This is a genomic window from Deinococcus sp. AJ005, assembly GCF_009017495.1.
Classification (GTDB): Bacteria; Deinococcota; Deinococci; order Deinococcales; family Deinococcaceae; genus Deinococcus.
On the sequence record NZ_CP044990.1, the window covers coordinates 1,891,731 to 2,002,568 of the forward strand.

General features: G+C 64.8%; 105 protein-coding genes, 2 tRNA genes and 1 riboswitch (2 of these 108 running past the window's edge). Of the genes, 41 read left to right on the top strand and 66 right to left on the bottom strand.

The features are described 5' to 3' along the window. Positions 1–20 carry the 5' portion of a hypothetical protein gene (locus tag DAAJ005_RS18945; protein WP_192930735.1) on the bottom strand. 157 nt of this gene lie to the left of the window's left edge, so 20 of the gene's 177 nt are visible here — the first part of the coding sequence; it begins with the start codon at positions 18–20; the stop codon falls past the left edge of the window. 288 nt (positions 21–308) lie between these two features. Here DAAJ005_RS18945 and DAAJ005_RS11005 point away from each other — a divergent pair. After that, positions 309–398, top strand: a tRNA-Ser gene (locus tag DAAJ005_RS11005). A 48-nt stretch (positions 399–446) separates the two neighbouring features. On the opposite strand, the gene DAAJ005_RS11010 is transcribed toward DAAJ005_RS11005, so the two are convergent. From DAAJ005_RS11010 to DAAJ005_RS11020, 3 genes are read right to left on the bottom strand one after another with little or no spacing between them, the layout of a single operon-like run. Continuing rightward, positions 447–1,085, bottom strand: a complete 639-nt coding sequence (locus DAAJ005_RS11010; RefSeq protein WP_151847143.1) for an HAD-IA family hydrolase — start codon at positions 1,083–1,085, stop codon at positions 447–449. 50 nt (positions 1,086–1,135) lie between these two features. Beyond that, positions 1,136–3,616: a phospholipase D-like domain-containing protein gene (locus DAAJ005_RS11015; RefSeq protein ID WP_151847144.1), complete on the bottom strand. Its 2,481-nt coding sequence runs from the start codon at positions 3,614–3,616 to the stop codon at positions 1,136–1,138. Between the two features lie 6 nt (positions 3,617–3,622). Beyond that, positions 3,623–4,111, bottom strand: coding sequence for a hypothetical protein (locus tag DAAJ005_RS11020; protein WP_151847145.1), 489 nt, complete (start codon positions 4,109–4,111; stop codon positions 3,623–3,625). A gap of 96 nt (positions 4,112–4,207) precedes the next feature. Between DAAJ005_RS11020 and DAAJ005_RS11025 the strand changes: the two genes are divergently transcribed. From DAAJ005_RS11025 to DAAJ005_RS11035, 3 genes are all read left to right on the top strand, one after another. Further along, complete coding sequence (locus DAAJ005_RS11025; RefSeq protein ID WP_151847146.1) at positions 4,208–5,113, top strand: aminoglycoside phosphotransferase family protein; 906 nt, start codon at positions 4,208–4,210, stop codon at positions 5,111–5,113. Between the two features lie 287 nt (positions 5,114–5,400). After that, complete coding sequence (hflX, locus tag DAAJ005_RS11030; RefSeq protein ID WP_192930942.1) at positions 5,401–7,119, top strand: GTPase HflX; 1,719 nt, start codon at positions 5,401–5,403, stop codon at positions 7,117–7,119. Positions 7,120–7,225: 106 nt separating this feature from the next. Further along, complete coding sequence (locus DAAJ005_RS11035) at positions 7,226–8,164, top strand: endonuclease/exonuclease/phosphatase family protein (protein WP_151847147.1); 939 nt, start codon at positions 7,226–7,228, stop codon at positions 8,162–8,164. A 22-nt stretch (positions 8,165–8,186) separates the two neighbouring features. Here DAAJ005_RS11035 and DAAJ005_RS11040 read toward each other — a convergent pair whose 3' ends face one another. Then, entirely contained in the window at positions 8,187–9,305 is a 1,119-nt protein-coding gene (locus tag DAAJ005_RS11040) for a sorbosone dehydrogenase family protein (protein ID WP_151847148.1), read from the bottom strand. Between the two features lie 137 nt (positions 9,306–9,442). Here DAAJ005_RS11040 and DAAJ005_RS11045 point away from each other — a divergent pair, with 137 nt between their 5' ends. Next, positions 9,443–9,655, top strand: coding sequence for a hypothetical protein (locus DAAJ005_RS11045; RefSeq protein WP_029480880.1), 213 nt, complete (start codon positions 9,443–9,445; stop codon positions 9,653–9,655). Between the two features lie 59 nt (positions 9,656–9,714). Here the strand turns inward: DAAJ005_RS11045 and DAAJ005_RS11050 are convergent, their stop codons facing one another. From DAAJ005_RS11050 to DAAJ005_RS11105, 13 genes are all read right to left on the bottom strand, one after another. Then, complete coding sequence (locus tag DAAJ005_RS11050; RefSeq protein WP_151847149.1) at positions 9,715–10,548, bottom strand: alpha/beta fold hydrolase; 834 nt, start codon at positions 10,546–10,548, stop codon at positions 9,715–9,717. A 94-nt stretch (positions 10,549–10,642) separates the two neighbouring features. Then, positions 10,643–11,329, bottom strand: coding sequence for a M48 family metallopeptidase (locus DAAJ005_RS11055; protein WP_151847150.1), 687 nt, complete (start codon positions 11,327–11,329; stop codon positions 10,643–10,645). 112 nt (positions 11,330–11,441) lie between these two features. After that, positions 11,442–12,329 carry a neutral zinc metallopeptidase gene (locus tag DAAJ005_RS11060; protein WP_151847151.1) on the bottom strand — a complete coding sequence of 296 codons (888 nt, stop codon included), beginning with the start codon at positions 12,327–12,329 and terminating at the stop codon, positions 11,442–11,444. Between the two features lie 138 nt (positions 12,330–12,467). Then, entirely contained in the window at positions 12,468–13,562 is a 1,095-nt protein-coding gene (locus DAAJ005_RS11065) for an ABC transporter ATP-binding protein (protein ID WP_151848519.1), read from the bottom strand. A gap of 19 nt (positions 13,563–13,581) precedes the next feature. Beyond that, the gene (locus tag DAAJ005_RS11070) at positions 13,582–15,132 is read right to left on the bottom strand and encodes an iron ABC transporter permease (RefSeq protein WP_151847152.1); all 1,551 of its coding nucleotides are present in this window, start codon (positions 15,130–15,132) and stop codon (positions 13,582–13,584) included. Positions 15,133–15,268: 136 nt separating this feature from the next. Beyond that, positions 15,269–15,748: a hypothetical protein gene (locus DAAJ005_RS11075; protein ID WP_151847153.1), complete on the bottom strand. Its 480-nt coding sequence runs from the start codon at positions 15,746–15,748 to the stop codon at positions 15,269–15,271. A 206-nt stretch (positions 15,749–15,954) separates the two neighbouring features. Continuing rightward, positions 15,955–16,953: an iron ABC transporter substrate-binding protein gene (locus DAAJ005_RS11080; protein WP_151847154.1), complete on the bottom strand. Its 999-nt coding sequence runs from the start codon at positions 16,951–16,953 to the stop codon at positions 15,955–15,957. A 326-nt stretch (positions 16,954–17,279) separates the two neighbouring features. Further along, positions 17,280–18,299, bottom strand: a complete 1,020-nt coding sequence (locus DAAJ005_RS11085) for a D-alanine--D-alanine ligase family protein (protein WP_151847155.1) — start codon at positions 18,297–18,299, stop codon at positions 17,280–17,282. Positions 18,300–18,414: 115 nt separating this feature from the next. Then, positions 18,415–19,662 carry a phosphoribosylamine--glycine ligase gene (gene purD / locus DAAJ005_RS11090; protein ID WP_151847156.1) on the bottom strand — a complete coding sequence of 416 codons (1,248 nt, stop codon included), beginning with the start codon at positions 19,660–19,662 and terminating at the stop codon, positions 18,415–18,417. Next, positions 19,659–20,561 carry an MBL fold metallo-hydrolase gene (locus tag DAAJ005_RS11095; protein WP_151847157.1) on the bottom strand — a complete coding sequence of 301 codons (903 nt, stop codon included), beginning with the start codon at positions 20,559–20,561 and terminating at the stop codon, positions 19,659–19,661. Before DAAJ005_RS11095 ends, purD begins: the two co-directional genes overlap by 4 nt. Further along, positions 20,558–20,731 (bottom strand): hypothetical protein, encoded by a 174-nt coding sequence (locus DAAJ005_RS18950; protein ID WP_175607329.1) that lies wholly within the window; start codon positions 20,729–20,731, stop codon positions 20,558–20,560. The genes DAAJ005_RS11095 and DAAJ005_RS18950 overlap by 4 nt, the downstream gene beginning before the upstream one ends. A gap of 65 nt (positions 20,732–20,796) precedes the next feature. Further along, positions 20,797–21,144, bottom strand: a complete 348-nt coding sequence (locus tag DAAJ005_RS11100; protein WP_151847158.1) for an RNHCP domain-containing protein — start codon at positions 21,142–21,144, stop codon at positions 20,797–20,799. After that, complete coding sequence (locus tag DAAJ005_RS11105; RefSeq protein ID WP_151847159.1) at positions 21,141–21,566, bottom strand: hypothetical protein; 426 nt, start codon at positions 21,564–21,566, stop codon at positions 21,141–21,143. Before DAAJ005_RS11105 ends, DAAJ005_RS11100 begins: the two co-directional genes overlap by 4 nt. Positions 21,567–21,769: 203 nt before the next feature. Here DAAJ005_RS11105 and clpB point away from each other — a divergent pair, with 203 nt between their 5' ends. Continuing rightward, positions 21,770–24,328: an ATP-dependent chaperone ClpB gene (gene clpB / locus DAAJ005_RS11110; protein WP_151847160.1), complete on the top strand. Its 2,559-nt coding sequence runs from the start codon at positions 21,770–21,772 to the stop codon at positions 24,326–24,328. 100 nt (positions 24,329–24,428) lie between these two features. On the opposite strand, the gene DAAJ005_RS11115 is transcribed toward clpB, so the two are convergent. Continuing rightward, complete coding sequence (locus DAAJ005_RS11115; protein ID WP_151847161.1) at positions 24,429–24,632, bottom strand: helix-turn-helix domain-containing protein; 204 nt, start codon at positions 24,630–24,632, stop codon at positions 24,429–24,431. Positions 24,633–24,676: 44 nt separating this feature from the next. Here DAAJ005_RS11115 and pyrE point away from each other — a divergent pair, with 44 nt between their 5' ends. Continuing rightward, positions 24,677–25,246, top strand: a complete 570-nt coding sequence (gene pyrE / locus DAAJ005_RS11120; RefSeq protein ID WP_151847162.1) for an orotate phosphoribosyltransferase — start codon at positions 24,677–24,679, stop codon at positions 25,244–25,246. On the opposite strand, the gene DAAJ005_RS11125 is transcribed toward pyrE, so the two are convergent. Both DAAJ005_RS11125 and proC read right to left on the bottom strand, forming a co-directional pair. After that, on the bottom strand, positions 25,243–25,809 hold the full coding sequence (locus tag DAAJ005_RS11125) for a hypothetical protein (RefSeq protein WP_151847163.1): 567 nt from the start codon (positions 25,807–25,809) through the stop codon (positions 25,243–25,245). The genes pyrE and DAAJ005_RS11125 overlap by 4 nt on opposite strands. A gap of 75 nt (positions 25,810–25,884) precedes the next feature. Further along, entirely contained in the window at positions 25,885–26,676 is a 792-nt protein-coding gene (proC, locus tag DAAJ005_RS11130; protein WP_151847164.1) for a pyrroline-5-carboxylate reductase, read from the bottom strand. 82 nt (positions 26,677–26,758) lie between these two features. On the opposite strand from proC, the gene DAAJ005_RS11135 reads away from it, so the two are divergent. The 3 genes from DAAJ005_RS11135 (at position 26,759) to DAAJ005_RS11145 (ending at position 28,854) form a co-directional block, all read left to right on the top strand. Beyond that, positions 26,759–27,274, top strand: a complete 516-nt coding sequence (locus DAAJ005_RS11135) for a hypothetical protein (RefSeq protein WP_151847165.1) — start codon at positions 26,759–26,761, stop codon at positions 27,272–27,274. 64 nt (positions 27,275–27,338) lie between these two features. Next, positions 27,339–28,142, top strand: a complete 804-nt coding sequence (locus DAAJ005_RS11140; protein ID WP_151847166.1) for a 50S ribosomal protein L11 methyltransferase — start codon at positions 27,339–27,341, stop codon at positions 28,140–28,142. Positions 28,143–28,152: 10 nt separating this feature from the next. After that, positions 28,153–28,854, top strand: coding sequence for a 16S rRNA (uracil(1498)-N(3))-methyltransferase (locus tag DAAJ005_RS11145; RefSeq protein WP_151847167.1), 702 nt, complete (start codon positions 28,153–28,155; stop codon positions 28,852–28,854). Here the strand turns inward: DAAJ005_RS11145 and recO are convergent. Further along, positions 28,851–29,594, bottom strand: coding sequence for a DNA repair protein RecO (gene recO / locus DAAJ005_RS11150; RefSeq protein WP_151847168.1), 744 nt, complete (start codon positions 29,592–29,594; stop codon positions 28,851–28,853). The genes DAAJ005_RS11145 and recO overlap by 4 nt on opposite strands. 144 nt (positions 29,595–29,738) lie before the next feature. Here recO and DAAJ005_RS11155 point away from each other — a divergent pair, with 144 nt between their 5' ends. After that, entirely contained in the window at positions 29,739–30,140 is a 402-nt protein-coding gene (locus DAAJ005_RS11155; RefSeq protein WP_151847169.1) for a hypothetical protein, read from the top strand. 67 nt (positions 30,141–30,207) lie between these two features. Next, on the top strand, positions 30,208–30,630 hold the full coding sequence (locus DAAJ005_RS11160) for a VOC family protein (protein WP_151847170.1): 423 nt from the start codon (positions 30,208–30,210) through the stop codon (positions 30,628–30,630). Positions 30,631–30,632: 2 nt separating this feature from the next. Here DAAJ005_RS11160 and DAAJ005_RS11165 read toward each other — a convergent pair whose 3' ends face one another. Next, positions 30,633–31,298 (bottom strand): MOSC domain-containing protein, encoded by a 666-nt coding sequence (locus tag DAAJ005_RS11165; protein WP_151847171.1) that lies wholly within the window; start codon positions 31,296–31,298, stop codon positions 30,633–30,635. A gap of 72 nt (positions 31,299–31,370) precedes the next feature. On the opposite strand from DAAJ005_RS11165, the gene DAAJ005_RS11170 reads away from it, so the two are divergent. Then, positions 31,371–32,933 (top strand): phospholipase D-like domain-containing protein, encoded by a 1,563-nt coding sequence (locus DAAJ005_RS11170; protein ID WP_151847172.1) that lies wholly within the window; start codon positions 31,371–31,373, stop codon positions 32,931–32,933. 3 nt (positions 32,934–32,936) lie between these two features. On the opposite strand, the gene DAAJ005_RS11175 is transcribed toward DAAJ005_RS11170, so the two are convergent. From DAAJ005_RS11175 to DAAJ005_RS11190, 4 genes are all read right to left on the bottom strand, one after another. After that, positions 32,937–33,377, bottom strand: coding sequence for a Uma2 family endonuclease (locus DAAJ005_RS11175; protein ID WP_226342386.1), 441 nt, complete (start codon positions 33,375–33,377; stop codon positions 32,937–32,939). A gap of 139 nt (positions 33,378–33,516) precedes the next feature. Beyond that, a complete protein-coding gene (gene guaA / locus DAAJ005_RS11180; RefSeq protein ID WP_151847173.1) occupies positions 33,517–35,061 on the bottom strand; it encodes a glutamine-hydrolyzing GMP synthase in 1,545 nt (514 codons plus the stop codon). Positions 35,062–35,131: 70 nt separating this feature from the next. Then, the gene (locus tag DAAJ005_RS11185) at positions 35,132–36,112 is read right to left on the bottom strand and encodes a tRNA (guanosine(46)-N(7))-methyltransferase TrmB (protein WP_151847174.1); all 981 of its coding nucleotides are present in this window, start codon (positions 36,110–36,112) and stop codon (positions 35,132–35,134) included. Next, positions 36,109–36,861, bottom strand: a complete 753-nt coding sequence (locus DAAJ005_RS11190) for an FAD-dependent oxidoreductase (protein ID WP_151847175.1) — start codon at positions 36,859–36,861, stop codon at positions 36,109–36,111. Before DAAJ005_RS11190 ends, DAAJ005_RS11185 begins: the two co-directional genes overlap by 4 nt. A 104-nt stretch (positions 36,862–36,965) precedes the next feature. Between DAAJ005_RS11190 and DAAJ005_RS11195 the strand changes: the two genes are divergently transcribed. Beyond that, positions 36,966–37,520 carry an SRPBCC family protein gene (locus tag DAAJ005_RS11195; RefSeq protein WP_075830201.1) on the top strand — a complete coding sequence of 185 codons (555 nt, stop codon included), beginning with the start codon at positions 36,966–36,968 and terminating at the stop codon, positions 37,518–37,520. A 3-nt stretch (positions 37,521–37,523) separates the two neighbouring features. On the opposite strand, the gene DAAJ005_RS11200 is transcribed toward DAAJ005_RS11195, so the two are convergent. Genes DAAJ005_RS11200 through topA form a run of 3 tightly spaced genes read right to left on the bottom strand, consistent with a single transcriptional unit; the run spans position 37,524 to position 41,230 of the window. Further along, positions 37,524–38,030 carry a GNAT family N-acetyltransferase gene (locus DAAJ005_RS11200; protein ID WP_151847176.1) on the bottom strand — a complete coding sequence of 169 codons (507 nt, stop codon included), beginning with the start codon at positions 38,028–38,030 and terminating at the stop codon, positions 37,524–37,526. Between the two features lie 10 nt (positions 38,031–38,040). Beyond that, positions 38,041–38,349, bottom strand: coding sequence for a hypothetical protein (locus DAAJ005_RS11205; protein ID WP_151847177.1), 309 nt, complete (start codon positions 38,347–38,349; stop codon positions 38,041–38,043). Between the two features lie 4 nt (positions 38,350–38,353). Then, a complete protein-coding gene (gene topA / locus DAAJ005_RS11210) occupies positions 38,354–41,230 on the bottom strand; it encodes a type I DNA topoisomerase (protein ID WP_192930736.1) in 2,877 nt (958 codons plus the stop codon). Between the two features lie 247 nt (positions 41,231–41,477). Between topA and DAAJ005_RS11215 the strand changes: the two genes are divergently transcribed. Next, positions 41,478–42,050 (top strand): YdcF family protein, encoded by a 573-nt coding sequence (locus DAAJ005_RS11215; RefSeq protein ID WP_151847179.1) that lies wholly within the window; start codon positions 41,478–41,480, stop codon positions 42,048–42,050. 351 nt (positions 42,051–42,401) lie between these two features. Here DAAJ005_RS11215 and murJ read toward each other — a convergent pair whose 3' ends face one another. From murJ to pgm, 3 genes are all read right to left on the bottom strand, one after another. Next, on the bottom strand, positions 42,402–43,883 hold the full coding sequence (gene murJ, locus DAAJ005_RS11220) for a murein biosynthesis integral membrane protein MurJ (protein WP_255448065.1): 1,482 nt from the start codon (positions 43,881–43,883) through the stop codon (positions 42,402–42,404). A 354-nt stretch (positions 43,884–44,237) separates the two neighbouring features. Further along, the gene (locus tag DAAJ005_RS11225) at positions 44,238–44,699 is read right to left on the bottom strand and encodes a hypothetical protein (RefSeq protein WP_226342388.1); all 462 of its coding nucleotides are present in this window, start codon (positions 44,697–44,699) and stop codon (positions 44,238–44,240) included. Position 44,700: 1 nt separating this feature from the next. After that, positions 44,701–46,335, bottom strand: a complete 1,635-nt coding sequence (gene pgm, locus DAAJ005_RS11230) for a phosphoglucomutase (alpha-D-glucose-1,6-bisphosphate-dependent) (protein ID WP_151847180.1) — start codon at positions 46,333–46,335, stop codon at positions 44,701–44,703. 156 nt (positions 46,336–46,491) lie between these two features. On the opposite strand from pgm, the gene DAAJ005_RS11235 reads away from it, so the two are divergent. Further along, positions 46,492–47,079: a hypothetical protein gene (locus tag DAAJ005_RS11235; protein WP_226342389.1), complete on the top strand. Its 588-nt coding sequence runs from the start codon at positions 46,492–46,494 to the stop codon at positions 47,077–47,079. 116 nt (positions 47,080–47,195) lie between these two features. After that, on the top strand, positions 47,196–47,771 hold the full coding sequence (locus DAAJ005_RS11240) for a hypothetical protein (RefSeq protein ID WP_151847181.1): 576 nt from the start codon (positions 47,196–47,198) through the stop codon (positions 47,769–47,771). Between the two features lie 68 nt (positions 47,772–47,839). Here the strand turns inward: DAAJ005_RS11240 and DAAJ005_RS11245 are convergent, their stop codons facing one another. Then, positions 47,840–50,017, bottom strand: coding sequence for an ATP-binding domain-containing protein (locus DAAJ005_RS11245; protein WP_370519704.1), 2,178 nt, complete (start codon positions 50,015–50,017; stop codon positions 47,840–47,842). A 39-nt stretch (positions 50,018–50,056) separates the two neighbouring features. On the opposite strand from DAAJ005_RS11245, the gene DAAJ005_RS11250 reads away from it, so the two are divergent. Further along, positions 50,057–50,428, top strand: coding sequence for a hypothetical protein (locus DAAJ005_RS11250; protein ID WP_151847182.1), 372 nt, complete (start codon positions 50,057–50,059; stop codon positions 50,426–50,428). Between the two features lie 73 nt (positions 50,429–50,501). Here DAAJ005_RS11250 and DAAJ005_RS11255 read toward each other — a convergent pair whose 3' ends face one another. From DAAJ005_RS11255 to recF, 9 genes are all read right to left on the bottom strand, one after another. Next, positions 50,502–51,620, bottom strand: a complete 1,119-nt coding sequence (locus DAAJ005_RS11255) for an alanine racemase (RefSeq protein WP_151847183.1) — start codon at positions 51,618–51,620, stop codon at positions 50,502–50,504. A 12-nt stretch (positions 51,621–51,632) separates the two neighbouring features. Further along, the gene (locus DAAJ005_RS11260; RefSeq protein WP_151847184.1) at positions 51,633–52,085 is read right to left on the bottom strand and encodes a GNAT family N-acetyltransferase; all 453 of its coding nucleotides are present in this window, start codon (positions 52,083–52,085) and stop codon (positions 51,633–51,635) included. Between the two features lie 433 nt (positions 52,086–52,518). Continuing rightward, positions 52,519–52,935: a DUF3293 domain-containing protein gene (locus tag DAAJ005_RS11265; protein WP_226342390.1), complete on the bottom strand. Its 417-nt coding sequence runs from the start codon at positions 52,933–52,935 to the stop codon at positions 52,519–52,521. Positions 52,936–52,957: 22 nt separating this feature from the next. After that, complete coding sequence (locus DAAJ005_RS11270; protein ID WP_151847186.1) at positions 52,958–53,335, bottom strand: hypothetical protein; 378 nt, start codon at positions 53,333–53,335, stop codon at positions 52,958–52,960. Beyond that, on the bottom strand, positions 53,332–54,423 hold the full coding sequence (gene truD / locus DAAJ005_RS11275) for a tRNA pseudouridine(13) synthase TruD (RefSeq protein ID WP_192930737.1): 1,092 nt from the start codon (positions 54,421–54,423) through the stop codon (positions 53,332–53,334). Before truD ends, DAAJ005_RS11270 begins: the two co-directional genes overlap by 4 nt. A gap of 67 nt (positions 54,424–54,490) precedes the next feature. Then, positions 54,491–55,363 carry a hypothetical protein gene (locus DAAJ005_RS11280; RefSeq protein ID WP_226342391.1) on the bottom strand — a complete coding sequence of 291 codons (873 nt, stop codon included), beginning with the start codon at positions 55,361–55,363 and terminating at the stop codon, positions 54,491–54,493. 160 nt (positions 55,364–55,523) lie between these two features. Beyond that, positions 55,524–56,363, bottom strand: coding sequence for a molybdenum cofactor biosynthesis protein B (locus tag DAAJ005_RS11285; protein WP_151847187.1), 840 nt, complete (start codon positions 56,361–56,363; stop codon positions 55,524–55,526). Between the two features lie 128 nt (positions 56,364–56,491). Next, the gene (locus DAAJ005_RS11290; RefSeq protein WP_226342392.1) at positions 56,492–57,379 is read right to left on the bottom strand and encodes a DUF721 domain-containing protein; all 888 of its coding nucleotides are present in this window, start codon (positions 57,377–57,379) and stop codon (positions 56,492–56,494) included. Further along, on the bottom strand, positions 57,379–58,464 hold the full coding sequence (recF, locus tag DAAJ005_RS11295) for a DNA replication and repair protein RecF (protein ID WP_151847188.1): 1,086 nt from the start codon (positions 58,462–58,464) through the stop codon (positions 57,379–57,381). Before recF ends, DAAJ005_RS11290 begins: the two co-directional genes overlap by 1 nt. 132 nt (positions 58,465–58,596) lie before the next feature. Between recF and DAAJ005_RS11300 the strand changes: the two genes are divergently transcribed. Further along, positions 58,597–59,028, top strand: a complete 432-nt coding sequence (locus DAAJ005_RS11300) for a DoxX family membrane protein (protein WP_151847189.1) — start codon at positions 58,597–58,599, stop codon at positions 59,026–59,028. Between the two features lie 35 nt (positions 59,029–59,063). Here DAAJ005_RS11300 and DAAJ005_RS11305 read toward each other — a convergent pair whose 3' ends face one another. Both DAAJ005_RS11305 and recN read right to left on the bottom strand, forming a co-directional pair. Then, positions 59,064–60,143, bottom strand: a complete 1,080-nt coding sequence (locus tag DAAJ005_RS11305; protein WP_151847190.1) for a protease complex subunit PrcB family protein — start codon at positions 60,141–60,143, stop codon at positions 59,064–59,066. Between the two features lie 144 nt (positions 60,144–60,287). Next, positions 60,288–62,039, bottom strand: coding sequence for a DNA repair protein RecN (gene recN / locus DAAJ005_RS11310; protein WP_151847191.1), 1,752 nt, complete (start codon positions 62,037–62,039; stop codon positions 60,288–60,290). Positions 62,040–62,261: 222 nt separating this feature from the next. On the opposite strand from recN, the gene DAAJ005_RS11315 reads away from it, so the two are divergent. Both DAAJ005_RS11315 and pckA read left to right on the top strand, forming a co-directional pair. Continuing rightward, positions 62,262–63,677, top strand: coding sequence for an alginate biosynthesis protein AlgP (locus DAAJ005_RS11315; protein ID WP_151847192.1), 1,416 nt, complete (start codon positions 62,262–62,264; stop codon positions 63,675–63,677). A 265-nt stretch (positions 63,678–63,942) separates the two neighbouring features. Next, complete coding sequence (gene pckA / locus DAAJ005_RS11320) at positions 63,943–65,535, top strand: phosphoenolpyruvate carboxykinase (ATP) (protein ID WP_151847193.1); 1,593 nt, start codon at positions 63,943–63,945, stop codon at positions 65,533–65,535. 145 nt (positions 65,536–65,680) lie between these two features. Here pckA and DAAJ005_RS11325 read toward each other — a convergent pair whose 3' ends face one another. The 3 genes from DAAJ005_RS11325 to DAAJ005_RS11335 form a co-directional block, all read right to left on the bottom strand. Continuing rightward, complete coding sequence (locus tag DAAJ005_RS11325; RefSeq protein ID WP_151847194.1) at positions 65,681–67,054, bottom strand: sugar ABC transporter permease; 1,374 nt, start codon at positions 67,052–67,054, stop codon at positions 65,681–65,683. Beyond that, positions 67,051–68,463: an ABC transporter permease subunit gene (locus DAAJ005_RS11330; RefSeq protein ID WP_151847195.1), complete on the bottom strand. Its 1,413-nt coding sequence runs from the start codon at positions 68,461–68,463 to the stop codon at positions 67,051–67,053. The genes DAAJ005_RS11325 and DAAJ005_RS11330 overlap by 4 nt, the downstream gene beginning before the upstream one ends. 184 nt (positions 68,464–68,647) lie before the next feature. Then, the gene (locus DAAJ005_RS11335; RefSeq protein WP_151847196.1) at positions 68,648–69,826 is read right to left on the bottom strand and encodes a maltose ABC transporter substrate-binding protein; all 1,179 of its coding nucleotides are present in this window, start codon (positions 69,824–69,826) and stop codon (positions 68,648–68,650) included. A gap of 331 nt (positions 69,827–70,157) precedes the next feature. On the opposite strand from DAAJ005_RS11335, the gene DAAJ005_RS11340 reads away from it, so the two are divergent. Continuing rightward, complete coding sequence (locus DAAJ005_RS11340) at positions 70,158–71,429, top strand: MFS transporter (protein WP_151847197.1); 1,272 nt, start codon at positions 70,158–70,160, stop codon at positions 71,427–71,429. 592 nt (positions 71,430–72,021) lie between these two features. Beyond that, positions 72,022–73,107 carry a class II fructose-bisphosphatase gene (gene glpX, locus DAAJ005_RS11350; protein ID WP_226342393.1) on the top strand — a complete coding sequence of 362 codons (1,086 nt, stop codon included), beginning with the start codon at positions 72,022–72,024 and terminating at the stop codon, positions 73,105–73,107. A 210-nt stretch (positions 73,108–73,317) separates the two neighbouring features. Here glpX and DAAJ005_RS11355 read toward each other — a convergent pair whose 3' ends face one another. Next, positions 73,318–73,755 carry an Rrf2 family transcriptional regulator gene (locus DAAJ005_RS11355; protein WP_151847199.1) on the bottom strand — a complete coding sequence of 146 codons (438 nt, stop codon included), beginning with the start codon at positions 73,753–73,755 and terminating at the stop codon, positions 73,318–73,320. Between the two features lie 69 nt (positions 73,756–73,824). On the opposite strand from DAAJ005_RS11355, the gene DAAJ005_RS11360 reads away from it, so the two are divergent. The 4 genes from DAAJ005_RS11360 (at position 73,825) to DAAJ005_RS11375 (ending at position 78,203) form a co-directional block, all read left to right on the top strand. After that, the gene (locus DAAJ005_RS11360; RefSeq protein WP_151847200.1) at positions 73,825–74,844 is read left to right on the top strand and encodes an imelysin family protein; all 1,020 of its coding nucleotides are present in this window, start codon (positions 73,825–73,827) and stop codon (positions 74,842–74,844) included. Next, complete coding sequence (locus DAAJ005_RS11365) at positions 74,844–77,147, top strand: FTR1 family protein (RefSeq protein WP_226342394.1); 2,304 nt, start codon at positions 74,844–74,846, stop codon at positions 77,145–77,147. The genes DAAJ005_RS11360 and DAAJ005_RS11365 overlap by 1 nt, the downstream gene beginning before the upstream one ends. A gap of 228 nt (positions 77,148–77,375) precedes the next feature. Continuing rightward, positions 77,376–77,561: a DUF1540 domain-containing protein gene (locus tag DAAJ005_RS11370; protein WP_151847201.1), complete on the top strand. Its 186-nt coding sequence runs from the start codon at positions 77,376–77,378 to the stop codon at positions 77,559–77,561. 129 nt (positions 77,562–77,690) lie between these two features. Further along, a complete protein-coding gene (locus DAAJ005_RS11375) occupies positions 77,691–78,203 on the top strand; it encodes a hypothetical protein (protein ID WP_151847202.1) in 513 nt (170 codons plus the stop codon). A 71-nt stretch (positions 78,204–78,274) separates the two neighbouring features. Here DAAJ005_RS11375 and gnd read toward each other — a convergent pair whose 3' ends face one another. The 6 genes from gnd to DAAJ005_RS11405 all read right to left on the bottom strand — a co-directional run bounded on the left by gnd (position 78,275) and on the right by DAAJ005_RS11405 (position 85,246). Beyond that, complete coding sequence (gene gnd / locus DAAJ005_RS11380) at positions 78,275–79,690, bottom strand: decarboxylating NADP(+)-dependent phosphogluconate dehydrogenase (RefSeq protein WP_370519824.1); 1,416 nt, start codon at positions 79,688–79,690, stop codon at positions 78,275–78,277. A gap of 282 nt (positions 79,691–79,972) precedes the next feature. After that, on the bottom strand, positions 79,973–81,904 hold the full coding sequence (locus tag DAAJ005_RS11385; RefSeq protein WP_151847203.1) for an MDR family MFS transporter: 1,932 nt from the start codon (positions 81,902–81,904) through the stop codon (positions 79,973–79,975). Next, a complete protein-coding gene (locus DAAJ005_RS11390) occupies positions 81,901–82,431 on the bottom strand; it encodes a MarR family winged helix-turn-helix transcriptional regulator (RefSeq protein ID WP_226342396.1) in 531 nt (176 codons plus the stop codon). The genes DAAJ005_RS11385 and DAAJ005_RS11390 overlap by 4 nt, the downstream gene beginning before the upstream one ends. 81 nt (positions 82,432–82,512) lie before the next feature. Continuing rightward, entirely contained in the window at positions 82,513–83,652 is a 1,140-nt protein-coding gene (locus DAAJ005_RS11395; protein WP_226342397.1) for an ATP-binding protein, read from the bottom strand. Between the two features lie 148 nt (positions 83,653–83,800). Next, positions 83,801–84,493 carry a response regulator gene (locus DAAJ005_RS11400; protein WP_151847205.1) on the bottom strand — a complete coding sequence of 231 codons (693 nt, stop codon included), beginning with the start codon at positions 84,491–84,493 and terminating at the stop codon, positions 83,801–83,803. A 249-nt stretch (positions 84,494–84,742) separates the two neighbouring features. Beyond that, the gene (locus DAAJ005_RS11405) at positions 84,743–85,246 is read right to left on the bottom strand and encodes a hypothetical protein (RefSeq protein ID WP_151847206.1); all 504 of its coding nucleotides are present in this window, start codon (positions 85,244–85,246) and stop codon (positions 84,743–84,745) included. A 203-nt stretch (positions 85,247–85,449) separates the two neighbouring features. Here DAAJ005_RS11405 and wrbA point away from each other — a divergent pair, with 203 nt between their 5' ends. From wrbA to DAAJ005_RS11470, 13 genes are all read left to right on the top strand, one after another. Further along, positions 85,450–86,070, top strand: coding sequence for an NAD(P)H:quinone oxidoreductase (gene wrbA, locus DAAJ005_RS11410; protein WP_151847207.1), 621 nt, complete (start codon positions 85,450–85,452; stop codon positions 86,068–86,070). 193 nt (positions 86,071–86,263) lie between these two features. Beyond that, the gene (locus tag DAAJ005_RS11415; protein WP_226342398.1) at positions 86,264–86,971 is read left to right on the top strand and encodes an adenosylcobinamide-GDP ribazoletransferase; all 708 of its coding nucleotides are present in this window, start codon (positions 86,264–86,266) and stop codon (positions 86,969–86,971) included. Next, positions 86,968–87,543, top strand: coding sequence for a histidine phosphatase family protein (locus DAAJ005_RS11420; protein ID WP_226342399.1), 576 nt, complete (start codon positions 86,968–86,970; stop codon positions 87,541–87,543). The genes DAAJ005_RS11415 and DAAJ005_RS11420 overlap by 4 nt, the downstream gene beginning before the upstream one ends. A gap of 26 nt (positions 87,544–87,569) precedes the next feature. Further along, a riboswitch (cobalamin riboswitch) is annotated at positions 87,570–87,696 on the top strand. Positions 87,697–87,856: 160 nt separating this feature from the next. Beyond that, entirely contained in the window at positions 87,857–88,726 is an 870-nt protein-coding gene (locus DAAJ005_RS11425) for an ABC transporter substrate-binding protein (protein ID WP_151847208.1), read from the top strand. Between the two features lie 5 nt (positions 88,727–88,731). Next, a complete protein-coding gene (gene cobO / locus DAAJ005_RS11430) occupies positions 88,732–89,343 on the top strand; it encodes a cob(I)yrinic acid a,c-diamide adenosyltransferase (protein ID WP_151848533.1) in 612 nt (203 codons plus the stop codon). A 49-nt stretch (positions 89,344–89,392) separates the two neighbouring features. Then, positions 89,393–89,635 carry a type II toxin-antitoxin system Phd/YefM family antitoxin gene (locus tag DAAJ005_RS11435; protein ID WP_151847209.1) on the top strand — a complete coding sequence of 81 codons (243 nt, stop codon included), beginning with the start codon at positions 89,393–89,395 and terminating at the stop codon, positions 89,633–89,635. Then, the gene (locus tag DAAJ005_RS11440) at positions 89,632–90,021 is read left to right on the top strand and encodes a type II toxin-antitoxin system VapC family toxin (protein WP_192930738.1); all 390 of its coding nucleotides are present in this window, start codon (positions 89,632–89,634) and stop codon (positions 90,019–90,021) included. The genes DAAJ005_RS11435 and DAAJ005_RS11440 overlap by 4 nt, the downstream gene beginning before the upstream one ends. A 34-nt stretch (positions 90,022–90,055) precedes the next feature. Then, entirely contained in the window at positions 90,056–90,940 is an 885-nt protein-coding gene (gene cbiB / locus DAAJ005_RS11445; protein ID WP_151847211.1) for an adenosylcobinamide-phosphate synthase CbiB, read from the top strand. Continuing rightward, positions 90,933–91,952 carry a histidinol-phosphate transaminase gene (locus DAAJ005_RS11450; RefSeq protein ID WP_151847212.1) on the top strand — a complete coding sequence of 340 codons (1,020 nt, stop codon included), beginning with the start codon at positions 90,933–90,935 and terminating at the stop codon, positions 91,950–91,952. Before cbiB ends, DAAJ005_RS11450 begins: the two co-directional genes overlap by 8 nt. Continuing rightward, the gene (locus DAAJ005_RS11455) at positions 91,945–93,345 is read left to right on the top strand and encodes a cobyric acid synthase (RefSeq protein WP_151847213.1); all 1,401 of its coding nucleotides are present in this window, start codon (positions 91,945–91,947) and stop codon (positions 93,343–93,345) included. The genes DAAJ005_RS11450 and DAAJ005_RS11455 overlap by 8 nt, the downstream gene beginning before the upstream one ends. Continuing rightward, positions 93,342–93,872 (top strand): bifunctional adenosylcobinamide kinase/adenosylcobinamide-phosphate guanylyltransferase, encoded by a 531-nt coding sequence (gene cobU, locus DAAJ005_RS11460; RefSeq protein WP_370519705.1) that lies wholly within the window; start codon positions 93,342–93,344, stop codon positions 93,870–93,872. Before DAAJ005_RS11455 ends, cobU begins: the two co-directional genes overlap by 4 nt. After that, positions 93,862–94,932 (top strand): nicotinate-nucleotide--dimethylbenzimidazole phosphoribosyltransferase, encoded by a 1,071-nt coding sequence (gene cobT, locus DAAJ005_RS11465; protein ID WP_151847215.1) that lies wholly within the window; start codon positions 93,862–93,864, stop codon positions 94,930–94,932. The genes cobU and cobT overlap by 11 nt, the downstream gene beginning before the upstream one ends. A gap of 106 nt (positions 94,933–95,038) precedes the next feature. After that, complete coding sequence (locus tag DAAJ005_RS11470) at positions 95,039–95,395, top strand: antibiotic biosynthesis monooxygenase (protein WP_151847216.1); 357 nt, start codon at positions 95,039–95,041, stop codon at positions 95,393–95,395. Between the two features lie 282 nt (positions 95,396–95,677). Here DAAJ005_RS11470 and DAAJ005_RS11475 read toward each other — a convergent pair whose 3' ends face one another. The 3 genes from DAAJ005_RS11475 to DAAJ005_RS11485 all read right to left on the bottom strand — a co-directional run bounded on the left by DAAJ005_RS11475 (position 95,678) and on the right by DAAJ005_RS11485 (position 97,909). Beyond that, complete coding sequence (locus DAAJ005_RS11475; RefSeq protein ID WP_151847217.1) at positions 95,678–97,348, bottom strand: ATP-binding protein; 1,671 nt, start codon at positions 97,346–97,348, stop codon at positions 95,678–95,680. Next, complete coding sequence (locus tag DAAJ005_RS19435; RefSeq protein ID WP_151847218.1) at positions 97,345–97,620, bottom strand: EAL domain-containing protein; 276 nt, start codon at positions 97,618–97,620, stop codon at positions 97,345–97,347. Before DAAJ005_RS19435 ends, DAAJ005_RS11475 begins: the two co-directional genes overlap by 4 nt. Before the next feature lie 208 nt (positions 97,621–97,828). Then, positions 97,829–97,909 (bottom strand) — tRNA-OTHER (locus tag DAAJ005_RS11485). Positions 97,910–98,033: 124 nt separating this feature from the next. On the opposite strand from DAAJ005_RS11485, the gene DAAJ005_RS18955 reads away from it, so the two are divergent. Then, positions 98,034–98,201, top strand: coding sequence for a hypothetical protein (locus DAAJ005_RS18955; RefSeq protein WP_192930739.1), 168 nt, complete (start codon positions 98,034–98,036; stop codon positions 98,199–98,201). Positions 98,202–99,338: 1,137 nt separating this feature from the next. Here the strand turns inward: DAAJ005_RS18955 and lepB are convergent. From lepB to DAAJ005_RS11530, 8 genes are all read right to left on the bottom strand, one after another. Further along, a complete protein-coding gene (gene lepB, locus DAAJ005_RS11495) occupies positions 99,339–100,238 on the bottom strand; it encodes a signal peptidase I (protein WP_151847220.1) in 900 nt (299 codons plus the stop codon). 275 nt (positions 100,239–100,513) lie between these two features. After that, the gene (locus DAAJ005_RS11500) at positions 100,514–101,290 is read right to left on the bottom strand and encodes a hypothetical protein (RefSeq protein WP_151847221.1); all 777 of its coding nucleotides are present in this window, start codon (positions 101,288–101,290) and stop codon (positions 100,514–100,516) included. A 112-nt stretch (positions 101,291–101,402) separates the two neighbouring features. Further along, positions 101,403–101,972 (bottom strand): recombinase family protein, encoded by a 570-nt coding sequence (locus DAAJ005_RS11505; protein ID WP_151847222.1) that lies wholly within the window; start codon positions 101,970–101,972, stop codon positions 101,403–101,405. A gap of 292 nt (positions 101,973–102,264) precedes the next feature. After that, a complete protein-coding gene (locus tag DAAJ005_RS11510) occupies positions 102,265–104,718 on the bottom strand; it encodes a hypothetical protein (RefSeq protein WP_151847223.1) in 2,454 nt (817 codons plus the stop codon). A 253-nt stretch (positions 104,719–104,971) separates the two neighbouring features. After that, complete coding sequence (locus DAAJ005_RS11515) at positions 104,972–106,585, bottom strand: hypothetical protein (protein ID WP_151847224.1); 1,614 nt, start codon at positions 106,583–106,585, stop codon at positions 104,972–104,974. Between the two features lie 62 nt (positions 106,586–106,647). Next, entirely contained in the window at positions 106,648–108,519 is a 1,872-nt protein-coding gene (locus tag DAAJ005_RS11520; RefSeq protein WP_192930740.1) for a hypothetical protein, read from the bottom strand. A 164-nt stretch (positions 108,520–108,683) separates the two neighbouring features. Further along, the gene (locus tag DAAJ005_RS11525; protein WP_192930741.1) at positions 108,684–109,742 is read right to left on the bottom strand and encodes a PQQ-binding-like beta-propeller repeat protein; all 1,059 of its coding nucleotides are present in this window, start codon (positions 109,740–109,742) and stop codon (positions 108,684–108,686) included. Positions 109,743–109,878: 136 nt separating this feature from the next. After that, positions 109,879–110,838, bottom strand: the final stretch of a protein-coding gene (locus tag DAAJ005_RS11530) for a hypothetical protein (protein WP_151847227.1). It continues 1,200 nt past the right edge of the window; only the last 960 of its 2,160 coding nucleotides appear in the window; its start codon lies off the right edge, out of view; it ends in the stop codon at positions 109,879–109,881.

A 110,838-nucleotide genomic window follows, 5' to 3' on the forward strand; every position in this document is an offset into this window, starting at 1 on the left:
GTCACTTGCCGGAGCGGCATGCCGAAAAACTCCTCGCGGTGCAACCCTGGACCGGGGCAGTTTTCAACCTTGGCATGATACGCCCACAGGGATGGAGACGCAAGGGCGACAGACGTCCATTTCGCCAGACCCCATCACCTCCACAAAAGAGACAGGTTCTCAGCTTGCTGTACAGATGGCCTTCTGTGCGGATTTATAGAGGGAAAGAACAGGACTCCAGCGCATTCAAAAAGTCTCACCTGTTGGCCTCTACCCCGCCCGCTCAGGGCGTGCTACACTCCCGCTTGCCCATCGTTTCAAGTCGGCGCGGAGAGGTGCCAGAGCGGTTGAATGGGTCAGTCTCGAAAACTGAAGTACGGGCAACTGTACCGTGGGTTCGAATCCCACCCTCTTCGCCAGAAATGCAGCAGCAACAGCGTCCCAGTCGATAAGGCTGGGGCGTTTGCTTATGCGCCTGGGCCAGCGTTCAGCACGTCCAGCAGGGCATTCAGGTCAGCGAGAATGAATTCCGCTTCCACCGCCAGATTCGCGCCGGGCGTGAGCAGAAGGGCGGCCCGTAGTCCGGCAGCGTGGGCCGCACGAATGTCCAGTTCACGGTCACCCACAGCGAGACAGTCGGCAGGTTTCAGCGCGTATCGGTACATCGCCGCCAGAAACATCCCCGGATCGGGCTTGCGAGGGTAGCCGTCGCTGACGCTGACCAGATCGTCCACCAGCGGCCACAGCCCCGCCGTCTGCAAACGGGCGATGGCCCCTTCGCGGTCCCGGTGCGTGACCACCAGATTCAGCGCACCGCGCGCCCGAACCCCTACCATGACCTCACGCGCATACGGCATGGGCGGGGCAAATTGACCGCTCCGCCGGACCTCGGCCTGTCCATACGCCTGCCACAGCGTGTCCTCTTCCAGACCCAGCCGGGCCGCCAGCGTCTGAATGGCGTGGCCCAGCGTGACACGCGTCAGCGGAACAATGGCGGCCAGTTCGGTGGAATGTCCCAGCCTCGCCAGAGCGTCCTGCAACGCGCCGTCAATGGCGGGATACGTGTCCAGCAGGGTGCCGTCCAGATCCCACAGGAGACTGGGCATGGGGCCTGAATTGGGAAGGGTCAAAACAGCGGCAGTTTAGCGCCCACAATTCAACGTTGTCCCACACCCGTTTCGGTCAGGAAGGGCGGCAACACGACTTTTTCGGATTGCGGCCAGTAGTCGCTGTAAATCCCGGCAAACTCGCTGACCACGGATGGCGCGGTGGTGGCGAGGTCATATTCGGCCAAACCCAGCGGCCCTTGTGTCCAAGACGAATAGTGCATGTTCATACTGCCGACCACGAGCATCTCGCCGTCTACCAGAATGGCCTTGGCGTGCAGCGGCGTGGGAAACCAGCGGGCCTGAAAACGGGCGGCGGGGATGCCACGCTTGCTCATTTCGCGGCCCAGATAGGCCAGGGCGATGCGGTTTTCAATCCCGCCCAGACCGCCCTCATCAGTCATCAGATGGACCCTGACCCCACGTTCCAGGGCGTCCAGCAGGGCCGTCATGTACGGCAGGCGGTCCCGCTCGGTACATAGCGCCGGGTTCAGCAGGGCCACGATGCAGCTCACGTCCATGCTGAAGTTGACCTGGAGCAGATCAACGCGGCTTCTGGCAGCCCCCAGCACGGCCACCACCGCCTGATCGGCCTCGGTAAAGCCCTCGCGGCGGTACAGGCTGAAGACGCGCTGCGTTCCCGCCGGGTAGGCGTCGCGAACCTCGGGCGGTCCGCCCCGGACGCCACGCGCCCCCAGGCGGCAGCCCTGCTGCGGGTTGGCAGGGTCTGGCTCGGCGTCGCATTCCACCACCTTGCTGCGGATCCACAGGTCTTCAAAAACGGTCACGCCGTCTTGGGCCACCGGGCCACGCGTGACGAGGGCCAGATCAAACAGGTTGTCGCCCTTACCCGATGGATGGTTGCGTGGGAAATGCCCAAAGCCATAGTTGAAGCCCGCACCCATCAGCAGTTCGCCGTCAATGACCAGCAGCTTGACGTGGCTGTGCGGAAAGGTTCCCACGTAATTGCCCAGCCGCATCCGCCAGCCGTGCGCCGGGTCATCCAGCGGCACGCCCGCCGACTTGAGATCGCGCAGCGCCCCCCAGATCTCGGCCCCCCACTCAAAGGTGGACACCACCGGGAAATTGCCCAGCGTCAGGCGCACGTCCATACCGTCTGGGTAGGCGGCGGGATCGGCCCGGACCCGCGCATACAGCCCAGCCAACGCTCTTGCCAGCGTCTGACCGGGGTTCAGGGTTCCCTCCTGCCACTGCATGGTGGTGAACATCACCTCACGCCGGGCACTCAGGACCAGCGCCGCCACGTCATCAAACCCGCTGGCCGCCGCCGGGTCCTGACTTTCCAGCGCTTTCTCGGCGGCGAGGTCCACCGGGGCCACCACCTCGCCGGGCATTCCCGCTGAGCTGGGGCCGGGCATACGGATCAGGGGATAGACCTCGTTCTGGCAGGACAGGTCCGGGCGGTTGTCCTGGGTAGTCACCTGCCAGACCACGCGTTCCAGCGCATTGGTGGGTTCGGAGCAGGCCGACATGGCGCTGCGGTTGGCCGGCTGTGTGACGCGCAGGGGGGCCGGGTTGACTGGGCGGGAGGTCACGAATTCGCCCAGCGTGCGGGTCAGTCCCAGCACCGAGGCCAGCACCGCCAGCGAAAGGGTGGCAACGACATTGACCTGCACGCGGCTGGCCACCTGCAACGGGTGGCCTGTTCGCTTCTCGCCCAGCTCCACGATGCGGGTCATGGCGCGGCGCACGCCCAGACCCCAGGACAGATGGATCACGGTCACCAGCACCATCACGATCAGCACGAAGCCCCAGCCGCTGCGGATCACGCCTGACACGCCCAGCAGCGGAAACAGCAGGCCGCAGACCACGCCGCCCAGCCCGGCTCCCAGCAATCCAGCCAGCGCGGGCTGCCACACCTGCCCCACGCGCACGGTCAGCAGGCCCAGCACCAGACCCGCCAGCAGCCCGTACAGCGCGGCCACCACACCAAGAAGCACACTGAGGTGCAGATTTCCGCCCAGCGCTCCCTGTTGATACACTGCCGTGCCCACCAGAATCAGCAGCGCCGGGACCATCAGTACGCCCCCAGCCACCGCCAGCGCCACGCCCACGCGGTACGGTCTAGCGCGGAAGGGCACACCCATCTTCGTTAGTGGCAGCGCCCCGGCACTCAGCGCCCCGATCAGCGCGAACCCTGCCGTCACAGCCAGTGAAGCCGCCAGCACTGCCACGTAGGCCCGTAAAAACACCTGCGCGTCAGGCAATGCCTCCACGGCAGGACCAATCAACAGACGGGCCAGCAAAAGCGTGAGGATCACCCCGAAGACGGCGGAAAAAATCAGAACTCGCATGGCAGGCCTCGTTTTACGGTCTCCTGGCCCGGCGGCGTACCAGACCAGACTCACGGTCAGGACGATGCCCGCCAGCGTCGCCAGCAGAGTCAGAACCAGGGTCCACACGGGCCGACGTTTGTCGCGTGTCGCCAGCCAGACCAGTGTGGTGGTGGCCGTGATGCCGCCCAGCGCCGCGAAGATGATCCGCAGCAATTGGCGGGGCAGGTTGCTCATGACGACCTACCCACCCGCACCAGCCCTCAGATTCGCCAGATGAAACCTCAGCGCCCCGGTGTGATATGCGGCGTGCGTGACGGCCCCGAAGGCAATTCTCAGACCATCTGGCGAGAGGGGGAGGTACAGCGTCTCGTAGAAGTGCTGACCAGCGCGGGCCAGGGTAACGAGTTCCAGCCGCCACGCCTGCGGACTGGCAAAACGCACAGTCCAGGCGTCGGCCTCGTCCGGCAAGAGGGCGTAGGGATCGGCCAGTTGAGCGGCGGCCAGTTCCAGTGACTGCCGCAGATGCACGGTGATCTGCGCGGGCGTGGGGCGCCCAGGGGCGGCGGGAGCCATGACCTGGGCCTGCGTAAAGGCGTGAACGGTCCGCAGCAGTCCCGCTTCACCCACGCTGAACAGGCCCACGGCCAGCGGCCCGCCGTCCGGGCCATACAGCACCTCGCGCAACATCTCGCGCAGCACTTCAGGAGTGGACATGGCGGGGGTGGACATGCGGGTCAGTGTAGGACGCGGAGGACCGGGGGATGGAAACCCCGTAAGCCGTTCGGCCCATGCCTGACAGCGCGGCGCGGCGTTACCCTCGACCCAATGTCGCCTGACCTCAAGATGCACGCCGACGAAATCCACACTGATGCAGCACTGGTGGAGAATCTGCTGGCCGCGCAGTTTCCGCAGTGGGCCGGATTGCCTGTGCAGGGCGTGCAGTCCTTCGGCACAGACAATGCGCTGTACCGCCCGGGTGACGATTTGATGGTGCGGCTGCCGCGCATTGGCTGGGCTGTTGGGCAGATTGAGAAGGAACTGCAATGGCTGCCCCGACTCGCACCGCACTTGCCACTGCGCGTACCCCAGCCGTTGGCGCTGGGCCAACCGGGCGAGGATTATCCGTATACCTGGGGCATTTACCGCTGGCTACCGGGCGAGATGCTTTCCCTATCTGAGATGGCAGCACGGCCTGAGCTGGCCGGGCAACTGGCCGACTTCGTGCTGGCGCTACGGAAGTGCGATCACACAGACGCGCCGCGCGCAGAAAGTCCATCCACCGATCTTCGGCAACTTGATCCGCATGTTCGCGCCAACATTGAGGATTCGGCAGAATTGCTGGACACCGCAACGCGGATGCAGATTACCGCCGTCTGGGACGACGCCATACAGCTTCCGGGATGGACAGACGCGCCGATCTGGGTTCACGGCGACTTGCACAGCAATAACCTCCTGTGGGACGGCGAACGCCTGACCGCCGTACTGGATTTCGCGTCGCTGGAACTCGGTGACCCAGCAATTGACCTGATGCCCGCCTGGAACGCCCTGGGTACGAAGGGCCGCCGCATCTACCGCGAGGTTTTGCAACCCGATGACGCCACCTGGGAACGCGGACGGGCCAGAGCGCTGGCAAAAGCCTTGCTGGCGCTGCCTTACTACCAGCACACCAACCCGGAAATCATGGAGCGGAGCTGGTACACGGTGCGGGAAGTTTTAGTGGACGCACGGTAGGCCACCATGCCGATGCGCCCGCCCTGGCCTCTCCCCTATCCTGCGTCCACGATGATCAAGATCTGAAACCTGCGCGGGTTCTGCCGCCCCCGAATCCATAGCCATCTGAAGGCATTGCACACCATTGCAAAAGCGCCCAGACGCTATTCTGAGGGCAATGACAGAACCCTGCCGCCACCCGCCGCGCGAACCTTGTTCGGGCCTGGCGACGCTGAGCTATCCGGTGCTGGGCTGTTTCCAAAATCCAGCGCCCACCTCTACAACCTTAAAAAAGGATGTGACTTCACATAGATAAAGTTCTTGGAAATGTTTCTGGCCTGCGCCCCGCACAACTGAAATCACTGGGCAACCTGTACCGCCGCCGCGTGGAACCGGGCCGCGTGGGTTCCCCTGAACTGGCCCGCACGCTGGCCGAACTGGCCCACGAGATTCGCCGCGAGGTCAGCGTGCTGATTGACCGCCGTGGACGCATCTTGAGCGTGTCCGTGGCCGACGCCAAAGCTGCCGAACTTCCCTCCATCCGTGCGGGTGAGAACCGGCTGGCGGGCTACCACTTGCTGCACGCACACCCGAAAGGTGGACCTCTGAGCAAGGGAGACCTCTCTGCGCTGTTCCTGAGCCGACTGGACGCAGTTTCGGCCATTGACGCAAAGAACGAGGGTCAACCCGGCCCCGTGTACACCGCGCACCTGACCCCCCCTGGCACGGTGGGCGAGGAAGAGGACTGGCGCATCCTGCCGCCCGTACCGATTTTCCAGATTGATGATTTTGACCTGGGCGCACAGGTCTCGGCGCTGGAGGAAGAAATTGCCCGTGCCGCGCGCACCCGCGAGTCCAAGAAAGACCATGAACGGGCGCTGCTGGTGCAGGTGGATCAGGGCGAATTTGACGCCGAGGAGCGGCTGGACGAACTGGTAGAACTGGCCCGCACCGCCGGGGCTGAGGTGGTCTACAAGGAACTGATCTTCCGCCGCAACCTCAAGGCCGGAACGCTGGTGGGCGCGGGCAAGCTGGAGGAACTGACCAGCAAGGCTTATCACCTGGACGCCGATCTGCTGATCTTCGGGCAGGAGCTGGGCGCGGCGCAAGCCCGCGAGATTGAGGCGGCGACAGGCCTCAAGGTCATTGACCGCACGCAACTGATTCTGGACATCTTCGCGCTGCACGCGCAGGGCATGGAATCGCGCCTTCAGGTAGAGCTGGCACAACTGCGCTACATGAAGCCCCGGCTGCTGGGCGCAGGTGCCAAACTCTCGCGCATCGGCGGGGGCGGGGGCAGCGCGGGGGCGGGCGCGATTGGCACGCGTGGCCCCGGTGAAACCAAGCTGGAGCTGGACCGCCGCCGCATCAATGACCGCCTCAGCTTTCTGGAAAAGCAACTGGAGGGCGGCTCGCTGCGCCGCGAGGAACGGCGCAAGAGCCGGGAGCGCAACGATATTCCGGTGGTGTCCATCGTGGGCTACACCAACGCGGGCAAGAGTACGCTGCTAAACTCCTTCACGCACGCCACGGATGCCCCCAGGCGCGTGCTGGCCGCCAACAAGCTGTTTGCCACGCTGCGGCCCACCAGCCGTCAGGGCTTTATTGAAGGCATCGGCCCGGTGATCTTCACCGACACCGTGGGCTTTATCCGCGATCTGCCCAAGGACCTGACCCGCGCCTTCCGGGCAACGCTGGAAGAAATCGGGGACGCCGACGTGCTGCTGCATGTGGTGGATGCCGCCAGCCCCGGCGCAGACACCCGCCTGAGTTCTGTCAACCGCATTCTGGAAGACCTAGGCTTCCTGGAGATGCCCACGGTGGTGGCGCTGAACAAGGCCGACGCCGCCGAGCCGGACCTCCTGGCGCGTGCGATAGACCGCATGGACGGCGTCCCGGTCAGTGCGCTGAAAAATACCGGCATTCCTGAACTCAAGGAAGCACTGGCCGACGCGATTGGGCAGGTGCAGCGCCAGGAAATGGCCCAGCGCGAAGAGGCGAAGGAAGTGGCTGCTCAGTACCGTTAGGGCATCCGCAACAGGGAGGCGTGGGCGTTTGCTCCCGCCTCCTTTTTTTGCCCTCAAGACTTTGGACTGACGCCCCCCTGCTCCATTTGTGTCAGGCTCTGTCCCGATGTTCCGTTCGCGCCTCGCCTGGTTTTATCTCCTGCTCGTCGTATTGATCTGGGGGCTGGGCGAGTTCGTCGGGGAAAGGACGCTGCCCACGCTGCTGCTGGCCTACGCGCCCGCCGTGCTGTGGCTGCTGCCTGCGCCATTCGTGCTGCCGTGGACAGCGCTGAGGAAGCGCGGTTTCGCGGTGACGCTGGTTGGGGCGCTGCTGGCCGCGTGGGGCGCAGGCTTTCTGCACTGGACGCCCCAACAGAATGGAGAACTGCGGGTGCTGGACTACAACGTCAACAGCGGCTATAAATCCACCCCCCAGCGCATGGCCGCCGTCCTGAAAAATGCCGACGCCGACATCATCATGTTGCAGGAATCCAACTTCCAACCTCCTGGATACCGGGAAGCGCTAGCTGACGCGTTGCCCGGCTACACAGTGCGCTCTGCGGTGGAGGTCATGACCCTGACGCGCCTGCCCGTCCTCTCGTCGGAGACGGTGGACCTGCCCGGAAACCAGCGTGAAGTGCTGCTGACGCGCTTGCAATGGCGCGGGCAGCCGCTGAGCGTGGTGAACGCCCACCTGGGAACAGTGCAGGTGATGGACGCACTGGCCGGGGACATGGTGTACCTGCAAGTTGCCCGTGACCGCCGCACATCACAGGCGCAGGTGCTTGAGCAGATGGCTTCCAGAACCTCTGGCCGTCTGGTGCTGGGCGGCGATCTGAACACCCCACCGCGCGGATTGATCTACCGTCAGTTGAAACAGGCAGTCGGCCCGGACGCTTTTGCCCAGGCCGGACGCGGTCCTGGCTGGACCTTCCCTGCCCTGCGCGTGCGAATTGACCACCAGATGGCGCGTGGATTGACCCCAACACGCGCCACAGTGCTACCAGCAGAGGAAAGCGATCATTTGCCGCTAGTGGTGGAGTACCGGGAGGGAGACACGAAATAACCAGCGCGTCTCCCCTGCTCCTTTATTTCCCGGCCAGTTTCAGAATCCGCCCGCTTCCGTATTCGGCCACATAGACCTCGCCTGCCTCGTCCTCGCCGAAGGTGCTGGGGTTGCTGACCTTGCCCAGCGCTGCCTTATCCCAGCTCTTGCCCCCGGTGGGCGCGGCCCAGACCGTGCCCGTGGCGAAGTCGGCAAACACGTACTGCCCCTTCAGCGTGGGAATAGCCCTGCCCCGGTAGACGTAGCCGCCCGTGATGCTCTGGCCCTCAGTGCGCCCGTAGACAAGCACCGGACCCACGAAGCCCTTATCAGCGCAACCTTTCTCGTAGCACACCTGCCCCTCACGCACGCGCCAGCCGTAGTTCTCGCCACCCTTGCTGCTGGCAGGCTGAAAGTCCACTTCCTCGAAGCTGTTCTGGCCCACGTCCGCAATCACCAGACCGCCGCCGTCCCGGTCAAAGCTGAAGCGCCAGGGGTTACGGAGGCCATACGCCCAGATGTTGGGATTGGCTCCCGCACGGCCCGCGAACGGGTTTCCAGCGGCGGGTTTGGCAACGTCACCCGACACGTCAAAACGCAGCAGCTTGCCCAGCGGACTGCCCAGATTCTGCGCGTTGTTCTGTGGATCGCCGCCGCTGCCGCCGTCGCCCAGGCCCATATACAGAAAGCCGTCGGGACCAAAGGCGATCTGCCCGCCGTTGTGGTTGCTGTAGGGCTGCTTGGCGGTGAACAGGGTTTTGGCGCTGCCTGCCTCAGCGCGGCTGAAATCAGGGGTGGCGGTGTAACGGGCCAGCAAGGTGTCGCCATTCAAATCGCTGTAATGCACGTACAGGCGGCGGTTGGTCTTGTATTCGGGGTCAAAGGCCAGCCCGATCAGGCCGCGCTCCCCGCCCGCCCGCGTCAGCTTCTGAAGGTCCAGAAAGAGGCTGTCCCGGACCTTGCCGTTCTCTATCAGGCGCACGCGTCCGTCCTGCTGCGCGGCGTACAGGCGGCCTGAGCCATCCCCAGCGTGCGTCAGGGCGGTTACCTGTTTCAGACCACTCACGAACGGCTGGAAAGTGACGGCGGGCGCGGCCTGCGCGGAGGCCAGCAGCGCCGCGACGCTCCAGGCCAGCAGAAAACGGGAGTTGGGTTTCGACATGATCCAGTCTGACCCAGCCGCCGCAGACCCGACTGTAACCAGCGGCGCGGAGGCGTGAAGATGCCTTTACCTCTATCTGCCCTGCTGCACGGGATGAACCGGCAGAATCGGGCGTATCCCAAACCTGGAGGTATCCCATGACTGGACCCTATGACCGTCCGCCCGCCCCGGCGACTGAACCCACCGACACCCCCGCCCCCATGCCAGAGCGCATGCCCGGCGAGAACGGAACAGGCCCCATCATTGATCCACCTGTGAATCCCGACTTGCCTGGAATGCCTGTTCCCAGTCCCACCGACAATCCAGACACGCCGGGGCTGCCCAGCCCCATGCCCATGCCCGCGATGTAGAGCAAGCGGCAAAAAGAGGAGCCACCCCACATTCCGGGATGGCTCCTCTTTTGCGCCGACTACTTCTTCAGGAAGTCCAGAAGCGCTGCATTCACCTCGTCCGGGAAAGTCCAGAGGACGTTGTGCGGGCCGCCTTTGATGATCACGTATTCGCTGTCCTTGATCAGTTCGGGCAGGCGTGCGCCCGTGGAGTCGATAGGCAGCACGCGGTCCGCGTCGCCGTGAATGATCAGGGTGGGCACGTCAATCTTCGCCACGTCCGGGCGGAAGTCTTCGAGCCATGTCGCCACACATTCCAGCGTGGCCGTGGCCGAGGCGCGGGCCGCAACGTTCCAACTGGCGCGCACCGCCTCGTCACTGATGCGGCTGCCACCCAGCACGTCGGTGTTGTAGAAGTTCTTGAAGAAGTCCGTCAGGTACGCGAAACGGTCCGTGCGGATGGCGTCCTCGATCCCGGTGAAGACACTGCGGTCCACACCTTCGGGGTTGTCGTCGGTCTTGAGCAGGAAGGGCGGAATGGAACCGATCAGCACCGCTTTGGCAACGCGCGCCGAGCCGTACTTGCCCAGGTAACGCGTGACCTCCCCGGTTCCCATCGAGAAGCCCGCCAGTACCACGTTTTTCAGATCCAGATATTCAAGCAGGGTATTGAGATCGGCGGTGAAGGTATCGTAGTCGTAGCCCGCAGATGGCTGGCTGGACTGGCCGAAGCCCCGGCGGTCATAGGTGATGACGCGGTAGCCCGCCGCGAGTAGCGCCGTCTCCTGCCGCTCCCAGGAGTGACCGTTGAGGGGATAGCCGTGAATCAGCACGACGGGCTGGCCCGTGCCGTGGTCCTCAAAATAAAGCTGGATGGGCTGGTTGTTCTCCTGGCCGACAGTGATATAGGGCATATGAATCTCCTTTGATGACCGTCAGCCTAGCGGGGTGCGAATGGCGGTGATGAAGGGGACATACACAGGCCTTACGATTTAACGTCGAGCCAAATCAGAGCGTCTGGCCGTTCTCCTTAAGCCACCGCCGATGCGTCTGCCACCCCGGCATGACGCGGGCCACATGCGCCCAATAATGCGGCGAATGGTTCATCTCCAGCAGATGCGCGGCCTCGTGCAGGGCGACGTAATGCAGCACCTCCAACGGGGCGCGGGACAGCTTCCAGTGCAGGCGGATATCGCCCCGGCTGCTGCAACTGCCCCAGCGTGTGATGGTATTGCTGACCCGCACCGTGCCCAGTCGGTCGCCCGCGCCCAGCAACTCCGCGTATTCCATGACCAGAGCGGTGTAGGGAGTCAGGCAAGCGGCCCGCGTCCAAACCTCCAGCGCCCGTTCTGATTCCTCCAATGGCAAGAGGAGGCTATGGCTCTCACGCACAGTCTTTTTGTGGACCAGATCGAGCCGCAGCGTCAGCGTTTCGCCCAGAAAAGGCAGAGCTGCGCCGTCCGTGAATACCTGCACCGAGACCGGGCGAGCCGCGTACTGCGCCAGATGATGTTCCACCCAGTCCCGCCGCCGGATCAGAATGTCCTGAAGCTGATGCAATGGCACCCGCTGGGGCGCATAAACCGTGACCACGCCGGGCCGGACTTGCAGGGCCACCGTCCGCCGCCGGGCACTGCGCTTAACGGTCACGGGGACGCCGGAAATGGTCCACTGCGTTGGCAATTGCGCTGACATCCCCCTCAGGAAAGCGTATTGGGGCGGGCGGCGGGGCAAGACAATTCACTTTCCCAGAAAAAAGCGCGGGCGCGAGTCTCGCAACTCCGCGCCCGCCTCGTCCTGTTGCCGCCTACAACTGGTTGTAATTCTGGTTAAAGGTGTCGCACTTGTTGGGATCGCCGGTCTGGAAGCCGGTGGTAAACCACTTGATGCGCTGCTGGCTGCTGCCGTGCGTGAAGGAGTCGGGGACCACGCGCCCCGCCCCCTGGCGTTGCAGGTTGTCGTCACCGATGGCCTGCGCGGTGTTGATGGCGTTCTGCACGTCGGCCTGCGTGATCTTGGCCTGATCTTTCACACGGTTGCCCCACACGCCTGCGAAGCAGTCGGCCTGGAGTTCCAGACGCACGCTGGCCTGATTGGCCTGGGCCTCGCTGCGGGCGCTGCGCTGCTCGCGCTCCACCTGATCGGCGATGCCCAGCTCGTTCTGGACGTGGTGGCCGACTTCATGCGCCACGACGTAGGAATACGCGAAGTCGCCGCCGCCGCCCAGTTGGCGCTGCATGGTGGCAAAGAAATTGGTGTCGATGTAGACCTTGTTGTCCAGCGGGCAGTAGAACGGCCCCGAAGCGCTGCTGGCCACGCCACAGCCACCCTGCGTGCCGCGCGTGTACAGCACCAGCCGCGCCGGGGTGTAGGTGCGCCCGGCCTGCTTGAAGATGCCGCCCCAGACCTGATTGGTGCTGGTCATGATGCGGTCCATGAATTGATAGCTCTCGTCGGTGGCCGCACTGCTCTGGCTCTGGGCCTGGGCCTGGGCCTGCGATTGAGTCTGCGTCTGGGTCTGGCCGCCGTCCCCACCGCCCAGAATCGCGCCAGGATCGATGCCGAAGAACATGGCCACCAGAGCAATGATCAGCCCGCCAATGCCGCCGATGGCAATCCCGCCGCCAGGCACGCCGCCCCCACCCCGCCGGTCCTCGATGCCGCCGCCGCCGCTGGGAAGATTTTTCCAGTCCATAGTCGTCTCTCCTTGGGTGCCGGGCCAGCGCTGCTGCGGCCCCTTCCATGCTGTGATTCGAGCCGCATTGTAGGCCGCGCGCGCACAGCAGGGGCTGACGCGATCTTTAGGCAGAGGGGGACCGGAGAAAACTGATCCTCAGCGCACCACACGCCCGGCCCGCACCGCGCAGACGCGCACCTGCTGACCCTCGGCGTGCAGCGCCTGACCCGTGTCGTGAAGCTGCACCTCCTGCTGCCCCAGCGCCAGGGTGTAGGTCACGGCGTGGCCCCTGAACTCGCGGGCCAGCACGACAGCCTCGGTGCCAGACCCGTCAGTGGTGAAGGCCAGATGCTCGGGGCGCACACTGACCATTGCCGGGCCATCGGGGACTGCCTCGCCCTCCAGTGCAATGTTGCCCAGCACGGTGCAGGCCACTCCTGCCTGTACGGTGCCAGACAGCAGGTTGCTGCGGCCCAGGAAAGAAGCCACGAACGCTGTGCGCGGGCGCGCGTAGACCTCCTGCGGGGTGCCGATCTGCTCAAGCTGCCCGGCGCGCATCAGGGCAATGCGGTCACTGAAGGCCAGCGCTTCCTCCTGATCGTGCGTGACCAGGATAGCTGCCACGCCGCTGCGGCGCAGGATGGCGCGCACCTCCTGGCGGGTGGAGTGGCGCAGTTGCGCGTCCAGGTTGGAAAATGGCTCGTCCAGCAGCAGCAGCCGGGGGCGCGGGGCCAGCGCGCGGGCCAGGGCGACGCGCTGCTGTTGCCCGCCCGAAAGCTGATGCGGCATCCGCGACTCGAAGACGGTCAGGCCCACCAGCGACAGCGTTTCGCGGGCGCGGGGCAGCCGCTCGGCACGCGGCAGGCGGTTCAGGCCGAACAGCACGTTGCCCAGCACGCTCAGGTGCGGAAACAGCGCGTAATCCTGAAAGACCAGGCCCACGCCCCGGCGTTCGGGCGGTTGCGGCGGGGCGGTCATGTTGCGCCCGTCGATCCACACCGCGCCGCCGTCCGGCTCCTCCAGCCCGGCGATCAGGCGCAGGGTGGTGGTCTTGCCGCAGCCACTCGGCCCCAGCAGGGTGAGGAGTTCTCCTGGAGCAACCTGCAAATCCAGACGGTCCACCACCGGGGGCAGGCCAGCGGAGGCGCGGCCCTGCGGGTGGAAATACTTGACCAGTCCCCTGAGTTCCAGCGCGGGCGGGACGGAGGGTTGAGTGTCAGCCCCACCTGACTCCGGCGTTTGCCTGTCCATAACCGTCATTCAGACCTCCTCATTCCCGTTCCCGCCGCAGAATCAGCCCGGTCAGCACGGCTCCCACCGCTGCCAGAGCCAGCGCATAGGGTGCGGCGCTGGCGTACTGCGCTTCCTCGGTGTAGGACCAGACGTTGCGGGCCAGCGTCTCGAAGCCGATGGGCGACAGCAGCAGCGTCAGCGGCAATTCCTTGAGGACGCTCAGAAACACGAAAGCCGCGCTGACGAGCAGCCCCGGCCCCAGCAGCGGCAGCGTGACCCGCCGCAAGGCACCGCCCCGGGACACGCCCAGCACGCGGGCGGCTTCCTCCAGCCGGGGCGTGGCCCGCACCAGCCCGCTGCGAATGGGGCCGATGGCCTCGGCCACAAAATGCAGCGTGTAGGCGATGATCAGCAGGGGTAGAGTCTGATACAGCGGCGGCGCGGCCCGCAGCACGAAGAAAATCAATGCCAGAGCGAAGGCCAGCGGTGGAGTGGCGTAGCCCAGGTAGGCGGCCCGCTCGATGATGCGCGGCCAGCGCCCGCTGAATCGGCTGCCGATCACGGCCAGCGGCAGGGCCAGAGCAGTGGTGGTCAGGGCCGCCAGCGCCGCTGCCCCCAGTGCGGACCTCAGCGCATCCAGCAGGCTGGGCCACGCGAACGGGCTGTTCTCCAGACCCAGCCAGTACAGCATCGTGCCCAGCGGCAGCACCAGCGTCATGACCGCCAGCACGGCCACGAATACCCATGCCAGCGGGCGCAATCGGCCCAGTTTGACGGTACCGGGTTTTCGGGCAGTGGCAGGCGACACCCGCGAAAGAAACACGCCGCGCATGAAGCGGGCCTCCAGCCACAGCGCCGCCCCGGTCAGCAGCAGCAGCAGCAGTGCCAGCCACGCCGAATACACCCGGTCATATGCCGCCGTGTATTGCTGATAGATGGCCGCGCTGAAGGTGGGGTAGCGCATCAGGCTCACCACGCTGAAATCGCCCAGGGTGTGCAGGCCGATCAACAGCCCCCCCGACAGCCATGCCGGGCGCAGGTGCGGCACCGTGACCTGCCAGAACGTTTGCCAGCGGGTGCGGCCCAGCAATCGGGCGGCGTCCTCCAGCGCGGGGTCCTGCGTCCGCAGCGCGGCGTGCAGGTTCAGGAACAGATACGGAAAGGTGAACAGCGTCAGCACCAGCAATGCGCCCCAGAAGCCACTCGGCCCCGGCAGGCGCAGCCCGGTCAGCGTGTCGATAGCCCCGCCCGCACCGCCCGCCGCGATGAAGGCGTAGGCCCCCACGTACCCTGGAATCGCCAATGGCAGCACGCCCAGCAGCGTGAGCAATCGACGGGGGCGCAGATCGGTCCGCGCCGCTAAAAAGGCCAGCGGCAGCGCCACCAGCGTGGTGGTCAGCAGCACCGACGCGCCCAGCAGCAGCGTGTTGCCCGCCAGCACCAGATTGCGCGTGCGGAACACGATCTCGCGCAACTCGCCCGGCTCGGCCCCCAGGGCGCGCAACACCAGATATGACAGCGGCACCAGCACGCCCAGCACGGTCAGCAGGGCGGGCAACAACAGGAATGGGGGCAGTCTTCGGGTCATAGGTAAAGCGGCACTTGGGCCAGCCAAATGACTTTAACAGATCGGATTAGTCGGGATTGTCCCATGAGAGGAAAGGGGGCTATTCAGATGGGCTTGCTCGAAATCACAGGGCGTGCTGCTGTCCAACTGAAGAAAGTCACGTCACCCGTTGCCGCCACGCCAACCACGACAGCACCACCAGCACCACTGGAGCGGCGATCAGGATGCCGTTGCTCAGGCCCTGCGAGATCTGGGCCTTGACTGAAATTCCGGTCTGCGGATCGGGCGGGGGCAATATCATCCCCAGCAGCGCGTCTACCCCTGTACCAACGGCGATCAGCAGCAGGACGGCGGCCACTCCCAGCCCCAGACTGACCCAGACCGGTTCCAGACTCGCATAACGAAGTAACCGGGGCAGGGCCAGCACCGCCCCGGCCAGCAGACCCATGACCAGATACACCACGCCGAAACTGCGCTCCAGACTGCCACCAGAAAACAGAATGCTGCCCAGCACGACGAGCAGCGCCACGAACGCCAGCACCGCCACGCCCCGCGCCGGGGTCAGCGGCAGAGCAGTCATCATCAGCAAGACGGCCACCGACACGCCCGCACCCAGCAGCAACCCCAGGATTCCCATACCGCAGTGGAGCATAAAAAAGCCCCGCGCCAGCGAGAACTGGAACGGGGTCGAATCGGAAGCCGGGGGTTATACGGATTCCGTCTGTTTCGCGCAGAAATCGGGACAGCGCCGATTCCTGCACTCCACGTCCGGAACCCGTTTTTCTCCTTCTCGCTCCGCTCGGATTTCCAGGTGTTTTCAGCACCTTTCAATCGGAGTCCGTATTACAGCAGGCCAGCGTCCCGCAGCAGCTTCTGCGCCTTCTCGATGTTCTTGGGCAGGGCGGCGGGGTCAATCTTGGGGCCGCGCTTGCTCACCTCTTCAAAGGGGCGCATGGTGGTGGGTTGCAGGATGTTGCCGATGACGGGGTATTCAAAGTTGACGCTCAGGAAGAAGGTCTGCGCGTCCTTGCTCACCAGATAGCTCAGGAAGCGGGTGGCAGCGGCGGTATTCTTCCCCGTCTTCAGGAGGCCCGCGCCCGTGGCATTGCCCAGGTTGCCGATATCGCCGTTCTTGAAGAAGTAGGTGTCGATGGGGTAATTCAGGCGGTTGACGCGCTGGATGTAATAATGGTTGGTCAGGCCCACGTCGATCTCGCCGGAGCGCATGGCTTCCAGCATGCCCACGTTGCTGGTCTTGTAATCTTTGGGTTGCAGCGCCTTCATGCCTTCCAGCCACTGCTTGGTGGTGGCCTCGCCGTGCTGGGCGATCATGCCCGCCAGGAAATCCTGGAAGCTGGGGTAGGAAACGGTCCAGCCGATGCGGCCCTTGAGCGCCGTCATCTTGGGCAGGTCCAGCACGCTGGCCGGAAGCTGCTCGGGCTTGATCTTGTCGGTGTTGTAGGCCAGTGTGCGAAACCGGACGGTGGTGGGCAGCCACGCGCGATCTGCGGGCAGGTAGTCCGGCGAGACGTTGCGCGTCAATGAAGTGCCCAGCTTGACGAATTTGCCCTCGGACGCCAGTTCGCCCAGCGCGCCCACCGAGTTGCCCCAGAACACGTCGGCGGGGCTGCGGCTGCCCTCTTCCCGCAGGGCGGCCACCAGTTGCGCGTCGTTGCCGTAGCGCACGTTGACCTTGATGCCGGTCTGCTTCTCGAACTGCTGCACGATGGGTTCCACGAAGGTCTTGCCACGCCCGGAATACAGCGTGATGGACGCGGCGGACTGGGCCAGGGTAGTCCCAGTGAGCAGCAGGGCGATGGTGGCGGTAAGTGCGTTTCTCATACTGCCAATCCTAAGTAAACCAGTCGGATTAATTAGGTATGAATGTCCCGACAGCAGCTTCGGGGCGCGTCTGGCATACCAAGCGCGTTTGATCAGGCTCACCGTCCGACGTTAAACTCTGGCTGCCCCGCATAGCCACGCCATGCAAGGGCAACAGCCAGCAGTATGGTTGACCCCAGTCTCAGCCAGACCAGCTCCCGGTCCCGCAAGCGCAGGAGATGGGGCACGGTGAGGCACAGGCCACTGCCGATGTACAGGGCAAACGCGCGCCAATTTATCCCACCCTGATCGCCATCAAGCTCGGTGCAGTGGGCGGGCGACGGAATCTAACGTTCTTCCAGTGCCAGTTCCACCAGTCGCGTGACCAGTTCGCTGTAGCCCAGGCCCGCCGCCTCGAACAGCTTGGGGTACATGCTGGTCTGGGTAAAGCCGGGCATGGTGTTGACCTCGTTCAGGACCAGTTCGCCGCTTTCTTCCAGGTAAAAGAAGTCCACGCGGGCCAGTCCGGCGCAGTCCAGCGCACGGAAGGCGGTCAGCGCCAGCTCCCTTACACGCCCGGCCACCTCGTCGGGAATGGGGGCAGGAATGTGGACCTCGGCGCGGCCCTCAGTGTATTTGGTCTCGTAATCGTAGAACTCGGCGGCAAAGCGCAACTCGCCCACCGGGCTGGCAATGGGAGAATCGTTGCCCAGTACGCCCACCTCCAGCTCACGCGGTCTGCTGGCGGTCATGGCCTCCAGAATCACGCGGCGGTCCAGGCTGAAGGCCAGGTCCAGGGCGGCGTCCAGGTCATCGGCCCCATGCACCTTGCTGATGCCCACACTAGACCCCAGGTTGGCGGGCTTGACGAACAGCGGAAAGCCCAGCTCGGCGGCCCGCGCCCGCACGCCGTCCGCGTCGCTGCCCCATTCGCGGCGCACGGCCAAGCGCCACGCCACCTGCGGAATCCCCGCCGAGGCCAGCACCTGCTTGGTCATCACCTTGTCCATGCTGACTGCCGAACCCAGCACGCCGCTGCCCACGAACGGAATGCCCGCCAGCGTCAGCAGGCCCTGCACCGTGCCGTCCTCGCCCATCGGCCCATGCAACAGCGGAAAGACAGCGTCATAGCCCTCGGCGCTGGCGACACGATGCAGCACCAGATCGCCGCCAGACTCCGCGCTGCCGTTCTCCAACGCCTGCCGGGTATCGGTGGGCGGCAGCCAGCGCCCCTGCTTGCTGATCGCCACAGGGGTCACATCAAATTGATCGCGTGGCAGGGCCGCCAGGACGCTGCGGGCGCTCATCAGGCTGACCTCGTGTTCCCCGGACTGGCCGCCCGCCAGCAGCAGAATGCGCTTCTTCATCGGGGCGCAGTATGTCATGGGCAGAGCGACTGGCCGGGCAGCGGGTTAGAGGAGGGCGAGACTTCGCCGTCTAGGGGTCTGAGGGCCAAAGGCCACACACCGCTTCCCACGTTTCCTACTCATCCAACGCCCGCGCCCCAATGCGCCCGCCAATATCCCGCCGCAGTTGCGCCCCCGCGAAGTCCACCCGGTCTGCCAGCGCGTAGGCCCGTGTCAGCGCCGTATTCAATGTCGGGGCGACGGCGGTGACGGCCAGTACGCGCCCGCCGCTGCTCTGGAGTTGGCCGCCGACTTCGCGGGTTCCGGCGTGAAAGATGATCTCGCCGTCTCCCCCATCCGGCAGACCCAGCGGCACACCGCGCACCGGATCGCCGGGATAGCCAGGAGCAGCGAGGATGATGACCGCACTAGATTCATCGCTGAACCTTATGCTCTCTGGGTCTAACTCGCCGCGCGCCGCATCCAGACAGTGCTGCGCGAGGTCACTTTGCAGCAGGGGCAACACCGCTTCGGCCTCGGGGTCACCAAAGCGGGCGTTGAATTCCACCACCTTCGGGCCGTCCGGCGTGAGCATCAGCCCGGCGTACAACACGCCCTGGAAGGGCATTCCCTCGGCGCGCATTCCGGCCAGGGTGGGGGCGATAACGCCCGTCTCGATGACCTCCAGATCAGTGGCTGAGAGCGGAAAGGGGCAAATCACGCCCATGCCGCCGGTCATCGGTCCCGTGTCGCCCGCGTAAATGGTCTTGTGGTCCTGACTGGGTGGGGTCAGGGCAAAGTGTTCGCCATCGGTCAGCGCCAGCACCGACACTTCCTGCCCGGTCATGAAGTCCTCGATGACCGCGCAGGCGTCCGGGGCGCTGAAAATCTCCTTCAGAGCCGCCCCCGCCTCATCCTGAGAGTGGGCAATCGTCACACCCTTCCCTGCCCGCAACGCCGCGTCCTTGATGACGGTGGGCATGGACTGACTGTCCATATACGCCAACGCCGCGTCCAGATCAGAGAAAGTGGCGTGCTGGGCGGTAGGAATCCCATGCCTGAGCATAAACGCCTTGCTCCAGCCCTTGTCGCCTTCCAGACGGCTGGCCGCCCGTGTGGGGCCAAAAGCGGGAACGCCGCGCGCCGTACAGGCATCCACCACTCCTGCCGCCAGATATCCCTCCGGACCGACGATCACCACATCCGCCGCCTCCCGGACCGCTAGTTCGGCCAGCGAATCAGCGTCCTGAGGGCTGTCCAGAATGCGGGCCAGCGTTGCGATACCGGGATTGCCCGGTGTACACAGCACCGTATGGCCCTGCCGCGCACAGGTATGGACGATGGCGTGTTCGCGCCCACCGCCACCAATAACAAGCACCTTCAAGACGGGCGCACTGCCTTCTTCTGCCAGTAGCGCATCAGCCCCTGCACGCTCATCCACGGCGGGCAGGCAAAGTCGTAGCGGGCGGGCAGGTCCTCGCCCTCGGCCAGCAACTCCTGCATCAGCACTCTCGTATAAGCCTTGGAAATGGCTTCAAACTCCTGACCCGCTTCCATTCCAGCGTGGATTCGTTCGGCGTCCAGCTCCATCTTTTCCAGCAGACCGTCCCAGTGGGCGGCCGTGTGGGCGTAGCTGCCGAAATGGGCCAGATGCAGGGTCTGGGCGTCCCGCTGACGCAACGTGGCGACGCTGTCCCGCCAGACCTCCAGATTGATGTCCGGTGGCGGCGTGGGCGCACGCGCGGTCTGGTGGGTGTCCAGCCGCACGCCGCCGACATCCCCGACAAAAAGATCGGGGCCGACGTGATAGGCCAGATGGTGAACCGCGTGGCCGGGCGTGTACAGGGCATCCACACTGACGTTCCCGATCTGGAACGTCTCGCCGCCCGCCAGCACGGTCATTTTCTCGGCGGGGATGGGCAGCATCTCGCCCCATAGACGGTCCATCGCGTCGCCATAAATCTGGGTGGCGCTGGCCACCAGCCGTTCCGGGCTGCCCAGATGCTTCGCGCCGCGCTCGTGGACGTACACGCGGGCCTCCGGAACCCGCGAGAGGACCGTTCCGGCGGCCCCGGCGTGGTCAAAGTGAATGTGCGTCAACAGCAGGTGGCGCACATCATCCAGACTCGCGCCCAGTGCCTCCAGCCCAGCACTCAGCGCGGGCAGGGTGCTGGTAGGCCCGGTATCCACCACCGCCAGCCCATCCCCGGTGTCCAGAATGTATGTAGCGATCACGCCGGGGGTGTCCTGAAAGTTCAGATCAACCAGATTGACGCCGTTCATGCTGCGCCCGAGACGCGTGCTACAGCCAGCAGGGCGGCGGCGGCGAACTGTACCAGGGCCACCGTCCGTAGCGCTCCCGCGTTCGGCGCACCCTTGAGCGGTCCCATGCTGAGCATCAGGATAAATGTCGCGCTGAGCAGGATGAACCCGCAAAAAAGCCAGAGAGCCATGCCCAACAGGATACGGGGTGGACAGGTGCAGTAGGAACAGACGACGGGGAAAAGCTGGCCTGCGCCTACCTTTCGCGCATGGTCAGCGCGATCAGGGCGTCCCAGTCGTCGGGCTGCTGCGTGTCGTCCAGCGCGGCGCGGTTGCGGCCTATAAAGGCGCACTTCGCGCACTGGTGAACGATGATCCAGCCCTTCTTGCCGCTCTGCTCCGCGCCCACCGGCACCAGCAGGCCGTGGCAGGTGCTGGCGCGGTCACCGGGCAGCACGTCCACATGCAGGCTGTACAGGCACGCGGGGCAGTGGTTGCGGACGCTGCCGTTGGTCAGCGGAAGAACTTCTGCGCCGCAGTGCTGGCAGGTAAAGGCGTTGTTGGTACCCTGCACAGTAAAACGGCGGCTGGCAGTATCGGTCACGCCTTGAGCCTCATGGCGCGCTGCCGCGCCTCCCAGCGAGAATCCAGAAACGCACGGATGACGGCGGTGCCCACCAGCGCCGTGCCCAGCAGCAAGAACACCAGCCCCGCGCCGCTGACGATCCAGCCCTGCCATGCCACCGACCCGGCCAGCATGCCCACCACAAAGATCACCAGGCCCGCCAGCATGCACATCCCCACGGTCAGACGCCACGCCCACACGCTGCCGCGCCAGACATTGAACAGCAGGGCGGCAGTGGCCACGGCATACAGCAGATCGCGCCCCCAGCCTTCCGTCTGCCCCTGCACCAGCCCAGCCACAAAGGGCGTCACCGACACCATGAAAATGCCGACCAGGACCGCCAGCGTGGGCGTGCGCCCGGCCTCGGCCTGCCGGGGATCAAAGGGAGAGGAGGCAGACATCAGGTCCCTATTTCAACACGTCCGGGGCGGGACAATTGGAGTGGGCGTTGCGTCGGTGCGAAGGTCAGGAGCCTTTTCGCCCACAGAACGTTCTCTGGCAGCCAAAGCTAAACCCTCAATAAACTTGACATGACCGCACTCAAGTTTCAGAATAGAGGCAGATTGAATGTCCTGTCCTACTTCTATTCCCCGGAGGTTTCCGCTTGAATCCAGAACGCTTTACCGAGGCGAGTGCCACCGCCATCAACGCTGCCCAGCAACTCGCACAGGGGAGTGGGCATCAGACCTTGACCGTGGCCCATGTGCTGCGAACGTTAACTGACAACGACACCGCCGCCCGCACCATCACCGCCGCCGGGGGCAATCTTCAACACCTCCGCACCGCGCTGGACGCAGAGCTGAACAAGCTGCCGCGCGTGCAGGGCGGCAGCGAGCAGCTTTACCTCGATCCGGCACTGAACCGTGCGTTTGCAAAAGCAGACACCACCGCGGAGCAGTTCGGAGATAGTTTCGTGGCCGCCGACACACTACTGCTGGCCCTGCGTGGCGAGTCAAAACTGAAAGAGCTGCCCAAAGAAGCTGAACTCAACCGCGCCATTTCGGGGGCGCGTAAAGGAAAAACCGTGACCAACAAATCCAGTGAAAGCCAGTTCGACGCGCTGAGCAAATACGGCACCGATCTGACCCAGCGCGCGCGCGACGGCAAATTCGATCCCGTGATTGGCCGCGACGAGGAAATCCGCCGCGCCATGCAAATTCTGCTGAGACGCACCAAGAACAACCCGGTGCTGATCGGCGAACCGGGCGTGGGCAAGACCGCCATCGCCGAGGGTCTGGCCATCCGCGTGGTCAGCGGCGACGTGCCGGAGGGCCTGAAGAACAAGCGCATCGTCAGCCTGGAAATGGGCAGCCTGCTGGCCGGGGCCAAGTACCGGGGCGAGTTCGAGGAACGGCTGAAAGGCGTCATAGACGAGGTAGTGGCCTCTGCGGGCGAGATCATCCTGTTCGTGGACGAACTGCACACGATTGTCGGTGCAGGCAAGACCGAGGGCAGCCCGGACGCTGGCAACATGCTCAAGCCCGCGCTGGCACGCGGCGAACTGCACCTGATCGGCGCGACGACGCTGGACGAGTACCGCCAGATCGAGAAGGATTCGGCGCTGGAACGCCGGTTTCAGCCGGTGATGGTCAACGAGCCGAGCGTGGAAGACACCATCAGCATCCTGCGCGGCATCAAGGAGCGCTATCAGGTCCACCACAACGTGGAAATCACCGACCCGGCACTGGTGGCCGCCGCCACCCTCAGCGAGCGCTACATCACGGACCGGCAGTTGCCCGACAAGGCGATTGATCTGATCGACGAAGCGGCGGCCCGACTGCGGATGGCGCTGGAAAGCAGCCCGGAGCGCATCGATCAACTGTCGCGCCGCAAGCTGCAACTGGAAATCGAGCGCGAGGCCCTCAAGCGCGAGAAGGATCAGGACTCGCAGAACCGTCTGCTGGACATTGAGGACAGCCTCAAGGCGATTACCGACGAGTTGACCGAAGTGCGCGGGCGCTGGGAGGCCGAGCGCGGCGAGGTGGCCGCTCTGCGTGCAAAGCGCGAGACGCTGGACACCGTTCGCACAGACATCGAGCGGGCCAAGCGCGACTACGATCTGCAACGCGCCGCCGAGCTGGAATACGGCCAACTGCCGCAGCTTGAAAAGGATGTGCAGGATCTGGAAAAGAAGCTCAAGGGCGCGGAATTTGCCCACATGGAAGTGACCGAGGAGGACATCGCTGCCGTGGTCAGCCGCTGGACGGGCATTCCGGTGACCAAACTGCTGGAAGGCGAGCGCGAGAAGCTGCTGCATCTGGAAGACCAGCTCCACAACCGCGTGATCGGTCAGGACCGCGCCATTACCAGCGTGGCCGACACCATCCGCCGGGCGCGGGCGGGTCTGAACGACCCGAACCGTCCGCTGGGCAGCTTCATGTTCCTGGGGCCGACGGGGGTGGGCAAGACCGAGCTGGCCAAGGCGCTGGCCGAATACCTGTTCGACAGCCAGGACGCGATGGTGCGCCTGGACATGTCCGAGTACATGGAAAAGCACACGGTGGCACGCCTGATCGGTGCGCCTCCCGGCTATGTGGGTTACGAGGAGGGCGGTCAGCTCACCGAGGCCGTGCGCCGCCGCCCCTACAGCGTGCTGCTGCTCGACGAGATCGAGAAGGCGCACCCGGACGTGTTCAACGTGCTGCTGCAAGTGCTGGACGATGGCCGCCTGACCGACGGGCAGGGCCGCACGGTGGACTTCCGCAACACGCTGATCGTGCTGACCAGCAACGTGGGCAGCCCCCTGATCCTGGAAATGCAGGCCAACGGCGACGACGCCAGCGAGATCCGTGACGCCGTGCTGGGCGAGTTGCAGGCCCAGTTCCGCCCGGAGTTCCTGAACCGCGTGGACGACATCATCGTGTTCGACGCACTGACGCAGGCTGATCTGCACCGCATCGTGGACATCCAGTTGGGTGGGCTGCGGAAGCGTCTGGCCGAGCGCCGCGTGACCCTGCATGTGGACGACGCCGCCAAGGACAAGCTGGCGCAGATCGGTTATGACCCGGCCTTTGGCGCACGCCCCCTCAAGCGCGCCATCGCCCGCGAGATCGAAACGCCGCTGGCCCGCGAGATCCTGGGGGGCCACGTGCCGGACAACAGCGTGCTGAACGTGGAATACAGGGACGGACACTTCCAGTTCGGGACAGGCGTGCTGAACTGAGCGCATCCGGTCTTGGACGATAGGGCATCAGGCCATTCCTGAAATCGAGAAACCGCACTGGAGGACATTCCCCCAGGCGGCTTTTTGCTGTCTCTCCAGCTCACAGCAAACTGATGTCCAGCCGCTTTTCCAGCACCTGCCGGGCCAGTTGATGCAGGCTGCGCGGATCGTATTCGCCCAGCTCCAGCTTTTGCAGCAGCGCCACCGACAGCCCGGCCTCACGCGCCAGCTCTTCCTGCGAGAAGCCCAGGAGCTGCCGCCGAACGCGAACCACCAGTGCGCCGGGAAAGGGGGGCGAGGTCATACGCCATGATGCGCCGTCGCGGCCAGGAATGCGATACTCCCCGCATGGACGTTCTCGCGCTGTACCGACAGGCCGGGGCCTACCACGAGGGGCATTTTCTCCTTGCCAGTGGCCGCCACAGCCCCAAATTCCTGCAAAGCACCACCGTGCTGCAATACCCGCACCTGACCGAGCAGATCGCCGCCGCGCTGGCCGAAAAGCTGACCGATGCGGGCGTTCAGGCTGGACTGATCATCGGCCCGGCAATGGGTGGCGTGGTCCTGGCCTATGAGGTGGCCCGGCATTACGGCGGCGAGGACGTGCGCGCCATCTTTGCCGAGAAGGACGGGAAAGGCGGCATGAAAATCCGGGAGGCGTTCACGGTTGCGCCCGGCGAGCCGTTTATTGCCGTGGAAGACGTGCTGACCACCGGGGGCAGTGTGCTGAAAGCCGTGCGCGCCGCCGAGGCAGCCGGAGGCAGATGCGCCGCGATTGCCTGCATCGTGGACCGCCGCGCCGCCGAAGGACCGCTGGAAGGCTATCCGCTGGTCTCGCTGACCCGTCTGGTCTTCGACACCTACCCGCCGGACGAGGTGCCAGAGTGGCTGGCAAAGCTTCCGTTGCAGGAAATCTAGCGCTCCAAGTCGATCTGCACGCCGTCCGCCGTCTCATAACGCACGACGCCCAGGCCCGGCACAAAATACGTGGTCTGGGCGCTGATCTGCCCCCCCGCGTTGGTCTCGGTGCGGATACTGAAGGCGTTGTATTTGCGGCCCGCGCCGTTGATGGCCGCTATCCCCGTGACGGTGCTGACGGACTTCAGGCTGCCCTTGCCGCTGGACCAGCGCTGGCCCGGCGTCAGCGGCGCGGGCGGATAAACATTGAGCGGCGCGGCGTACCAGCCCAGCCGCCCGCCCGCGTTCACGCCGCGCAGCCACACGCTGCCGTCCGGGCGGTATTCCAGCAGGTCCTGGGTGAAGGTCTTGCCCCCGAACTGATGGCTGACCGGCACCACCCGCACGCCCCGGTAGGTGACGGCTGGCCCCACCACCTGCGTCTCGCCGTTGCTGTAGGTCCAGTGGGTGCCGGGCTTGCTGGGGTAATAATCGGGATAAGCCCGGCCCTGTGCGGCGGCCCAGGCCAGCGTGCCCAGCAGCGCGGCGGGCAGAAGGCGGAAGGCGAGATCTCTGGCAGGCATCTGAGGATCAGCTTAGAGCGCGGACCTTGACGGTGTTCTGACGCGGGCGGAAGCGAGCCGTCCGCCTCCACTGTCCTATTCCTGATCCAGTCCCAGTTCGGTGCTGCGGCGGGTGGCCTCGATCACCGCCTGCATCAGGCCGCCGCGCACGCCCGCCGCTTCCAGGGCGGCCAGTCCGGCAATGGTGGTGCCGCCGGGCGAGGCCACCTCGTCCTTGAGCATGCCGGGGTGGGCGCGGCGTTGCAGCAGTTCGCCGCTGGCCACCAGCAGTTTGGCCGCCAGTTCGTTGGCCAGCACGCGCGGCAGGCCCATGCGGACACCGCCGTCGGCCAGCGCCTCGGCCACCACGGCGGCGTAGGCGGGGCCAGAGGCACTCATGCCCGTAAAGGCGTTGAACAGGTGTTCGGGCAGATCGTAGGCGTCGCCCACCGCCCCGAACAGGTGGTGCGCGAAGGCCAGATCGCCCGCGTCGGCGGCCTCCTGCGGCCCGGTGATGGCGGTCTGCGACAGCCCGATGGTGGCCGCCAGATTGGGCATCACGCGCACCACCCGCTGCGTGCCCAGCCGCCGCGCCAGACTGGCCACGCTGACCCCCGCCATCGTGCTGATGTACCCGGCGTTCTCCTGCGCCAGCCACTCGCTGGTTTCGGGAAAGACGCGCGGTTGCAGGCTGACCAGAATGCGCTGGGCGTCCCGCAGGTCCGCGTGTTCGATCACCCGCGCCCCGGTGCGCGCGGCGATCTCATTCACACGCGCCATGTTGGCGTCGATCAGGCCAATTTGCGTGGGCGCGATTCCGCCGCGCGAGGTCACGCCTTCAAGCAGGGCCAGCCCCAGTTTTCCGACACCGACGATGGCAAGTTCCATGCGCGGCAGTATAGGGGGGAGGCTCAGGCGGGCAGACGGCGCTGTCTGGCGCGAGGGAGAGCCGCGTATTCTTTCAAGCGTTATGGGCTGCGATATACACGAACATTTTGAAGTTCGCCAGGACGGTGGCTGGACGCGGATTCAGGTGCTACCCCCGATAGACTGGGATACGGCAACGCCGGAAGAGGAAGAGGCTTACTGGAATCTGCCGCTCTTTCTCGGGCGCGATTACGAACTTTTCTCAGTGCTGGCGGGCGTGCGGAATCGGTTGGATATTCGGCCAATTGCCCCGCCACGCGGTGTACCGGAAGACGTAGGCGAGGCAGTGCGGGCAGCCTGGAATGCAGCCCGTCATTACCCAGATATTCATACCGCATCGTGGCTGTCGCTCCGAGAACTTTTGGACTTTGACTGGGATCAGTCTCTCATCCACCTCAGTTTGAGAGATAACGAGCCATCCAGATTACATTCACAGAATTTTTTGACCTACCGCGAGGCCGTGTCAGACAATAATTTTATCAACAGAGGACTGGGCGAACTGCAAACGCTCGTTGAAAACCCCGCCGACCTGCGGATGGTGTTCTGGTTCGACAGTTGACGCGCAGATGCTGCGGAATGTATCGGTAGCATTCTCCGCGCCCCAGCCCGCTAGACTCCTGCCCATGCTGGTCTACCACCTGCCCGGAACTTTTGAAACGCGCGAGGCGCACCTGGATTTGCTGTGGGAGGCGGGCGCGACGGGTTTGGAAGAACGCGCCGGGCTGATCCGCGCATACTTCGATGCACGCACAGATTTAGACGCCGAGATCGCGGACGGCGAATGGCGAGACGAGGCCGATCAGGACTGGCAGGCCCACTTCAAGGCCACGCTGAAGCCGGTGCGCGCAGGCCGCGTGACTATCGTGCCGCCGTGGCTGCGGGATGAGGTTGAGGCTGGACAGACGGCGCTGATCATCGAGCCGGGCATGGCCTTCGGGACCGGGCACCATGCCACGACGCGTATGGCGGTGGAGGCGCTGTCCGCTCTGGATTTGACGGGTAAGCGCGTGCTGGACGTGGGCACGGGCAGCGGCGTGCTGGCTATTGCGGCGGTGTTGCTGGGCGCAGATCACGCCACGGGGCTGGACATTGATCCATTGACCATTCCCATCGCCATCGAGAACGCAGAAATCAACGGGGTGCCGACGGGCCGTGTGGCCTTCGCGGAGGGTAGCCTGGGCCTGGGCGACGAATCCGACGAGACCTTCGATGTGCTGGTGGCCAACCTCTATGCCGAGTTGCACGATCTGCTGGCGGGCGAATACGCCGCCGCCCTGCTCCCCGGCGCACCCCTGATCCTGACCGGCATTTTGATAGGCAAGCTGGACCTTGTGCGCGCCGCCCTGGACCGCGAGGGCTTCGGCAGTGTCACCGTGCGCGAGGACGGCGAGTGGGTGCTGGTCACGGCCACATCACCCAGCGTTTGAAAGGACAGCCATGACCGACACCCGCATCCGTGTACAGGAACTGACTCCGCAGATGACGCTGGGACCGCGCGAGGCCCGCCATCTGCACGTCCTGCGGCTGAAGGTGGGCGACGCGTTACGCGTGTTCGACGGACAGGGTGCGGAAGCCGGAGCCGAGATCGCGGAACTGGAAGCGGGCCGCGCCGTCCTCACGCTGGGTGAGCAGGTGAGCGGCGCGGCGGAAACCCCCTTTCCCCTGACGCTGGCGGTTGCACTCCTGAAGGGCGACAAGCTCTCGGACGTGGTGCGCGCCGCCACCGAGCTGGGCGTGGGACGGGTGCAACTGCTGGTCACCGCCCGCGCCGACGCCCGCGAGATCGGCGCGCAGAAGCTGATGCGTTTGCAGCGGGTGGCGGAGGAAGCCAGCAAGCAGTCGCGCCGCGCGGTGGTGCCCGAAGTCCTCGCGCCCATTGCGCTGGCGGATTTTCAGTGGGACGGTGAGCTTTTCGTGGCCCAGCCGGGTTCAGCCGGACGGATCATGAATCTGCTGGACTGGTCCGCACCCGTGAACGTCCTGACTGGCCCGGAAGGCGGCCTGACCGACGCCGAGGTGTCTGGACTGATCGGGCGCGGCGCACACGCGGTCACGCTGGGGCCGCGCATCCTGCGGGCGGAAACGGCTCCAGTGGCATTGCTGGGGGCCATCGCGGCGGCGGGCGAGGGAGAAGCTTAGCCAGGCGAACTGGGTACCGCAGGAGCGCTGGGCACCAGTTGCCGCCAACTGTGGACCCCGCCCACCTGCACGGTCACGAAGCGTTCCAGCGCCCGCCACAGCGCCGGGCGCTCTGAAGGCGGCACCGGGGCGTCCATGTTGGCCCGCACCGTGCGGCGCACCACTCCGCGCAGGAAGTCCAGCGACTGGGGTGGGTAAAAGGGCAGGCTGGCGCAGGCCGCACACAGCATCTGGCCGCCCACGGGGTCCGGGTGGGCAGGGTCCGGCGCGCCGCAACGGGCACAGCGGGCAGTCTGCGGCACGATTCCCGCCAGACCCAGCAACTTGTAGCTCATGACCAGCGCCACCCATTCGGGGTCTGGCTGGTGGGCCACGCCGCGCAGGGCCGCCGCAAACAGCTCGAACGCCGTCTCGCTGAACTCCCCTTCCTGGAACAGCGCGTCGGCAAATTCGGCCATCAGGTGAGCGAAGGCGTGCCGCTCCGGCTCGGCCAGACTGGGGAGCGCGCCCTCCAGCACGGCCTGCTTGACCGTGGCCAGATCGTTGTTGGGCGTCTGGTACACCTGCACGCCGACGTGGTGAAACAGGTTCAGGCGGCTGGCCAGCGGCCCGCGCACACCGCCGCGCGCAATCGCCTTGAGCTTGCCCTGCGGCGTCAGCAGCGTCACGATGATGTCGCCCGACGGCATCACCCGGCGGCGGATCACGATGCCGCTGCGGTTGGCCGAGCGGAACTTCATGGCTGATCTCGCATCAAGTTTTTCTGCGCCAAGTTTTCCTGCGCTGAGGGCCGCGTCACGCTCCGCAGTCTAGGCCCTCCCGTCTGCGCCGCCTGTGCCGCTCTCCACGTTCCTGACTGCATCTGGCAGGTAAACTGACAGGCGATGAAAGACCCGCGCCCACAGGAACACAGTGTCGCCGACCTGTTGCGGGAACTCTTTCCCGAAACGCACCGCGAACTGTTCGGCCCCCATGAGGGCGACGCCCTGCCCACCCTGGGCCTGTACCCGGTGGCCGATGGAAGACTGGCCCTGGTCCACGGCGATCAACTGGCCGAATTTACCCCGCTGGACCCCAAGGGGAAAAATGCCCTGCACTGTGATCTGTGCCATTACACCCGCAGCCGCAGCGAGGCCGCCCTGTACCGCGTGGTGGTGGCCGCCCGCCGCAGCCGCTACGTGACCCTGTGTACCGCCACCGAAGCCTGCCAGGGCCGCGCCGGAAGGAAGGGGCTGGAGACGCTGGCGAACCGCATCTTCCCTCTGGAGTTGCCCTACACGGAATAGGGCTGGTCTGTCGGTTGGGCCGTTTGGCGCATGGAAGGTCTTGCCGCCTCTCCGCTAGCCTGCCCGCATGACCGAACCCAATACCTCCCACGTTCCCGTGACCGAATGGGCCGCCCTCGTGCCGGAGCTGGATGTCAGCGATCTGGACCATAGTCTGGACGTGTACACGCGTCTGTTCGGCTTTACCGTCAACTACACCCGCCCCGGCTTCGCCTACCTGAGCCTAGGGCGCATTCAATGGATGCTCTCGCAGATTCGCCCAGAGGGTTCCTGGCAGACTGGCCCGCTGGAGCCTCCCCTGGGACGCGGCATCAACTTTCAGATTCAGGTGCCGGATATCGACGCGCTGCACGGGCGGCTGGAGGCCGACGCCTACCCCCTTTTCGTTCTCATGCAGACTTCCACGTATCTGGAGGGAGACACCGAACACCAGCAGCGCGAATTTCTGGTGCAGGACCCGGACGGCTATCTGCTGCGCTTCACGGACTGAAGTTAAGCTCCCGCTTTTGCCAGTCGGTCTTCCAGATCAGCACGCACCCGCACCGCCAGCGGAAAGTTCAGGTACGCCTCCATCTTCCTGGGATCGGCAGAGCGCTTGTAATGCAGGGCGAACAGTTCGCCAATGCTGGGGGCGTCTACCGAGCCGGGGATCAGGCGCACGCTGTCGCCCGGTCCCACCTCGCCGCCGCGCAGCACACGGGTGTAGAAGCCGGGACGGGCCAGCCCCTTGAACTGCTTGACAAAGGCCGGATCGCCCACATGCGCCGCCAGCGTGGCGCAGGGAATGCGCGGGGCGGTGACTTCCAGCAGCACGCCGCCCGTCTCTCCGAGTTCCAGCCGGTCTCCCACGCGCATAGCGGCGGATTCCAGCCCACAGATCAGCAGGTTCTCGCCAAACAGCCCAGGGGGCAGCGCCCGCCTCAGTTCGGCCTCCCAGACGTCGTAGTCCTCGCGGGTGTAGATGTACACGGCCTGATCGGGGCCGCCATGATGGCGCGTGTCCATCACATGGTCTCCCTCCAAACCAGCTTCATCGATCCGCACGCGCCCCGGCAATGGACGCTTATCGATGCCGCTGATGTGTGGGCGCTCGCCAATCTGGACAGGGGCAGGCTGACCAGCATTGACGCTCTGAATCTGGCGATCTGGGGCAGTCATGGGGTCCAAGCTATCAGGAGTGGTGAAGGCACCGTCAGATATGGCCCGGACGCGCCGCCTAAGCTGTGCAGGATGGGCACGCTGCTGTTTTTCCGGGTCTTCGGTGTGGCGCTGCTGCTGGGGCTGCTCCTGACGCTGGGGGCAGGCGTGAGCATCTCGCAGGCCGTCCCGGGTACACCGCCCCTGACCCTGCTGAGCGGCCCACTTTCCCCCCCGGATCTGGCCGCGCTGGATGGACTGACAGAGGTGGCCCCGGCCCTGGCACCCACTTGCCCCGCACCACAGGCCCCGCTGGACCGCGTGCTGTATGACCACCTGCGCGGCCAGGGCGCGGCGCTGAGCTGCGGCAATGCGTTTGCGGGGCTGATCCACTTTCCCAATGATGACTCCGGCCTGGGCGGACAGCCCCCGGACCCGATGGGAGGCTTTGCCGTGATGGCCCGCCAGATTGAGGGCGCACGGCACGAGGTTCTGCTGGCCAACATGCTGTGGGACGACGGCCCCGGCTCTCCCGGCGTGTTGCTGGCCCATTCCATCGCAGAATTGCGGCAGCAGGTGGCCCAGTACCCTCAGCGTTACCCGCAGGGCGTGACCGTGCGCCTGATGTTCGGCAACAGCGTGCGCCTGGATAGCCTGCTGGACCCCACCAGCAGCGTCTACAGCGCCGCGCGGCAACTGCTGGAGGCCGGGGTGCCCCTCTCGGGCGATCCAGTACAGGGCTTCACGCTCGCCCTCGCCAACTACACCTACGCCTACCCACACAACCACCTCAAGGTGCTGGTGATCGACGGGCAGGAAACGACAGCGGGCGGGGCCAATATCAGTTTCTTTCACCTTCCGGCCAGCACTCGCGGCGGTCTGGACCTGACCGATCTGATGCTGACGCTGAGGGGGCCAGTGGCGCGGCAGACGGTGGCCGCCTTCCGTGATTCCTGGCTGCTGAGCCGTCCGCTGCGGTGTCGGGCAGGCGTCAGGGTGGCCGACTTGCACAAAGGCTGCGCGCTGACTGACACCGGGGACCCTTACCCGCTGTTCTACACGGCCCCGCCCCAGCCTGCGGGAACCTCGCGCGCCTATGGCCTGTACCGCCGTACCGGGTACGAAACGCAAGACTCGGCGTTGCCCGCCCTGTTCGCTGCCGCCGGGTCCAGCATCGACCTGATGCAGTCGCAGATCAGCGGCACCGTGCAGTGCAGCCTGAGCCTGACCGCGCCGGGCGGCTGCCCCTTTCCGCAGGAGGTGCTGCCCGTATGGCACGCCATCGTGGGCGCAATTCGCGAGCATGGGGTACGCGTCCGTATGGTGCTGGACCACGATCCACTGCTACAAATCGAGCCGCTGGCGCTGCTGTCCAGCCTGTGGGGGCAGCTCAAGCCGCTGGGCTTGGAAGACCACCTGCAAGTCCGTTGGTCTGGCACAGCGGGCGGCATGCACACCAAGGCCACGCTGGTGGACGACGCGATGGTGACCGTGGGCAGCCTCAACCTCCATTTCTCGTCGTTTGGCGCTCACGGCCTGAACGAGTACACGCTGGCCACCAGTGATCCCTCCGCATTAAAGGCAATGCGGCAGGACTTCAACTTCGAGTGGGCGCGGGGCAAACCGTTTGAATTACCGTACTGGCTCAAACCCTGAAACTCAGGCGCTGAGAACCCCGCCGTAAATGTCATCCAGGCTCAGCACGCGGCCCAGGCAGGGAATCTGCACCTCGCCGCTGCCGCTCACCTCGCTCAGGTTCCACTGTTGCCCGTCCCGTTGATAGGCATAGACACGCCGCTCATTTTGCTCGGCGATCAGGTACGTTTGCAGGCTGGGAATGGCGGTGTACATGGCGTATTCGCCCACCCGGTCATTCGCCGCCGTGCTGGGGGACAGGACTTCCACCAGCAGGCACGGCGCGATCTCGGCCAGCCGCTGAGAGCTGGCAGTGTCGCAGACCAGCATCACATCTAGGTAGAAATAGCTGCTGCTGGCCTCGACACTCAGGCGCATGTCGGACTGATGGATGCGGCGGCCTGCCTTTCTGGCTGGACCGTACAGAGTGCCAAAAATGTTGCCGCTGATCAGGGAGTGAGGCATTCCTACCCCCGCTTGCCCGTGCAGCGGCCTATTTCCCAAAAAGAGGGTCGAAGCCGCCCACGTACTCGCCTTTGTACGGGCTGAGTTCCTCTTTCTTCAACGCTCATGGCTTTGAGGTCCGGGCCGCTCACGCATCAACTTATTCCCACTCAATCGTGGCGGGCGGCTTGCCAGTGATGTCGTACACCACACGGTTGATCTCGTGGACCTGATTAACGATGCGGTTGCTCATGGTAGCCAGAAATTCCCAGGGCAGCCGCGCCCACTCGGCGGTCATGTAGTCGTCGGTGGTCACCGCCCGCAGCGCCGCCGTGTAGCTGTAGGTACGCTCATCGCCCATCACACCCACGCTTCTGATCGGGGTCAGGATCGCCAGCGCCTGCGAGCAGCCGTCATACAGCCCAAACTCGCGCAGGCCGGAGATAAAGATGTCGTCCACCCGGCGCAGGATGTCCATCTTTTCCTCTGAAATCGCGCCCAGGCAGCGGATCGCCAGCCCCGGCCCCGGAAAGGGGTGACGCATACGAATGTGTTCGGGCAGGCCCAGCAGGCGGGCAATCTCGCGGACCTCGTCCTTGAACAGCGTGCGGAAGGGTTCCACCAGCTTAAAATTCAGGTCTTCGGGCAGGCCGCCGACGTTGTGATGGCTCTTGATGTTCGCCGCGCCGGATTTGTCGGACTGAAGGCCGCCCGCTGACTCGATCACGTCTGGGTAAAGGGTGCCCTGGGCCAGAAAGTCGAACGGGCCGTGTTCCTGCGCCTGAATGGCGGCCTCGCGCTCGAAGGCCCGGATGAATTCGCGCCCGATGATCTTGCGCTTCTGCTCGGGGTCTGAGACGCCGTCCAGCGCGCCCATGAACTCGGCGCGGGCGTCCACCGTGACCAGATGCACGCCCAGGGGAATCAGCGCAGCCTCCACCTGTTCGCGTTCGCCCAGGCGCAGCAACCCGTGATCAATGAACACGGCGGTCAGCCTCTCCCCCACCGCCCGCGCCAGCAGCAGCCCCAGCGTGGAACTGTCCACGCCGCCGCTGATCGCCAGCAGCACACGGCTGTCTCCCACCTGCTTCTGAACGTCTGCGATCAGCTCGTCGATGATGTGTTCGGCGGTCCAGTCTCGCGCCACGCCACAGATGGTCAGGAAATTGCCCAGAATCTGCCCGCCCTTGGGGGTGTGGACCACTTCGGGGTGAAATTGCAGGCCGTAGCGCCGCGTCTGCGTGTTTTCAATGGCGGCGACGGGCGTATCCGCCGTTTCCGCGATCACCTCGTAGCCCTGCGGCAACTGGGTCACGCTGTCGCTGTGGCTCATCCAGGCGACAAATTCGCCGCTGATTCCCTCGAACAGTTGGCCGCCGTAACGGGTCAGGTCCGCCTTGCCGTACTCGCGCTTCCCGGCCCGTTTCACGTCGCCTCCGGCCTCCTGGGCCAAATACTGCATGCCGTAGCACACGCCCAAAATGGGAATGTCCAGGTCCATCACGCCGAGGGCGGGTTTAGGGGCCTGGGCGTCATAGACGCTGCTGGGGCCGCCCGACAGCACGATGCCCTGCGGATTTTCCTGCTGAATGCGCTCCAGCGGGGCCGAGCCGGGCAGAATCACGCTGTAGGCTCCCAGCTCGCGGAACCGTCGCGCGATCAGGCGGGTAAATTGACTGCCGAAATCCAGAATGACAACGCTCATTGGGGGTGATTGTGCCACGAAGGGAGAGGGGGCGGAGGGGATTCTTTCCCTCCACCCGCCAGGCCCGGCTTCAGTAGCCCCGGTGCGTCACCCGTCCGCCCGATTCCTCCAGCCAGTCGGTAACGGCCCCCACCGCCGCCTTGACCCCCAGCGTGATGATCGGGCCGCCGAACTTGGCGAGGCGCACCAGATGGCTGCCGTCCTCGCGCGCAGTAATGCCGATCAGCACCTCCTGCGTGAGTTCCCCTTCCACCACATGGGCCAGCGCCACCCAGCCGTCCCGGCGCAGGCTGGCGTACAGGTCCAGCAGGATGACGGTCCAGCCGCCCGCGCGGGCCGTGCGCTTCTCGAAGGGCTGGCCGGGGGCGGCGGGAGCAAAATCTGCGGGCAGGGTCAGGATGGCGTGTGGCACGAGATCAGGGTCCTCCGGGTAGGGGTGGATGTCGCCGTGCGGGACAACCGGGTGGGCAGTGGGCGTGAAACGGGCGTGCTGGGGGCTGAGGCCCAGGTCACGCCACTTGAGGGCGTATTTGGTTTCCAATGCGGCGGGCGGCGCTTCGGTCAGTTCCACATTCATTACGCCGCTGTCGCGCGCCGCCTGACATGCAAAGTCGAAATACTCGTCGTGATCGGTGGTCAGCAGCACCGCGCCGCCGGGTTTCAGCCGCGAAGCCGCGAGCTGAAAGAACGGCACGCGCAGCAAACGGTGGTCCAGATGCCCGGCTTTCGGCCAGGGATCGGGAAAGTTGACCACCACAGCGTCCAGGCCACCATGCGGCACAACCTCGCGCAGCAGCACGTCTGCGGGCAGCTTGGTCAGGATGGCGTTGTCCAGGCCCGCATTCTTGAGGCGACGCTGGGCCTTCAGCAGTGAGACGCCCGACAGTTCCACGCCCAGATAATTGGGGGCAGTCTCGAACGTGGCGGCGTAGTGCGGCCAGAAGCGCCCATCCCCGAAGCCGATTTCCAGCACCCAGGGGCGATCCGGCGTCTGGGGGTACAGACGGGGGGCCGAGTCGGGAAAGTGGAAATCGCCCAACGGGTAAATCATGCGCCCACCACGCCCAGTTCCAGCAACTCATCCGAGAGGCGGGCGGCGTCTTCCAGCACACTTCTATACGAACACTCGGCGGGCAACACGCGGCCCACGGCGCGTACGCGGTCAAAGCGGGTGAGCTGAAAGCCGTCCAGTTCACCGGGCGCAGGCGTCAGGAAGCGCACGTCGTAGGGCGGCGCACCCTCCACCGCCGCCGCCGTGGCCTCCGAGCCGATCAGAAAGACGCCGGAGCGGGCCAGATCGTCGGCCAGGAAGTCGTAGGCCACCTCCGAAAGTCGCCCGGCTTCCTCCATGCTGTCGCCGATCAGCAGACGGCCCTTGAGGAAGGCTCCCACCGCCAGCACCACCTGCCGGGCGTGCAGTTTCGGGCCTTCCCAGGTGGACAGCACCATCTCGTCGTCGGTTTCATCCAGTTCGGTCACGGTGCTTTGCAGCAGATGAATGCCGGAGGTTCCCTCAATCTCCGCCTTGAGCTGGCGGTGAAAGGTCCAGCCGTCGGTGTCGGGGGCGATCCCGTCACGGATCAGGGCGAAGACACTGCCGGGCGGGAAATCGGCGGCGTCGATGGTCGGCGCGTACAGGTTGCCCAGATGGTCCAGCGCCTGCGAAACCAGCAGCACGTCCGCGCCCGCGCGGGCCAGCCGCCAGGCCAGCTCGGTTCCGGCCAGGCCCGCGCCCACCACGGCCACGTCGTACAGGTGGCCGGGCTGCGGCTGGCTGCGGGGTTTATCGGGTCCAAACATCACACGGCGGAGTGTAGCAAGCAGGATGCGGGCAAAAGAGGCGACGGGAATGTCCAGCGCCGCGCCCGCGCCCCTGCCCCGCCCCGCGCTACAGTGGCCCCACTATGTCCGAGTCCATCAGCATCAAGCAGACCATCGTGGTCCGGTCCCGCCCAGACGTGCTGTACCGCCTGGCGCTGGAGCCGCGCCGCCGCGTGAAGTGGGACCCCAACCTGACCAGAGCCGAGTACGAGGCCGAGGGGGGCCGACTGGCCAACAACGCCCTGGTGCGTTTCAAGTTCTCGCGCAAGTTGCTGGGCCTAAGTTTCACGGCCAAGTACGGCCAGCTCCAAGCCCCCCAGCGTGGCGGCTGGGAAAGCGTTCGCAACGTGGGGCCACTGGAAAAGCTGACGCAGGCGTGGCAGTTCAAGCCCATGCCCGGTGGCACGGAAGTCACCCTGAGCATCAATGGCCGCATCCGTTACAAGTGGATCAGAACGCCGGTGGAGCGCGTGCTGAACAACATGGTGATCACCACACTGGTAGAATTGCAGCGCACCGTGGACGCCCAGGGCGCGCAACTGATGGAAGACATGGGCCGCGAGATGGCGGAAAAGCAGAAGGCCGAGGCCAAGGCGGCGAAGGAAGCCGCGAAGGCGAATAAGGGCAAGAAAAAGTAGCGTTCAGAGGGCAGCTTTAGCTTCCCTGTACCGCGCGTCCGCCAGCACCACCGAGGTTTCCACCTGCCGCTCTGGAATGCTCCAGTACATGCGGAGCAGGCGGTTTTTCTCTTCTTCCGACACCACGGAAAAGCCGTGCTTCTGGTAAAAACTGATGGCCCACGCCGCCGCCGCCCAGGTGCCGATCAGAACGGGCTTTTCGGTGGAATCCAGCAGTTCCCGCAACAATCTGGAACCGATGCCGCCGCCACGCTGACGGGTGGCGACGTAGGCGTGGCGGATCAGCTTGACCTCGCCCCGGTCCTGAATGCCCATCACGCCGATGACCTGGTCGCCGTCTTCAAAACATAGGAATTCCACGCCGTCCGCGATCTGCTCGCGCAACTCCTCGCTGGGCATGTACGGCTCTTGCCAGCGGTCTGCGGGGATGATGCCCCGGTACGCCTGCGCGGCGTCGTTGATGATTTCGTAAATGCGTTCAAAGTCGGCGCTGGTGGCGGGACGGATCATGCCCCGGAGTTTACCCGGCGTCTACCGAGAGCAGCAGGACACTGCCCTCTTTGGTGTCGAAGGCCGTCCACGCCTCGTTCGCCGTAACGCGGTAGCACTCGCCGGGGCGCAGTCGCACGAAGTTGTTCTGGGGCAGGTCAACCACGGCCTCACCGTTCAGGCAGATCAGCCAGCCGGTCACGGCGTCACCGGTCAATTTGCCGCTCAAATTCAACACGCGCAGTTCGCCGCCGGGCAGGCCCACCCACTGCCCCGGCGAACTCTGGGCGAGGCGGGTCAGATGCAGGGCCTGTGGAATGGCGGCTCTTTCGCGCGGCACTTCCCTACTCTCCGCGCGCCGCCTGATTCAGTTTCTTGCTGGCTTGCAGGGCCATGCCCTTGGCCTTTTTCACGTCCAGTCCCAGTTCGGGGGCCACGTCGTCCACCTTGCGGCCCAGTTCGCGGGTGGCGGTGACCAGTTGCTGTTCCTGTGCGGACAGCACCTTCAGATGGGGCTTGAGTTGCGCCCAGGTAAAGGTGGGCTTGGCCGGGGCTTTTGCAGGCGCTTTCTTGGCCGCCGTTTTCGAGGCAGGTGCTTTGGTGGCTGTCTTTTTAGCAGGAGCTTTCTTCGCTGCCCCTGTCTTCGCCGCCGCCTTCTTCGGCTTGCCCACCTTCGCCTTGGGTTCCTTGCCGCGTTCCTCCAGAATTTCCAGGGCGCGTTCGGCGGTCAGGTTGTCCTCGGATTCGCCCTTACGGAGGGTGGCGTTGCGCTCACCGTCGGTCAAGTAGGGGCCAAAGCGCCCGGACTTGAGAACGATATCGGCGCGGCCCTCGTATTTGTAGGTGCTGAGCGGCGGCGTGGGCGAGCGGCCCTTGCCAAAGCGGGGTTGCAAGAACAGCGCCTCAGCCTCAGCCAGCGTCACCGTGAACAGTTCCTCGTGGGTGGTCAGGCTGCGGCTGTCGTTCGCCCGCTTCAGATATGGGCCGTATTTACCGTTCAACGCCCAGACTTCCTCGCCCTCGGACGTGCCCACCAGCCGGGGCAGGCTCAGGAGTTTCAGGGCGCGTGGCAGGGTCAACGTCGCCAGATCATCCGTGGGAAACAGGCTGGCAGTGCGAATCGGCGGATTCTCCGCGCCCAGAGTCACGTAGGGGCCATAACGTCCGGCGCGGGCCACCACGGGATGTCCGCTGGCCTCATCCACGCCCAGGGGGCGGTCTCCGCTGGGGCGGCTCAGGATGTCCTCGGCCATCTCCAGATTCAACTCGTCAGGTGCAAGCCCTTCGGGCAGGTTGGCCTTGTCCTCGCCGCGCTGCATGTAGGGGCCGTAACGCCCCACACGAACCTCGATGCCGCTGCCTTCCAGCTTTGGCACCGCGATGGTGGCGATGCCGCGCGCGTCGATCTCGCCCATCTGGCGGTCAATCAGGGGACGCAGGGCCATCCCCTCACCATTGACGCCCAGATAGAAGCGTTGCAGGTACGGCACGCGCTTGGCCCGGCCCCCAGCAATGTCGTCCAGATCCTCTTCCATCTTGGCGGTGAAGTCGTAATCCACCAGATTCCCGAAATGGTGTTCCAGCAGCGCAGAGGTGGCGAAGGCCGTCCAGCTCGGCACCAGCGCCTGCCCCTTCTTGGTGGCGTAGCCCCGGTCCTGGATGGTGCCCAGGATGCTGGCATACGTGCTGGGTCGGCCAATGCCCGCTCCTTCCATGTTCTGAACCAGACTGGCTTCGGTATAGCGGGCGGGGGGCTGGGTTTCGTGGCCCTCGGGCTTCACCGTCTCGGCGGTCACACGCTCACCCTGTTTCAGCGGCGGCAGCGGCGTTTCGCGGTCTTCCAGCGCCGCGCTAGGATCGTCGCTGCCCTCCACATAGGCGCGAAGGAAGCCGGGAAAGTCGATGGTGCGACCAGAAGCGCTGAGACCGACTTCCTCGCCCGTTTTCGCCTTGCCGCCCAGACGCACGCGCAGGCTGCGGCCCCTCGCATCCGCCATCTGGCAGGCCACGGTGCGCTTCCAGATCAGGTCATACAAGCGCCACTCGTCGCCACTCAGCTCACCGCGCAGAGAATCCGGTGTGCGGAAGCTGCTGCCAGCGGGCCGGATGGCCTCGTGGGCTTCCTGGGCATTCTTGGCCTTCTTGGCGTACACGCGCGGCTGCGGCGAGAGATACGGCTGCCCGTACATCTGCGAAACCTGGGTACGCGCGGCGGTCACCGCTTCGACGCTGAGATTGGTGCTGTCCGTTCGCATGTAGGTGATGTAACCACCCTCGTAAAGCCGCTGGGCGGCGCGCATGGTGCGGGTGGCGGCGAAGCCCAGTTTGCGACTGCCCTCCTGCTGCAAGGTGGACGTAATAAAAGGTGGATAAGGTTTTTGCGTGAACGGCTTTTCCTCGGCGGAGGTGACGGTCAGCGGCTGCCCGGTCAGACCATCTGCCAGTGCTTTCGCTTCCACCTCAGACAGCGTGCGAACTTTTGCCTCGGGCTTGAGCTTGCCGGTCAGGGGGTCAAAGTCTTTACCCAGCGCCAGCTTTTGCCCGGCGACATCGGTGAGGCGGGCGGGGAAGGTAGCAGCATCCGCCGTGCGCCCTGTAATCAGCAGATCCCACCACGGGGCACTGATAAAGCGCATCCGCTCGCGCTCGCGCTCCACCAGCATTCGCGTCGCCACACTCTGCACACGGCCCGCCGACAGCTTGGGGGCCACTTTCTTCCACAGCACCGGGCTGACTTCATAGCCATACAGGCGGTCCAGCGCGCGGCGGGCTTCCTGCGCCTCCACCAGATTGGTGTCGATCTGGCGCGGAGAGGCAATCGCGGCCTGAATGGCTTCCTTCGTAATTTCGTGAAAGACCATGCGCTTGACCGGAACTTTGGGCTTCAGCTCCTGAAACAGGTGCCACGCGATGCTCTCGCCCTCGCGGTCATCATCGGTTGCCAGGATAATTTCGTCGGCCTCGGCAGCCATCTTCCGCAGCTTGGCGACATGCTGGCGTTTCTCAGGCGACACCACATACAGAGGCTGGAAGTCGTTCTCGATGTCCAGTCCCAGCCGCGCCCAGGCCAGCCCCTTGTACTTTTCGGGAATGTCCGCCGCACTCTTGGGCAGGTCACGGATATGCCCAATCGAAGACTCCACCGCATACCCCTTTCCGAGGTACTTCTCGATGGTGCGGGCCTTGGCGGGAGATTCGACAATCACGAGGGTCTTGGACATAGGGGGCAACACTCCTGGCGCGCTTTGCGAAGCCATCAGGTCAATCACTCTCAGCGTGACCTGACGTTTGAAAGGCAGGCCCGAGGGTAGCACGGCCCCCAAACAGGCTTCGGGAGGTAGGACGCAAAAGATGGAGAGGCCGTTCCAGGCGCAGGCCACGGCGTCAGGAGCCTGAATTTTCGGGGAAAACACCGATTCGCACAGCTCCGCACCACTTTAAGAATATCTTCATGCTACGCTGCCCGCCATGCGCTCCAGGGGGTCCACCCTCTCTCTTCTTCCACTGGCGGTTCTGGCTCTGCTGGCCGTGGGCTTTCTGGCGCTGCCCAATCTGCGTGTCCCGAATACAGATCAGCCCCATCCCACCCTGATCGTACTAGGCGCGGCGCAATACGCAGGACGGCCCAGCCCGGCCTTCCAGCGGCGGCTGAACCACGCACTGGCGCTGTACCGGGGCGGCGGCGTGCAAAAAATCGTGGTCACGGGCGGCAGACGCCCCGGTGATCCCTTCAGCGAGGGCGAGGTGGGGCAGGCGTACCTAAAGAAACACGGCGTCCCGGCCTCTGCCCTGCTTGCCGAGGCGCGCAGCCGGACCACCGTCGAAAACCTGCGCTTTGCCCGCACCATGCTGCCGCCCCACACGCCCATCACGCTGGTCACCGACGAGGCCCACGCACCGCGCGCCCTGGCCCTGGCCCGAGCGCTGGGCATGGAAGCCGATGTCAGCGCCAGCCTGCTGAGCAGGGGCGTCAGCCGCAGTTATTTGTTGCGCGAGAAGGTGGCACTGGTGGCTTACGCGCTGATCGGCATTCGCCTGTAAAGCGTGATCCGCGTCACCGCGCGCCAGAGTGGTGACGTCCCGCAAGGGACGGGGTGCATGACACCTGGGGAAAGTGCGGGCAGGCCATAGATTCCGAGCGTGAAGAAGCACCCGGATTCGGAATCCGGGCGCTTCAAAGGAGGTGGTTCCTTATGGCACAACGTAAGGATGCGATACACCGAGACGCCGCAGAAGGCCAAAGACAGGTGACGTTGCTGTGATTATCACGGCAATCGCCGCACTGCCAACGGGTTTCGCGGCGGTCCTGACAGCCCTGAAGTAACGCCTCTCGCCCCACCGTTACACGTTGTAAAAATGACGCCCGGAAGGGCAATTTTTCGTTTTGACCCCTCAGCGCCGCAACCGCCGCACCAACCCTCCCATCTCCGGCATTCTCAGTGCCAGCGCGCCCAGCAGGTAGGCAACCAGGCCCGCGCCGCCCGCCACGCTCAGGCCGATCAGACCAGCGACGATGGAACCGGGGGCGGGAATGAACGGGACGAAACGCAGGGCCAGCCATGCCACCAGGCCCGCGATGACCGACAGCGGCAGTACCCGCGCCAGATGCACCGTGATCTCGCGGCCCGGAAAGCCCAGCGCGCGGCGGTACAGCAGGGCCAGCGCCCCAGCCATCAGAATGCCGGAAATGGCGGTGCTGACCCCGAAACCCAGCAGGCCCAGCGGCGGCACCAGCAGGCGGTACAGCCCAACCTCCAGCACGAAGCCCACGGCGCTGACGCTCACGGCCTCCATCGTGCGCTCACGGGCGTAGAAGGTCCTCAGCAGCAGGGTCACGATGGCCCAGGGAACGAGGGCCAGCGCCCAGCCGGTCAGGATGCCGCTGCCTGCCTCGAAACGGGTCAGGGAGTAGTCCGCGCGCAGGTTGAACAGGCTGACGGCGTAGGGGGCCAGCGTGACCAGCAACGCACTGATCGGGGCCGCCAGAAAGGTGGTGGTGCGGATGCCCTGCACAGTCAGTGCCTTGAAGGCAGGCCAGTCGCGGGCGGCGGCATGTTCGGAAAATCGGGGAAACAGCGCCAGTGCGGGCGAGACCACGAACAGGCCGTTTGCCATCGTGAACAGCGCCTCGGCGTTGCCGTACCCGGTCTGCGTGCCCTGCGGAAACTGCGAAGCGTTGGTCAGCAGCCGCGTCACGTACAGGTTCAGAAACTGCCGCGCCCCGGCGGTCAGGGTGAATGGGGCCATCTGCTTCAGCACCCGCAACAGCGCCGGATTGGGTTTCAAGTTGGGCGTGGGCAACAGCCCGAAACGGTTCAGCGAGGGCAGTTGCACCACCAGTTGCGCCACCCCACCGATCAGCCAGCCAAAGGCCAGCCAGGTGGCGGTGTTGGGCAGCAGCAGCAGCGCCACGATGCTGGCGATGTTGAAGGCCACCGGGGCGAAACTGCTCTCGCGGAAATGTTCGTCGGCGTTCAGCAGACCCATTGCCACGGCGGACAGGCTGATCAGCATCAGAAAGGGCATGACCAGTTGCGTCATGTACACAGCCACGGCGCGGTCGATGTTGGCATCCGCCGCTGTCAGCAGACCCACGATCCACGGCGCGGCCAGGATGCCCACCGCCATCAGGATCAGGTTGACCGCGATCAACACGCCGCTGAAGGTCTGGGCCAGTTTTTTGCGCTCTGCAGTGTCCAGCGATTTGTAAACGGGGATAAAGGAGTTGACCAGCGCGCCCTCGGCCAGCAGTTCGCGCAGCAGATTGGGCACCTTGACGGCCACGTTGAAGGCATCGGTCAATGTGTCGCCGAACAGGTTGATGATCTGCTGGCGCACGATGCCCGACAGCCTCGAACCCAGCGTGCCCGCCATGACGATCAGGGTATTGGCACGCAGGGACTTGCGGGGCAGTGGGGCGGGGTTGGCGGGGCCTTGCTTGGATTCACGGGGATCGGGGGCGGCGGGCGGGACGGTCACGCGGTCAACTGTAGTGGATTGGGCTGCGGGATGTGAGGAAACAGACAGCCGGGGGCGCAACGCGGTCTTCTGGCCGCTGGCTGAAAGTGCGGCCACCAAGCAGGCTGTCACCTCCAACAGATTGGAAGGGCGTCCGGGCAACACCCGTGAAAAGGTCTTTGCTTTTCCCTTTCTCTTCACCAACGAAGAGCCAGAAAAAACCCTCTCCGTGGGGAAAGGGCCAGCGGAGTGATCTTGCGCGTGTGACGACTACACCTCCTTCGTTACCCGCGCCACCCCATCCGCCCCAACCCGTAACCGCGCCTCCCCGAACGTCGCATCCAGCGTCAGCCCTTCCAGATACGCGCGCAGGTGGGCAGGCAACTCCGCCACCGTGAACGGGGTGCGCGGCGCGGCCACCAGACGGTAAACCCCAGACTCATCGGGCACACGGTCATATACATAGGCTCCCCGGCGCTGGGGCGGCGTCAGGTGTTCGTCAAAGCCGCCTGCCGGGGCGTTGGGCGGCTCGGTTTCCGGGCGGGTGTCGATCCAGACGTGCAGGGCCTCCAATAGTTCCTCGGAGGCCAGGGCCGCGTCCGGCACCCCACCCTCGTCGCCCGCCGCCATGAACTGGGCGACGTGGCCATGAGTGTCGGCGGCGAACCAGTCGAACTCCACGCCGCGCAGCTCCTCACGGGTGATGACCGTATGCGGCGCACTCTCCCCCACCCTACTTGCCTCCCAGCGCCTCGGAAACCACGTCGCGGGCCTCCTCCATTACCTGCTTCAGATGGTCTGCGCCTTTAAAGCTCTCAGCGTAGATCTTGTACACGTCCTCGGTGCCGCTGGGCCGGGCGGCAAACCACGCCTCGGCGGTGGTCACCTTCAGGCCGCCGATGGGCGCGTCGTTTCCGGGAGCGCGGGTCAGGCGGGCGGTGATCGGATCGCCCGCCAGCGTCTGCGCCTTCACGTCCTCGGGCGAGAGGTTGCCCAGAATCTTCTTCTGCGCGGGCGTGGCAGGAGCATCCTGGCGGTCATAGGCGGTTGCGCCGTATTTCTCGGTCAGATCGGCAAAGCGCTGGCTGGGGGTCTTGCCCGTTTTGGCGGTCATCTCGGCGGCCAGCAGACCGGGGATCAGGCCGTCCTTGTCGGTACTCCACGGGCTGCCGTCCAGGCGCAGGAAGCTGGCCCCGGCGGATTCCTCCCCGCCAAAGCCCAGATCGCCCGTGAGCAGCCCGTCCACGAAGTATTTGAAGCCCACCGGGACTTCCACCAGATTGCGGCCCAGGCCATTCGCCACGCGGTCAATCAGCGCACTCGAAACCAGCGTTTTGCCCACGCCTGCCTCGGCACGCCAGCCGGGGCGGTGGCTGAACAGGTAGTCAATCATCACGGCCAGATAGTGGTTGGGGTTCATCAGTCCGTCAGCGGTCACGATGCCGTGTCGGTCCGCATCCGGGTCGTTGCCCATCGCCACGTCAAAATCGTCTTTGAGGCGCAACAGACCCGCCATCGCGTAGGGGCTGGAGCAGTCCATGCGAATCTTGCCGTCCTTATCCACGCTCATGAAGGCGAAGCGGGGATCGACGGTGTTGTTGACGATCTCGAAGTTCAGGTTGTACTCGGCCAGAATTGCCTGCCAGACGGGCAGACTGGCCCCGCCCAGCGGATCGATGCCGACATGTACGCCGCTTTCGCGGATGGCGTCCAGATCGATCACCTCGGGCAACTGGCGCACGTAGGGAGTGATGAAGTCAAATTCCTCCAGCTTGCCCATCGCATCTTCCAGAGACAGGCGTTTCACGTCGCGCATTTCGTTTTCCAGAATGGCGTTGGCGCGGGCCTGCACCGCTCCGGTCACGTCGGTATCGGCGGGGCCACCACTGGGGGGGTTGTACTTGAAACCGCCGTCCTGCGGGGGATTGTGGCTGGGCGTAATCACTATGCCGTCGGCAGTTCCACCCTTGCCCGCGCGGTTGTGTTGCAAGATCGCGTGGCTGATCAGCGGCGTCGGCGTCATTACGCCGGGCTGCACGCACACGCGCACGCCGTTGGCGGTCAGCACTTCCAGCGCACTCATCCACGCGGGTTCGGACAGGGCGTGGGAATCCAGACCCATGAACAGCGGCCCGCTGATGCCCGCCGCTGCGCGGTGTTCGGCCACCGCCTGCGCCACCGCCAGAATGTGCGCCTCGTTGAAGGTGCCGTTCAGGCTGGTTCCCCGGTGGCCGCTGGTTCCAAACGCCACGCGCTGAAGGGGATCGGACACATCCGGGCGCGTCTCGTAATAGTGCGCCACCAGACGAGGGATGTTGGTCAGCAGGCTCTGAGGTGCGGGTTTTCCGGCCAGTTCGCTGATGGTCATGGCAAGCAGTTTAGCGGGGGTTGGATCGGCAGCCGGGCAACATGAGCAAAGGACAGGCCGAATCTGGGGGGAAACACTCCTGACCCGCCCCGGCGCTCACGTTTCGTAAATGTAACAGTCACCCAATTTGGCGCGGAATGGGGCAAAGTGAGCAGCATGAAGAAATTAATGATGGCGGCGGCAATCGGAATGACTGGACTCCTGGCAAGCTGTAACAGTGGGAGTGCGCCGGATGGCAGCGCCAACGGAAAGATTAATGAGGTCCGCACTGAATATCGGTTGAATTCGGCGAACGGCCCATTCATCGCCTGCGACAACGTCACTGGCAACGCGACAGGGCGCAGCCGCTCAACCCAGGTTGCCGTCAACTTCACCCTGCAAGGCACCATCAGCAACGTCACCCTCGGACTGAAGGGACAAGATCCTAATAAAAACCCTCAGTACGATAACAATTACACGGCCACCTACACGGGTACCCAGTTGGCAGCCGTCGGGAACGGTAACTATAAGATTACGTTCGACGCCAACTCGGCCAACGGCGCGTTCCTGCCCCAGAGCATCGTTGTCAACCCGGTTGCCGTGACGGTCAAAGTGGTCACCGCCTCCGGGAAGGTCGGGGGGTTCTACCCGCAGCTCGTTGTCAACACGGGGTCTTCAAGCTTTACCATCAACAACACAGTTCTGGGCAATGTGGATGTCTACAGCAACTGCGCTGTGACCCAGACCACTCCAGAAGAAATTTAAATCCGATTTTGTTCATGTGCCGGGGCCTCGCGCCTCGGCGTTTTTTGTGAGCTGCCCTCAGATTGTCTGAAGGCAGAATCACAACACAATCAGCTTCGTGAGCCAGAGTGAGCAGCATGAAAAGACTGTTGATTGCGGCGGTGGGGCTGACGGGCGTGCTGGCGAGCTGCGGCGTGGATATTGTTGTCGATCCTGGCATTGTGCCTGTGAGCAACCTGCAACTTTTGAGCTACACCAGCCAGTACACACTGGCAAATGACGCCGTGGACGTCAAAAGTGGCAAGGCTTATTCCAAGGGAACGTCCATCATCTGCAACAACCTGAACACCCGCCTGAGCGTCAATGTCACGTTTAACGGCACCATCAACCAGTTCGGGGCGCGTCTGGAAGGCCGGGATAACGGAATGACCAAGACGATCTATTCCAACGCTCTCGGCAACATCCCTTCGGGCAATCCTTCCACCTTCGAGTTCGTCGTGGGGCCAAACACCGCGCCCCTGAGTGTTCAGCCCAGAGGTCTGGGTGCCCAGGCCATCGTCGTCACGCCCGTCAATACCATCTCGGTCCAGGGGGCGTCCTTCGTGACCGTGCAGGCCCAGAGCGGCGACGGCACGGTCAGCAATTCCGTGTCCAGCGTGCAGGCCCTGCCCATCGCCAACTGTGCGACGGGAGCCACTCCCCTCTCCAACTGACGCTTCATTTTTAGACGCCAGCTTTCATAAGCCGCCCCTACATCGGGGCGGCTTTTTCGTCCCAACTTTCAGGCGATGAGCGGGTGCAATTCGCCTGCGCTGACCAGTCCCAGCCAGTGCAGGGCGCGGCTGGCGCTGACGTACAGCAGACGGCGCTCGTACTCGGTGCTTTCATCGTAGGTCTGCACGTTGGCGCTGCTCACGATGGCCGCGCTGAATTCCAGCCCCTTGGCGAGACTGACCGGAAGGATCACCAGCCCGCCCCTGAAACGGTGTTCCTGCGTGGTGATCGGCTGCGCGTCGGTGTCGAAGTCGCGCAGTGCCTCGGCCAGACGGTCCGCGTCCACGGCGCGGCGGGTCACGATGGCGATATTGACGTGTCCGGCAGCCTGCGCGTCCTTGACGGCCTGGGCGATTAAAGGAAGTTCGCCATTGGGAGCATCGGCAGGTCCGGTGTAACGCTGAACCTCGGCCCCGTCGCGGTCCACACCCTGCACCTGGGCGGCGCGGTTGTAGGTGGCGGCAATGCGTGCGCCCAGTTCGGTGATCTGCTTGGTAGAACGGTAGGTGCGGCCCAGCGTCAGCACCTCCGCGCCGGGCAGGACGGCCTGCACCGCTTCCCAGTTGCTCGGTCCCTTGTAGCCGTGCATCCCCTGGTTCAAGTCGCCCAGCGCGGTCAGATGGCCTGCCCGCGTGGCGCGGCCCAGCAGCGCGTACAGCAGCGGCGAGTAGTCCTGCGCCTCGTCCAGCACCACATGGTCAAAGGGTTCCAGGGTACGCCCCACCTGTCGCCCGATCCCGCCCGTGAACGCCTGCACCGCCAGCATCAGCGGCAGCTCGGTGGCGTCGGCGTGGGCGCGGCGTGGGGTGGGAATGCCGCTCAGGGGATCGGTGGCGAGCAGGGCAATCTCGCGTTCGGTCAGCAGGCCACTCGCGGCCAGCGCTTCAGGGCTGCCCAGCAGACGGCGGGCCTCGGTGACGGGGGTGGTACTGGCGAAGACACGGCCCAGCAATGCGGTAATCGGGGCGGAAAGCTGGCGCAGCACGCTGGCTTCCTCATCGTCGGGCACGTTCAGATGCGAGATGGCCAGGTCTTCCACGGCCCGGCGAAAGCCCGCGCGATAGCCGCTCAGCGGATCGGCGGCGAATACGTCGCGCAGGATGGTGTGCAAATCGGTGTCGAACAGGGCGAAGATTTGCGGATCACGGCGGTTCAGGGCCACCTCTTCCCGCAGCGACTGGCCGCGCAACGAGGCGTTAAAACGGTTCCACAGGTGCGTGCGAATCACGTCCAGCATCCGGGCATCCCCCAGCAGCTTGGCCCGCCTCCAGGCCAGGGCACGCCGGGTGTTGTCGTGATCGGTCAGCAGCAGCGTCAGGGTGCGGTCCGTCACTTCCAACTTTTCCAGGCCCAGCAGCCCTATCGCCCAGCTCTCGGGCGTGGTCACGTTGACGGCCCCGATGCCCAGTTCGGGCAGGATGCGGGCGGCGTAGGTGGCCAGCACTTTGTTGGGCATCAGCACCATGCACGCCTCGGCCCGCGCCTGATGCGGCCCGCGCTCGGCGTTGGTCATCCAGGCCAGGCGGTGAAAGCCGATGGTGGTCTTGCCCGAACCCGCCGCACCCTGAATAATCACCGGGGTTCCGGCGGGGTAACGCATGGCGGTGTTCTGCTCGGGCTGGAGGGTTTCCACCACATCGCGCATTCCGGCGGTGCTGCCTTCTTCCAGACGGCGCAGCAGGACTTCCTCGCGGCCCCCGGTGTCGCCTCCGGCCTCTTCGTCGTACAGATCGGTGACGCGGTGCAGCGTCTTGGCCGCGATGTCCAGTTGCCGCCGCCGCTTGATCACGCCCTGCCCGCCCCGGCGCGGTGTCCAGCCCAGCGCGTCGGAGTAGAACAGGCTGCCCACCTCGCTGTCCCAGCCCACGACGCTGTGCGGCCCCTTCACGTCGCGGAAGCCGTGCTTGCCGATATACAGCGTCTGTTCGCGCCCACCCACGCGCACTCTCAGGCTGCCGAAATACGGGTGATGCACATGCGGCGAGAGCATGGCGGCGTGTTCGCCCGCCTCGTCGGCCAGGATGATGCTGGTCTCCAGGTCCGCGCCCATCTGGCGGTCCCGGTCCTCCCAGAAGTCGATCTGGCGCAGCATGGCGTCCACCGTGCCTTTCAGGTGCGCGGTTTCGGGTTGGAAGTCGGGGTGGTTGTCGGAGATGGACGGGCGGGAGGAAGCAGGAGCTGACATCGCCGCCCAGAATACGGGGTCTGGACGGCGGGAAAAGGGATGTTGGGTGTTGCAGTGGGGTGGGACTGGGAGTTCGGGAATTTGTTGCTTGAGGATAATATTCAGAACATGCGAATGCTCTTGCTAGCCTGCCTACTGCTGACTGCCTGTGGCACACGCCTGCCAGACACACCACGCGGACTGCTGATGCATCTCGGCGCACTTGAAGACCAATACCACGTCATCCAATGCGAGGGAGACTGGACCTGCAACGGGTATACGCCGATTTCGCCGGGGATCATCGGAGAGCGGCTGGGCCACGATCTGACCCAAACTGATGACAGCGCCTGGGAAATGGATGATGGGGCGGTTCGCGTCTTACTTGGTGGCGGCGGCCCGGTACGGTTCCTCACAGTGATTGTGCGGCCCTAGCCCTCTCCTCACCACATCTGCTATGAGGTAAGAGGACTCCAGACTTCAGCTTGCTTGGTCGTGAACGAGTTTTTCAGCTCCCCACCAACTCCGCCTCCACCAACTCCGAAATCTGCTCCCCCGACTCATCCAGCACAAACTTGTCGATGTACGGCGAGTTCATCAGGTGCAGCGCGCCCATATACTTCAGGCGAAATTTAACGTAACTGCCCACCTTCAGCCCGGCCTCGTTTTCGCCCACGTTCAGCACCAGCATGTCACTGCTACCGCCGATGACCTCCAGGCGCGAATCCACGGGTTCCAGATACTGCGGCGAGATATCCAGATAGCCCACGTCCAGAATGGCGCGGTGGCTGCTCCCGGCGCTGCTCTCGGCCTCGGCGGTGACGCCAAAGGGGTTCTTGCCCAGCGTGCCGGAGGGCATCGTGGGCTTCTCGGCCAGCTCGATGATCTGGGCGTGCAGCTCCAGCACGTCGTCATGCATTCCGGTGAAGGTGCGTTCCGCCACCAGATCCTGCCCGAAGAACAGCGCCTCACCAATGCGGAAGTGGTTGATGGCCTGGGGCAGCCCGCCCGCCTTCAGCAGCGGAATGGTCACGGTGGTCCCGGCGCTGACCCACTGGATATCCACATTGTTTTTCAGCTCAATAATCTTCTTGTACAGGCCCAGTTGAATCAGCTTGTCCTCGCTGGGCATCACGCCGTTCAGGCAATTCAGGTTGGTGCCGATACCTATAATTTTGATGTTTGGAAGCTGAAAAACCTGAGCGTAAAACGCCTCGATATCCTCACGCAGCACGCCCTCGCGCAGATCGCCCATCTCGATCATGATGATGATCAGGTGCTGTCGGTCCTGGCGCACGGCCTCGGCAGAGATGGCGCGAATGGTTTCCAGTTCGGTGTTGAAGCTCACGTCCGCCCAGGTTACGAGGTCCTCGATTAAGGCGGAGGCAGGCGGCTTGATGTACACCGTCTGCGCCTCTGGACTCAGTTCCTTGATGGCCCGCAGGTTGCTGATGCGCGAGTCCAGCAATTCCAGGCGGCCCAGCCGAATCACCTCGTTCAGAAAGAGTTTGTTGCCGCACAGCAGCTTGGTGGTAATGCCCCAGTCGATGCCATGCTGTGAGAACAGGTGTTCCAGATGGTCAAAATTGGCCTGCAACTTGGGACGGTTCAGGGTTAGATATGCCATAGCGTCAGCTCCTCAACGGGTCAGCCGCATTTCGAGATACTTGTTGGTGAACCCCAGCCGCTCGTAGAGCTTCTTTGCCGGGTTATGAGGCTCGACGTGCAGGGCCACGCTGCCCTCTACATTCGCCAGCACGGTTTCCATGAGTTGCTTGCCCAGCCCGCGCCCGCGCGTCTTGCCATGGACGGCAATGTACACCAGGATATTTTCGGGAATGAAGCCGCCCATGCCAGTCCGGTTGGTGATCACTGCGCCCAGGATTTCGCCATCTTCCTCGGCATAGGTGACGCTGCCGCCGCGCGCCTGTGCATAGGCGAGGCACGCCTGAATATCCTCCAGGGCGTCCCCGTACTCGTCCAGATGGGTGTGCAGGAATTCGGCCACACGCTGGCTATCTTCGGCGCTCAATTCGATAGGGATATCTGGCCCCAGCATGTAATTTTTGATGTTCAGGGTTTGAGTGGTCATTCTTCGCCCTCCTCTTGCCCCAGGGTAGGGGCTGGTGTGTCATGGCCGCCCCCGCGAGGTTGAAATTAGAGGCGGCAATTCAGGGGACAGCATCAGACAAAGCCGCCCCGCAGCAACAGAGCAGCTTAACGCATGGCGGCGGGACGGTTTGGAAGATGCGGCACGGCAGTTGGACAGGATTTTACTCGCGCCGATCTGGTTCGAGTCGGACAATCCACTTCCCCACAAGAAAAACTACCCAAAGGCAAATCGCAAGGCCGTAGTCGAAAGCGCCACCGAAAGATCGGTTGATCAGCCAGGAAAAGGCGAGAACCAGAGCCAGCGCAGGCAATGCACGAATCAGATACACGAATCAGATAACGGCGGAAACGTGGACTCATGACCCAAATATCCGCCTGCCCATTCAGGCGCAACGTGACGCTATCCACCACATTCAAAAATCCGAAAGCCGCGCCCAGAAGCGCTCCACCCGCGTACAGTCCGCTTCCAACCAGACCAGGGCCACCCGCTTCCCCACGCCGAAGAGGACGGCAGCCTGAGCGAAACGCCGCCCCAGTTCTGCCGCCTGCCTCAAGGTCAGACCGGGCAGAATCACGGACGGCTCGGCCCACTCGCCCTCGCCGTTGACGCCAAGAAAATGTAGGCGTGAGGCGATCAGCGCCAGCAATTCACGCCCGGCCCGCAAATTGTCGGTTTCCGGCTGCTGCTGTCCGGCTGGATTCCAGGCCGTGACGATGGCCCACGTTCGAGCAGCCCACGAGGGCGCGGCGGCTAAGGATTCAGAGCTGAGGCGAAAGCGTTCTGCCCGCGTGCCGTAACTGGCCGACAGGAAGGCGGCGCGCTGTTCCACCACTTCCGATTAACGGCCCGCGCTACCGGTTCACGATGGCCGACGTGTTCAGGATCACGCCCTGGCGAAAGCGCATGACGATACTGACCTTCTGGCCCGGCTTGAAACTGCCGCCCAGCACCACGCGGTAGCCCGAGCTGCCGCTGAGGATCAGGCTGCCGGTGATCGGCACGGACGTGACCACCTCGCAGCGGGGCGAGCATTTCATCAGTCGAGCGCGGCCCAGACTGCTCCAGACACCCAGCACCTCATCCGGTCTGGACACGCCGATGCGGCCCGTCAGGACTGCGCCGCCGTAACTGGGCATCAATTTCAGATCTGCGCTCAGGCCCGGAGGATTCTGCGCCACCGCACCGGACGCGAGGACGAGGCCCGCCAACGCCAGCGCTCTGAGCCTCACTCCTGACCGCCTGTTGCACCGTCATCAGATTCAGAGCCATCAGGTTCCGCGTCGTCCGGCCCGGCGCTGTCCACCTCAGTCTTCATCACCTCGCGCAGAACGCTGGTGGCGAAACTGCCCTTAGGCAGGGTGAAGGACAGCGTGTAGCCGTCGTCCTGCGGAATAACACTGGCCTCTTCGGGGAACACGCGGGTCAATCGGCGGTCTCCACGCCGGGAGGCGAACACACCCGGCGTCAGATCAAACAGGGCCAGCGCCTCGGCCTCCAGCGCCCCGGCGTCCAGGGTCAGCGGTTTGGTCTTCTTGCCGAACAGCGTGCCAGTGGCGCTGACCTCGCCGCGTTCGGCGCGGGGCGACTCGGCAGCGGCGTCTTCGACCAGAAAGACCCCGCCCGTGTCGTGCTTCTTGGCCATATCGCCTGCCAGCAGCGAGGCGAACAGGCCGCGTTCCAGGCGCAGACTGAGAGAAGCGTTGAACACCGCACTCTGCACGCTGGAGATCAGGAAGCGGCGCACGCGCGGGTCCCGCAGGCGCGATTCGCCGCGCAGCACACGCAATCCCTCCTCGGCATTCAAGCCGCCCAGGCCGAAGCGTTGCGGACCAAAGTAATTGGGCACGCCCCCTGCGACCAGAAGATTCAGGACCGCCTCAGCCTCGGCTGCGCCGCCCGCCGCGTCCCGCACGCGCACCACGAAGCGGTTGCCGCGCAAGTGGCCCATGCCCAGCTTGTTGCCGTGGCGGGTGATATCCAGAATCCGCACGCCGTCCAGTCCGAACTCGCCCAGACGGCGCTCGTACTTGGCCGGAACGCTGAGCCACTGGGTGGTCACCGCATGCCGGTCTTTCAGGCCCGCCACGCCAATGTCGCGGTCACGCAGGCCCACTTGGGCACTCAATTCACGCAGGACATGGGCGGTGGTGTGCCCGGTCTTCTCGACATGCAAATACAGGTGATCGCCCTCACCCGAAAGCGGATACGCACCCACTTCCTCTACCCGGAAATCCTGGGCTTCAGCGCGCAGCGTTCCGCCCGTTCCTGCCGATTCCGTCAGCGCCCGCAGGGCTGCCCATTCAAACACCAGACTCACGATTGGAGCAGCCTATCCCGGCTTCCTGCGGCGGGCGTGAGAGGGCGGGGCGAGGCTGGGTTCCGGCTCAGTTCAGGACGCGCCCATCGGCCCGGCCCAACGGAGTCCAGTCGGCGCGGAACAGGTGGGCCTCCTGCGCTTTATCCGGGCCGTACCACACGCGCACGCCACTGTCGCGCTCGCCCACGGGCAGCAGCGCCTCCTGCCCGGCACGCAGTTCGGACAGCACCTGACCGTCGGGGCCGCGCACCCGGTACCACGCGTTGATTCCGGCGGGGGACCAGCCGGCCAGCCGCACCGGACGCTTGGAGATGTTCTTCAGATGCGCGCCCTGCTCGCTGAGGGTCACGCTCAGGTCCGGCCATTCCGGGGTGACGGTGCGGTGCCAGCGGGTCTGGAAATTCAGGGAGGGACGGGTCCTGGCGGCTGCGCCTTTCGCCGGATACAGGACCACGCCCAGCAGTCCCGCCATGCCTGCCAGCAAAGCACACAGGGCCGCCACGAAGGCCACCGGCTCGGGACGCTGATTCTGGAGGATGCCGAAGGCCGGTGCCGCGCCGATCAGGACGGACACCAGCGGCCACGCGGGCGAGGGACGGGCAGGGGCGCGGCGGTAGGGCAGCGGCCAGTACTCGGCGAGCAGCAGCGCCGCCACACCCAATCCGAACAGTGCGGGCACGTCCAGCGTGGGCGTCAGCAGTAGCAGCGCCAGCCCCGGCACGGCCCACCACGCCACGCGCGGCAGGTAGCCCAGCCGGGCCTCGCGCCCCGTACGCAGCAGCCATTGCAGCGCGATCAGACCGATCACCACGGCGTACAGGCCGCTCACCTCGGTCAGCGGGGTCAGGTCCAGCAGTGAGCCGGGGCCACCCAGCCCAACCGATGACACCAGCCCAGCCCATGAAACCAGTCCGGCCCGTAAAGACTCCAACTCTTGCACGTCAGTCTCCTCGTGGGTGGACCAGGCAGCCTCCCAACCGGCTCAAAATACCGTCCAGGGGCCAGACGGAATGGAAGATGAACAGAAGAAGCCCCAGATCAAGAATGTCTGCGGATCAGGTGGCCTGCAACAGAAGCTGGACTGAAACAGAGACCGGACTTTACAGACGCGGGTCTTCTTTCTTATGGCGGCCCAGCCTGCCCATCAGGTTGCCCGGGCCTCTGGACTGCGGCTGAGCTGGATCGGCAGTCCCAGTTCCTTCCACCGCTGCCGCAGCCGGGGACAGAGTGGGGGTCATGGGCGGCGTCAGTGGATCAGTGGTGGGAGGGGGCTTCCCTGCCGCCGCCGCAAGCGACTGGGACAGCGGCGACAGCGCCGGGGCCACCACTCCTGGCTGCACCACCCCCGGTTGCCCGTGGCGCTCGATCTCGAAGGCGAGGTGGCCGATCTCGTTCTTCAGAATGCCTTCCCAGGCGGTCTTGACGGCGTTCAGGCTGCCGGGCATGGCGAAGATGGCCGAACCCCGGCACAGCCCGCCCAGCGCCCGCGACAGCATGGCCGCGCCACCCACCTCGCGGTAGCTGAGCATGCGGAACAGCTCTCCAAAGCCAGGGATGGGCTTGGTGATCATGGATTCCACCACCGGCACCGTCACGTCGCGCCCGGTCAGGCCCGTGCCGCCTGTAGTCAGCACCACAGTCGCCTCCCGCACGAACAAAACCAGCGCGGTGCGGATGTCCAGCGCGTCGTCCCTGACCACCCGGTAATGCACCACACTATGCCCCCCCGCCTTCAGTTCGGCCAGCAGATATTGACCGCTGGTGTCCGTTTCGGGCGTGCGCGTGTCGCTGATGGTCAGCACCGCCACCCTGACATTGCGCGGCGCTGCGGCGCGGTGCTGCTGGGACGAGAGTTGTTTAGAAGGGGCCGATGGGTTGCCACCCGCTGCGGCGTTGCCAGAGGTGCTGGGCGGTCCAGGGGGGCGGGAGGCGTCCGTCATGGGGCCACAATACTGCCCACAGCAAGGGCGGCGTCAATCCCACGCCGGGGGTGACACGACGGCTTTTTCCACACTTCCTGTGTCCAGACTGCCCCTGTCCAGACCGCCCGCTGTTCTGCTGCCTGCCCTCAGCGGCCCGCGTTCAGCACATTGCGCGCCCGCTCCGGCAGGAGGGCGCGGTCCGAGCGCTTCAGGTCCGCACGGGGGCGGCGCAGGTACAGGGAGAGGTACATGCCCGCCTGCTGGTTCAGAAATTCGCGGTAGCCGTCTTCCTGGCCGCTGCGGACGCATTCCAGGGCCAGCAGGTCCAGTTGTTCTTCCAGCCGCGCCAGTGCCAGATAGCGGGCCGCGTTTGCGCCGCTGTCGCCCAGGGTTCCCAGCAGTGACTCCAGGTCTTCGGGCTGCTGCATCAGCGTTCTGGCCGCGCGGCGCACGTTGGGATCGTCCAGCGTCAGGAGGCAGGCCCGGCAGGGTTGTTCCTGACTGGCCTCGCCGCAAACCGGGCAGGGCCGCCAACCCTGTTCCTCGCGCCATTTGCGCGAGCGGGTGATCGCCTCGGCGGCGCGCAGGGCAGCGGGGCGCAGGTCCTCGCCCACGTCCTGCACCAGTTCGCGGGCGCGGGCACGGTCCGGGGCAGGCAGCGGCGGCGGCGCGGGGGCCATCACCGGCTCGCGCACGCTGCCCACGCTGAAGCGGATGTCGCTGAGGGGCGCGTCGGGCAGCAGCGCGTTCAGGGCCTTGAGGAAGTGATGGCGCTGCATGCTCAGATGGTGGGCGGCAGCGCTATCGCGCACATCCACGAACAGCACGCTGCCCTGCTGGGTGCGTGGGCGGGTAATGCGGGCAATCTCCGGCCCCACCGCCCCCGGCCAAGCCAGAATGGCCCGCGCCCGCCCGATGCCCTTGGCGATGCGCGCCGTGCCCAGCGTCGCGCCCATCAGTTCGCCAATGCCACGCGGCCCGCTCAGGCGGCGGCCCCGGTTGTTGCGGCCCGCGTTGTAACGGTCCCAGGCCATTAACGCACCTCCTCTAGCTCAGCTTTTTTTTCCGAAACGTCCATCGGTGTAAAGCGCCCCGACTGCGCCCAGAACTGCGCCGACGCACCGGGCGGGCGTTCGGTGCCCGTCACGATGGCCTGCGGCACCCCTGCCGCCAGCTCCAGCAGAAAGGTGCGCCGTCCGGGGTCCAGCTCGGCGCTGAAATCGTCAATCAGCAGGATGGGCTGCTCGCCAAAGCGTTCGGCCAGCAGCTCCAGTTCTGCACGGCGTAAGGCGAGAGCAACCGTGCGCCCCTCGCCCCGACTGGCGTATTCACTGGCCGAGAATCCGCCCAGGGTCAGCACCAGATCGTCGCGGTGGGGACCAGACACCGTGGAGCCGCGCGCCAGCTCCTCGGCCCGTCTGGAAGTCAGATCGTGGGCGTAGGTTTCGGGCGTCGTCGTTTCCAGCAGCGTCAGCGTGAGCGTTTTGCGGCTGCCCAGCGCGGCGTTGGCGTCGGTGGCCAGTTCGCCCAGGCGGGTCAGGGCACGGCGGCGGAAGGTGATGATCTCGGTGCCCAGCTTGACGAGGGCGTCGTCCCAGACCGACATGGCCCACTGTTCGCCGCCTTTCAGGGCCGCATTGCGCTGGGACACTGTGCGTTCGTAGCGGCCCAGTTGCTGGCCGTAGCGGGCGCTCAGGCGCGACAGCAGCGAGTCCAGGTAGGCGCGGCGCAGCGACGGCGAGCCGAAGACCAGTTCGGAGTCCTCCGGGCGAATCCACACGGCGCTGCCACGGGGCAGGTCGCCCGCACGCACGCGCACGCCGTCCACCTTGAGCTGCCGCCGCCCACGCCCCAGGCCCACCTCCTGCACGCTCAGGCTGCCGCCGGATTCCAGATCGGCGCGCACATACGCCTCGCTCTCGCCGGACTGCACCAGTTGTTCCAGGCGGCCCACGTCGGTCTGTCCGGTCAGCGCCAGATAAATGGCCTCCAGCAGGTTAGTCTTGCCCGCTCCATTCTCGCCGTACACGCCCGTTACGCCCCCACCAAAGCGCAACGTACACGGCGCAAGGTTGCGGTAATTCAAAGTTGAGAGGGACTCCAGACGCACGCCCCGCATTCTAAGCGGGATAGGAACAGGGTTCTGTGGGACGGTGCGGGGATGGAGGCAGGCTAAAGGTCTGGCCGCAAAAGCGAGAGCGGCCCACCCACATCACTGGTCTCTAATGTGCGTTTTGTTACACTGGTTTCCATGCGGCGACAGCCTGAACTTGCCCTGGCCCTGATTCGCGTGGTGGTGGGGCTGGTGTTCGCATGGCACGGCTTCCACAAAATTTTTGATCTGGGCCTGGGCAACGTGACCGCCAGTTATGGGGTGGCTGGCGTGCCCCTGCCGCTACTGTTCGCGCCGCTGGTGGCCGTGCTGGAGCTGGTGGGCGGACCGCTGCTGCTGCTGGGGCTGGGCGCACGCGGACTGGCCGGGGCGCTGGCGCTGCTGACGGCGGGTGTGGCCCTCGCGCCGCTGGTGGCCGGACGCCTCAGCCTCGCAGAGCTGGAAGTTCCGCTGCTGCTGACGGCAGGCAGTCTGGCCATCATGGTGGGCGGCTCAGGTTCTCCGGCCTTGAAGGACCGCAGCGCGGAAGTCTTACCTCCAGCACGCAATCCAGGCAAAAGAAAAGGCTGACAAAAGACAGTCAGCCTCGCCAATCAGATGACAACTCAGCGCAGCGGCTGACCCGCCTCGTCCACCACGCGCACGTTCTGATACTTGCCGTCCACCCGAACGATGGTCCACGGGCTGGTGATCGCCTGGGTGGTGATGGACCCCGGCTTCGGCGCACGCACCTGGGCCACCAGGGTCAGGGTGCCGCCCGACACGCTGGCCCCGGTAATGGTCACGCCGTAGCCGCCCGTGGTGCGCTGCCCCAGGAAAATCCCGACGATGGTGGCATTGCCCGGATCGGGGGCGGTGGGCGCTCCGGTCTGGCGCGAGTACGCCTGGGCATAAAGGCTGGCGGCCTCTGCTGGCGTGGCGGCGACGGTCACGCCAGCTTCGGTGACGCCCGACTGGCTTCCGCTGGCAAGTTCCGTGAAATTCACGCGCGCTCCTGTGGGCAGTGGGGTAGGCGAGGACGGGGTAGGGTTCAGCACACTGGCTGCGGGAATCTGAGCGGCAATGGTGGCAACATTCGGCAGCACGTACAGCGCTGTCCGCAGATATTCGCCCGGTTTGGGTTCTACATCCAGCGGGGCATCGGCAGTGGGGACAGCGCTCAGCACGCCCACGGCCAGCGGCCCCTGACCTAGCAACGCCTTGCTCAGAACTCCCGCCTCTTCCGGCGTCAACTGGCCGGCGCTCTGAAGACCGTTCACGGAGGACGCTCCTACCGTTCCGCTCAGGCCGCTCAACTTGCTCCAGGTCTGCCCGTCGGTGTAATAGACCGCGCTCAGGCCGCCAGGGGTGACCACATCAAAAGAACCGTTGGCGCGGCGGGTGACGTTCAGGGGCGCGGTGATCGCGGACGTGGGCTGGCGGTAGGTGGCTTTGCCATTCACGCTCAGGGTGCCGGGAACGGCCACCGCGTCCTCCACCTGGACGCGCAGTTCGGCGGTCTGACCGCCCAGTTTCAGGCTGCCGCCCGCACCGCCCGTCAGCGAACCGTAGACCCACACGATGCGTTCCTGCGTGCCGCCGTACAGCAACGCCTCATGCACGCGTAGATTACTGGGGCCAGTCATGGTGCAGGCGCTGAACAGGCCCGCGCTCAGCAGGAGGACGGGCAACAGAGATTTCTTCATGCTCTCAGCTTAGGCAGCCGGGCTGATGGCACCCTGAACGCGGTCTTGGGCAAACGCACATCTGGAACAGGGGCTGTCTAACAGTCAAACGGTCAAACTGCTCAAAGACAGGAGCGAAAGCCGCCTGCCGTTTTGCTCTTGCCGTTAGACCTTCAGACGGTCAGATGGTTTGACCTCTTTTCCTTCCATCAGCTCCCGCGCATGCCCCAGCGCGGCTTCAGAGGTATTGCCGCCCAGCATGCGGGCGATTTCTTCTAGGCGTTCGTCGGGCGAGAGCGGACGCACCCGGCTAACCGTGCGGCCCTCTTCCACGGCTTTTTCCACCTTGAAATGATGGTCCGCGCGGGCGGCGATCTGCGCCAGATGCGTGACCACCATCACCTGACGGCTGCGGGCCAGACGATGCAACTGCTCGGCCACCGCCAGCGCAGCGCCGCCGCCGATTCCGGCGTCCACCTCGTCAAAGACCACGGCGGGGGTGTCCGCGCCCAGCACCGTGCTGATCGCCAGCATCACGCGCGACAACTCGCCGCCGGACGCCACGTCGGACAGCGGGGCCAGATCCTCGCCGGGGTTGGCAGTGAACTGGATGGTCACGTCGCTGGGGCCGTACAGGGCGGGTTCGGACAGCGGGGAGAGGCGGAATTCCAGCCGGGCGTGCGGCATCCCCAGTTCGCGGATCACGGCCAGCAGTTCGGCGGCCAGCGGCGCGGCGCGTTTCTGGCGGGCACTATCCAGCACAGTCCCAGAGCGGCGGACCTCGGAGAACAGGGCCTCCACATCGGCGTCCAGGGTTCCGGCGGCCTGTTCGTCGCGGGTCAGGGCAGCCAGTTCCTCCTCCACCCCGGCCTGAAATTCCAGCACGTCATCTAGCGTGGGGCCGTACTTGGTCCGCAATTTACCCAGTGCGCCCAGACGGCCCTCCACGCGGGCCAGTTGCTCGGGGTCAGCCGCGCCGTCCTCGGCCACCGCCCGCAGTTCGCCGGAAACGGCCTGGAGGCTGTCCAGGGCCGCGCGGAGTTCCTGTTGCAACGCTGCGCTGGCGTCGTCGTAACGGGCGCTGGCGTTCAGGGCACGCACCGCCTCACCCAGAAAGCCCAGCGCGTTTTCCTCGCCGTCCGAGATCAGGGTCAGCGCCCCCGCCGCGCTCTGGGCGATGGTTTCCAGGTTGGCAAGGCGGTTCAGCTCGGCCTGCAAGGGTTCTTCCTCGCCGGGCAGCGGGGCCACCTCGGCAATTTCACGGGACTGGAAGGTCAGCAGGTCCAGTTGCCGGGCGCGTTCGCGCTCCCCGGTCCGCAGGCGCTCCAGCCGGGCGCGGGCCTCCTGCCACTCGCGGTAGGCATGGGTGTAGGCCGCCGTCTGATCGGGCAGGCCACGGTCTAGCAGTGCGCGCTGATTGGCTGGACCCAGCAGGCTAACGGCGCTGTGCTGCCAGTGAATCGTCAGGCGGGTCTGCGCCCACTCCTGCAACTCGCGCACGCTGACCACCTCACCGTCCAGCCGGGCCACGCCGCGTCCCTGGGCCGCGAGACGGCGGCTGGCACTGCTTTGATCAGTGCTGGTCTGATCGGCGCTGCTTTCAGCAGATTCCTCGTTCCAGAAGCCCGTCACCAGCAGATCGCTCTCACCTGTGCGGATCAGGTCCGTGTTGGCCCGCGAACCCAGCAGTAACCCCAGCGCATCCACGATGATGCTCTTGCCCGCTCCGGTCTCGCCGGTAAAAACGCTCAAGCCATCGGCGAAATCCAGCTCCAGTTCGCGGATGGTGGCGAGGTTGCGAACTTCCAGCCGGGCCAATGCCGGACCGACCGGAGACGGATCAGCCGGAGCCGACGCAGACGGTCTGGGGAGGGTGGCAGTTTTCTCTGCGCGGGGGGCGCGGGCCTTGCGGGTCACGCCGGGTAGTTTAGAGCCTCCCGACCCCCATGTTCCCGAGTGTGAGGCGGGCCAGCATCAGCCTCCACCCAAAATTGGCTGGATAAAGCTGTCGCCAGGCGTTTCCTCACCAAGCATGAATCTTCCGTTACATTTCCCCCACGTTGCCTCTCACCTCACGCGGCACAATGACGGCATTGCCCGTGCCCCTTCAAGGTGGCGGCGGGCGCAAAGGAGTTCACCATGTCCATGAAACACGATTCCACCGGCGGCGTCAGCAAACGCAGCCTGCTGCTGCTGGGCGGGCTGGCCGCGCTGGCCCTGAATAAAGACATTCGCCGTTCCGTGGTGGGCGGCACCCGCCACGCCTGGAGCGACGCTCAGGACACGCTGGAAGACACCGTGAAGCCCGCGCTAGCCGACGCCGCCGCACAGGCGCAGCACACCGCGCAGGCACTCTCCCACGAGGCGCAGAAGTCGGCGCAGCATCTGGCCCACGAGGCGGCCAAACGTGGGGCGGTGGCGCTGGATACTTGGAAGGAAGACGGTGCACCACAGGCCCAGGCGTGGCTGGACACTGCCCGCGAAACGGCGGCAGGGCTGGCTGCCACGGTACAGGACAGGGCGTCCGATCTGGCCGAGACGGCACAGAAACGCGGCGGTGAGCTGGCCGAAGTCGCGCAACAGCGGGGCAGTGAGCTGGCGGAAACCGCCCAGAAACGCGGCAGCCAACTCGCCGCCGTGGCCCAGGACCGCGCCGCAGAGCTTTCGGCAGAGACCCAGAAGCGGGCCGCAGAGGCACAGAAGGAAATGCAGAAACGGGCCGCCAGCTTGGAAAAGGAAGCGCGCAAGGTGGCCGATCAGCGCGGCCATCAGGCACAGAAGGCCCTGAAATCGGCGCGCAAGACCGCCACCAGTACGTTAGATGATGTGCAGGACAGCGGCCTGGGCCTGCTGAGCAGTGTGCAGGACACAGGCGTGGGGCTGCTCGGCAACTTGCAGGGCTGGCTGGGCGACACCCTGAGTGACACGGGCGACACGCTGGAAAACCGCCGCCGCACCGCCGAGAAGGCCATGGGCCGCGCCCGCCGTCAGGCCGAGAAAGAACTGCGCGCTGGCAGGAAGAACTGGAATGTCAAGAAGCTGGAAAAGGCTGTGACGAAGAAGATCGCGCCGCTGCAAAAGGAACTGGGCAAGGAACTCAAACTGCTGGAAAAGCAGGCGAAACTGGCCCGCAAGAGTGGCAGCAGCGGTAATGGTGGCCTGAGCGTGGGCATCACGGCGTTACTGCTGGTGGGCGGCGGCGCTGTCGTGCTGGCCCGCGTACCTGCCGCGCGCAAAGCCATTCTGGACGCGGTGGGATCGGTCAGCCCCGACGCCGCCCGCAGCCTGCATAAATTCAGCCGCGACGCCCGCAACCTGATCGGCTCGGCATGGCTGGACCAGATCGAGGCACCGGCAGCGACGCCAGCACCCGGCGCAGCAGCAACGACGCAGGGCGCGACGACAGGTGGGGCGGCAGGCGCTTCGGTGGCCCCCGGTTCACCCGCTGCCGCCCGGACCCAGGCAGAAGAACAGTCTGGCAAGCCCGCTGACACGGGCGCGGCCAGCAAACCCGACGCCAAGGCCGACAAGGATTCCCAGCACAAGACGAACTGATCTGGAAACCACCTGAAGGTCAAACGGGGCGCAGCGGAGAACATCTCCCGCGCCCTATTTTTTTGCTGACCACCGTTGTCAGCCAAGAGCGTCTATCTGGACTGGACGCCTCGCCCTGTTGTTTCCTGCACCGTAACACCCAAAAGGTTGGGTTGGAACCGCTTCATAGGCCACAATTAGGGTGTCCGTCCATACACCAATTCAACCGCACCTTCCTGACCCGAATGCCGACGCGGTTTCTTCCCCTCTCAAGGAGCTGATCCCCATGAGCCTGACCGCCAACCACCCACTGACCGATCTGGGCATCGAGAATGCCACCATCCACCTCAATCCCGGCGTCGATGAGCTATATGCGCAGGCCATCCGGCTGGGCGAGGGCGTGAAAGCCGCCACCGGCCCACTGACGGTTCACACGGATAAGACTGGACGCAGCCCCAAGGACCGTTTTATCGTCGAGGACGATCAGACGCGCGACGCCGTGTGGTGGGAGGGCTTTAACCGCCCCATCGGCCAGGACATCTTCGATGGGCTGCTGAAGAAGATGACGAAGTACGCCGACGAGCGGGAACTGTTTGTCCAGCAGGTGTTCGCCGGGACCGACAAGACCCAGCGCATCGCCGTGCGGATGGTCACCGAGATGGCGTATCACTCGCTATTCGTCCACAACATGTTCGTGCGGCCCACGCCGGAGGAGCTGGCGGACTTTGAAGCCGACTGGACCGTGCTGAACATTCCCAGCTTCAAGGCCGATCCAGCGGTGGACGGCGTGCGGACTGGGACCTTCATTCTGGTCAACTTCGGCAAAAAGATGATCATTGCGGGTGGCACGCAGTACGCAGGCGAGAACAAGAAGGGCATCTTCAGCGTCATGAATTTCCTGCTGCCCGCGCGCGGCGTGATGCCCATGCACTGTTCGGCCAATGTGGGCGAGGGCGGGGACGTCGCGCTGTTCTTCGGCCTGAGCGGCACGGGCAAGACCACCCTGAGCGCAGACCCCAGCCGCAAGCTGATCGGCGACGACGAACACGGCTGGACTGATACAGGCGTCTTTAACTTCGAGGGCGGCTGTTACGCCAAGGTCATTCGCCTGAACCCGCAGGCCGAACCCGACATCTACCGCACCACCCAGACCTACGGCACCGTGCTGGAAAACGTGGTACTGAAAGCGGACGGCACGCCTGATCTGGACGACGACAGCCTGACCGAGAACACCCGCAGCGCCTACCCCATCGAGCAGATCGACAACATCCAGCCGGGCAGCATCGCGGGCCATCCCAAAAACATCATCTTCCTGACTGCCGACGCGTTCGGGGTGTTGCCACCACTAAGCCGTCTGTCTCCCGAACAGACCATGTACCAGTTCATCAGCGGCTTCACCGCCAAGATTCCCGGCACCGAAGAAGGCGTCACCGAACCCGGCCCCACCTTCAGCGCGTGCTTCGGCGCACCGTTCATGCCGCGCCACCCCGGCGAGTACGCCCGTCTGCTGGCCGAAAAGGTCCAGGACAGCGGCGCAACCGTGTGGCTGGTCAACACGGGCTGGAGCGGCGGCATGTACGGCCAGGGCAAGCGCATGAGCATCGGCCACACCCGCGCCCTGATCCACGCGGCCCTGGGCGGCGAACTGGACGGCGTGGAGTTCGAGCGCGAGCCGTTCTTCAATCTAGAGATTCCCAGCCAGGTGCCGGGCGTACCCCGCGAGGTCCTGAATCCACGCGACGCCTGGACCGACAGGGCCGCCTACGACGAGACTGCCAGGAAACTGGCCCGCATGTTCCGCGCGAACTTCAAGCGCTTCGAGACGGGCGTGGATCAGGCAGTGACCGACAGCATGCCGGACCCGGACGCGCAGAGCTAAAGACTTTCAGCAAAAGGAAAGCCCCCGCCATTCACGCGGGGGCCTTTCTCTTTCTATACCCTTTCCCACAGAGGGGAAGGGACGCCACGACTGCGGCGGGGGTGAGGGGGCGCGTGACCAGCGCCTCCGCAATCCAGCGTCGGCGCTATTCCTTGACCCCGCCCGAAACTGTGCCGCCCACGAAGTAACCCTGGAAGCCGTAGAACAGCGCCACGATGGGCAGCGCACCCAGCGTCGCGGCGGCGGCGAACACGCCCCATTTGGTGCTGAACTGGCCCTGCGTGAACGACAGCAACATGATCCCCACCGTCCACTTCTCCACTCCGGTCAGCAGGATATTTGCCAGGATAAATTCGGCATAGGTGCCGATGAACTGGTTCAGGAAGATGAAGACCAGAATGCCGCCCGACAGCGGAATGACCACCTTGATAAAAGTCTGCCAGCGCGTCGCGCCGTCCACCATTGCCGCTTCCTCCAACGATTCGGGCAGGCTTTCCACATAGCCCTTGAAAATCCAGGTATTGAAGGCGATTGCGCCGCCGCTGTAGGCCAGGATCAGGCCCGTGAAGGTGTTGCTCAGGCCCAGCAGGACCATCAGGGTATAGACGGCCACCAGCGCCAGGAAGACCGGGAACATCTGAATAAAGATGAAGAACAGCAGCGTCTGGAAGCGGCCCGGAAAGCGCAGACGGGCAATCGCGTACCCCGCTGTGGTGGACAGCAGAATCGCCAGGATGCCCGTGATGCCCGACACCAGCAGCGTGTTCCTCACCGACAGCAGGAACTTGCTCTCGTTGGTGCTGCCTCCGAACTGCGCCGGTCCCATGAAGATCACCAGCACGGCCACCGCCACCATCAGGATGCGCAGGATCCAGGTGCGGGTCTGGTTCAGGCCCTCGCTTTCGCGGCCCGTGCGCCCAATGATCGCCATGATGCCCAGGGCGGTCAGCGCCGCACCAGAAATCCCGGCCAGGGCCAGTTGCCACAGTGGAATCGCCACGCCCTCGAATAGCTTCTGGAAGTTCTCGTAGCTCAGCACTTCCAGGCGCGGCAGCAACCCGGTCTTGTACAGGATGTTGGGGTTACTGAAGTCCGGGAAGGCGAACAGGCTGTTGCGCGGATCGAAGGCGGCGATCAGCACGTAGAACAGCGGATAGATCGCCACCAACACCACCAGCATTAAAAACAGGTGCGTGAGCTGCACGCCCAGCACGGCGCTGTAGGTGATCTTGCGCCCAGTGCGCGCCATGCCGATGCGCTGGCCCAGCAGACTGGTCAGGGCCAGCACGCCGCTGGCTGCCAGCAGAAACAACAGGAAGCGCACCCAGCCGCGCTCCACAAAGTAGATGGTAAAGCTCTTCTGGCGGCCCACCATACTCTTGTTCAGGTAATAGGCCAGCACGCCCACCGCCAGAACCAGCGCGGCCACCACCAGCCACGGCAGCGCCTTTCTGAGCAGACCCGGTTCGCGGTGAACGTAGACTTCGGGGGCGGCGTCCTGGGTAGGGATGGCGGTCACTTGCGGGCCTCCTCAAAGACGCCTGCGGCCTTGAAGTTCACCAGCGAAATCGCCAGCGTGAGGAAGAAGATGATCAGCGCAATGGCGCTGGCCAGCGAATAGTTGGACTGGCCGCTGGAGGAAAAGGCCGTGTTATAGCCCCACGACAGCAGAATGTCGGTGCTGCGCGCGGTGGCCTCACGGCCCTGCTGGTCTGGCCCGCCCTGCGTGAGCAGGTAGATGATGCCGAAGTTGTTGAAGTTGAAGGCGAAGCCCGACAGCAAAATGGGCGTGAAGCTGTTCTTCAGCAGCGGCAGTGTGATGTTGGAAATCTGTTGCAGGCGGCTGGCCCCGTCAATGCTGGCGGCCTCATACAGGTCCTCGTTGATGGTGCTGAGGGCGCTGATGGTGGCGGTCATCATGTACGGGAAGCCCAGCCACAAGTTGACCACCAGCACGCTGACCTTGGCCCACAGCGGATCGTTCAGCCACGGCACGGCGGCCAGCCCCAGCAGCCCCAGCCCCTTGTTCACGATCCCGAACTGCTGGTTCAGCAGCGCCACCCACATCTGCACGCTGATCACGGCGGGAATGGCCCACGGCAGGAACAGCAGCGTGCGGTACACATTGCGGCCCTTGAGGTTCTTGTTGTACAGCAGGATGCCCAGCACTAGCCCCGCGATGGCGTTGATGGTCACGGTAGAAAAGGCGAACACCACTGTCCAGATGAACACCGGGACCAGTGCGCGGCTGGCCTTGGCGAAGATCTCGCGGAAGTTGGCCAGCCCGATGTAACTGATAGCGTTCAGGCGGGTGGCCCGCGCGACCTCGATATCAGTGGTAAACGGCGCGGCCAGCGTAATTTGCAGGCCGTCCACACTGGCAATCCTGGCCTTGTACGGCACCGACGCCTGATCGTCGAACAGCACCAGCGTCGCGCCCGTGCAGTTCGGGGTCTCGCAGCGCAGGTACTGCTGCACGCTGTCGGACTGCGGCGTCTCGCCCAGCGTGACCACCCGCTTATCCGCGCTGATGGTGGCGGTGGTCCGCAGCGCCGAGTCGGGGTTGCCGCTGTTGACCGCGTTGTAGTTGGTAAAGGCGTAATTGACCGTCAGCACGATGGGCAGGATGGTAAAGGCCGCCAGAAAGACCAGTGCCGGAAACAGGTAATACCAGCTCACCATCCACGGAAACAGCCGCAGCACGATCGGCAGCATCAGCAGCAGCGCGGCCACGCCGTAGATCAGGATCATGTAGGGCGGCGCTTCGGGGTAAACGCGGGCGGTCAGGCCGCTCAGCAGCCAGCCGATCAGCACGGCTCCGCCCAGCATGACGGCCAGGATCAGGACGGCAATCAGCACGCCGCGCGTTCCTTCGGGGGGGACAGTGGAGCGGGCACCAAAACGGGGGGGGTGTGGAATCGCGGTCATGGGGATGCGCCGTCTCCTTTGAATGAGGCTTTTAATGTGTCAGGGCAAATCATAGGGCGATTTCACGCCGGAAAAGCCAGATGGTGATTGGATGAACAAAGTGGCGCAACCGATACGGCAAAAAAACGGACGGGCCACCTTCACCCGTCCGCCTCGACACTCAAAATGACTTACCTGAAGCTGATTACTTGATGTTGCCCTGGATTTCCTGCACAGCCTTGTCCAGAATCTGGCTGTAATCCGGGTTGGGCTTCTGGACGCTCTGGGCAATCGCGGCGCTCCAGGGTGCCCACACCGCGCCCATCGCCGGGACGTTGGGCATGGGGGTTCCGGCGCTGATGGCCTTGCCGAAACCTGCCACCACCGGGTCACTCTTGAGGCGGGTACGTGCGCTCAGGCTGACCGGGATGCGCCCGCCGGCCTTGTTGAAGGCATACTGCGCGTCGCTGGAGCTGATCTGCTTGGCAAACTGGGCCGCCGCCACCTTGTTTTTGCTGTAGGCGTTGATCATGGTGCCCTGCACACCCACGAAGGGACTCCACTTGCCGCTCGCGCCGGGAGGCGTGGGGAAGGTGGTGATGCCGTAGTCAATGCCCGCCTTCTTAATGTCGCCCATGTCCCAGGGTCCGGTCAGGTACATTGCCAGGCGTCCGTCGGTGAACGCGCCCTTGGCGACATCGCCGGACACGCCTTCAGGGACCAAGTTGTACTTGTAGCGAAGATCGTTCAGGAAGCCGCTGGCCTTGTCGGCACCGGCATTCGACAGACCGATGTCCTTGGTGTTCAGCGTGCCAGCCGTGTTCTTGAACACATAGCCGCCAAAAGCGCTGATCACGCCGTAGTTCTGGTAGGCGTTGGACAGGTCCGTCAGGAAGCCGAACTTACCGTTGCCAGTGTTGGCCTGCGCGATCTTCAGGAAGTCGGCCCAGGTGGTGGGGGCCTTGGGAACCAGTTTCTTGTTGTAGACCAGCGCCACAGCCTCGGCGAACATGGGGATGGCGAACAGCTTGCCCTGGTAGGTCATGGCGTTCAGACCGGTCTTGTCGAAGTCGGTCTTGCTGGTGATGTACTTGTCCATCGGCTCGATGACGCCCGCCGCCGCGAGCTGGCCCAGGCGGTCCTGCGGCAGGGTCACGATCACGTCGGGTCCCTGGCCCTTGGGGGCACTCTGGATCAGCTTGTCAGGAATCTGGTCAAAGGGCACGCTGACAATGGTGGTCTTGTTGCCCTTCTTGTCGAAGGTGGCGGCCTGCTGCTTGAGCCAGTCGAGTTCCGCACCCCCGAAGTGAGTCCAGACGGTGATGTTGGCGGCGCTGGCTTGGCCCAGCAGGGCGAGGGACAGGATGGTCAGTGCTTTTTTCATATGCGCTCCTTGATCTTGGCGGTATGGGAACCGCTTCCAACAATGGTGGATTGTGGTAGAGGGTCAGTTTAAACCCAGTTGCCTTCAAGCTCAACTGCCGCCGCTTTCCGGCAACAAAAAGACGCACTGCATCGGCATGGCGGCGGGTGACAACTGAACTAGACATGGGGCTGACCCGGCAAATATGATACGCCTTTGCTGCGTGGGCTGACAGGCACCGATCCTCCAGAGTTCGTTCATCAGCACGTCAGTTAAGGATAACTTTGCTCCGAGTCCAATTCCTTAACCCTCATTCCTTACTTACCGGTCAGTCGAGGTGTAAACTTTGGGAATGAGCCAACCCGCCTCTCCCCCGCCCACCGCCAGCGGCAAGCCTGCGGTCAGCACCAAGGTCATTCTCTTCTTCACTATTTTTATCGCCATGCTGGGTCTCAGCGTGCTGTTCCCGATTCTGGCCCCGCTGGGCCGCCAACTGGGCCTGAGCGAGACGCAGGTGGGCTGGTTTTCCACGGTCTACAGCCTGATGCAGTTCGTGTTCTCCCCGATGTGGGGATCGCGCAGCGAGCGGGTGGGCCGCAAACCAGTGCTGATTATGGGCCTGATCGGCTTCTCGATCAGCTTCGGGCTGTTCGGCTACTTCGCGCATCTGGGCTTGCAGGGTGCGCTGGCGGGCGGCGTGCTGTTTGGCCTGCTGCTGGCCTCACGCGTGATCGGCGGCATCTTGAGCAGTGCCACCCTGCCCACCGCACAGGCCATGATGGCGGACCTGAGCAGTGAAAAGGACCGCGCCGCCAGCCTGGGCCTGATCGGCGCGGCCTTCGGCCTGGGCGTGGTCTTTGGCCCCGCGCTGGGTGGCCTGCTGAGTACCGTCAGTCTGACCACGCCCATCTACTTCTCCGCCGCGCTGGGACTGGTCACCGCCGCCGTCGCCTTCAAAGTCCTTCCCGAAACACGCCGCGCCGACTCAGTGCCGATGGGCAAGGGGGACCGCCGCGCCCTGCTGACACGTGGTGCCATTCCGCTGTTTCTGGCGATCAGCGCGCTGTCGACCCTGGCAAGCGTGGGCATGGAGCAGACCATCGGCTTTTACGTGGAAGACACCCTCAAGCTAAGCAACGCAGATACGGCCCGCACGGTGGGCGGCATGCTGGCGGTCTTCGGCATCGTGGCCGCACTCGTGCAGGGCGGCGCGATCCGCCCGCTGAGCAAGCGCATCCAGCCCACGGTGCTGATCTGGGTGGGGCTGGCCGTCATGGCCCTGGGGATGTTCCTGCTGCCGCAGATGCGTACCTACTGGCCGATCACCGCCGCCCTGGCCGTCATCGGTATCGGCAGCGCGATCCTGTCGCCCACCCTGAGCGCGTCCCTGAGCCTGAGCGTTCCGGCCAACCAGCAGGGCGCGGTGGCAGGCCTGAACAGCAGCGCGCTGGCGCTGGGCCGCATGACTGGACCCCTGATCGGCACTGGCCTGTACCAGAGCGTCAGCCACGGCGCACCGTACCTGCTGAGCGGAACGGTGCTGGTGCTGGCCCTGCTGTGGATGCTGGCCGCGCGGCCCAAGGTGGCGATCAAGCCAGAGGGCGGGGCCATCGGAAGTAGTTAGTGGGAAGCAGTTAAAAGGAGAGGCTGGGAGACCAGGGGAGAGGCCAGACCGCGCGGCCTCTCCCCTTTTTCCCTTTTTTGGCCCCTGTCCCGGCAGCAACGGATGCTCTGGAACAGATGGTCTGCGGCGGCCCTGCTAGCCTTGGCCCATGCGCGAGTTCCTGAACGACTGGTGGCGGCTTCTCAAACTGATCGTCGCCTCGCTGGCGATTCCGGTGGTCCTATGGGGGCTGCTGGTGTGGGTGGGTGTGCTGAAATAGACGAGCAATCACGACGAAGCCAATGCTTCTCGGAGCAACAGTTACAGGAAGCGCACGAGGCGGAGCGGCTTCAGCCTTTTGTTCTAGAGGTGCTGGAAGGGCGGCTGACCTGTACGGAGGCCGCGCAACAGGCGAGCATCTGGATCTCGAAAATGCACGACGCCATCACTCAGTTTCAGAATGAATATGAAGACTGGCCGGACGAAGTGGACAGGGATTGAGAATCGGGCCGCTCGATGAACCTCTTTCACTCGGTCCACTCACCACCATGAATAACGTGCTGGAACCGCTCCCAGCCGACTGAACTGGAGGCGGGCATGTTAGCGTCCTCTTATGACCTCTAAACGGCAGCCCAGTGAGAAAGCCAGCCCCAGCGTCCCTCCTTCCGAACAGGCCGCTTCCGCAGAGGCCCCCGCCTCCCGGCCCGCACCCGCCAAGGCCAGGACGGTCCAGAGCTTCGAGCATGCACTGGTGCTGGAAACGGCCCGCGTGACCGAGGGTGCAGCGCTGGCCGCCAGCAAGTTCATGGGCCTAGGCGACAAGAACGCGGTGGACGGTGCGGGCACCGAGGCCATGCGCGAACTGCTGAACTCGCTGGATATCCGGGGCACGGTGGTCATCGGTGAGGGCGAGATGGACGAGGCCCCCATGCTGTACATCGGCGAGCAGGTGGGCAGCGGCCAGTACGAGGTAGACATCGCCGTGGACCCGGTGGAGGGCACCGAGGTCACCGCCAAGGGCCTGCCCAACGGTCTGGCCGTCATTGCCCTATCCGAACGCGGCGGCCTGATGCACGCGCCAGACTGCTACATGGAAAAGCTGATCGTGCCGCCCCCAGCAGCGGGCCGCGTCAATCTGGAATGGCCGGTGGAGGCCAACCTGAACGTGCTGGCCCAGAGTCTTAACCGCGATGTGGACGACCTGATGATCACCATTCTGGACCGTGAACGCCACGCTGACCTGATCCGGCGCGTGCGGGCCACCGGGGCGCGCGTCAAGCTGATCGGCGACGGCGACGTGATCGCGGGCATCGCGGTGGGCGTGCGCGGCAGCGGCGTTCACGCGCTGATGGGTTCAGGGGGCGCACCAGAAGGTGTGCTAAGCGCGGCGGCCTGCAAATGCCTGGGCGCAGAAATCCAGGGCCGTTTCATTGCCGAGGATGACGCCATGCGTGAGCGTTTCAAGACGATGGGCGTGGACGAGAACCGCATCTACAAGACCGCAGACCTGGCCCCCGGCTCGCAGATGGTCTTTTCCGCCACTGGCATCACTTACGGCGAGATTCTGGACGGGGTGCGGCGTTTTGCAGGCGGGGCCAGGACGCACACGCTGGTCATGGGCTACGCCACCCGCGTGGTGCGCTTTATCGACAGCATCCATCTGGAAGACGACAAGGCCCGCGTGACCATCCGGGTCTGAAGCCCGCCGCGCTGAAGAGCTACAGGAGGTCTGGATGAACGGCTGGGCCTTTTCCCTGGGTAGATTGGCCGCCACATATAATTATTAGTTTGGACTAAATTTCCGATCAGACCTCTCAGTCGCTCACAACTCCGGCCTGTCCCTGTCGGGCAGCGTAGCCTCCACTGCGCTGCCCGGCGGGTCAATTTTCACCCCAACCCCTCTCCCCTGCTACGCCAGTTGAATCAGGCGAGCGTGCTGCTGTTCCCGCGCCTCCACGATCAGGTCGGCCAGCGTGGTGCCGCCCAGCACCTCGCGCAAGGCGGCGTCCACCCGGAACCACAGATCCTGCGTTCCGCAGACGTTCTGACTGGCGCAGGTGTGATCGTCCTCGACGCACTGCACCGGGGCGATGCTGCCCTCCAGGGTGGTGACCACCTCGTAAGCGTTGATCTCGGCGGCAGGGCGCGCGAGCTGGTAGCCGCCCCTGGCCCCACGCACGCTCTGCACGAAGCCGGCCCGGCGCAGCCCCCCGACGATCTGCTCCAGGTAATGCAGGCTGATGCTCTGGCGTGTCGCCACTTCCTTGAGCGAGATGGGCTGCCCCGGCTGACGGCCAATCTCGATCAGGGCACGGAGGCCATACTGTGCCCGCGTTGATATCCACATAAAACTACCTCCAGACTATTTCTGGAATCAATCTTGACTTATTTGCTCAGGATAGTCCACTATACGGCCATGCGAATTGCAATCATCATGCTGGGCCTCGGCCTGCTGACGTCTGCCAGTGCCGCCGATCTGAGCGGCGTCAAGACCTATCTGAACGGCAAACTGGACATCCAACTGGCCGGAACGCGGGCGCTGAGCGCGGCGGCGGACGGGTATTACGCGCTGGCGAAAAGTGCGGATTTCGATTACGCGGCACTGGCGAAAAACCCCCAGACCCGCGCCGCACTGCAAGCGGCCCGCGCCGGATGGACTAAGGCCAGCCCCGCCTACGAGGACATCGAGGGCATCGTGGCCGGGGTGGAAGCCCTGAGCGAGTTTGACGTGATTCTGGACGCCGGAACGAGTGCGGCGGACGGTGGCGAGGACGTGGTGCCCTTTGACCTCAAGCTGCCCAGCGGCAAGACCCTCGCGAAGCCCGGCAACCTGTTTGGCGTGGGCGAGGGAACGCTGTGGGGCACCGTAAAGGCGTACAGCAGCGGCGTGGCCTTCGACGTGAACGGCAACGGAAAAATGGATTTCGGCGATCAGTTGCCCGACGCCAACGTGCTGAAGGCCGCCGCCGCCGAGCTACACCGACAGAGCGGGGAGCTTCAGAAGGCCGCCAATGCCTGGAACCCCAGCCGCGAGGACGTGTTCGGGGCTTTGGTAGGCAATGTCCCCACGGTTGGCCCGGTCTTTTTTGAGGACTGGAAGTCCAGCCCGTTCGTGATCGGCAGCAAAAGCACCCGCAGGGATTTCGTGGTGATCTCGCGCATGTCCGATCTGGTGGGCAATATCAGTTCGTGGCGGGCCATGTACCGGGGGCTGAGTCCCGACGTGAAGGCGAAGAACGCCGCGCTGGACACCCAGATTCAGTCGGGCCTCAACGAGCTGGCGCTGTACGTGAACAAACTGGTGGCCCGCGAACAGACCCGCCGCTACACCCCCGAACAGGCCGAGGGGCTTCAGCGCGAGGCCCAGAACCGCGCCACCGTCATCACCGGGCGCATCACCCAGGCGGCGGCGCTGCTGGGCGTGCGGGTAGAGTGATGCTGGGCCTCAGAATCGCCGCGCTGCTGGCCCTGTCCGCTGGATTTGCCGGGGCCACGGACCTCGCCACCCCTGCCGAGAAGATGCGTTCCTCCCTGGCGGAGGCGGGGCTGGAAGTCTCGTTTGACCGTGCTGAGGCAGAGAGGCTGGTCGCTCAGGCCCAGGGCGCGTATGGGACTGTCGAGAGCGAGTGGAAGAAAGCCGATCCCGCAGCCGCCCGCGAAGTCAGCGCCGCTTTACAGAAAGCCGTCGCTGCCGCAAAAGAAGGGAATGAAATTGCCTTGAACCGTGCCGGAGCTGATGCCTGGACTGCCCTGCTGCGCGGCGCATACCTGGGTCTGGAAGCCAGTGTGCAGGCTGGAAATGCCGACAGCGCCCGCGACTGGCTGGCCGCCCGCGAATTCCGCGTCGCCAGCCCGCTGACCCGCCTGAATGCCGACGCCACCGGGGCGATTGAAGCGCTGGCCGCCGGAACGCTGAAGCCGGACGCCGCCCTGAAAGCCATGCGCTCGGACGTGCTGGACGGCTATCAGGCGCGCATGAACGACGCACTGCGAGAATTGGAAATCTCGCAGGCGCGGGGCTTTCGCACCCTGGCTGCCGGACAGGCTGCGCTGGCGCAGGGATATTTCCAGTTGCTGCGGCCTGCCTACGTGGCCCAGAACGGGGACGCCGCCGCCGCGAAGCTGGACGGCGAGTTTGCCGCGCTACCTCGAACGCTCGGCACCGTACAGGCCAGCCTCTCCGGCTTCCGCGCCGCCCCCCTGAGCGAGCGGGAGGTCACGGCACGTGCCGCGCAGGTCACGCGCTTCCTGTCACTGGTGCCAGTGGAATACGCGCGTGGCGTCAAGCTGGGCAGCGTCAAGTTGAATGGGGGCCGCGCGGTGGTCACGCAGGAGGTGGAGGTCAACGAGGCCCGCACCTTCCTGGGCGGGGCCGTCTCCGCGCTGGCCGATATCGCGCCGCTGCTGCCCGCTCAGGACGCGGCCCGTAGTCTAAGCGCCGACTTCGCCTCATTGAACGCCAGCCTCTCGCCGCAGGCCATGAAAGCCCAGCCCATCATCCCCGCCGAAGTCGAAACGAAGGTCAGCACATTGCTGGGCAACGTCAGATCCGCCTTCCCCGCCGACTGGCAGAAGGCCGACGCGGGAGCGGACCTGGATGTGGTTCGCACCCAACTGGACGCCGTGGTGGCCGCTGCCGGAGCGGGAGAATGGGCCGCTGCCGAAACCGCCCGTCTGGACGCCTACGCCCTGCTGGAAAGCGGCACCGAGGCGCGCATCGCCGTCTTCAACCCAGAACTGAAAGCGCATCTGGAAAACCTGATGTGGAACGGCACGGCCCCGGCAGGACTGGCCGCGCTGATCAAGAAGCAGGCGCCGGCGGGCGAATTCAAAACCACCCGCGCCGAACTTCAGGCCACCCTGAAGGACATTGCCAAGATTCTGGGCACTGAAGTTGCGCCCGCCGCCGTCGCCACCAACGCTGGAATCATCGTCTTCCGCGAGGGGCTGGAAGCGGTGCTGATTCTGGCCGCGCTGATGGGCAGCCTGCGCCGCGACTCGGTGCGCCACCTGCGCCGCCCGATGTGGCTGGGCGCGGCTGCGGCGTTTGGGGCCACCGCCATAACGTGGTTTGTCATGCAGGGCGCACTGTCGCTGCTGGGGCGCTACGGCGAGAAGCTGGAAGCGGTGGTCAGTGTCGTCGCCATCGGCGTGCTGCTGCTGATCATGAACTGGTTTTTCCATCAGGTGTACTGGACGGACCGCATGGCCTCTTTCCAGAAGCACAAGCACGAGCTGACCACTGGCGGAAGCGTCCTGAAGGCCCAATGGTGGGGACTGGCGGTGCTGGGCTTCACCAGCATCTACCGAGAGGGCTTCGAGACCACCCTGTTCCTGCAATCGCTGGTGCTTCAGGCAGGCGCGGCCTCGGTGCTGGGAGGCACGGCGGTGGGGCTGGCCCTGGTCATCGGCGTGGGCATGGCGGTTTTTAAATGGCAGGCCAAACTGCCCATGAAAAAACTGCTGATCTGGACCGGAGGCCTGATTGCGGTGGTGCTGGCGGTCATGGTGGGCAACACGGTTCACACCATGCAACTGGTGGGCTGGCTCCCGGTACATCCGCTGCCGTTTGAGTTGCCCGCCAACCTGGGCCTGTGGCTGGGCCTGCACGCCACCTGGGAAGGCGTCCTGCTGCAAATCGGCTCGGTGGCCGCAGTCATCGGCTCCTTCTTCACCGCCGAGGCCCTCAAGACGCGCGAACTGCGCCAGCGTCAGCGTGGGGCCGCCGTTCACAGCTAGGCGAAAGTTCATTTGAGAAAAGGCCAGGAGAAATTAATCTTCCTGGCGTTTCCTCTTCTTTATGCGGCCATCATCAAGAAAGAGGGCCGCGACTCTGAAACCTCTTGCCAACGCCTTTTTCCTCTCTCCTGCCATATCCGACTAAACCACTCTGTTTGATCTCTCTGGTCTGTTTACATGACGCAGCAGCACACTGAAGGAGATTTGCTGGCCTCTTAAAGTATGGGCATGAATGAAAACACCTCCGCCAGCACCACCGTCAGCCGTTGCGACGCCACCTCCTGCCGCTTCAACAGCGATCAGAACTGCACCGCCGGGCAGATCGAGATCAGCATGAGTGCAGGCTCGGCCCAGTGCCTGACCTTCAGCCTCAGCACCGACGCCCAGGGCAAGCAGCCCAGCGCCCAGCAGTAAACTCTCCGTCCAGAACCTACCAGCCAACCCAGCCGAGGCTCCCCAGTGTGGGAGCTTCTGCTTTTGCCCCTCCATCCCTTTTCACCCACGCCCATCTGTGCTTTAATCCTGACCAGAGGACTCGGAATTATGCCCAGACTTACTCCATTTCCCGCCCACATCGCCCTTCCCGATCTGCACAGCATGGCCACGCTGGCTGCTGCCGAGGCGGTGCTGGCACAGTTGTCAGGCCGCGCGCCGCTGCGGATCGACTCGGTTTCGGTGACGGATGGCCCGCTGGTGCGCTACGCCCTGGCCCCCGATATAGAGGCCATGCGCGCCAACCGGGGACTGATGGAAGACGTGGTGATGGCCGCACTGGCCGCACCTGTGACCGCCGAAATGCTGAAACTCCCGCAAATCCCCGGAGGCCGCGACGCCCACGCCCTGCTGGACGCCGCCCTGACCGAACCGGAGGAGCGCGAAGTGCTGGACGAATATCTGCTGGTCCTGACCGCCCGGACCCGCGCCCTGCTACGCCGCACCTGGGCCGAGATCGGCGTGGTGGCGGCAGGTCTGCGCGAACACGGCACGCTGGACGCGCAGGATGTCCGGCACCGCATGGCCTGCGCCCAGGGCATCCGGGGCACCCTGCTGAATTGAGGTAAAAACAGAAGAAGACGTTGCAGCCGGATCAAGCTACAACGTCTTCTTTCTGTTCTTGCTGAAATCAATCAGGCGTTATAAGTACTGCTGGATGTACTGCCGCCGCGCCCGGTCCAGTTGGTGTGGAAGAACTCGCCTCGCGGCTTATCCACCCGCTCGTAGGTATGCGCGCCAAAATAGTCGCGCTGGGCCTGCAAGATGTTGGCGCTGAGGCGTTCGCTCCGATAGCCGTCGTAGTACGCCAGAGAGCTGGAGAAGGCCGGCGTCCAGACTCCACGCAACGCCGCCGCCGCCACCACCTGCCGCCACGCCGTCTGAGAAGTGCCGATAGCCTCGGTGAAATAGGCGTTCAACAATAGATTGGGCAATTCAGTACTGCCGTCAAAGGCCGCCTTGATCTTGTCCAGAAACGCCGCACGGATGATGCAACCGCCGCGCCACATCTGGGCGATGCTGCCAAAGTCCAGCTTCCAGCCGTATTCCGCCGCCGCCAGTTCCATCATCTGAAAGCCCTGGGCATACGAGCAGATCTTGGAGGCATACAGCGCCTGCCGCACCTGTTCCACGAAGACGGCCTGATCGGGTTTCTCGCCTGCATCCTCGGGGCCGCGCAGTACCTTGCTGGCCTCCACACGCTGGTCTTTCAGCGAGCTGAGGATGCGGGCAAACACGGCTTCGGCAATGGTGTTGGCGGGCGCGCCCACGTCCAGCGCCGTCACGGAGGTCCACTTGCCCGTGCCCTTCTGCCCGGCGGTGTCCAGAATCACGTCCACCATCGGCTGGCCCGTGTCATCATCGGTCTTCTTCAAAATCTCGGCGGTGATCTCGATCAGGTAGCTGTCCAGCTCGCCCCTATTCCAGTCCTCCAGAATCGCACCGATTTCAGGGGCAGACAGGCCCAGCACGCCGCTCAGGAGGCTGTATGCCTCGGCAATCATCTGCATGTCGGCGTACTCGATGCCGTTGTGGACCATCTTGACGAAGTGGCCCGCGCCGCCCTCCCCCACCCAGTCGCAACATGGCTGGCCGTCCACCTGCGCGGCGATCTTCTGGAAGATGGGCTTTAAAGCGGGCCAGGCCGCCGCGTTCCCGCCCGGCATGATGCTGGGGCCGGTCAGCGCGCCTTCCTCGCCGCCGGAAACGCCCGCACCCACGAACAGAATATTTTTCTCAGCCAGCGCCTTCTCACGCCGCACAGTGTCGGGGAAGTGGGTGTTGCCGCCGTCGATGATGATGTCGCCCTCGTCCAGCAGCGGCGCAAGCATGTCGATGAAGGCGTCCACGGCTGGCCCGGCTTTGACCATCAACATGACCTTGCGCGGCGACTTGAGCAGGCTGACAAAGGTGGGCAGGTCGTCCGCGCCCAGAATGGTCAGTCCTTTGGCACGCCCCGTCACGAAGTCGTCCACCTTGCTGGTGGTGCGGTTGAACGCCGCCACGGTAAAGCCCTTGGAGGCCATGTTCAGGATCAGGTTCTCGCCCATAACGGCCAGCCCGATCACGCCGATGTCGGCGGTGGCCTGGGTCACGGGCGACACGATCAGTTGCTGGCCGGCCACCGCCTCGGAGCGCACCATTTCAGCTTTTTTCTCGGCGGAGGTGATCAGATCGGCGGTCTTGTTCTGGGATTCGGTCATGGGGACTCCTTGGGTCAGAAAGGATGATGGAAGGATTCAGAGGGTCAGCATAAGCGCAGAAAGCGAGGGGAGACAGGGCCGCTATAGCCCGCCTCCCCTCCGTCAAAGCGCTGCTAGACCGAACTGCGTTTAGCCTTCCATCGAGGCCAGACCGCTGCGCTTCTCGCCCTGCTGGCCACCCTGGCCCTCGCCCTTCTTGGGCAGACGCAGGTTGGGCATGGGCAGCGTGCAGAGGAACGCCAGCAGTGCGATGAAAATGCTGATCAGGTAGATGCGGCTGATGGTGTTGGCAAAGGCCACCTTGAAGGCCCGGCCCGACAGGTCAAAAACTTTCCTGGCATCCGTGATGGCTGCTGTCTGGGCGCTGTCCAGTTGCGTCTTGATCTGGGCCAGCACGCCCGCCTTGCCCTGGTCAGACTGGAGGGCGGCGGCAGGAATGTTGCCCAGGCCGCTGCGCAGTTCTGCGGGCAGATTGGGATCCTGGGTCAGCGCGCTCAGGTCGCCGCCCTGCACCGCCGTCTCCACGCTGCCAAAGGTGGTGGCGAAGCCGGAGGTGATCTTGGCCTGAATGCTGTCGAAGGTGGGAGCTTCCCCGCCGCCGCGCGCATTGCCGGAATTGGTGGCCTGTTTGGCAGCGTTCTCAAGCTGCGCCACCACGGCAGGCGGCTGCCCGGCCTCGGCGGCGCGGAACTGCGCCGGAACCTGGGTGGCCAGGGTGCTGGTCAGCACTGCGCCGAAGACGGCAGTGCCGATGGTGCTGCCCATCTGCTGGAAGAACTGCCCGCTGGCGGTCGCCACGCCGATTTCCCAGCGCTGGACGGCATTCTGGATCGCCAGGGTGAACAGCGGCAGCGCGGGGCCGATGCCCAGGCCCAGGATTACCATGTAGAAGATGACCCGGTTGTAGGGCGTATCGGCGTTCAAGGTGGACAGCAGGTAAAAGCCGCCGGTCATCATCAACAGGCCGATCAGGATCAGGTTCTTGTACTGGCCCAGGCGCGAGGCCAGTTGCCCGCTGACCACCGAGCCGATGATCAGGCCCACGGTCAGCGGAATGGTGGCCGTGCCCGCCTTGGTGGCGCTGACGCCCTGCACGTTGACCAGATACAGGCTCAGAAACAGGATCGCCCCCAGGAACGCCGCCCCCAGGAAAAAGCGGGCGGTGACGCCCCACGCAAAGGTGGGGTTCTTGAACAGGGTCAGAGGCAGAATCGGGCTTTCATGCCGGGATTCCACAAACAGGAAGGCGATCAGCGAGACCACTGCGCCCGCGAACAGTGCCAGCACCGTGGGATTCGTCCAGCCGTAGGCGGCGTCTGCGCCCAGGGTCAGCGCCAGCAGCAGCGGTACCGAGAAAGTCAGTACCAGCACTGCACCGACATAATCGATCTTGGGTTTCAGGCCGCTGGCGAGGGTGGGCATCTTGGCGAAGATGAAGGCCAGCGCGATCAATCCAATGGGCAGATTGACGTAGAAGACCCAGCGCCACGAGATGTTGTCGGTCAGGAAGCCGCCCAGAAGTGGCCCGATCACGCTGGAGATGCCGAAAACGGCCCCGAACAGACCCTGGTACTTGCCGCGTTCGGCGGGCGCGAAGATATCGGCGATGATGGCAAACGCCACCGAGGTCAGCGCCGCCGCCCCGAAGCCCTGAAGGCCCCGGAACGCGATCAGTTGCATCATGCCGCCGCCGAACAGGTTGCCAAAGAACGGCTCACCGGCCATGCCGCACAGCATCGAGCCGATCAGAAACACCACGATGCCGAACATCAGCACCGGCTTGCGTCCGTAAATGTCCGAGAGTTTGCCGTAGATGGGCACCATCGCCGTACCGGCCAGCAGGTAGGCGGTGGTGACCCAGGCGTACAGGTTCAGGCCGTCCAGATCGGCCACGATGCGCGGCAACGAGGTGGCCACGATGGTCTGGTCCAGCGCGGACAGAAACAGGCCGAGCAGCGTGCCGATCAGGATCAGGATCTTGGTCTGCTGCGGCAACACTTCGGCGTAATTGATGCGGTCTTCGGGGCGGGGGCCGCCGGCGGGTGGTGAGGCTTGGGTCATAGTCGTTCCTTGGGAATGGAGGCGGGAAAAGGTGGAGAAGCAGGCTGCCGGGCCTCGGTCAACAGGGCGTTAATGGCGTCCGAGGCGTTGCTGAGCGTTTCAGGACGAACGTGCTGGAACAATTCGCTATACGCGCCGATCATGATTTTTTCCTTGGCGCTCAGAAACTGCTGGCCCTTTTCGCTCAGGGCCAGCAGCTTCTCGCGGCGGTCCTGCGGGTTTTCGCGCCGTTCCATCAGGGCGCGGCGTACCAGCTCCTGGATCAGTTGACTGGTGGCGGGCAAGCTGACACCCAGCATCTCGGCCAGCGCGGTCACGCTGATGGGCGCAAAGGCCCGGACTTTATACAACGCCGTCATCTGGGTAAAACTCACGTCCTCGTCCTGGAGTTCGCTTTGCAGGCTGCCCATCATCCGGTCTGAAACCAGCCGGTGGAGCTGGCGCATACATGCGGTCAGGCGGTCGGCGGGACTGGAGCTGTCGGGCGACGGGGCGCAGGCGGGCCGGGGCGGGTCAAGACTGCTCAAGGGTTCACCATCATGCTTAAGAGCATGAAACCATTTTGAATTGCCAACTGTTGCTTTCCCCACATGATTAAGAGGAGTGAGTTAAGCAGTCTGGCCTAGGGAATGCGGGGCCAGAGCAAGGGGGAGCAGAGCAAGTGGGAACACTAGCACGAACTCCGCGCCGCCCCCCGGATGGTTGCGGGCCGTGATGACGCCGCCCTGCGCCTCGGTCAGCGCGCGGGCAATCGCCAGACCCAGACCGCTGCTGGCGCGTCCACCGGGATCACGGGTGCGGCTGGCATCGGCGCGGTAAAAGCGCTCGAAGGCGCGCGACAGGTCATCGGGCCGAAAACCGGGGCCGTGATCGCGGACGGTCAGCACCGTTGCGGTTCCGTCCAGGTGAGCCGACAGCTCCACCGGGCCAGGGGCGGCGTAACGCAGGGCATTGTCCAGAATGTTCTGGAGGGTCTGGCGCAAGCGGTCCGGGTCAGCCACGAGCGGAACGGCAGCGGGCGCATCCACGCTGAGTCGTACGCCCGCCTCTGCCGCACGCAGGGCGTAGGCGTCGGCCAGGGCACGCAGAACCTCTCCCCCGTCCAGCGCTGTGGGTGACAGGCTGATCGCGCCGCTCTCGGCCAGCGACAGCAGACGCAGATCGGTCACCAGACGGGCCAGCAGCAGCACCTCGCCGTGTAGCCGGACTAGGGCCGCCGCGTCGGTGGGCTGCACACCGTCCTGCATGGCCTCGATCTCGGAGCGCAGCACAGCCAGCGGTGTTCGCAGATCGTGGGCAATATCGGCCATCAGCCCACGCCGCCACGCTTCCTGACGGGCCAGGGCGGTGGTCAGCTCATTGAACGCGCCCGTCAGGTCACGCAGTTCGTCCTTTCTGCGGGGCAGCGGCAATTGCACGTCGCGCGCTCCAGCTTGCAGGCGGCCCGCTCCGTCCACCAGCCGGGCCAGCGGACGCGTCAGTTGCCGCGTGACCAGTCCGGCCACGATTACCGCCAGCAGCGCACTGAACAGCGCCGAACGCACCGCGCTGCCGATGATCTGCCGCCCGGCGTCGCGCGCCAACTGCTGCTGGGGGGTCAGGACAGCGGACGGGTCAGCATCCCAGCCACCGTCCCGCAACGAACCGAGATTCAGTTCGGGATTGAGCTGCTCGATCACCCGGAACGCCGAATTGACCGTGCCGAACGACGTGATGACCACTGCCAGCACCGCCACCAACGCGAACATACGGGTCAGGCGGGCGCGCAGACCAGTGCGGCGTCTGGAACGCTTTTGACGCTTCCAGCGTTGTGGTGGACGGCCTCTGAACTTGTCCCCAAACGTGTCCCCAGATTCAGACTGAGTTTTGATCGTCTCCTTCACGCGGCTGCTTCTTTCATGCATCGGCGCGCAGACGGTAGCCCACGCCGCGCACGGTATCCAGCAGCCCCTCGCGCACGCCCAGCTTGCGGCGCAGATTCTTGACGTGGGCGTCCACCGCGCGCTCGTCGGTACCGCGTTCCAGGCCGCCCAGCGCAGACAGCAGTTCGGCGCGGTTGCGGACCACCCCCGGCTCGCGGGCCAGCGCCGCCAGCAGGCGAACTTCGGCCACCGTCACGTCCAGCGGTTGACCGTCCAGCCGGACTTCAAACGCCGCCGTATCCACGCTGAGTGGCCCGACGTGGTACAGGGTTTGCACACCAAAGCCTCCGACAGAGCTGGCTTCGCCCCCAGCACGGCGCAACACCGCCTTCACGCGGGCCACCACCTCACGCGGGCTGTAGGGCTTGACCACGTAATCGTCCGCGCCGATGCCCAGGCCCACCAGTCGGTCCACCTCCTCATCGCGGGCGGTGAGCATGATGATCGGCAGGGCCGACTCGGCACGCACCCGGCGGGCCACCTCCAGACCGTCCAGACCGGGCAGCATCAGGTCCAGCAGCATCAGGGCGGGCCGGGCCGCACGCCACAGCTCCAGCGCACGCGGGCCGGTCATGGCGCGTTCAGTGGCGTAGCCCTCGCGGCGCAGATACTCTTCCAGAATGTCGCCCAGCCGGGCCTCGTCTTCCACGATCAGGATGGTGGTCATGCGCGTGCGGCCTCCTTTGGCTGGGTTCTATTGTGAAGGGTGGGAAAGCGGAGAGAGAAATGGGACGCTCCCACGAAAACCCCTCAGTCTGCATCGCAGTCGGCTCTCCTCAAAGGGAGCCAAGAAGCGCCAGAAACGTTGTCTGGGTGGCAATTCAAAGCTTGCCTTCCAAGAGGGCAAGAGCGCAAACCTTCGCCCCCACCAGAAAAGGCGGCAGAAGGTTAACCCCTCGCCGCCTCTGGCTGTGAATCAGAGCTTCAGACCGTCGTTGCCGGAATCAGTCTTCGTTGCGGGCTTGCTCAAATCTGGCCCTCTGCTCTCGCCCTCGCCGCCCAGATTCCGGCGCAGATTCTCGTACTCGTCGGCGTTGATCTCGCCCTTCGCATACCGTTCGCGGGCAATGCCCAGCGCGCCGTCGCTGAAGAACTTCTCGCGGCCCCGGCGGAACATGTCGCGCATGTCCTCACGCGGGTCCTCGCGCAGGTTCCAGTCGTCCTGCTGGGGCGGGGTGGGTACCGGGCCACCGGCCATGTTTAGGCGCTGCATGTGCTGCCTTTTGGCCCAGCGGCGGCGCTTGCCACGCGCCCGCAGGAAAACGAGGCCGCCGATCAGCAGCAGCGGAAACAGAAAGCCGGGGCCGCCGTGATCGTGGTAGCCGTAGCCGGGGCCATAGCCTGGACCGTACCCGGCGGGGCTTTGAATCATGGGGGTGTAGGCGGTTTGTGGTGCGGGGTTGTTGATGATGACGTCCATTTGTGGCTCTCCTGTAGGTGTGCTGTCGTTCTGAGTTGGCGGGCTGCGCGGTGCATCCCGTTCCTTGAAACAGAAGGTAAGTCCGGGTGCATGAAGCGCGCGGGGAGGGAATGTGAACGCTGTGTGAACAGTCCACGCCCCTCCCCTCCTTCATTCATTCCTTTAATGTTGAACCGTTCGGAGAACTGGTGTAAACTCGCAGCATGACAAACCCAAGCGGAACAGAATCCAAAGCAGTCAAACTGGCGATCATCTACTACAGCACCTACGGCACCAACCATGCGATGGCGAACGAGGCCGCCGGGGCTGCCCGCGCCGCCGGGGCCGAGGTGCGCGTGCTGAAGGCGCAGGAAACCGCTCCACAAGCGGTCATTGACACCCAAGACGCCTGGAAGGCCCAGCAGGAACGTAGCGCCGACGTGGCAGTCGCCTCTCCCGACGATCTGGAATGGGCCAACGCCATCCTGATCAGCTCGCCCACCCGATTCGGCGGGGCGGCCAGCCAGATCCGCGCCTTTATCGACACGCTGGGCGGGTTGTGGGGAACCGGCAAGCTGGCCGACAAGACCTTCAGCGCCATGACCAGCGCCCAGAACCCCAACGGCGGCCAGGAAACCACCTTGCAGACGCTGTACATCACGGCAATGCACTGGGGCGCGATCCTGGTGCCGCCTGGTTACACCGATCCGGTGATCTTCGCCTCGGGCGGCAACCCCTACGGCGCAAGTGTGTCGGCCACGGGCGAGGGCCTGAGCAACGCCGACAAGGCCAGCATCCGCCATCAGGCGCGGCGGCAGGTAGAAGTGACGGCGAAACTGCAATAGCGCCAGACACGGGAAAACGACAATATAAGGAGAACTGAACTCCTGCCAGCACGGTTTAGACCTGAAGCTGGCAGGAGTTCAATGTTGCACCGATCACCACAGGCAGACGCGCTAGCCTGAACGTTATGCAATCCGGTTTTCCACGCGGAATGGGGCGGTGGTCAGGGTGAGAGAACGCGGTCTATTCTCCCAGTTGCGCGCCGCCCATCTAGCCCTGACCTTTCTGACCATCCTGCCGCTGCCGCACATTCAAGAAGTGCGGGACGGCGACTTTGCTCGGGCCAGTGCGTACTACCCGCTGGCGGGCTACGCGGTGGGCGGGTTGGTATCGCTGCTGCTGTGGCTGGAGCTGCCGTTGCCCGGTGGCGTGGTGGCCGCGCTGGCGGTGGGCGCGTGGCTGGCGATCACCGGGATGCTGCACTTTGATGGGCTGGTGGACAGCGCCGACGCCCTGTTCGCGGTCAAGACTCCGGCCCAGCGTCTGGAAATCCTACGTGACCTGCATGTGGGGGCCTTTGGGCTGGCAGTGGGCGTGCTGGCCTTACTGACGCTGTGGAGCCTGCTGGCCGCGCCTATCCCGTGGTACGCGCCACTAGTGGCCGCTGTCTCTGCACGTACTTTGCTTCTGCTGCCCATGAATCTGTACCCGGCGGCCCGTCAGGAATCCCTGGGCGCACGCTCGCGCGAGGGGCGCTGGGGCGTGGCGCTGTTTCTGGCCGCGCCCACGCTGCTATTTCCCGGAGCGTGGATCGCGTGGGTTGCGGCATTGGCGGCCTGTCTAGGGGTGGCCGCCTTCAGTGCGCGGCGGCTGGGCGGCGGCCTCAGCGGGGACATCTACGGCATGATCGTGGTCACGGCGGAACTGGCCGCGCTGTGTGCCTTTGCCTGGGGCAGAGGGTGACCCTCACGCTGTATCTGGTGCGCCATGCAGCCACCGCACCGAACGCCCAGCGCCGCTACCCGCACGCGGACGAGGACGCGCCGCTCTCGCCAGAGGGCCGCGCAGTCGCTGCCGGGTTGAAATTGCCACTACACGCTACCGCCCACGCTTCGCCCAGTCTGAGAACCAGAGAAACGGCAGAATTGGCCGGATTTTCCCATGTCATCGCGGCTCCTGCACTTGCCGAAGCGGCGTTTGGCGTGATAGCCGGGCAGACCTGGGCCGAATTGGAGGCGCAATTTGGCGACACACCACGCGGCTGGATTGACGGACTGAGTGATCCTGAAGGCGAGACTGGCCCGCCAGGAGGCGAAACGGGCCGCGCCTTCCACGCCCGCATTCAGAACTGGCTGACCCAACTCCCGCAAGACGGCGACGTGATCGCCTTCACCCACGCCGGGCCGCTGCTGGCCGCGCTACGCCTGTGCGTGGGCCTTCGCGCTGCCGAGATCGCACCGGGCGGGGTGGCGGTTCTCCGGCGGGCGGAAGGGCACTGGTGGCTGCGGGAATTGCGGCAGCCACGGGGCAACTGAAGACAAGGCAACCCCGCCTCTTCACCGTCCCGCTCTGCTAACCTGCGCGCACCTGAGGAAGGGGAAGTCCGGTGAGATTCCGGCGCTGTCGCGCAACGGTATGCCACAAGCTGTGGTGAAGCCCGAATGCCTCTCAGGGACACTGACTGTTGTTTAAGTCAGCACCTCTCGCCGTCAGAGGGCCGCATTCCGAGTGCCGAATTTCCCGTGGCCTGCCCACGCGCGCTTCCGCTCTGGCCCCCGGCTGGAGCGGGCTTTTTCTTTGCTGCGTCGCCCGCTTCCGCTGCCACACTTACGCCAGCCGGAGTTTCACATGCGCCAGTTCATTGTTCTGTCCACCCTTGTCCTGCTATCCAGCGCCGCCGCCACCGCCTACCCCCTGACCGTCACCGACGATCTGGGCCGTAAGGTCACGCTGAACAGCGAGCCGAAACGGATTATCGCCATGTTGCCCAGCCACACCGAGACGCTGATCGCCATCGGCGCAGGCGACAAGCTGATCGCCATTGACGTGTACAGCAATTACCCGAAGGCCATCACCGACAAACTGCCAAAGGTGGGGAGCGGTTTCCAGCCTGATCTGGAAGCCATCGTGGCCCTCAAGCCCGATCTGGTGCTGGCCGACGAGTCCTCCGGCTCACGCCTGACCGAGAAGCTAGCGGCGGCAGGTCTGACCGTGTACGGCGGCACTGCCCAGACCTACAACGAGGTCTTTGAAAAAATTGCCGTGCTGGGCAAGATGACCAACCGCGAGACGGGCGCACTGAACCTGATTACCAGCATGCGAACCGAGCTGAACACCCTCCAGGCCAGCGTGGCGAAGCTGCCCAGAGTCAGCACCTACTACGAGATTGATCCCACGCCGTACAGCGTCGGCCCCAACTCGTTTATCGGGGCGTTGATCAGTCGGGCCGGGGGGCAAACCATCGTGCCCGCCGCGCTGGGCGACTTTCCCAAGCTTGACCCCGAACTGATCGTGAAGGCCAATCCGCAGATCATGATCGGTCTGACCCCGGCGGAAGCGGCCAAACGTCCGGGCTGGGCAAACTTGAAAGCGGTGCAGAGCGGCAAAATTTTTAACCCCACCCCCGAGGAAGGTGACGCCATCTCGCGCCCTGGCCCGCGCCTGCCCGCCGCCCTGCGCGCCCTGATCAAGTACATCCACCCCGAGGCCCTGAAGTGACCGACATGGACAGGGCCACCGCCGCCCGCCGCGAGGCCGCCATGCGCGAGTTGCAGGCGGACCGCGACAACTATAAAAAGGCCGAGGGGATTACCAAGGGGCGGCGCGGTCTGCTGATCGTCAACACTGGCAACGGCAAGGGCAAGACCACCGCCGCACTGGGCCTGATGATGCGGGCGCACGGGCGCGGGCTGACCACACGGATGTTCCAGTTTCTCAAGCACGAGAACGCCAAATTTGGCGAACACCGCACGATGGACGCGCTGGGCCTGCCCTACGAGGGCCTGGGCGACGGCTTTACATGGCGTTCGCGCGATCTGGACAACTCGGCGGAGATGGCCGCGCACGGCTGGGCACTGGCACGGGCCGCGATTGAGGCGGGCGAACACGATCTAATCGTGCTGGACGAGTTCACCTATCCCCTCAAATTCGGCTGGGTGCCCTGGCCGGAGGTGGAAGCCGTGCTGAAAGCCCGCGATCCCAGGATGCACATCGTCATCACCGGACGCGACGCCCTGCCCGAACTGGTGGAACTGGCCGATACCGTGAGCGAGATCAATCCCGTCAAGCACGCCTATGCGGCGGGCATCGGGGCGCAAACCGGGATTGAGTATTGAGGGCGGCGGCGTTGACCCGCTGGCCTCTGGACTGGACTAGACTTGGTCCATGCCTGAAGTCGTCAATATCCATGCTGCAAAGACCCAGCTTTCGCGTCTGGTGGAGCGCGCCCACTTGGGCGAGGAAATTATTCTTGCCAAGGCGGGTAAGCCTTACGCGCGGCTGGTGCCACTGGCCCCGGCCAGAACACGCGAGTTCGGCTTTCTGGCCGGGACAGTGGAACTGGGCGAGAACTTTGAGGACGAGGCCATGCGGCCCCTCAACGCCGAGGAACTGGCGGACTGGGAGTGAGGCTGCTGCTGGATACTCACATTCTGCTGTGGATCACGCTCAAGCCCGAACTCATTCCCTCCTCTCTTCAGGTACAGCTCAGCGACTCGCAGAATCAGATGGTTCTGAGCGCTGTAAATGCCTGGGAAATGTCCATCAAACATGCGCTGGGACGCCTGCCCGAAGCCGCCCCCCTGCTGGCCGACTTTCCCGCCGTTGCCGCCCGGCTGGGGGCCGACATGCTGGACATCTCGCCCGCGCACGCCATCCGCGCGGGGGCGCTGGAGTGGACGCACCGCGATCCCTTCGACCGGATGCTGGTGGCACAGGCGCTAGAAGATGGATTGCGGCTGGTCACGCTGGACGCGCACATCACCGGGTTTGCTCAAGCTCCAATCCTGCGTTAATCGCGGCTGAAGCGTGAGCAGCAGGCAAAAATCCATGCTGCTAGCCCTCGCCCTTGATTTGCTGGGCGAGCCACCCGCGCCATTTCATCCGGTGGTCTGGATGGGGAATTATCTAAAAGCGGCGCGGAGGTGTTGGAGGGCAGAAACGCCTGATGAGCAACTGCGCGAAGGGGCTGGATGGTGGGCGCTGGGCGCAGTGGCCTCGGCGGGAGTCGGGGAATTGGCACAACGTCTACCGGGCGGCTGGGTGACACAGGGCATCCTCCTGAAGCTGTTGCTGGCGCGGCGGGCGCTGTTCGCGGCGGTGGATGAAGTTCATGCCGCCCTAATTGCGGGCGATCTGCCAGAAGCAAGACGACTCCTCTCCTGGCATCTGATCAGCCGGGAGACATCCGAATTGACGGCGTCCGAGGTGGCGGGCGCGGCCATAGAAAGTCTGGCGGAAAACCTGTCGGACAGCGTGGTTGCGCCGCTGCTGTGCTTTCGCATGGGCGGGTTGCCGCTGGCCGCGATTTATCGCTATGCCAACACCGCCGACGCCATGTGGGGCTACCGCACCCCGGAGCTGGAATACGCCGGAAAGGTAGCTGCCCACGCCGACGACATCCTGAATTTGGCCCCGGCCCGCCTGACCGCGCTGTGTACTTTGCTGGCCTCTGGTGGGCGCGGCCTGGGCGTGTGGGCGCGTGACCGCCGCAACACCACCAGTCCCAATGCCGGACATCCCATGAGCGCCTTCGCCGGAGCGCTGGGCGTCCGGCTGGACAAGCGCGGCGTGTACGTCCTCAATGCTGGGGGGCGCGTGACAGAAGCGGCAGACCTGCCCCGCGCCCTGAAGCTGGCCCGCCGAACCTTTGCGCTGGCGACGCTCTTTTTGCTGCTGCCCTGGAAGCTGTCACTCTGGAGGAACGATGCCTGAGCTGCCGCCCCTGCTGCCCCGCATCCCTCACGGTGGACCCACTTCCGCAGCCTTCACAGGTCTGGATTTCAGCGTGAATGCCGATCCTTACGGCCCCAATCCGGCGCTGGTGCAGGCACTGCGGGAAGCCGATCACGCCCATTATCCAGACCCGACTTACCGCGCGGTGCGTGAGCGACTGGCCGACTGGCATGGCGTCTCCCCTTCAGAAGTCGCGCTGGCGGTGGGCGCGTCCGATCTGCTGCACCGCATCGTCCGGGCATTTCTACCGACTGGTGGCACTCTGCTCAGCGTTCGCGCTCCTTTCGGAGAACTGGCCCGCGCCGCCGCGTTGAACCGGGCAGAAGTGAGTGTCACCACACCCGAAACCATCCTCAACAAGATTCAGCCCGGCGTATCGCTGGTCTATATCGGCCATCCGCACAACCCCACTGGTCACCGACATTCAGAACAGCAGTTGCAAGCCCTCGCCGCCGCCTGTCAGTCTGCCGATGCCCTGCTGATCGTGGACGAGGCGTATGCGCCGTTTCTGCCCACATCCAGCGTCCCGCGCACCGCGTCCGTGATTCGCCTGCTATCGCCCGGCAAGGCACATGGGCTGGTGGGCGCACGTCCCGCCTACGCTCTGGGCGCGCCGGAAGTTGTTGCCCGGCTGGACAACCTCGCACCCGCGTGGCATGTCCCGGCGGGAACGGCGGTAGTCCTGGCCGCATTGCCGGAAGCTGGAGACTTTCTGGAGCAAACCCTGCCGCGCGTGCGACAGGAAGCGGAGGCACTGGCAACTGCCTTGCGCTTTCTCGGCCCAGTAGAGCGTCACGGCACGCCATACATGGTGCTGGAAGTGGGAAATGCGGCAGCCGTGGCAGCAGGGTTACTGAACCTCCGCATTCGGGTGCGCGATTGCGCCAGCTACGGCCTGCCTGACCGCATCCGCATTTCCACCCGCAGACCGCAGGAGAATGTGCGGCTCATCCAAGCGCTCAAAGCTGTTCTGGAGGACGTTTATGGGTAAAGCCATCATGATTCAAGGCTGCACCAGCAGCGCTGGCAAGAGCTACCTGACGGCGGCGCTGTGCCGCATCCTGGCCAACGAGGGCGTGCGCGTGGCCCCCTTCAAGGCCCAGAACATGAGCAACAACGCGGGTGTGACCCCGGCGGGCCTGGAAATGGGCCGCGCCCAACTGGTGCAGGCACAGGCGGCGCGGGTGGTGCCCGACGTACGGATGAATCCCGTGCTGCTCAAGCCGGAAGCCGACACCCGCTCGCAGGTGGTGCTGCTGGGCCGCGCCAGTCCCGAACTGACCGCGCTGGGTTGGCGGGAGCGCAAACCGCACCTGTGGCCCCACGTTCAAAAGGCCCTGCACAGTCTGCTGGACCAATATGACGTGGTGGTCATTGAGGGTGCGGGCAGTCCCGCCGAGGTCAATCTGCGCGAATCGGACATCGTGAATATGCGTGTGGCGCGAGAAGCGCAGGCTGCCGTATTGCTGGCCGCCGACATTGACCGGGGCGGAGCCTTCGCGCACCTGCTGGGAACGTGGCATTGTCTGACGCTGGAGGAACGCGCGCTGATGAAGGGCTTCATTCTCAACCGCTTCCGGGGCGACGCGCGGCTGCTGTCGCCCGCCCCCGAATGGCTGGAGGAACAGACCGGGGTGCCGACGGTGGGCGTGGTTCCCATGCTGGATATTCCGCTGCCCGAGGAGGACGGGTTCTGGACCGAGAAACAGGCTGTGGGTGAGGAGGAGGGCTTCGTCGCCATCGCCCGCCTGCCGCGCGTGTCCAATCTGGACGAGTTCGCGCCGCTGGGGCCACTGGCCCACTGGGTCACCACCCCTGCCGAGCTGGATGGCGCGCGGGCCATCATCCTGCCCGGCAGCAAAAGCACCGCCGCCGATCTGAACTGGCTGCGGGCCTCCGGGCTGGCGGCGGCGGTCACGCGGGCCGCCCACGCGGGCGTTCCCGTGCTGGGCATCTGCGGCGGCCTGCAAATGCTGGGCCAGACCCTGAGTGACCCACACCGGGTGGAAGGCGGCGGGGAGGCTCACGGCCTGGGCCTGCTGGACCTGTCCACCACCCTCGCCGCAGACAAGACCACCCGCCTGACTACCATGACCGACGCCGAAACCGGCCTGACCCTGAGCGGTTACGAGATTCACCACGGGCGGACGCAATCCGGCCCAGGCGTTCAGGAACTCGCGCCGGAACTGCTGTGGCGTGCGGGCAACGTGCGCGGCACCTACTTGCATGGCCTGCTGGAAAATCCAGCCTATCTTGAACGCTTCCTGGGCTGGGCGGGTCTGGCCTCACCCGCTGGGCTGGATAGCCTGGACGCCCGTCTGGACGCCATCTCCACCCAGGTTCGCGCCAGTCTGGACTGGGAGTTCGTGCGGGGATTGCTGTGATCCTGTACGTGACCGGCGGCGCACGCAGCGGCAAGAGCAGCTTTGCCGAGGCCCGCGCCGCCGCGTCCGGGGGGGCTGTGACCTACCTCGCCACCGCCCAGGCTTTTGACGCCGAGATGACGGAACGCATTGGGCGTCACCGCGCGGACCGTCCGGCACATTGGACGACGGTGGAAGAACCGCTGGACGTGCCGCAAGCTATGCAAGACGCCGCAACGCCCACCGTTTTGCTGGACTGCCTGAGCCTGTGGGTCAGCAACATGCTGCTTCTGGACTGGACCGATGAGGCCATGCTGGAAGCGACGGATGCACTGCTGAGCGCCGCCCACACCCGCCCCGGCCTGACCGTGCTGGTGACCAACGAGGTGGGCCTGGGCATCGTGCCGGACAACGCCCTGGCACGCCGTTACCGCGACCTGCTGGGCTGGGTCAACCAGCGCTGCGCCGCCGCCAGCGACGAGGCAATCTTCCTCGTGAGCGGGCTGCCACTACAACTCAAACCCTCCAAGGAGTTCCATGCACCCTGAATTAATAGCCCTGATCGGGTCCATCCAGCCCGCCGATGCCGATGCCATGTCCCGCGCCCGTGCGCGTCAGGCCCAACTGACCAAACCCGCCGGGGCGCTGGGCGATCTGGAGGAACTGGGGGTGCGGCTGGCAGGCGTCTTCGGCAGCGAGAAACCCCATCCACGCGGCGTGGCTGTTCTGGTAGCCGCCGGGGATCATGGTGTGGCCGCCAGCGGGGTCAGCGCCTACCCGCCCGAAGTGACGCCCGCGATGGTGGCCAACTTCCTGGCCGATACACCCGACGGGCCGGGGGGAGCCGCCGTCAACGCCATTGCCCGTACGATGGGCGCGCGGGTCTATGTGATGGACGCCGGGGTGAATGCCGAATTGCCGGACCATCCGGCCCTGATCTGTGCATCGGTGCGGCGCGGCACCCGTGATCTACGCCTTGAAGCCGCCATGACCCGCGAGGAGACCGAGACGCTGATCCTGGCTGGAGCCGCGCTAGCAAGGCAGGCCATAGAAAACGGCGCGGACCTGATCGTTCCTGGCGAGATGGGCATCGGCAACACCACGCCCGCCGCCGCATTGACCGCCCGATTGCTGAACATGGATGCGTCAGAGGTAACGGGCCGGGGTACAGGTGTGGATGACATGACGCTGGCCCGTAAGCTCTCGGCGGTGCGTGAGGCGCTGGCCCGCACTGATACCACCGATCCCCTGAATGTGCTGGCCGAATTCGGCGGCTTTGAAATCGCCGCCATGCTGGGCATGATGCTTCAGGCCGCCGCACTGCGCCGTGCAGTGGTGCTGGACGGCTTCGTGGAAGGTTCAGCAGCGCTGGTGGGCGTAGCCCTGGACCCGGCCCTGCGCAACTTCCTGTTCCCGGCAGGCGAGTGCGCGGAGATCGGTCATGCGGCGCAGCTCTCGGCCCTGGAGTTAAAGCCGATGTTCAGACTGGGCCTACGCCTGGGCGAGGGCACGGGGGGCGTGCTGGCTGCGCCATTGCTTCTGGCGGCGGCAGCCACCCTGCGCGAGATGCGAACGTTTGAGAAAGCGGGGGTGCCGGGCGGGGGATGACCGGGTGCCCTTCTCCCACTCTCATTCGGTTCGCCCCACTTTCGCTAGCCTGTACTGGTAAGCCTTAGCCTGTCTTTCCGCACCCCACCCTCTGGAGGAACCGCCGATGATCACCGTCATGAACCGCATTGCCGTCAACCCCGAATACGCCGATCAGTTTGAAGCCCGCTTTCTGGACCGCGCCCGGCTGGTAGACGAGATGCCCGGCTTCGTCAGCAATCAGGTGCTGCGCCCGGTCAATCCAGGCGATCCCTACGTGGTGCTGACCCTCTGGGAAAGCCGCGCAGCCTTTGAGGCGTGGACCAGTTCCGACGCCTTTGTGCAGGGTCACGCCCGTAGCGGCTCGCTACCCAAGGAAGCCTTCAGCGGTCCCAACAAGCTGGAGATTCACGAGGTCCTTCAGGATTCCAGCCGCCCTGAGCTGACCGCCGAACCGCGCGGAAAAGCATTCGGAATGCACTGATACGGCCTCCGATTGAATCGTTTGCAAAAACGGTGAAATCCGAGCGGGACTCGCAGAGCTGCGCCAGCAGACTTGAAAAGCTTCGCAGAAGAGGAAGAGCGTCCTCTCTTCGAGCTGTACCAGTCATGGGCATCTGTTCATGACGATAGCGAGAAAGAGGAAAACGGATTTCGGGCGTGGAGTTATCGTCCTCGTTTCAAACCCCAGCGGAACGTGGCGCAGTAACAGTCCCACTCGCGGACCAGCCAGCCCTGTTCGATCAGCGAGGTCCCGGTTCGCGGACTACACGACTGGTTTGGGCAGGGCCACGCCAAAGGTGGCCCCCTGATCCACCACGCCATCCGCGAACACCCGGCCGCCATGTTTCAGTGCGATCCGCCGCACCGTCGCCAGCCCCACCCCGATCCCAGGGAAAGCTGCCTGCGTGTGAAGGCGCTGAAAGATCCCGAACAGTTTGCCGCCGTACTCGGGATTAAAGCCCACTCCGTTGTCCTGCACCGTGATCGTCCATTCGGTCTCCGTCTCGCCGACCTGCACCGTGACCCTGGAGACGTCCTGCCCAGTAGAGTATTTGACGGCGTTGCTGATCAGGTTCGTCAGCACCTGCTGAATCAGCGTGGCGTCCCCCCACACGATCACGGCCCCCTGAAACTGGACATCGATCACCTGCTCCGGGAATTCGAGCTGGGCGTCCTGCTGCGCCTGCACGATCAACGGTTCCAGGGGAACCATCCGGGGATGGAAGTCCTGCCGCCCGGCCCGCGACAGCATCAGCATCCCGTCAATCAGCCCGTTCATCCGCATGGCCCCCTGCTGGATGATGTCCAGGTTGTGGCTGATCTTCTCCGGCTGGTTCCTGACCAGTGCGGTGCGGGCCAGATCGGCGAAGCCCATCACATGCCGGATCGGGGTGCGCAGGTCGTGCGAGGCGGAGTAGGTAAAAGCGTCGAGTTCCTCGTTGGCGGCCATGAGTTCATGGGTGCGGATGGCGAGAGCGTCCCGCTGCCGGGTCAGTTCCTGGGTCTGCGCCGCCCGCTCCAGCGCCAGGCCAAGGCCCCGGCCCACCGACTCAATGATCGCCTGCTCCTGCGCCGTCCATTCGGGACACTGGGACCCGGTGGCGAACAGGGCGTAGGGCTGGTCCCCGGAGTGGTAGGCCGTGATGCTCAGCGCGCTGGCGTAGCCCACTGATTGCGAGCGTCCGTCTTCCCCACCAACAAAGGACGTCCCGCGCCGTGCCAGGGCGTCGGCCACCAGGGGCGAGGTCAGAGTGATCCCGGCCTGCCGGGCCGCCATCACCTCCGGGGGCGTGTTGCTGGAAAACAGCACCGGATAGGCCATGTTGCCCTTCACCAGATAAAAGCCGCTGATGGCGCCGCCGACAGCGTCACGGATGATGTCGCTGGCCGCCGTGGCGATTTCGTTCAGATCGGTGCTGCTGGCCACCTGTGTGGTGAACCGGACAAAGGCTTCCAGGGCACGCTCATGCTGTCCCACACGGACTTCCAGGGCCTGGGCATAATTCCTGAGCTGGTGCTGGGCCTCCAGGAGTTGCTGTTCAGTCCGCTTGCGGGCGGTGATGTCCCGGCTGCTGGCCAGTAGCCGGGTGACAGAGCCGTCTGGACCGCGCAGCGGCGACACCCGCACTTCCCACCACTTCGGGGTGCCGGCGAACGTTCTGGCCGGGCCTTCAAAGGTGGTGGTCTGCCCGGCGCGCGCGGCGTCCAGGGCCTGCTCGACCTGCACGCGGGCCTCGCCTTCCCAGAATGAGGGCCAGAGCAGGTTGTGGCACACGCTGAAATCCGTGATCTCCATGGTGTCCATGCCGCCGGCATTCATGGAAAGAAGACGGGCGTCCAGATCAAGGACCTTGATACAGTCGGCGCTGCTTTCGATGATGGCCCGCAGGTCGGTGACAGCCAGGGCAGGATCAGGGGTGGGGGGGAGAGTCATGGTCTGGTGTCCAGTCTGACAGGCATTCTGCCGCATGGAACCAAACACATCAACTGCCCCTTGATGCTGGCCACGTGCTGGAACCGGATCACTGCTTCAAACGGCCCTGATGCGGCCTGACGCCAGACGGCGAGCTGAACGCAGGCGGTGTCCAGCACCCACTCACCAATGGAAATGATCAGACCGGACGCCGCCGCCGGGATGAAGCGGGCTGGCGACACCACCTCGCCGCCCGCCGGGAACCATCGCAGCAGAGCCTGCAGACACCTCACCGCCCTCCAAAGCTCATACGGATTCCGTCTGTGTCGTTAACAAACCGGGAAAGCTCCGGTTCGTTCACTCCACGCCCGGAACCTGTATGAGCGACCAAGGTGGGCGCTGAACCTTTCGGATTTGGTCCGGTCAGATTGAGCGGTTACGCATGCGGCACCGTGGAGCGTTTTAGAGAAATGAAAAAACCCGCGCTAGGCGGGTCTTAATTGGTGGGCGGTATAGGACTTGAACCTACGACCTCTCGCGTGTGAAGAGACTTAAACGCCCTCCAGGTCGCGTAAACTGCCCTTGATCTCGCGTTTCCAAGTTGCCGGTCATTTCTGAGTCTCTACAGGTCACCCCCGTATTCACGCGCTTGCTCGAGATGGGTGGCTGTCAATGGCAGTCAACGCAATATTCAAGGGGAAGCGTCATGGGCGGTCTGGGTTCCTGGAAGCACTACGGCCAGAGCACGCTGTGGACCCACGAGCGGCGTCTGCTGGGGCTGGGCGCCACGACGGGGGCGAAAGCAGTGCGGCTCCCAACCTGTCTGGCGGTGAGACTCATGGTGGAAACGGTGGGCGTTGCCCAGAAACTCTGACGGGTCCGCTGGCACGGGGCAGCGCAGGAAGTCGGCTCCGAGGCTCACCCGATGTTAAATGTCTCCGGCGGCGCGGAACTGAGCCATCAGTCGGCTCACGGTGGCCGGATGGGCCTTAAAAGGGCGGGAGGCCTGCGCCATGATGTAGCGCTTTTTCTGCACGCTGAGGACCAGCTCGGCGCACTGAGTCTGCGAGAGCTTGGGGCGGTGGCTGGCGCCCCCCTATCTCCCCGGGCTAGAATCAGGACTACATGGGTTCGTTCATGCGCCGCTGCACTACAGTTTCCTGATGGCCGCACCCCAGTCTCCCGCTGCACTGCGTCACCGCGCAGCACCGCAGCACGCCGACCTGCAAGAACTCCCCTTCAAGCACGCCTGCGCCGAGATCGCTGCCCGCCACCACCTCAGCGAGCCGCACGCTTTTCAACTCGCGCCCGGCGGCGCGACGCACCTGGTGCGCCTCTCGGATGGTGCGGCGCTATGTGGCCGTGGACCGCAGCTCTACACTGGAGAACCTCAGGTTATCGGCCCGCTCACCTGCCGTAGATGTGTCCAGGCGGTTGCGAGACGTCTCAAAAGCAGTCTGGGACGCCGAGCGAGTCGCGTCACCCCCACACGCAGGTCGTGACAAACCACGAGGGAAGCGCGCGTACAACCTGTGCCTCAGTTCTGGTCTGGGATCGACAGCAAGAAAATGGACCTTCGAGTTTGACGTTGAGCGCGGGTTGGGGATCTGCCTCCCTGATGATCCAGTTCTACATTTCACGCAAGACTCTTGCTCAGAATGTTAAGCCGCGTCCATTCCCTGTCCCATTTCCATCGTCCAGGCACAGCTTTCTCCTCAAACACCTTAATTCTTTGTCGCGCGTGAAGTGACTCTTTCATGCAAGTTATATGTTTATTTAGAGCGGGTCCACGCATCATCTTGCAGCTTTGCGCGAGACTCTAGAAATTAATCTGACGCCCAGTTGCCCTGGTAAAACACTTTTTCAGTTGAAACTCAAAGCTGGCCGACGTGAGACGGTGCGCTCGCCGTCTTGGAAAAATCAGGTGACCTAGAAGACCTCACAGCCTTCGATGCGCTCGACATCCCTGACGTTGCCGCTCACCCTGAACGCGGCGACCTCAGCTTGCCGCTCAGCGCCTCCGCTCCGTCGGTGGTAGGCAGTCCTCTGGGCGCATTCCCGCGTAATCAGGACGGGGCGCCACCAGCTTGCCGTTGATGGATGAGAGCGGCAAAAAGCCGAAGCTCCGCGAATCCATAAACAGATCTGAGCGGTTGTCCGAGATCACGGCCACCGAGCCGGCAGGCACTGGAGTCGGTGCCAGCAGCACCGCGTCCTCAACCACGAGATCGGCAGACGGGTCCGTCTGGGACTGATCCACCACCGCCAGGTTATTCAAAAAGAGTTCTTCGTCCACGCAGCCCGCTGCGCGCAGCGCCGAGAACGCGGCTGGGATGTCCGCAACCTTGCCGTTGACCAGCAGGACACCTTTGCGGACCTCCACCCGGTCTCCAGCCACGCCCGCCACCCGCGAGACGATGGTGGACCTTGGCCCGTTCTTCCAGGGAGAGCGAAAGCTGACCAGGTCGCCGCGGCGCACTTCGCCCCGCAGCGCCGGAGCCACCACCACCGAGACCTGATCCCCGGAGAGCAGTGTCGGCGCCATCGAGTAGCCGCCGTAATTCAACACCGTGAACGCTGTGCGGGTAAATAGCATCAGCGCCACCACCATCACGGCTCCCAGCAGCAGGGCCTGACGCAGTGAGAGACGGTCAAACCGGCGCAGCGCTGGGGGCAGCCGCTCTCCCAGCGACAGCCTCACCCACGCCCACGCGCCGGCGCCGGACACCAGCGCCACGATCAGGATGCTCGTCGTCGGTGAGACACCCACCATGGCCAGCAGTGCCAGATACATCAGGAAGATCAGGACCGCGAGGACGCCGCTGGTGTACAGCGCCCCCCAGGAACCGAACAGCAGGGCGAGAACAGTGGCCAGCCAGGGCCGGGGCAAACGGGGTGCAGGGGCAGTCATGCTGGAAAGCAGTCTAAATCGCAGCCTCTTTCAACACTCTGCTGCCTTCAACAGCACTTGATACTTTAAGAATAGCGTCCTGGACGTCGTGCGGCGACACAAAGATGTGATGGACAGGAATTTCTCTGTCCATCTGAGGCTCGCCGAATTTTAGATGTCCTCGGCAGCACAGAGCTGCAACATCAGTCGGCTCACGGTCGCCGGGTGAACCTGAAAAAGCCGAGCAGCCTCCGCCATGGTGTAGCGCTCCCTCTGCACGCCGCTTTCAGGTGCGTTTAGCGGTAGACGATCTGGCGCAACTCGAAGAGGCTCATGGGCTGAGCATCGGGCGGGCAGAGGGCGGCGTCAGCCGTCTGTGGGCAAGCTGACGCGGCAGTGTCGTGGGTGAGCCGGGAAATCCAGTTTCCCTGAGCGTCCCTGACTTCTGTGACCGTCTTCACGCTGCGCTGACCAGCCACTGTGCGGGTGGTGCGGGTCACCACCGCGCCCTGCTCCACGCTTTCCTGGGTGCGTTCCGTGAACTTCTGCATCCAGTTCCGTGCCCGCTCGATCACGCTTACCGTTTTGCCGTCGGCGCTCCAGGTGAGGTCGAGCGTCCTGATGGATTTGCCTCCTGGGGCGCGCTCATCCTGATGGATGACGCGGCCAGCCGCGTCGCACCGGGCCGTGGCCGTGATGTTGGTGCTGCGCTGATCGGCGCTCCGCGCACTCCGGTAATCGTTATAGGCGAGACAACCGCTGGCGGAAAACACGACGACCTGGTGGACGTTGTTCGGTGAGTTGCTCTCGTGGTAATTAGCCCGGCGACTGATGGGGTCAAAACGGTGGGTGGCCCGGAAGTTGGGCAGGTCTGCACGGGTGATCACGGCACTGAGCCGGTCCTTGCCGATCTCGAGAACACTGACGACCCCTTCCTCCTGGATCTCTTCGATTCGGATGACGTCGCCCTTGAGTTGCAGCACCTGGAGCAAATTCGATGGCGCCACTGGTGCGGCGGCGAGGGCGACGGCGCTCAGCATCGTCAGGACAGCGGTCACAGGAAGGAGGTGCATCGCGCTGCAGCGTAGCAAGTCGCGGTCTGGACAAGCAGGTTCTGGGCTGTCCGATCTTCGGTCCCAAACGACACAGAATCCGCGTGGTTCCGGGGTGCGTTTCGGGAACTGATTAGGTTCCAGATGCCAGCTCTCGCTGGAGCAGCCGGGTGATGGTGCTGGGATGGACGTCAAAGAGCCGGGCGCACTGTGCCGCTGTCCGCTCGCCAGACCGCACAGACTGGCGGATGTCCTGCTCCTGGTGCGGCAGCAACTTGCGCTTGCGGCCCCCAACCCGCCCGGCCAGGCGGGCCTCTTCCAAACCTGCTTTGGTGCGTTCACGGATCATGGCCCGCTCAAACTCGGCAAACGCGCCCACCATCTGCATCATCATCCGGCCCGCTGGCGTGGTGGTGTCGATGGCCTCGGTGAGACTGCGGAACCCCACGCCCCGCTCGCCCAGCAACTCCATCAGGTGCAAGACGTCTTTCAGGCTGCGGCTCAGGCGATCCAGTTTCCAGACCACCACCACGTCGCCGGCGCGGAGCTGGTCCAGCATCTTGTGCAACTCGGGACGGTCCCACCGGCCCCCGGAAGCATGTTCGGTGAACACGCGCTCAGCCCCTGCTGCTCCAAGCGCGCGCAGTTGGGCGGCGGTGTCCTGATCCTGTTGTTTGCTGACGCGGGCGTAACCGACTTGCATGAAGCCTCCAATGTTGCAAAAACGTGTTGCCGTTGCTGTTGATTATGCAACAGAGTTTCGCAACCCGGCAAGGCCGATTTTATCGTTGCGCCAAAACCATTGCGATAACGTTCGTTTTCGCACTGCTCGGAGCCAGGAAAATGGAAGGCTCGCGCGCCATCGGGACGACATCTCGGCCTTGATCAAGTCTGGACCTCAGAACTCGCTCCGGATCATCTAGAAGTCGCGGTCAGGTGTGGGGGCAGACGCGTCTGCCCCCACACCTGACCACTGTTCTTTCATGGCTGAATGTTCAGTTCAGCAGCGTCAGGTGGGAGCAAGCCTGCGTGGCGCACCCGTCGTAGGTCACCACCGCCACCCCGCCGTTGCGGGTGGTGATCATTCTGGAGATCCGGCCCACGGGGGTGGACGTCATCTTCAGGCTGCTGGTCTCCAGGCGAATGGCCTTGGATCCATTTTGCAGCCACAACACGCCCGGCGTCGCTGCGTCAAGGCCAATGACGATGAAGTTTTGCGGCCCAGGCAGGGTCGCCCTGGAGATCACCGTGGACACGCGGCCGTCCGGATCCCGGCGATTCAGGTTGTTGTTGATATCTGTGAGCCAGATGGTGCCGTCATTGCCGATGGCCGCCGTGAAAAATGGATACCCGTCCAGGCGCGTCCCCAGATCACGCACCGCGCCTGTCACGGTATCCACCACCACCGGAAGATCTGTGCTCAAAGCCAGATACAGCAACGTCTTCCCATCAGGACTGACCAGAAATTCTGTATTGTCCAGGGAATAGACGCGCGTCCGGTCCATGACGGCCACCTCGCCCGTCACCGGGTTCCAGCGGGCCAGCACCAGACGCTGGTCTGCAGCGTCGCGGCCGACATACCACAGCCGTCCATCGGCGTCCGAGACAGCCTGACCCACACCTTCCGGTTTGACCACGGTGGTGAAGGTGCCGTCCGGTCTGACCAGCTTGGCCTGTGTGCCACCATTCGCGTACGGCAGGGCCACCACGTCACCGCTGCTCAGGCCGACCAGTTGGTCCACCTCTGGCAACGTCACCGTGGCGGCCACGCCGCTGGACGTGAACCGTTTGAGCACCTGGTCATAGGAGTTGTTGGTCTGGGTCTCGGCGATGCCAGTCAGGATCCACACACCGCTGCTCACCGAGGCCAGCCCGCGCTCGGACACGCCGCCGTTATTGATCAGTGTCCGCTGGGGGCAGACACCCAGGGCCAGCGACACCGAACTGGTGGCCCCGGGGCCGGATACCTCGATGGTCACATCGCGTTGGGTGGGGCTTGCTCCTTTGGCTACGGTGATCGGCAGCGTGATCTCGGTGCTGGTGTTGGCCCCGAGCGTGACCTGAACGGGCGCCGCACTGACCCCAGCAGGAAGCCCCTTGAGGCTTAAGGTGACTGACCCTGCGTAACCGAACAGGCTGACGAGCTGTCCCCGGATAGCTCCAGTTTCTCCCTGACAGACAAATTCCTCGGGTACTGACGTGCCGAGATCCAGCTTGATGCCGGGCCGCTGGACACTGAGCGTCCCGTAACCACCGCCCACCGGACGGCCCGCGCTGTCGTTCACGAGGAGCCGGAAGGGCAGGGTGCCCGGGACTGTCCCCGTGTACCGGAAGGTGAGTTGGGTGTCGAGCTGTTGCGGGGCCAGGCCCAGACCTTGCAAGAAGGCGCTCTGCCCCTGGGCAGCTCCCAGTGTGGGCAACGTCAGTCGGGTCGGCTCCACCGTTAAGCCTGGCACGTCGGTGGACAGCGTGACCGTACCGGAAACGCCGCCGACCTGCTGGAACCGGGCGGCCACGCTGACCGTTTCATTGGCGGCGAAGGTCAGCGGCGCAGTTCCCAGGGCGACGTTGACAAATGACTCGAACAGCCGGCCTTTGAGCTGCGAGGCTGCCGCTGGATCCAGTGACTTCAGCGTGAGGCGCGTCGGGACGTCCGTCTTCGCGCTGTACTCCACGGCGTTCCAGCCGGCCTTCAGATCAAGGTCATAGACCACTGAACCGCTGTTTCCGCAGTCGACGGTTCCACTGGTCTGCGAGGCGGCCGTGCTGTAGATGCGGGCCACCGTGCTGCCTGGCACCGTCGCTCCTGCCACGAGCTCTTCTTGAATCTCGCCCAGGGGATCACCCTGTGCCGAATACGCGTACAGGCGGCTGAACCGGAAGATGTCAGGGTTGGCGGTGCTGGTCCCCGTGAAGGTGCATCCACTGAATGACGGGGGAAGCAGGGTAGACGAGCTGCCCGTGGACGGCGGAGCCGCGAGCTTCAGATCCACCTCGCCTGACGCACTCAGGGTTCCCCTGGAATTGGCGCTGACGCCATCGGCATTGCCGAGCAGCACGTACCCAGCGGGGAACGTTGCCCCAGTCACGGTGCCGCTGATCTTTGCTGGACTGATCGCCGCGCCGCGCTGCGCCGTGTAGATCAGCGTGACGGTCTGGTCGGCGTTGACCGTCACGGTCTGCTCGGCAGGAACATCGAACCCAGGCACGGCGGCGCCCTTGACCGTGACCACGGTCCCCGCCGCGAGTTGTGTGAAGGTCTTGGTTCCGGTCACCGTGTCGTTCCACAGGACCGTATTTCCAGTTTTGACGGAGACCGGAGCCGCCGAGACGCCCACCAGTTTCACGGTGAGGGCGTAGTCGGCGGCGGGTCCAGGACCATTTCCGCCACCACAGGCGGCGAGCACGGCAGAGAGGGCAACAAAAGCCGGAAGTCGGAGTGTCTTCATATTCTCTCAGAATTTTAATGTGTTCCGCGCTGGTGGGTGGAGAGATTTACCACGTTGGACGTATGCAGGCGTCTTGCGGAATCTGTGTGCAGCCTCAAATCGGGGCGTACAGGTCGGAGAAGCCCTTAACCTTCGGTGGCGCACATCGCTCATGGCCAGGTCACAGGTTGCGCGTGGAATATGGATGAAATTTCGGTCCTTTCGGAGCAATCCTCAGCCAGTGCGGTGTGAGCAGGCTCCAACCTAAGCTCCTTCAGTCGATGATGATTGCGGCCGTGGTGACGCTGACCGTGAAAGTGAATGTCTGGCCGAAGCTGTCTTGCACGGTGATGGTGCTGAAGCCGGCTGGTCCCTGCGGCGTGACCGTCAAGGTGCTCCCTCCCACCGATGCCATGGCGACACTGGGGTTGCTGCTTTCCGCAAAGAATCCGTCGACGCTCGATTCGCTCACGGTGAACACCTGAGGCACATCGTTCTCGAAGTCGTACTGCGAGACCCCGCTGATCAGGGCCGTCCCGTTATGGGTCACCGCCATCAGGGAAGCCGTGACCGCGAGTCTCGCCGTGCCCACGGTGTTGCCCTGTGAAACCACCGTGAAGGTGGCGGTCTCTGGCGCGGCGGCAGCGTGCACGGCATAGGTGAAGACGTTGCTCTGCTGGGAAAGAAAGGTGAACGTCGTCTGACCCGTGACGCTGACCGCCGGAACCGTGGTGACGGGATTGTTGAAGCCGTCCCTGAGCGTCACCGTGAGTGTGCTGCTGCCGTTCACCCTGACCGGGTTTGCGCTGAGCGTCACGGTCGAGGTGGTGGTGTTGGCCGTCCCGGTCACGCTGGTGTACGTGACCGTGCCGGTCACGCCATCTGCTGTGGCGTTCACGGGCACCCTGGCGCCGACCGTCTTTTCGGTGAGAAGGCTCATGCTGGCGCGCCCGGTGGCGTCCGTACTCGTCAGTGGGGCACCAGCACCGCTTCCAGCGCCAGTGCTGAAGCTCACCACCCGGCTTCCAATGGGCAGCGGCCGCCCCCGGGCCGAGCTGAGCTGCGCGGTGGCGACGATACTCGATCCGGCCACCGGCGCGGCGTTCGAGAGGGCCACCGTGACAGTGTGGGCGGGCACCGTCAGCACCTGGGTCGCCAGGACCGTGCCCGCCGCCCCTTTGACGGTGAGGGTCGTGACCTGGGGCCTACCGGTGGGCTGGGGTGCCTCCACCGTGAAGGTGCCGACTCCCGTGGCCTGAACGTTAAAGGCCGGGTTGCTGCTGGTCACGGTCTCCGTCGGCCGCCCCGGGTTCAGGATGGTCTGCCCGGCGGCGTCCTTCAGGGCAATCCCAAGCTTGTACAGGCCCCCGGAATCCAGCAGCAGGTGTCCAGTGCTGTCCGTGGTGAGGTCGGCGGCGCGGTCCGTAGGCTGGAGCGTCGCCGAGAGCGCCACACCGCTCATGGTGACGCGGACGGGATTGTCCTGATGCGCCACGACGGTCACGGTACTCGTGGAGGTGCTGAGCAGGTGGCTGCCGCCGTCATAGGCATCGACGGTGAGGACCTGGTTCGCGCCGGGATCGACCTTCAGGCTGAGCGTGCAGGTCTGGCCGCCGGCGCCGGTGGTGCATACCGCCGCACCGAGGGCCAGGGTGGTGTCCAGGCTGCCGACGCGCACCCGCAGGCTGGTGGTCGCGCTGCTGACGTACTGGGTCCGCAGGCCCTGCCCGCCGACTGGCGTGGGTATGGAGAGCGCGAAGGTGAGGGTGGTTGCCGCAGGCGTGACGCCGGGAGGCAGATTCGGTGTGGTGGACGTTCCGCATGCGCCGAGGAGCAGGGCAGGCAGCACAAGGAACAGGGTGCGGATTCTGGGCAGTAGGCGAGACATGGGAAAACTCCTGAAGTGGACAGAGGGCACAGGTGGCGGCACAGAACAAATCAAGGGAACTTTCAGGGTGTGGGCACCTGCACATCAACCAGACCATTCACCGTGACGGGCGTGAGACGGCCCGTGGCAGTTCCGTCCCCGAGCGACCCAGAACTCCCTAAACCCCAGGCGCGAACCGTGCCATCGGCCAGAAGCACGGTGCTGAACCATGAGCCTGCAGAGAGTGAGACCACCCTCTCCAGACCGCCGACCAGGACGGGGGTGAGGCGGTTGACCGTGGTGCCGTCACCGACCTGACCGTAGGCGTTTTCGCCCCAGCTTCGGATCGTGCCGTCGCTGAGCGCCGCCAGGCTATGGTTCCCGGCGGCACTCAGGGAAACCACCCCAGTCAGACCAGTGACTGCTCTGGGGGTGAACCGGGACGTGGTGGTTCTGTCACCGAGCTGACCGGAGTCGTTAAGGCCCCAGGCTTGCACCGTGCCGTCCGTCATCAGTGCGAGAACGTGGGACACGCCGGCCGACAGGGACACCACGCCGCTCAGGGAAGGGACCGAGATGGGGTGGGTGATCCGATGGCCTTCGGCCATCGGATCATTGCCCAGTTGGCCATCGTAGTTGTTGCCCCAGGCGCGGACGGTGCCATCGGCCAGCAGCGCCAGGCTGAAATAGGTCCCAGCGGAGATCGACACCACGCCGCCCAGGTCAGCGACAGGTTTGGGAGTGAGCCAGGCGTTGAGCACTTGACCCAGGGTGTTGCTCCCCCACTCGACCACGGTGCCGTCGGCGAGCAGCGCCAGGCTGTGATCCCAGCCACCAGCCAGCGAGACCACGTCCTTCAGGCCGCCGATGACCACGGGCAGGTGTCGGTTGATGATGGTGCCGTCGCCGAGCTGGCCGGAGCTGTTGTCCCCCCAAACCTCAACCGTGCCGTCGTGCATCAGGGCGAGGCTGTGATTTCCGCCGCCGGCCACTGCAACCACGCCGGTCAGGCCAGTGACGGACCCAGGGGTGAGTCGGTCCGTGGTGGTGCCGTCACCGAGCTGGCCAGCAAAGTTGTAGCCCCAGGAACGCACTCCGTGATCCTTGAGCAAGGCCAGACCGTGGCTCAGCCCGGTGGCCAGCCCAGCACCCAGGGAGGAAACCCCGCTCACGGCCTGGGTGGCGCGGACCACGCCCCCGGCCGCGCAGGTGCCGCCGTCCCTGACCTGCAGGGTGTATGTCCCAGGTGCCTGCACCTCGACCCGGAACCGGTTGGCGTGGGCCGCGTCGCTAATGTCCGTGATCACCACGGCTTTGCTCGCACTGCACAGCACGGCGTCCACTGCGGCGGCGTCCGGCAGCACGTCGCCGACGCTGTCTCTGGCGTGAAGATCATAGTAGGCGGGCAGGCTGCGCCCGTTGACCGTGACGAACCGGACGTAATTCCCGTAGGTCCTGCTGGCACGGTTGAACTGCTGGACGGCGCTCTTCAGGGAGAGAGCCTTGGTGACTGGGGCCAGGGTCAAAGCCACGGAGGTCTGCTGGCCCGCTGCCAGCGTCTGTGTGACGGTACCCTGCGAGATCAGGACGGTGGTCCCGGTGCCTGGATCAATGCCGTAGGTGCTCACCCGGAAGGTGTGGTTTGCCGGACTCAGGGCGCTGAGGGTGATGGTGCAGACCGCCGAACCGCAGGGTGCCGCTTCGGATCCCAGGACATAGCTGGTGGCGGAACCCGCGTCGATCTGCACATCCACCCGCGTGGTGCGGACGCGGTTGACGTACTGCGCGGTCACCGCCTGTGGTGCCGGCAGGCTGAGCGTGATGGAGCTGGTGGTGGACGCCGGGCCAGATGGTGAACTCGTCGGTGCAGCGGAGGCCGGAACCGGAGTCGGGGTTCCGCAGGCCGCAAGGGGAAGGCACAGGAGCATCAGGGCAGGCAGGATTCGTTTGATCATCGGGGCCTCGGAGCGGCGGAGCGAATGGGGAGAGAAAGTGGGAACAGCGCATCCTGTCAGTGGGGTTCTGTCGCGTCTCTTACATAGATCTGGCCTGGCGAAAGCCGAGATTTTATTCCAACGCACGAGAAAATTTTGAGCGATACAGCAGCGTGCCGAACAACTCAGGCGGTTGCCCCTGCGACGCCCAGTAGGGGCCGTTCCGTCCACGTCCATGCCCTCACCTGCCCGCTCTGCGTGCCGAAGCACACCACGTCACCCATGACAAGCAGCGGGGTCAGCACCCGTTTGCCCACCCGCACCCGCTCAAGGACGCCCCCCTCCGGCGCGAAGCGCACCAGCATGCCCATCGACGTTCCGGCCAGCACCGTCCTGTCCGGCAGGCGCACCGCCAGGATCTGGTTGCGCCAGTGGTGGTCCAGCGGCCCCAGCACCGTCGTGACGTCCCGCGCCACGTCATAGACACACAACTGCCGCTCGGTGTCCTCGAAGAACACGTCCCCGCCTTGGTCATCCAACCGCAGGGTCACCGGCTCCCGCCCCAGATGCCGTTCCTCAAGCCGCAGGTCCGGTCCGGAGAGCATCAGCACGCGGTCTCCCGCACCCCGTTCGAGCCATGCCCGGTCCGGCGTGCCGAACGCGCCCCTGAACTGCCCGTCGGAGACCGGCGTGTCCAGCAGGCCGGGGAAGGCGAGTTCCGCGATGAGCGTGCCGTCGACGAGGGAGTGACAGGTCACGTGGTCATCCAGGAGGGTCATCAGGGCGTTCAAGGGGGCGTACAGCGCGGTGCGCCGGGGGCGGTGGGGCAGCCGCGTCATCCAGCGCCGCTCACCTGTCGCGGTGTCGAACGCCTGCAAGGGCGTGGAGTGCCGCCACTCACCGGTGACCAGCACGTCGGCCGTCCCGCACAGCCAGCCGGACCACGGCAGGGTGACAGCGGTCCATTGCGATTCACCCGTGTCGGCGTCCAGCGTCACGAGGCGGTCTGTGCCAGTCAGGAACGAGACCCGGCCCGGTGTGAGGTGCAGCTCATTCCAGCGCACCTGCGCGTGCCGGCGGCGCCAGCGTTCTTGACCGGTGACCGGATCAAGGGCCACCAGTTGCGTGCGGCGCACCGGGACGACGAGTTGCGCCGCACTGCTTTCGAGGGTGTGAACGCTGTGGTGCGCGTCATAGAACCAGACCGGGCGCAGAGGGTGGAGCGCAGGTGTTGGCGTGGTCATGGACGCCGCACAGCTTACTGGGAGCAGCCGCTCAGGCGGCACGATTTTGGGCGCGATGGTGAACCGCATTTCTGCACGCTGCTGACTCCGTCTGAACAGAGTTGGGATCTTCGTCATGCAGTGTCCTTCGGACAAGCTATCCCGTGCTCAAAAACGCAACGAGTTGCTCGCGCAGCGTCACGCCTTTTTTGCCAGTGATCTTTGTGGCCAGTGGTTCAAAGCCGTCCAGAGGGAGATCCAGAACACTGCGCAGGGTCAGCACAGTTCCCGATTCGCCCCGGTGCAGGGCGCGGGCCACCACATCCGGGTTGAGCAGGACGCCCATCACCTCTCGGCTCAGCGGCACGTCCGAAAGGCTGCGGTGCGTGCCGCCATACTCGGCGCGCATTGGCCGGCCCGGATTCTTCGGCGGGCGCAGGATCACGATGTCGGTGCCCTCGGTGAACTCGAGGGCGTCGCTCACGTCGATCTCGCTCCGCTGCCAGATGCGCAGGGCGGGGACGCCAAAGTTGGGATCAGTGACGTCGCTTAGACGTGGCCGGGTGTCGGGGGCGAGTTCGAGGGCATGCGTGCCCATCAGGATGCTGCCGGTTTCGAAGGTGCCCACCAGTGCGGACTCGCCCAACTCGTGCAGGCGCATCAGTTCGCGTTTCAGCCGGGCTTCGGCCCGTTCCCTCATCTGGGTGACTCGTCCCAGGGCCTCGGCGTGAATACGCCTGGCCTCCGGGGTCCACAACTCAGCGAGCCGCCGGGCATGCGCGCGGACGGCAAGCTGAATGCGTTCGTCGTCGATGGGTGCGGACTGGGCGTCATCTGCCTTCCCATGGGCGAGTGCCGTGACCGTGAGGCCCTGGACACGTTGGCCGGCGAGTTCTTTCCGGGTGGGAATCTGCGCGTCACCGCCCAAGACACCCACGGCGGCGGCCCACTCCCCCAGCAGCGCCGCCTCGTGCGCGCTGACGGAGCGGTTGCCCTGTCCCCGGGCCTGAACGATTTTCCAGCCCGCCTTTCCACCAGCTTCAGGGGCAAGTTCGACTGTAAGCACTGGAAGGCCAGCCAGCGGTTCCCTGGCGATCCCCTGAGGGCTTTCCCCGTT

What these genes read in the sequence shown, in the direction of transcription:
- DAAJ005_RS11010 (WP_151847143.1), bottom strand. Translation starts at nt 1,085, where the DNA reads ATGCCCAGTCTCCTGTGGGATCTGGACGGCACCCTGCTGGACACGTAT.
- DAAJ005_RS11015 (WP_151847144.1), bottom strand. Translation starts at nt 3,616, where the DNA reads ATGAGCAACCTGCCCCGCCAATTGCTGCGGATCATCTTCGCGGCGCTG.
- DAAJ005_RS11020 (WP_151847145.1), bottom strand. Translation starts at nt 4,111, where the DNA reads ATGTCCACCCCCGCCATGTCCACTCCTGAAGTGCTGCGCGAGATGTTG.
- DAAJ005_RS11025 (WP_151847146.1), top strand. Translation starts at nt 4,208, where the DNA reads ATGTCGCCTGACCTCAAGATGCACGCCGACGAAATCCACACTGATGCA.
- DAAJ005_RS11035 (WP_151847147.1), top strand. Translation starts at nt 7,226, where the DNA reads ATGTTCCGTTCGCGCCTCGCCTGGTTTTATCTCCTGCTCGTCGTATTG.
- DAAJ005_RS11040 (WP_151847148.1), bottom strand. Translation starts at nt 9,305, where the DNA reads ATGTCGAAACCCAACTCCCGTTTTCTGCTGGCCTGGAGCGTCGCGGCG.
- DAAJ005_RS11045 (WP_029480880.1), top strand. Translation starts at nt 9,443, where the DNA reads ATGACTGGACCCTATGACCGTCCGCCCGCCCCGGCGACTGAACCCACC.
- DAAJ005_RS11050 (WP_151847149.1), bottom strand. Translation starts at nt 10,548, where the DNA reads ATGCCCTATATCACTGTCGGCCAGGAGAACAACCAGCCCATCCAGCTT.
- DAAJ005_RS11055 (WP_151847150.1), bottom strand. Translation starts at nt 11,329, where the DNA reads ATGTCAGCGCAATTGCCAACGCAGTGGACCATTTCCGGCGTCCCCGTG.
- DAAJ005_RS11060 (WP_151847151.1), bottom strand. Translation starts at nt 12,329, where the DNA reads ATGGACTGGAAAAATCTTCCCAGCGGCGGCGGCGGCATCGAGGACCGG.
- DAAJ005_RS11065 (WP_151848519.1), bottom strand. Translation starts at nt 13,562, where the DNA reads ATGGACAGGCAAACGCCGGAGTCAGGTGGGGCTGACACTCAACCCTCC.
- DAAJ005_RS11070 (WP_151847152.1), bottom strand. Translation starts at nt 15,132, where the DNA reads ATGACCCGAAGACTGCCCCCATTCCTGTTGTTGCCCGCCCTGCTGACC.
- DAAJ005_RS11075 (WP_151847153.1), bottom strand. Translation starts at nt 15,748, where the DNA reads ATGGGAATCCTGGGGTTGCTGCTGGGTGCGGGCGTGTCGGTGGCCGTC.
- DAAJ005_RS11080 (WP_151847154.1), bottom strand. Translation starts at nt 16,953, where the DNA reads ATGAGAAACGCACTTACCGCCACCATCGCCCTGCTGCTCACTGGGACT.
- DAAJ005_RS11085 (WP_151847155.1), bottom strand. Translation starts at nt 18,299, where the DNA reads ATGAAGAAGCGCATTCTGCTGCTGGCGGGCGGCCAGTCCGGGGAACAC.
- DAAJ005_RS11095 (WP_151847157.1), bottom strand. Translation starts at nt 20,561, where the DNA reads ATGAACGGCGTCAATCTGGTTGATCTGAACTTTCAGGACACCCCCGGC.
- DAAJ005_RS18950 (WP_175607329.1), bottom strand. Translation starts at nt 20,731, where the DNA reads ATGGCTCTCTGGCTTTTTTGCGGGTTCATCCTGCTCAGCGCGACATTT.
- DAAJ005_RS11105 (WP_151847159.1), bottom strand. Translation starts at nt 21,566, where the DNA reads ATGTCTGCCTCCTCTCCCTTTGATCCCCGGCAGGCCGAGGCCGGGCGC.
- DAAJ005_RS11115 (WP_151847161.1), bottom strand. Translation starts at nt 24,632, where the DNA reads ATGACCTCGCCCCCCTTTCCCGGCGCACTGGTGGTTCGCGTTCGGCGG.
- pyrE (WP_151847162.1), top strand. Translation starts at nt 24,677, where the DNA reads ATGGACGTTCTCGCGCTGTACCGACAGGCCGGGGCCTACCACGAGGGG.
- DAAJ005_RS11125 (WP_151847163.1), bottom strand. Translation starts at nt 25,809, where the DNA reads ATGCCTGCCAGAGATCTCGCCTTCCGCCTTCTGCCCGCCGCGCTGCTG.
- proC (WP_151847164.1), bottom strand. Translation starts at nt 26,676, where the DNA reads ATGGAACTTGCCATCGTCGGTGTCGGAAAACTGGGGCTGGCCCTGCTT.
- DAAJ005_RS11135 (WP_151847165.1), top strand. Translation starts at nt 26,759, where the DNA reads ATGGGCTGCGATATACACGAACATTTTGAAGTTCGCCAGGACGGTGGC.
- DAAJ005_RS11140 (WP_151847166.1), top strand. Translation starts at nt 27,339, where the DNA reads ATGCTGGTCTACCACCTGCCCGGAACTTTTGAAACGCGCGAGGCGCAC.
- DAAJ005_RS11145 (WP_151847167.1), top strand. Translation starts at nt 28,153, where the DNA reads ATGACCGACACCCGCATCCGTGTACAGGAACTGACTCCGCAGATGACG.
- recO (WP_151847168.1), bottom strand. Translation starts at nt 29,594, where the DNA reads ATGAAGTTCCGCTCGGCCAACCGCAGCGGCATCGTGATCCGCCGCCGG.
- DAAJ005_RS11155 (WP_151847169.1), top strand. Translation starts at nt 29,739, where the DNA reads ATGAAAGACCCGCGCCCACAGGAACACAGTGTCGCCGACCTGTTGCGG.
- DAAJ005_RS11160 (WP_151847170.1), top strand. Translation starts at nt 30,208, where the DNA reads ATGACCGAACCCAATACCTCCCACGTTCCCGTGACCGAATGGGCCGCC.
- DAAJ005_RS11165 (WP_151847171.1), bottom strand. Translation starts at nt 31,298, where the DNA reads ATGACTGCCCCAGATCGCCAGATTCAGAGCGTCAATGCTGGTCAGCCT.
- DAAJ005_RS11170 (WP_151847172.1), top strand. Translation starts at nt 31,371, where the DNA reads ATGGGCACGCTGCTGTTTTTCCGGGTCTTCGGTGTGGCGCTGCTGCTG.
- DAAJ005_RS11175 (WP_226342386.1), bottom strand. Translation starts at nt 33,377, where the DNA reads ATGCCTCACTCCCTGATCAGCGGCAACATTTTTGGCACTCTGTACGGT.
- guaA (WP_151847173.1), bottom strand. Translation starts at nt 35,061, where the DNA reads ATGAGCGTTGTCATTCTGGATTTCGGCAGTCAATTTACCCGCCTGATC.
- DAAJ005_RS11185 (WP_151847174.1), bottom strand. Translation starts at nt 36,112, where the DNA reads ATGATTTACCCGTTGGGCGATTTCCACTTTCCCGACTCGGCCCCCCGT.
- DAAJ005_RS11190 (WP_151847175.1), bottom strand. Translation starts at nt 36,861, where the DNA reads ATGTTTGGACCCGATAAACCCCGCAGCCAGCCGCAGCCCGGCCACCTG.
- DAAJ005_RS11195 (WP_075830201.1), top strand. Translation starts at nt 36,966, where the DNA reads ATGTCCGAGTCCATCAGCATCAAGCAGACCATCGTGGTCCGGTCCCGC.
- DAAJ005_RS11200 (WP_151847176.1), bottom strand. Translation starts at nt 38,030, where the DNA reads ATGATCCGTCCCGCCACCAGCGCCGACTTTGAACGCATTTACGAAATC.
- topA (WP_192930736.1), bottom strand. Translation starts at nt 41,230, where the DNA reads ATGTCCAAGACCCTCGTGATTGTCGAATCTCCCGCCAAGGCCCGCACC.
- DAAJ005_RS11215 (WP_151847179.1), top strand. Translation starts at nt 41,478, where the DNA reads ATGCGCTCCAGGGGGTCCACCCTCTCTCTTCTTCCACTGGCGGTTCTG.
- murJ (WP_255448065.1), bottom strand. Translation starts at nt 43,883, where the DNA reads ATGGCGGGCACGCTGGGTTCGAGGCTGTCGGGCATCGTGCGCCAGCAG.
- pgm (WP_151847180.1), bottom strand. Translation starts at nt 46,335, where the DNA reads ATGACCATCAGCGAACTGGCCGGAAAACCCGCACCTCAGAGCCTGCTG.
- DAAJ005_RS11235 (WP_226342389.1), top strand. Translation starts at nt 46,492, where the DNA reads ATGAAGAAATTAATGATGGCGGCGGCAATCGGAATGACTGGACTCCTG.
- DAAJ005_RS11240 (WP_151847181.1), top strand. Translation starts at nt 47,196, where the DNA reads ATGAAAAGACTGTTGATTGCGGCGGTGGGGCTGACGGGCGTGCTGGCG.
- DAAJ005_RS11245 (WP_370519704.1), bottom strand. Translation starts at nt 50,017, where the DNA reads ATGTCAGCTCCTGCTTCCTCCCGCCCGTCCATCTCCGACAACCACCCC.
- DAAJ005_RS11250 (WP_151847182.1), top strand. Translation starts at nt 50,057, where the DNA reads ATGTTGGGTGTTGCAGTGGGGTGGGACTGGGAGTTCGGGAATTTGTTG.
- DAAJ005_RS11255 (WP_151847183.1), bottom strand. Translation starts at nt 51,620, where the DNA reads ATGGCATATCTAACCCTGAACCGTCCCAAGTTGCAGGCCAATTTTGAC.
- DAAJ005_RS11260 (WP_151847184.1), bottom strand. Translation starts at nt 52,085, where the DNA reads ATGACCACTCAAACCCTGAACATCAAAAATTACATGCTGGGGCCAGAT.
- DAAJ005_RS11285 (WP_151847187.1), bottom strand. Translation starts at nt 56,363, where the DNA reads ATGACGGACGCCTCCCGCCCCCCTGGACCGCCCAGCACCTCTGGCAAC.
- DAAJ005_RS11290 (WP_226342392.1), bottom strand. Translation starts at nt 57,379, where the DNA reads ATGGCCTGGGACCGTTACAACGCGGGCCGCAACAACCGGGGCCGCCGC.
- recF (WP_151847188.1), bottom strand. Translation starts at nt 58,464, where the DNA reads ATGCGGGGCGTGCGTCTGGAGTCCCTCTCAACTTTGAATTACCGCAAC.
- DAAJ005_RS11300 (WP_151847189.1), top strand. Translation starts at nt 58,597, where the DNA reads ATGCGGCGACAGCCTGAACTTGCCCTGGCCCTGATTCGCGTGGTGGTG.
- DAAJ005_RS11305 (WP_151847190.1), bottom strand. Translation starts at nt 60,143, where the DNA reads ATGAAGAAATCTCTGTTGCCCGTCCTCCTGCTGAGCGCGGGCCTGTTC.
- DAAJ005_RS11315 (WP_151847192.1), top strand. Translation starts at nt 62,262, where the DNA reads ATGTCCATGAAACACGATTCCACCGGCGGCGTCAGCAAACGCAGCCTG.
- pckA (WP_151847193.1), top strand. Translation starts at nt 63,943, where the DNA reads ATGAGCCTGACCGCCAACCACCCACTGACCGATCTGGGCATCGAGAAT.
- DAAJ005_RS11330 (WP_151847195.1), bottom strand. Translation starts at nt 68,463, where the DNA reads ATGACCGCGATTCCACACCCCCCCCGTTTTGGTGCCCGCTCCACTGTC.
- DAAJ005_RS11335 (WP_151847196.1), bottom strand. Translation starts at nt 69,826, where the DNA reads ATGAAAAAAGCACTGACCATCCTGTCCCTCGCCCTGCTGGGCCAAGCC.
- DAAJ005_RS11340 (WP_151847197.1), top strand. Translation starts at nt 70,158, where the DNA reads ATGAGCCAACCCGCCTCTCCCCCGCCCACCGCCAGCGGCAAGCCTGCG.
- glpX (WP_226342393.1), top strand. Translation starts at nt 72,022, where the DNA reads ATGACCTCTAAACGGCAGCCCAGTGAGAAAGCCAGCCCCAGCGTCCCT.
- DAAJ005_RS11355 (WP_151847199.1), bottom strand. Translation starts at nt 73,755, where the DNA reads ATGTGGATATCAACGCGGGCACAGTATGGCCTCCGTGCCCTGATCGAG.
- DAAJ005_RS11360 (WP_151847200.1), top strand. Translation starts at nt 73,825, where the DNA reads ATGCGAATTGCAATCATCATGCTGGGCCTCGGCCTGCTGACGTCTGCC.
- DAAJ005_RS11365 (WP_226342394.1), top strand. Translation starts at nt 74,844, where the DNA reads ATGCTGGGCCTCAGAATCGCCGCGCTGCTGGCCCTGTCCGCTGGATTT.
- DAAJ005_RS11370 (WP_151847201.1), top strand. Translation starts at nt 77,376, where the DNA reads ATGAATGAAAACACCTCCGCCAGCACCACCGTCAGCCGTTGCGACGCC.
- DAAJ005_RS11375 (WP_151847202.1), top strand. Translation starts at nt 77,691, where the DNA reads ATGCCCAGACTTACTCCATTTCCCGCCCACATCGCCCTTCCCGATCTG.
- gnd (WP_370519824.1), bottom strand. Translation starts at nt 79,690, where the DNA reads ATGGGCGAGAACCTGATCCTGAACATGGCCTCCAAGGGCTTTACCGTG.
- DAAJ005_RS11385 (WP_151847203.1), bottom strand. Translation starts at nt 81,904, where the DNA reads ATGACCCAAGCCTCACCACCCGCCGGCGGCCCCCGCCCCGAAGACCGC.
- DAAJ005_RS11395 (WP_226342397.1), bottom strand. Translation starts at nt 83,652, where the DNA reads ATGTTCGCGTTGGTGGCGGTGCTGGCAGTGGTCATCACGTCGTTCGGC.
- DAAJ005_RS11400 (WP_151847205.1), bottom strand. Translation starts at nt 84,493, where the DNA reads ATGACCACCATCCTGATCGTGGAAGACGAGGCCCGGCTGGGCGACATT.
- DAAJ005_RS11405 (WP_151847206.1), bottom strand. Translation starts at nt 85,246, where the DNA reads ATGGACGTCATCATCAACAACCCCGCACCACAAACCGCCTACACCCCC.
- wrbA (WP_151847207.1), top strand. Translation starts at nt 85,450, where the DNA reads ATGACAAACCCAAGCGGAACAGAATCCAAAGCAGTCAAACTGGCGATC.
- DAAJ005_RS11425 (WP_151847208.1), top strand. Translation starts at nt 87,857, where the DNA reads ATGCGCCAGTTCATTGTTCTGTCCACCCTTGTCCTGCTATCCAGCGCC.
- cobO (WP_151848533.1), top strand. Translation starts at nt 88,732, where the DNA reads ATGGACAGGGCCACCGCCGCCCGCCGCGAGGCCGCCATGCGCGAGTTG.
- DAAJ005_RS11435 (WP_151847209.1), top strand. Translation starts at nt 89,393, where the DNA reads ATGCCTGAAGTCGTCAATATCCATGCTGCAAAGACCCAGCTTTCGCGT.
- cbiB (WP_151847211.1), top strand. Translation starts at nt 90,056, where the DNA reads ATGCTGCTAGCCCTCGCCCTTGATTTGCTGGGCGAGCCACCCGCGCCA.
- DAAJ005_RS11450 (WP_151847212.1), top strand. Translation starts at nt 90,933, where the DNA reads ATGCCTGAGCTGCCGCCCCTGCTGCCCCGCATCCCTCACGGTGGACCC.
- DAAJ005_RS11455 (WP_151847213.1), top strand. Translation starts at nt 91,945, where the DNA reads ATGGGTAAAGCCATCATGATTCAAGGCTGCACCAGCAGCGCTGGCAAG.
- cobT (WP_151847215.1), top strand. Translation starts at nt 93,862, where the DNA reads ATGCACCCTGAATTAATAGCCCTGATCGGGTCCATCCAGCCCGCCGAT.
- DAAJ005_RS11470 (WP_151847216.1), top strand. Translation starts at nt 95,039, where the DNA reads ATGATCACCGTCATGAACCGCATTGCCGTCAACCCCGAATACGCCGAT.
- DAAJ005_RS11475 (WP_151847217.1), bottom strand. Translation starts at nt 97,348, where the DNA reads ATGACTCTCCCCCCCACCCCTGATCCTGCCCTGGCTGTCACCGACCTG.
- DAAJ005_RS18955 (WP_192930739.1), top strand. Translation starts at nt 98,034, where the DNA reads ATGGGCGGTCTGGGTTCCTGGAAGCACTACGGCCAGAGCACGCTGTGG.
- lepB (WP_151847220.1), bottom strand. Translation starts at nt 100,238, where the DNA reads ATGACTGCCCCTGCACCCCGTTTGCCCCGGCCCTGGCTGGCCACTGTT.
- DAAJ005_RS11500 (WP_151847221.1), bottom strand. Translation starts at nt 101,290, where the DNA reads ATGCACCTCCTTCCTGTGACCGCTGTCCTGACGATGCTGAGCGCCGTC.
- DAAJ005_RS11505 (WP_151847222.1), bottom strand. Translation starts at nt 101,972, where the DNA reads ATGCAAGTCGGTTACGCCCGCGTCAGCAAACAACAGGATCAGGACACC.
- DAAJ005_RS11510 (WP_151847223.1), bottom strand. Translation starts at nt 104,718, where the DNA reads ATGAAGACACTCCGACTTCCGGCTTTTGTTGCCCTCTCTGCCGTGCTC.
- DAAJ005_RS11515 (WP_151847224.1), bottom strand. Translation starts at nt 106,585, where the DNA reads ATGTCTCGCCTACTGCCCAGAATCCGCACCCTGTTCCTTGTGCTGCCT.
- DAAJ005_RS11520 (WP_192930740.1), bottom strand. Translation starts at nt 108,519, where the DNA reads ATGATCAAACGAATCCTGCCTGCCCTGATGCTCCTGTGCCTTCCCCTT.
- DAAJ005_RS11525 (WP_192930741.1), bottom strand. Translation starts at nt 109,742, where the DNA reads ATGACCACGCCAACACCTGCGCTCCACCCTCTGCGCCCGGTCTGGTTC.